The organism is Acinetobacter sp. AHP123 (assembly GCF_023757925.1).
GTDB classification, from domain to species: domain Bacteria; phylum Pseudomonadota; class Gammaproteobacteria; order Pseudomonadales; family Moraxellaceae; genus Acinetobacter; species Acinetobacter oleivorans.
In genome coordinates this window covers 2,017,196-2,132,538 of record NZ_CP092454.1, presented here as the reverse complement: position 1 = coordinate 2,132,538, position 115,343 = coordinate 2,017,196, and the positions used below count along the sequence as shown (strand labels likewise).

The following is a 115,343-nucleotide window of genomic DNA, read 5'->3' as shown; positions in this document are numbered from 1 at the left end:
TGACTACAGGCTTGAGTAAGTACAATACCCATACCAGCAATACAATACCTGCGAGTAAAAGAATACGGCGCAGTATACGATCTTGCATAAAATCTAGCCTTTTTTGATTTAATCGTTATAAATGAAAAAATATTTTTATTAAAGATAGCATTTTCGAGCATAAATAACATAAGAGTTTCGTATATTCAGGTTATAATCTGCCGCCAATGCGGAGACTTCATTTATGAGCAACTCAACTTCTACCCCAAATACCGGTTTAAGCTACAAAGATGCGGGTGTCGACATTGAAGCGGGCGACGCACTGGTCGATCGTATCAAGTCAGTCGCTAAACGTACAAGTCGTCCTGAAGTAATGGGCGGTCTTGGTGGCTTTGGTGCACTATGCAAAATTCCTAAAGGTTATGAAGAGCCTGTTTTAGTTTCTGGAACCGATGGTGTAGGAACTAAATTACGTTTGGCACTTAATCTTAATCGTCATGACACAATCGGCCAAGATCTTGTGGCTATGTGTGTAAATGACCTTTTAGTTTGTGGTGCAGAACCATTATTCTTCCTTGATTATTACGCGACTGGTCACTTAAATGTTGACGTTGCTGCAAATGTTGTTACTGGTATTGGTAAAGGTTGTGAGCTTGCAGGTTGCGCACTTGTAGGTGGTGAAACCGCAGAAATGCCAGGCATGTATGAAGGCGAAGATTACGATCTTGCTGGTTTTGCTGTTGGTGTTGTTGAGCAAAGCAAAATTATTGATGGCTCTAAAGTAAAGTCTGGTGACGTACTTATCGGTGTTGCATCAAGTGGTGCTCACTCGAATGGTTATTCATTACTACGTAAAATTTTAGACGTTAAAAACGTTGATTTAACTCAAGTGATTGATGGTCGTCCTCTTGCAGATGTTGCAATGGAACCAACACGTATCTATGTAAAACCAGTTCTTGAACTTTGCAAACAAGTTGATGTACATGCTATGGCACACATCACTGGCGGCGGTTTACCTGGTAACTTACCACGTGTATTACCAAATGGTGCTCAAGCGGTCATTGATGAAGCATCTTGGGAATGGTCTGAGTTATTCCAACTTCTACAACGCGAAGGCAATGTAGAGCGCTTTGAAATGTACCGTACGTTTAACTGTGGCGTAGGTATGGTCATTGCTGTTGATACTAATGATGCTGAAAAAGCAATTGAAGTGCTTAATACTCAAGGCGAAAAAGCTTGGAAAATTGGACACATCCAAGAAAATGCTGAATCAGTGGAAGGCGCAGACGAAAAAATTCGTGTGATCTTTGCATGATAAAAATTGCTGTTCTAGTCTCTGGGAACGGCAGTAATTTACAAGCCTTGATAGATGCAAATCTATCAGGGCAAATTGTAGGTGTACTGTCTAATAAAGCAGATGCTTATGCCCTAGAGCGTGCTCAAAAAGCCAATATTGCTACGGCCGTTATTTCTCATAAAGACTTTCCAACTCGTGAAGTGTTTGATGAAGCAATGCATCAACAGCTCTTAGCTTGGCAAGTAGATGTGGTTATTTTAGCCGGTTTCATGCGCATTTTAACTCCCACCTTTGTCAACAAATGGCAAGGGAAAATGCTGAACATACATCCCTCACTTCTTCCAGCTTATAAAGGTGTGAATACTCATCAACGTGTTTTAAACACAGGTGATCGTTTACATGGTTGTACCGTACACTTTGTAACGGCTGAACTGGATTCTGGTCAATCAATTGCCCAATCCGCTATTTCAGTTAAAGAACATGATACTGCCGCTTCATTAGCAAATCGAGTGCATGCACTTGAGCACTTTATCTACCCACAAGTAGCAGAGTGGTTATGTAACGGTCAACTTACATGGAAAAATGGCCAAGCTTATTTTCGTGATCAAGTTCTTGAACACCCTATTCGTTTTGCAAATTGGTAAAACTTTTTACTTAAAAGCAAAAATAAAAAAGGACATGCCAGCATGTCCTTTTTTATAAGTCTAAAAATTAATTTGGCTGATGATGAATCAATTTCTTTATAGAATTCACTGTATCAATTGGATGTTCTAGAGGAAACATATGCCCACCCTCAACTACAGTAAATGGGATTCCCATTTTTCGCTTTGCCATTTGAGGAAAGCCTCTTTTTAAGAAATCACTTCCTTTACCTACAACTAAATGCACAGGCATCTTAGGTTTTGGCATAGGCAGCCACCACCAAGAAGGATTCTTACGGAAAATTGCAACCTCATCCTCACGAGAAATCGTTAAAGTAACTCCGCCACGGACCGAGTCTTCTTTTAAAGCATAGTCGATGTAGGCTTGAAAACAATCTTCATCAAAATCTTTATAAAATCCTTTAGGACGTAGTAACTCAGCAGCCTGCTCTCTTGAGTCCCAATGTTCACGACGGCGTGCAGATAAACCTGCAGGAGTCATCGCATCAACCAATTTAGGACGAAATAGTTTTGCTATGTGAAATGCAAATGAATATCGTCCTAAAATAAGAGGCGGATCTAACATAATGACTTGAGAAAAGAGTTCAGGACGCTGAAAAGATGCCATCAACGTTAAAACCGAACCAAGAGAATGACCAAGTCCAATCACTTTACGTCCTTTCGCCTGTCGCACAATACTGTCAATTACCTGATCAACCAAAGCAGGCCAATGGTTAGTCACAGGATAACGTTTATCAGGACCAATCAGAGGAACATAAATAATGTCATATTCCCCTTTCAACTGGTCAAACAGTTTTTGATACACTTTTGATGGCACGCCATTCGCATGAGCAAAGTGTATAACTGGTTTCATTGACATACCGCTATCCTAAAACAGATTTTATTGTAATTTTGCGCTTTGACGAGTCTGCACTTCTTGAGCAATAGATTCACTTACCCCTTGCCCGATTTGTGCCCCCATACGACCTAAAATGGATTGTAATGGGTTGCGCTCAATTGTGTAGTCAACTTTATTATCAAGGTTTAGTTCACGCATCAAGCTCGTAATGTTACCTGAACGGTCAGCAACGCCCAACTGGATTGCTTGTTCGCCAGTCCAGAATAAACCAGAAAAAATAGCTGGATCGTTCGATTTCAAACGCTTTCCACGCCCTTCTTTAACTGCAGTGATAAAGTGAGTGTGAACATTATCAAGAACAGATTGAATATGTTGCTTTTGCACAGGATCAATCGGTTTTGTCATACTTAAAATGTCTTTATTCGTTCCTGCCGTTAAAGTCCGATCTTCAATGCCAAGTTTCTGAGCTAAACCAGTAATCCCATAGTTAGGCATGATCACACCAATTGAGCCGACCAGACTTGATGGATTGACAATAATCTCATCCGCAGCAGACGCAATATAATACGCACCTGATGCGCCCATATCACCAATCACAGCGTAAACCTTTTTATCTGGATGCTGTTTTTTCAAATAACGAATTTCCTGCCAGATTTCATCAGACTGAACTGGAGAACCGCCAGGTGAGTTAATATTAAGTGCAATAGCTTTACTATTTGAAGCTTCAAAAGCACGTTTAAGCGCTTTATTGGTATCTTCGCTATTTACTGATTGATTACTTGAAGCATCAATAGTTCCAATAATATCCACTACTGCCAAATGAGCACTACTGCTACTCACCGCAGAGCCTTCTTTGCTGGTTGAACAGCCTTTACCCATGAGTACAATAATGAATAATAAATAAATAAAAGTTAATGTTTTAAAGAAGATTCCCCAACGGCGACTACGGCGCTGTTCCTCTACTGAAGCAAGTACAGCCTTCTCAAGAATTTGCCATTCTGGTCCATTTTGTTTAGGGATTATAGGTTCATTTTGTGGTTTTGGTGGCCAATCGGACATAAAATTCCAATCCAAATTAATCTAAAATGATGTCATTATATACGTTGATTTGATAAAAACTGTCTAAATAATATGATTTCATTTATAATAATTTTATCTTTTTTTAATTATTGCTTCCTTTTTACCGCGATAGATGACCAAATTAGATACAAAAAGCATGAACTACTACCTACTCAAAACTTTTAGCCGCCAGCCAATTCAATTTGGACGTTTTCTTGCTCGTATGTTGGCAGGGTTAATTAATACTTTAAAAATTACTAAAACATCAAAAAGTATAGAACTAAACCTACAAATCGCCCTCCCACATTTAACGCCACAGCAGCGAATAGAAATTACTCAGCAAGCTATTCGCAATGAAGTCACCTCATACTTTGAATTTTTAAGTATTTGGGGCTCATCAAATAGTAAGAATATCGAAAGAATTCATCATATTGAAGGTGAACATTACTTTCACGAAGCACTTGCAGCAAAAAAAGGTGTGGTTTTGATTGTTCCACATTTTGGTACATGGGAAGTCCTGAATGCTTGGTGCTCACAATTCACTTCAATGACAATTTTATACAAGCCAGTAAAAAATGAAGATGCAGACCGTTTTGTTCGAGAAGCACGTAGTCGTGAACAAGCTCACTTGGTTCCTACTGACGAAACTGGTGTAAGACAAATTTTTAAAGCCTTAAAACAAGGTGAAACTACCGTAATTTTGCCTGACCATACACCTAACGTCGGCGGCAGTATGATCAATTATTTTGGTGTTCCCCTTGCCTCAAGTAATTTAAGTACCAAGCTTATTCAAAAAACTAAAGCAAAAGCTTTATTCCTTTACGCGATTCGTAACGAAAATGACGGTTTCACGATGCACGTTGAACCTATGGATGAGAAAATCTACGAAGGTAGTGCAGATGATGGAACTTATGTCATTCATCAGGCTATTGAACAACTCATCCATCGTTATCCAGAACATTACCACTGGAGCTATAAACGTTTTAAAGCAAACCCTGCTTTAGATAATATTTATAATATTGATCCAGCTGAAGCTCTTCAAATTGTGGATAAGCTTAAAGCAGAAGCTTCACAAGTTTCAGTGGAGCCAAGTACGCTCGAAACGTCGAGTGTATAAAATCATTTGATGATTCTCAGATACAAAACTTAATGTTCCTTGCTCAACTGTGCTTTTAAATGGAATATTAAGTTCTTGTATTCTCGCTAAAACCTCTTTGCTTGGATGACCATATCGGTTATTAAAGCCGGCAGAAGCAATAACAAGCTTGGGGTTTAACGTCGCTAAAAAGTCATAAGCCGAACTATGTTTACTTCCATGATGACCTAATACCAAAACATCTACCTTTAAATCAGGATATTCTTTTATCAATTGATATTCTGCTTCCCATCCCGCATCCCCCATAATTAAATAATTCTGATAATCCCTTACTTGTTTTAAATGAATATAAACAACACAAGAATATTCATTTTGGTTAGTAGGAACTAAATTTAAATCATTTTCTTTAGGCCAAAGTATCTCAATATCTAACTGTGGATATTGCCATTTTTGCCCTTGATGACAATAGGTAAATGGTTCTTTTACCTTCTCTGCCCATAGCTGATTTGATATGACTTGTTTGATAGGAAAAGCCTGAGCGATAAAAGGAAATGCCCCACTATGATCTTGGTCAAGATGAGATAACACCACATGATCTAGTTGCTTAATACCTTTCTGACGTAAATATGGAATTACTACATTTTGACCAATGCTGAAAGCCTTTTCATCATAAGAACCACCCGTATCAATTAACCATGTCTGCTCTGGATGTTGTAGAAAAATCGCTTGTCCTTGGCCTACGTCTATAATATTTAATTGAATTTGCTGTGAGGTTTTATTCGGAATGACTAAGGGTAAACAACATATAAGACTCCAAAATTTTGGTAAAACACCACGCGGTAAAAATAAAATAATAATGGCACAGCTTAAGCCTATCAAAGCCAGTGGTGTCAGACTAAAACCTTGCAACGGTAGAGATAATTTCTCTAAAAGACTAAAACATGTCAGCACCATACTGAGCAAAATATCATTAAGCTGAAAGAGCGCATTTCCAGGTGAATTAAAAATAAGCCACACACAAGCAGCGAAAATATTTAAAGGAACAATAACTCCTCCTAACAGAGGAACAGCAATAATATTTGTAAGAGGTGCTACCCATGAAATCTGTTGAAAGAAAATCAGCATTAGAGGACATAGAGCAATAAATATTTTGCTCTGAGATTCAATTAGGGTTTTAGCTAAAAGAATTATTCTAGATAGCAAACTCAATGAGGCAAGATTTGGTGCCTGTACTATGGTTTGATAAATGCGTAATAAAATAAAGCAAGAACCATAAGAGAGCCAAAAACCTGCTGATAAAACACTAAATGGATCAAAAAGTAAAAGTAGACTTGCGCTATAAACCAATAGCGAAAATGGCTTAACTGGCAGTTTGACTAACAATAAAAAGGCAAATAAAAATATTGAGAGTAAAGTTCTTAAGGCTGGAATTTCAAAGCCGACAAAAGCTGTATAAATCAAAACTCCAAAGCATAACGGAATCATTGCTAAAATTTGCTTGGGTTGCCACAAATAAAGCTGAGGATAATAACGTTGTACTAATTGATGTAATCCCCAAGATAACAAGATTGCAAAAATGAGGACATGAGGCCCTGAAATGGCCAACAAATGAGAGATTCCTAACTGCTTAAATTGATTTTTAATGTCTTCATTTAAAAGACTTTCATCCCCTGTTAAAAGCGCTAATAACAATCCTTTATTCTGAAAAGGAGATTTTTTTAGAATTAATCTAAATTTTAGACGGAGTTTTTCTATATTTAACTGTTGTCTAGTAAAAAATTTTTGTTGCTGTTTTAAGTGATTTTGATAACCCAACCGATAAATTTCATTCGAGTTTAAAGGCTCAATATGTTGAACACTGAAACCTGACATTATATTTCGTTGAATGAACCATTGTTCTTGATCAAAAGCACCTGATACTGCATAACTATGAGCTGGTCTGGTTTTACCCGAAATTCGATAGTAATGACCTAATTGTAATTTTGGCCCCTCTATTAATGCACTCTCATTTTCATTTTTTAAATATAACAACCAATTCACCACATCGGATGACCGCCCTAGAACCTGAGCGAGTTGCTGTGTCTTATTATCTTTTTCTTCACTTATTCGGTCTATATAAACAACAATCTCTAAAGACTCAGGTTGCATCTCCCGTAGTTGTAGTCTTTCATTTAAGGCATGTTGAGCATACTGATGGCCTATAACAAAAAGGCTTAGACCACAGATTAAATAATAAACTCCTTTTAATATAGGACGATTTACAACAAGATGGCGCTTAAATATATAAAACATTAAGCAGATAAAGAGCAAAACTTTACCAATCCAACCATATTGCGTTATGAGAGGAAGATCTATTCCCATAAATGCAATACCTACAATCCACCCCACTAAAATAAGCTTTAACATTTAAAATCATATCGTTATCTTTTTAGGGGCAAAATTAAAGCCCAACTGAGTGGGCTTTAACAATGTGATTTAATGACAATTTTTTAAGAACTGCTTACCCACAGACCATCTTCCATATGCAAGATTGAATCTGCTGCCTGAGCCAACTGCTCATCATGAGTCACAATAAGCATAGCCATATTGAGCTCTTTCTTAAGATCAGTCAGTAACTCGAAAATACCAACAGCTGTTTTACGGTCTAAATTACCCGTTGGCTCATCCGCTAAAACTACGGCAGGTTTAGTGACTAAAGCACGCGCCAAAGCAACACGTTGGCGCTCACCACCTGAAAGTTCACCAGGTTTATGATCCATACGGTGGGATAATCCCACTCGATCTAGTAAATATTCAGCTTGTGCCTTTACCGACTTATATTGACTGTCTGCTCGAAGCATTAAAGGCATTGCCACATTTTCAAGCGCAGAAAACTCAGGTAATAAGTGGTGGAATTGATAAACAAAGCCAAGGTATTTGTTACGTTGAAAACCACGTTCGGCTTCACCTAAATTATCAAAACGCTGACCATTTAAGAATACTTGTCCTTGAGTTGGTTGCTCTAGACCACCTAACGCATGAAGCAAAGTACTTTTACCTGAACCACTCGCACCCACAATTGAAACAAACTGCCCAGCTTCAACTTGTAAAGAAAGACCTTTAATGACTTCAACCTTAGATTTACCATCATCAAAATGTTTATATATTTCTTTTGCTTCTAAAACAATTTTACTCATAGCGCAGTGCCTCGGCAGGTTGAACTTTGGCAGCACGAAGCGCCGGATAGATAGTCGCCAAGAAGCTTAAAAGTAAAGAAACAATCACAATAATCGTCACATCTTGCCATCTTAAATAAGAAGGAAGGTAATGCACGAAATAAGCATCGAATAGATTTAAGCCCAACACATTGTTAAACCATGAAATGATATCGCTAATGGTTAAAGCTAAAATTACACCTAAAACTGTACCAGCAACTGTTCCAATCACACCAATCACGGTGCCTTGCACCATAAAGATTTTAGTAATCATTGATGGCGAAGCGCCTAATGTACGTAAAATGGCAATATCTGATTTTTTATCAGTCACAACCATGACTAACGACGAAACAATATTAAATGCTGCAACCACAATGATAAGTACAAGCAATAAACCAACTAGCGTTTTTTCCATTTGAATGGCATTAAACAGATTGCCATGCGTATAGGTCCAGTTCGTTGCATAGAAATTGCTTGGTAAACTTTTTACCAAGTCATCGGCAACTTGTGGCGCGGCAAAAATATCATCTAGTTTTAAACGAACACCTTGAGCACCATCAGGTAGGCGTAATAAGGTTGACGCATCATATAGGGCGATATAACCCACCATAGAATCGACTTCAGCGCCTACACTAAAAATACCCACCACTTTAAAACGCTTGAAACGAGGTACAACACCGGCTGGAGATGGCGTTGCTTCAGGTAAAACCAATGTCACACTGTCATTTAGACGTAAGCCCAATGAATCAGCCATATCTTTACCAAGTACAATACCAAACTCACCCTTTTTAAGTGAATCTAGACTCCCGGCAACAATATGATTTTGAATAATAGAAACATTCTTTTCATATTTTGGGTCAATACCCGTCACCATAATACCAGCGACTTGCCCTTGCGCGGTTAACATACCTTGCAATTGGGTAAAAGGTGCAACCCCAGTTACATGTGGATGATGTTCAACTCGTTTTACCAGTTCAGGCCAATCCGTGAGGATTTGTGTAGATGAAACTGTCGCTTGCGGCACCATTCCCAAAACACGGTTTTTCAATTCGCGATCGAAACCGTTCATTACAGAAAGTACCGTAATCAGCACTGCGACACCTAGTGTCAAACCGACCATCGAAACCAATGCAATAAAAGAAATAAAATGATTACTGCGTCTTGCGCGAGTATATCTCAACCCTATATACAGTGAGATTGGTTTAAACATACCTTCTAAATCCAAGGTGATTGATGGGAAATAGCAGATGCGAATGTCAAATTACATTCACATTTACTATTTGGCCATATCGTTAGATGCTGTATTAAGGTTTAAAAATCAGTAAGTTCTGATCTTCCCTTAACAATCCTAATATTATATTGCTGCGCTATTTTCTACTACTTAAGTTAGGAGATCAATTTGATCATGCATTTCGCTACGAATTAGAACAATTTAATGAATAAGCTCAACAAATTACCCAAATCTTCTCCTATTTAGACTTCATATGTTGAGCAAAGTTCCGGTTTGCCTGAATGTCTTTATAGAAATATAAAAAGAGTCCAGACAAGATAATTAAAGCCCCTACAAAAACCATAATCGAAAGTTGTTCATGATTTAAGGCAGCTCCAATCATCATCGCTAACATTGGTGTAATTACTGTCGTTAAAGATAAAGTTGTTGGCTGAATATTTTGTATAAGTTTGAAATAACAAAACATGGCGACTAATGAAGCCATCAGTACCGTATAAATTAGGGCAAATAAAGATTTAGCTTCTGGCAAATGTGTCGGCGCATATTGCCAAATAAATGGAATAAAACAACTAGCAAAAATAGAAGACACTAAAATAGAACCTGTTGCCTGAGCCATCGGCTGGATCTGAGCATTAACTTTCTTAACCCAGAAAATTGAAAAAGAATAAACAAACACACTAATCAGCATAAGGACAATACCAAACGGATGCACGTGCTGATTTGCACCGCTCAAACAAATAATCGCTAACCCACTGACCGCAATTGCCATGCCCAGCCATTGCAGCTTATAAAGTTGCTGGCCAAATGCAAACCGACCAATAAGCCCTGCCATAATAGGTGCTAAGCCAAACATAAGTGCAATCATGCCTGAACTTAAATATTGGGTTGCGGCATAAGTAAAAATTTGGGAGCCAATTAAGCTAAAAGATCCGGCAATGTAGCTGTGAACTGCTTGTCGATGAGTCGGAAAAGGTGTTCTTAAAATCAGTAATATGATTAATGCCAAAGGCAATGCAATAAAAAAGCGTAACAACAATGCCCACATCAGATGTAAATCAGACACACTCCAAACAATAGCCAATGGAGTGGTTGCCCAAATGAACACTAACAAGGCATAAGTTAAAGCCAAATTGGTTTGCGATGGCATGTGATGCTCACTTAGCTGTTTTACGTTTTTGCTTTAAAATTGTTTGATCTAATGAACTTGAAAATTCACGCTTATCTCGCTCAGAAATAGGCGGGGGCCCACCAGTTTGCACACCCGCACCACGAAGCGTATCCATGAAATCACGCAGATGTAAACGTGCTTTAACATTCGCGGTTGTATAGACTTCACCACGTGGATGAATAGCAACGCCCCCTTTCTCGATCACTTGAGCTGCCAGTGGAATATCTTGCGTAATGACAATGTCATTTTCAGTCATACGATCAACTATTTCTTTATCGGCCTGATCAGCGCCACTTAAAACCTGTATTGACTTAATACGAACAGAAGGTGTAATCCCAACATTTTGATTGGCAACAAAAATAACTTCTAATTGATAACGATCTGATGCACGCAGAATTACTTCACGTAAAATTTTTGGTAAGGCGTCTGCGTCTACCCATAGCTTAAATGGCAGCACGTTATTCTCTATTTCCACTAAAAATCTAAGTCTAACAGATGCTTTTCGAAGGTGAGTAGAAATAAACATTAAACTTATTTTTAATTTCAACATTAAAGTTTTTATAGATGAAGCTTACTTTTAATTTATAAATAGAAGCCACATTTCTCTTTAAATGACTAAATATGTGCTTTTACAAGAGAATTTACACATGATGACTTGAAAAATAGTAAACACCCTCGATTTAATATAACAAGTAATGTGAACCCAACAGCATCGTGCTTATGAAAAATCAAAACAGTCCAGAAGTAATTAAAGTAAATGACCAAAATTTTGGTAGTCATGGCGAACATTGGAATCTATTGACGTCCCATCCTGAAACAGATGTACCAAAATGGTTAGGACTAGCACTTGATGCACCTGTAATGCCGATGGGCTTATGCGAACATGAAGAAGATATGGATCAATCTTTTTGGTTGATCCAAGGCCCACAAAACCAAAAAGTTACAATCAACCAGATTATTGCTGTTGAAAACCAAAAGCCTCGAGCACTCAAAACAGCGTTTCCAAGTTTTGAAAGCCCATATCAATATAATGCAAAAATTGAACGTATCATTACTTGTGACTCTGCAACGCAAGCCGTGTTAAGTTTAAGACTAAATAAAAATACAACCGTTTATGCGTTTGATAATTTATTTAGCGTTAACGCTTGTCAATATGACAAAAACCAAAACTATCAAGTTCAATTTAATGCATGGGCTTATGAATTAGAACCTGTTCCAGCAGGCGAAAAAATTGTTGTTGATGACCCAGCTTCAATTAAACATCACCGTGCATTAAATGCAATTTTGACTGAACATAATGGTATTGCTCCTGAAAACTTACAGGAACTCATTAATGAATGGCAGCCAAAAACCCCAGAAGATCAAGAGCCTGTAACTGTTGATTTTTCTAAAATGGTCGCATATTTATATGGTGAAAATCTTGGTCAAGAAGATGAAGCATGGTTCCAAGGTAATATTGTTGGCAAAACTTCTATGACATTTATGGGGGCAGAATATACCCTTTATGATGTCACTTTGGTTTTAGAAGATGATCTTCCTGCCATATTAGTGCGCATTGCGACCAAAAACGATTTGTATAAAAACTTTAATATTGGCGAATATATTCGCGGTAATATCTGGATTCAGGCGACTATTTGTGCTAAAAAGGGTGAAACTAATTGAATTTCACTAATATTTTAATAATTAGGTTATTGAATGAAGATTATACCCGAACAAACTACCAGCCTCATTCAATCTAGTAGCCTGCGCGTAAAGGTCGATACTGGTGCGTTTTGCTTTTTTGTATTGGGTATGTTTTTAGCTGCCATATTCATGCACCAACTTGGTTTAGTACCTTTTTAGTTTATAAAATTTATTCAAAAATAAAGCCCTCATTTGAGGGCTTTATTTATTTGATTTGCTTAACCATTACGTTTTGCAAAATCATCCATAAAGCTAATTAAAGCCTGTACGCCTTCTAATGGTACAGCATTATAAATACTTGCACGCATACCACCCACAGAACGGTGTCCAGCTAAATTCAACAAATGGTTTGCTTCCGCCTCTTTTAAGAATTGCTTGTCTAAAGCTTCATCTGCCAAGGTAAACGGTACATTCATAATTGAACGGTTCGGAATTGCAATCGGGTTATTGTAGAAATCGCTTGAATCGATATAACCATATAACAACTGAGCTTTTTCAAGGTTAACTTTATGGATAGCATCTACCCCACCCTGCTCTAGTAACCATTCAAATACTAAACCAGACAAGTACCAAGCGTAAGTCGATGGAGTATTTACCATAGAACCATTTTTCGCTTGGTCACCATATTTTAAAATGCTTGGAATTTCTGGTTTAGCTTGATCAAGTAAGTCATCACGAATAATGACAATTGTTAAACCAGCAGGACCAATATTTTTCTGTGCGCCAGCATAGATTAAACCAAACTTGGTCACATCTAATGGAGCAGATAAAATACTTGATGAATAATCACAAACGAGTGGAGCTTTTACATCAGGAATTCCTGCGAACTGTAAGCCACCAATCGTTTCATTATCCGCATAATGTACATAGGCTGCATCATCAGATAAATTCCATTCGCTTTGCTCAGAAATTGCGAACTTGCCATCTACTTTAATACCAGCATTTACAACATTAATGTCGCCATAACGTTTTGCTTCTTTTAACGCTTTTTCAGACCAGATGCCTGTGTGGATATAATCAGCTTTACTGTTCTTACCTAAAAGGTTTAAAGGAATCGCAGAAAATTGTAATGACGCACCGCCTTGTAAAAACAGTACTTTATAGTTTTCTGGAATATTCATTAACTTGCGTAAATCTGCTTCAGCTTTTTCAGCCACAGCAACATAGTCAGCACTACGGTGACTCATTTCCATGATGGATAGACCTTTACCTTGCCAATCCAACAATTCTTGTTGAGCTTTTTCTAAAACGGCAGTAGGTAATGCAGCAGGACCAGCACAGAAATTGTACGCGCGCATGATTTTTCCCTTGTATAAAGTCAAACACAATAAAAATGGCATTTAACCACAGATTGCTTAAGCTTGCAGCAGCTTCTCAAGTAAATATTTCAATGCTGGACTGTATTTAAGTTTATTTTTTCAATTATTGTGGTCGTTATTTCTATACTTTTAATTACTGGCTTCCAAATTTAAAAAGATTTTAAGCAAAAAGATCAACTTGACTTGTGATTACAATTTCACATACCTTGATAGATATTAGAAAAAATATTGGCTTAGTAAATTCAATAATTAAAGGAGCTAAAATCAAAATGTTTTTATACAAATGTATAATAAACAATATGATAATTGAATTTAATAACAAGAAATTTAAACTATAAGGGAGCCAGAAATTGTTATTTAAAATGCCAGAACATCGATATAGACAGTCTATTTTTCCCTTTTCATTTAAACCTAAACATCTTGCTTTGGCTTTAGGCTTTTTTTTCACTAATCATTTATATGCCCAAAGCTTAAGTTATGCAGAAGCAGAACAACAAGCTTTGAAAAGTTCATATAGCACCCAAGCCAACCAAGCATTACAGCAAGCATCTCAATTAGAAGCCGAAGCAGTAAAGGGCCTCGGATTACCTCGAGTTGATTTAAATGTGAGAGCATATGCTTTTCACAGTGAAACAGATGTACCTCTTGGCTCTTTTAAACAAAAACTTGAGAATGATTTAAGCCAAGGGCTGAATGACAAACTTTCACAGTGGAACAATGTCATTCCATCGGATGTGCTGGGACAAGTTCAAGAAGGCGCCAATCAAACCATACATGACGGTATAAATCGATTTCCAGATTATGCGAATCTGACCATTGAAGATCAGGTTGTGCGCCCTTCTATTTCGGTCGTTATGCCACTCTATACAGGCGGCTTAACTAGCAGTGCAAAAAAACTAGCAAATATTCAAGCACAGCGTTCAGAGCTTTCAAGCCAGCAACAACAAGATATACAGCGGTTTGAAGTGGTACAAAGCTATTTTAATGTGCAATTACAGCAGCAACTGGTAGCGAGTAGCTTATTTAACTTTAATGCGATGCAGAAACATTACAGTAATGCTCTAAAGCTCGAGCAACAGGGATTTATTAGTAAAGGGCAACGCATGCAATTTGAAGTCGCCCGTAATAATGCGGAACGTACTTTACAAAATACTCAAGCCAACTTAAATGCCAGTCGCTTTAGTCTTAATAATCTTTTACATCAACAAAACAATATAGATTTAAGTACGCCACTATTTGTAAATAACACCCCAAGCCAGTCTCTAGAATCACTTTTGAGCAGTTATTCGCAAAAATCTAGCCTAGTACAAAAAATGCAGATGGATACTCAACTGGCTAATGTAAATATTCAAGCTCAGGAAGCTGCAAAAAAACCAAGTCTTTTTGCTTTTGGTGAATATGCTCTCGATAAAAATGAAAACTGGATTGTCGGTGTAATGGCAAAATACAACCTATTTTCAGGTGTAGATAAAAATAAGAATATTCATGCTGCCGAATTGAAGCGCTATGCCTCTGAACTCATGACTGAACGAACTAAACAAGAGATCGAAGCTCTTTTGAATAAGTCATATAACGAACTCAACTCTGCTCAACAAAGTCATCAGCTCTTACAAAGAAACGTAAATGCCGCTCAAGAAAACTTACGTATTCAAGAACTTTCTTTCCGTGAAGGAATGGGTACAGTAACCCAAGTAATTGATGCACAAAATGCATTAAGCGCGTTAAAAACTGAAATGGCTTTAAATGCTTATAAATATGTCATGTCACTCGCGACTTTACTTCAAAGTCACGGCTCAATTGACCAATTTAAAGCTTACGTTAATCAACCACATACCGACTATATTCGTTAAGGGGAGTATAAAATGAATCAAGACTCAGCTCATTCAGAACAAGATGCTCCTGTTGCGGATACAGCAGAAACCAACCAAGTTCAAAAAGATGATCAAGCGAGTGATCATCAAGAATCAAGCACAAATAAAAGTGACTCCCAACCACCTAAAAATTCAAAAATTAAACTGATTATTGGTGTAATCATTATTGCCCTATTGGGTTTAATTATTTTTGGTTTGTGGAAAAGTTATCAGCCAAAGCCTATTGAACTACAAGGCCGAGTTGAAGCCGAAACAATTCATGTAAGTACAAAAGTTCCGAGTCGTATTGAAGAAATTTATGTACAAGAAGGCCAGAAAATTTCCAAAGGCCAGCCACTTGTTCGTTTGGTTAGCCCGGAAATAGAAGCTAAAAAACAACAGGCTTTGGCTACCTTACAATCTGCTTTAGCATTTCAATCTACGGTAGATCGTGGTTCTCAACAAGAGAATATCGATACACTTTATGCAAACTGGCAAAGTACGAAAGCACAAGCAAACCTTGCAAAAACTACTTACCAACGTGGTGAAAATTTATATAGACAAGGCGTCATTTCGCGTCAAAGACGAGATGAAATGCTTGCAGCACAAACTTCTGCTCAAGAATTAAGTGAAGCCTCTTATCAACAATATGCTCGTGCAAAACGTGGTAGTACGAGCCAACAAAAATCTACAGCAGATGCACAGGTTGAAATTGCAAAAGCAGCTGTAGGTGAAGCAAAAGCACTAGAGGAAGAAACACGTTTACTCTCTCCTATTTCAGGTACGGTTTCAAAAACTTATGGTAAACCTTCTGAATTAGTCGCTATGGGTGTTCCTGTTGTCAGCATTTTAGAAGATGATGATTTATGGGTAAGTTTAAACGTGGGTGAAAATCAATATGCCTCTGTTTATAAAAATAAAACCCTTGAAGGATTCATTCCAGCACTTAATCAGAATGTGAATTTTAAAATTAAGAATATAGATGCTGAAGGTGAATTTGCCACCATAAAAACAACTCGCCAAACTGGAGGCTATGACATTCGCAGCTTTAAACTGCATCTTGTGCCTGAGCGTCCAGTGCAAGATTTAAAAGTTGGGATGAGTGTTCTATTTAAAATTAAAGAAGAAAAATAAAGCATGTTTGCCAGTATATTACGTGAACTAAACTATCTAAAAAGCAACAAATGGGATTTGTGTATGGTGACACTCATCCCCGCTTTTATCATTTTTATGTTTAGCAGCATGTTCTACGCAGGTAAAGCTGAACACTTACCGATTGCGATTATTGATCAGGACCAAAGTGAACTTAGCCGTAATATTGAAAAGTATCTTTCTTTAAATCATACGGTAGAGATTAAAACAGTTACGGCAAGCTCCACAGAAGCGGAACAACTACTCAATGAAACCCAAATATGGGGCTATGTTTTCATTCCAGACGGCGCTGAAAAACGCTTTGTGAAAGCGCAAGATGCTCAAATCAGCATTGCATTTAACCAGTCTTTTTTTAGTGTCGGGAATACGATTTCCTCCGCAATGTTGGTCAGTACCCTCAATGCTTTAGCAGACTACGCAGGCCAGAGTTATCTCGCAAATAATATCCCCTATTTAGATGTTCCTACGGCTCATGTCAAAATCTCAACGCTTTATAACCCAAGCATGAGCTATGAGTTTTATTTAGAACCCTTCATGGTTCCAGCGGTATTGCATTTGTTGCTGTGCTGCTGTGTTGCCTTTGCCATTGGACAAGAACTGAAACGTGGCACATTAACCGCTTGGGTAAACCGAGAAAGTTTTATTCAAGGTTTATTGGCTAAAAATTTGCTCTATAGCCTTATTTTTTGTTTCTGGACATGGTTATGGATGTTCTGGCTGGTTGAAATTCGTGGCTGGTTTGTAGCGGGTTCTCTTAGTTTATTGCTATACGCACAGTTCTTACTTTATTTTGCCTACGCTTTGATTAGCAGCACAGTTATTTTAGCAACCAAAAATTTAAGCAAAACTTTTGGCTTTATCGCTGTCTATGGTGGGTCATCTTTAAGTTTCGCAGGCGTTACCCTGCCCTTAAATAATGCACCGATTTTCACTAAGTTTTGGTCACTCATTATTCCCTATACCCCTTATGCAAAGCTCCAAACCGAACAATGGGTGATTGGAAGTCCAGTTTTCATTTCAATGATTCCTTTTTTAATACTCATTGGCTACTGCCTTCTTTACTTCTTTTTAAGTTCTCTACTGCTTAAAAAAATAGTTCGAGGGGCAACGCAATGAAAGAGTTTTTAAATGCATATTTGCAAACTTTTAAAGATATTGTAGGAAACAGTTCAGTTTTCACAACTCTGATTTTATCAGTCATTCTTTATAGTTTTTTTTACCCTACCGCCTATAAAGCTGAGCGGGCTGAATCAATTCCTATTGTTATTGTTGATGAAGAGCAAAGCCTCTTAACTTCTCAATTAATCGGTCAAAGTGCAAATAGTCCCCATGTTCATATTGTTACTGTTACAAGCAATTTCTTACAAGCAGAACAAATGGTTCGTGAACAAAAAGCAGATGGTATTTTGCTTTTACCGAGTAACCTAACGCAAAGCTTACGCCGTGGAGAAACAGGCGGAATTGGCTTATATTTAAGTACAACCAACTTTTTAAAAACTAAAGAAATTGGTTTAGGCTTAGCTACATCCATCGAAGCGACCTTAAAAGAATATGTCGAAAAATTTGGAGAGCGCACTCATTTCCAACCCGCACTTTCTATTCATCAGGTTCCTTTATTTAACCCCCTTTCAGGTTATGGAAGCTATATTTTTCCAGCAGTTGCAACACTCATTATTCATCAAACGATTGTTTTAGGCTTAGCCATGCTGATTGCAAGCTACCGCGAACAGCATGAAAAAATTACCTCCATTCGCTTTGCTGGAATTTTTGCCAGTCTGTTTACTATTGGTTGTTTAAGCAGTTTTTACCTTTTTGGTTTTACGCTTTGGTTCAATGACTATCCACACGGTGGAAACTTCACAGGTTTACTCGTTGCTGTTCCTATTTTTATTAGTTGTGTAATTGGATTAGGCATGTTGATTGGTTCACTTTTAGATATGCCAGAACGTGCTGGACATATTATTGTATTTAGCTCTGTACCCTTATTCTTATTAACAGGTGCTGCCTGGCCACATCAAGCAATGCCTGAATGGTTACAATGGTTTGCATGGTGTTTACCATCAACACATGGGGTACAAATGTTTGTGCAACTTAACCAGATGGGTGTTCCTTTAGCCACAGTTGTACCAAAACTGATATTTCTTGCGACAATCGGTCTTATTTTTTTAATTTTGGCCTATTCACGTTTAAAAGCATCCAAGTGAAGAGTTTTCTGAACTTGGAGCATAAATTATATTTTTATTTACTATAAAATCTGATAGTTAAAAGTCATTCCTTAAAAACTATTGACCATAAAAATATAAAAAAACCAATAAATTCAAATTATTAATTGGTAACAATTGTCATAAAACCTTAAAAAAACTTTAAGTTGAAATTAAGAAAATTTCTCCATAGTAAAACTGTTTAGTTTTTCAGCAGCCTAAAAGGGTAACTCTGCTACCCTGCTCTATGACGGAATTTGATATGGCAAAGGTATGTTATTGCGCAGATGACTTTGCAATGAATGCAGAGATATCTAATGCAATTATTCAGTTAATTGAAAGAGGAGCACTTCAAGCGACCTCATGTATGACCCAATCTGAACTCTGGGAAACAGCTGCTGCCAAACTCAAACCTTTCTCGAATCAAATTGATATTGGTTTACATTTAAATTTCACTCATGCGTTTACTTCAGGTAATACGGTTTTCTCATTACCTGCACTCATGTTTCGTGCATGGTCATCAAATCTTAACCGTGAATTAATTACCAAGTGTATTGAAGAGCAATGGGATGCATTTGTTTCAGTCATGGGAAAACAACCCGATTTTATTGATGGGCATCAACATATTCATCAATTTCCGTTTATACGGGATATTTTGCTACAGCTTTTAAAAGAGAAAAAATTCACTGGTTGGATACGTAATTTACAACATCCAATTTATCTACCCCATTATCGTTTTAAAACGCATATGCTTTCTGCACTTGGCTCAAATGCCTTAGCAAAGGCATGCCAAACCTACCAGTTTAGCCAAAATGAATATTTCGCTGGTATCTATGACTTTAAACAAACTGATTATGCCGAACTGAATCAATATTGGCTTGCTCAAGCAAAAGACCACTTACTGATTATGTGCCATCCCTCACTTTCTACACCAAGTGAGCAAGACCCAATCCAACATGCACGTATCCAAGAATACCAATATTTTTCGTCTGATCAATTCCCTCTTGATTGCCAGAAAAATGGCATCCAACTTACCAGACTAGGGGCAATGCAATGAGCACAAAACCTTTTTTATCCTGCGTTGTTCCCGCTTATAACGAAGCAGAGAATTTAAAGACATTTATTCCAGCTTTAGCAAACAGTTTAAAGCAACAAAATCTTAGCTATGAAATTATTGTAGTCGATGATGGCAGTAAGGACGATACTATTCCGATCTTACAAACGATGATCGAAGATTATCCTTTAGTTGTGCTGGAATTATCACGAAATTTTGGTAAGGAAGCTGCTTTAAGCGCAGGTTTAGACCATGTAAATGGTGAAGTTGCACTGCTCATTGATGCTGACTTTCAACATCCTTTTGAAGCAATTCCGACCATGATTAACCTTTGGAAAAATGGTTATGACATGGTTTATGGCATTCGTAATCGTACTACTGAATCATGGCTAAAACGGACCTTAACTCAAGGTTACTACCGTATTTTAAATTTAAGCTCACCTATTGATATTCCCGAAAATGCTGGTGATTTCAGACTTCTTGACGCAAAAGTTGTTGAAGCAATTAAACAATTACCAGAAAAAAATCGCTACATGAAAGGTCTTTATGCATGGGTCGGTTTTAAAAGTATCGGGATCAATTTCTCCGAGCAAGATCGTCAACATGGTCGTTCTAGTTTTAACGTAAAGTCATTATTCAATCTGGCAATGTCTGGTTTAACTGGTTTTTCAGATTTACCTTTACGAATTTGTATTTATCTAGGTGCCCTATTGGCTTTAGGCGCTATGAGTTACGGTGTTTGGATCATTATTAAAACCCTGATTGAAGGAATTTCTGTACCGGGTTGGGCAACTCTTGCGGCAGGCATGACGCTATTAGGTGGCATTCAATTGTTATTCATTGGAATTTTAGGTGAATACATTGGCCGTATTTATGCAGAAGTTAAAAATCGACCTAAATATATTGTTTCAACCGAACATTCTCGTATTAAGCAAGAACACCCAATCACTCACTCAGAAAATACGTTCTCTAGTTTCTAATGTTTGCACATATTTTTCAGCTCGCGCGGTTTACCACGACTGGGGCCGCAGCGGCACTGACGCACTACAGTATTGTCATGCTCTTGTTTAAACGAAACATTGCATTGCAGTATGCCAATTTAGTCGCCTTTCTACTTGCCTATTGGGTGAGCTATTTTGGGCATCGTATTTTTACTTTTAAAGCCCAGCATATTTCTCATCGACACACACTACCCAAATTTACGTTAGTCGCTGGATTAGGTTTTTTATTCAATGAGAGTTTTCTCTTACTTTCTAATCTGTATTTCAGCGCCCCTGTTTCAACATTGGTTTGTGTGGCTATTGTCCTGACTTCAATTGTGACTTTCTTGCTTAACCGTTTTTTTGCATTTCAACATTAAGGATTATGTATGCAGCAATGGCTTCGTAGTTCCAAATTCTTATTAATATTTTTACCGATTTGGTTGTTTGTTTTGTCTTGGATAAGACCTCTCTCTGTGCCAGATGAAGGACGCTATGGAGACATTAGTCGATCTATGTTTGAGTCGGGAGATTGGTTGATTCCCTGTATCAATAGCCTGCCATTTATGCATAAGCCTCCTCTATTACATTGGTTAAGTTCTATATTTATGGAACTGTTCGGTATGCATATTTGGGTATTGAGATTAGTTCCAGTGCTAGCAGCTACACTCATGCTCGTCAGCCTATTCTTATTCGTTAGAAAGCACATTTCAGAACGTATAGCACAACTTACTGCCATTATTTTAGGCACCAATTTACTGTTTTTTGGTAGTAGTGAATATATTAACCATGATCTACTGCTTGCTTCATGGATTACAGTCAGTGTTTTATGTTTTGTTGATTTCACAATTTCAGCGCGTAAATCTATTTTATTTTTAGGATATTTTGCAGGTGCGGCTGCGTTCTTAAGTAAAGGCCTGATTGGTGTATTAATTCCCGGCATGATTCTCTTACCATGGTTGCTTTACACCAAACAATGGAAAAAAATCCCTTCATTGCTTAACCCTTTGGGGATTCTGTTATTTATATTATTGGTTAGTCCATGGCTCTATGCAGTCCAACTTAAATATCCTCAATTTTTGCATTATTTCTTTATCGACCAACAATTTAGTCGATTTAGCTCAAAAGAGTTTAATAATAAGCAACCATGGTGTTTCTATCTGATTATTTTAATGTTCAGCTTTTTACCATGGATTCTGTCGAGTAGATTTGGATCTATTAAAGCCGTATTTCAAAATTACAAGAAGTCCGCTTTACTGGCCCTGTTTATATGGTGGTTTATTTCTGTTACGGTTTTCTTCTCTATTCCACCTTCTAAGCTAGCTGGCTATATTTTACCAGCTGTGCCCCCACTCGCTGTTTTCTTGGCTCTTGTTATCAACCAAGTACTTGAAAGTGACTATAAAACAAAATTACAGGTTTGGGGTTTACCTATATTTATTATGCTTGTCGGAATAGGTATTGCTGCTACACCGCATTTCATGCGTGCACATCAACCCTTTTTCCAAAACCAAGCGGTATTTATTTATATCATTGGCTTACTATTAGTTGTGCTTCCACTGGCTCTAGTCTGGTTATATAAAACGCAGAAATTAAACTATTTGAACTATATTTTTATCAGTTTAATTGTTCTATGTAGTTCAGTCCCCTTCGCCGTTCGTATTTTAGATACCAAAAATAATGTGGGACAAACGAGTTTTTCTGAATATATGACACCATCAACAAAAATAGTTTTCTACAATTACTATTTCTATGATGTGCCTTTCCTTTTACAGCTAAAACAGCCTGTATATATTGTGAATCAATGGGATACAGTGCATTCAGATAGTGCTTCTTTAGAAATTAAAGATGGGTTATTGTTTGAACCACAACGCAAAAAATACTTATGGAGTGAGCAACAGCTTCAAGATGCTTTAACACAAAAACAAGATTTGGTTGTCGTAAGTCAGCCTAATAATTTTGCAACTAAAGATCCATCTGTTAAAACACTACATTATCGAAATTATGATGTATTTATCTTCCACTCAAACAAATAAATAACCCAATAAAAAAGGAAGCTAATGCTTCCTTTTTTTATTTAATTAAGACTTACTCTTCTGACACATCGTCATTCGTAGAAACTGCATCTTCACCCTCTACTTCTGAAGTATCAACTTCTCCTTCGAGAAACTCTTCTTCATCTTCGACAGCTTCAATAGACACAACGCCCACTAAAGTTTCTTCTTCGCTTAAACGAATCAGACGAACACCTTGTGCATTACGACCAGTCATTGCAACTTCAGCAGCACGAGTACGAACTAATGTACCGCCATCAGAAATAAGCAACAGCTCTTTGCTTTCATCAATAGATACTGCACCTACAAGCTCACCATTACGTTCACTTGTCTTAATCGCAATAACGCCCTTACCACCACGTTTTTTGGTTGGGAAGTCATTTACAGGAGTACGTTTACCATAACCATTGGCACTCGCACACAACACTTCGCCCGTTTCAGGAACAACAACAAGCGATACGATGCGACTTACTACATTTAAATCTGCTGAATCTTCATTATCATCAGATTCATCATTTTCAACTTCTGCATCTTCTTCACTTAAAGTGCTGCTTGCAAAGCTAACACGCATACCACGGACGCCTTTAGCAGTACGACCCATTGAACGCACGTCAGTTTCTGCAAAACGAATTGCCTTACCTTCATTCGAGAACAACATGATTTGCTGATTACCATCAGTAATCGCAACACCAATCAAGGTATCTTCTTCATTCAATTCAATTGCGCGTAAACCATTTGAACGAATGTTAGCAAACTGCTCCAAATCAACACGTTTAACCGTACCTGAAGCTGTCGCCATAAATACATAATGGTTTTCTGGGAACTCAGTTAACGGCAAGATAGCTGTAACTGTTTCATTCGCATCTAAAGGTAACAAGTTTACAATCGGGCGGCCTTTAGCACCACGTGATGCTTGAGGTACTTCAAATACGCGAAGACGATACACTTTACCTACGTTAGTAAAGCAGAGTACAGTCGCATGGTTTGAAGCCACAATCAGATGTTGAATAAAGTCATCATCTTTCATTGAGGTTGCAGACTTACCACGTCCACCACGGCGCTGAGCCTGATAGTCTGAAAGTGGTTGAGTTTTTGCATAACCTGTTTGTGAAACCGTTAATACAACTTGTTCTTCAGGAATTAGATCTTCACGGCTAAAATCAATACGTGATTCAATAATTTCTGTACGACGACCATCACCATACTGTTGTAGTACTTGCGCTAATTCTTCACGAATTACAGCCATCAATAAATTGAAATCATTAAGAATTGCCGTAAGTTCAGCAATTTGACCTAAAATTTCAGTATATTCTGCATGTAATTTGTCTTGCTCAAGACCCGTTAAACGATGTAAACGCAATTCTAAAATTGCACCCACTTGCGTTGGTGATAAACGGTAAATTGATTCAGTTAGACCAAATGGACGATCTGGGTTTTCACCTTCGATTTCATCTGGGCGAACAGAAATAGCGCCAGCTTTTTCAAGTAAAGAAATAACGCCACCACCAGCCCACTCACCAGCGAGTAAACGCTCACGCGCTTCGGCTGGGTTAGCAGAAGTTTTGATGGTTTCAATAATTTCATCAATATTGGCTAAAGCAACAGTTAAGCCTTCTAAGATATGACCACGTTCACGTGCTTTACGTAATTCGAACATGGTACGGCGTGTCACTACTTCTTGGCGGTGACGAATAAATGCCGCAATAATATCTTTTAGATTCATCAATTTTGGTTGGCCGTTATCAAGACAAACCATGTTGATGCTGAATGAGTTTTCAAGCTGCGTATTTAAGAATAAGTTATTTACAACGACTTCTGCGTTTTCACCACGTTTCAAGTCAATCGCAATACGCATACCGTCTTTGTCAGACTCATCACGAAGCTCTGAAATACCTTCAAGTTTTTTCTCTTTAACTAACTCAGCAATACGTTCAATAACTCTTGCTTTGTTAACTTGATACGGAATTTCAGTAAAGACGATGGTTGTACGGCCTGTTTTTTCATCTTCTTCGAAATGGTATTTACCACGAATGTGCAGTCGGCCTTTACCTGTACGGTAAGCATCAACAATGCCTGATTTACCGTAAATAATACCGCCTGTAGGGAAATCAGGACCAGTAATGTATTCCATCAACCCTTCAATCGAGATATTCGGATTGTCAGCATAGGCTAAGCATGCATTCACAACTTCTGTCATGTTATGCGGTGCCATGTTGGTTGCCATACCTACGGCAATACCAGCAGCGCCATTAATTAACAAGTTAGGAACACGTGTTGGAAGCACCTGAGGAATACGCTCAGATCCGTCGTAGTTATCTTCCCAGTCAACTGTGTCTTTTTCTAGATCTGCAAGAAGCTCGTGCGCTAACTTAGTCATACGGACTTCGGTATAACGCATTGCAGCCGCGCTATCACCATCGATCGAACCGAAGTTACCCTGACCATCTACCAATAAATAACGTAAGCTAAAATCTTGAGCCATACGTACAATAGTTTCATAAACAGCTGAGTCACCATGAGGGTGATATTTACCGATTACGTCCCCAACAACACGTGCAGATTTCTTGTAGGCTTTGTTATAGTCATTGCCCAATTCGTGCATGGCAAATAGCACACGACGGTGAACAGGTTTCAGACCGTCTCTCACATCCGGCAATGCACGAGATACGATTACACTCATTGCGTAATCTAAATATGAATGCTTGAGTTCATCCTCAATGGCAATCGGTCGGATTTCCGATACGCTCATGCATACTCCTTCTTACAGATAGAAATTTCCATCTGCTAATATGTCTTGATCTTGCAAAAAATTTAGTTCTGAAAACTGAACTAAAATCGAAAAAAATATAGCTGTATAGTATAGCACAAACTGCTCGTTAACTGGGAGTTTAGCAATCTGAAAATAGCATTTTTTTACAATAAAAATTTCATTAGAATTAATAAGTTAAAATTAGAGAATTCTAGTTTTAAATGTATTTCTTAAAACTCAACAGTTCGACCAAAATATAGACAACACAAAAGTGCTCTCTTTAGAGCACTTTTCATCTAATCTTAAAAACAAAACTTAGTTTATTAGCCAAAATAAATAATATTTAGCTTAAATATACTTGCCTTGTTGTAAACCCATTATTCTTTTCATTTCTTTAAATAATGAGTTTGAAATGTCATTTTATAGGCCGATATTGAGCAGGAATCCACTGATATCCTTTTGAATCTTTACTAATATGCCCAATACCAGGAAAAGCAACATGCGCAGCTCCCACCCACCATTGGTTTTTATAGGCTTGTTCAAAAATACTTTTACGAACAGCTATAGCCTGATTCGAGTGAGTATCGGGTTTGTAGCTTGCTTCAGGATAAGGAAATTGGACTGCACCGTAATGCACAACATCACCAAGACCTAAAAACTTTTGACCGTTTTGTCCATCTATTAAATATGAAGAATGACCTTCAGTATGACCATGAGTAACGATGAGTTGAACATTCGGTACGTTAAAAGAAGTTTTGGTAAAAGCGACGAGTTGCCCTGCCTTCTGGTATGGCTGTAAGGCATCTCTCGTCATTTTAAATATTGGCTTAAAAAAATCGGTAGCTTTTGCTTCATTCGCTGGCGATGTCCAAAAATCTACATCTTCTTTAGCCAGATAAACTTTCGCATTCGGATAAGCCATTTTGCCATCAAGTGTAATACCGCATAAATGATCAGGATGGGCATGTGTAATCAAGATGGTATCTATTTGTTCAGGCTGTACGCCTGCGTTCTTTAAATTTTCACGTACATGGCCCAAGGTTGGACCAAAACATTTTGCAGTGCCAGCATCAATTAAAATATTTTGTGTGGGTGTTTGAACAAGATAGGCAGAGAAATCTGTGACAATCTGATTATGCTCATCTACAGGGACAAAGTTTTCTGCAAACAATCGATTGGCTTTTTCAGCAGAAATACCCAATAAATCACTACGAGGCAGTCCCAGTTCCCCATCAAACAATGCTGTTACCTTAAGGTTTCCTACTGGTTGTAAAAAGTAACCATCGACTTGATGTACTCTTGGCGTTTGTTCTGCATGTATAACTGTACTGGCACTCAGCAGTAATAATATCGTAAGTAATTTTAATGATTTCATCATAGAGCCCTTCGTATTTTCATACTTTAACTCTATTGGTTTTGATCTATTTAAATCGCTCAATAAGCGATAAGAAACGCTCAAATTGACTTATTCGGCAGCTAGCACAGCAGGATCTATACCATAACGCTCTACAAAGCGATCACGAAAAATAGTAACAGACTGGTATCCCGATTTTGCTGCAATAGTTTTCATAGGTAGTTTTTTCGAATACAACAGCTCAATTGCAAAAGTAAGCCGTGCATGCGTAATCGTTTCTCTTAAGGTTGTGTCTTCATGGCTAAGCTTGCGGCGAAGTGTGGCACTGCTCAAACCTAGTCTCATTTCAAACTCACTAGACTGCCAATGGTGCTGTGGATTCTCTATTACCCAATCATGAATGATTTTTGTCAATTTAGGTGGAGGTACAATTAACACATCTGAACAATGCTGTTGGCATAACTGTACAAGTATAGCGGTAATACATAAACGTGCTTTCACCACATCATGATTAAATAAAGCCGCTTGCCACTCAGCTAAAGATGTAGCGAAATCATCAATTGAAAACTTTAATATTGCTTCAGTTCTGTCTACAACTGGCTTAGCCCAAATCATTTGTGCAGCTTGAATGACTTCGTCACACATAGGCACAAGAATAGTGAGATATTCACCCGTTATAGGGTCAGGCAGATTAACTGCATCGATAACCGTATCGGGTTTTATAATATAGAGATCGCCGGCACTAAAATTGATTTGTTTTGTTTGAAGATTTAATTGTTGTTGCCCATATAGAATAAATCCCATGTGCAACTGACTAACTTTAATATTGGACAGTCCATGCTGACTTTTCGAACGAATACATAAATAATCTCGTGCCATATCTGCCCGTGCCAATCTCACAAGTGATTGATGCAATTGGTGGGCCTCTATGGAAGCGGAATAATTAATATTCATAATGATGATCTAAATAAAAAAACGCCCTTGGCTATTTATAGCACAAGGGCGTTTTTTGAATAAGTGACAAGCTGTAAATTACAACTTGCTTACTAACTCTGGTACTACAGTGTTCAAATCACCAACTAACCAGTAGTCAGCAACACTGTTGATTGGCGCTTCTTCGTCTTTGTTGATTGCAACAATAACTTTAGAATCTTTCATACCAGCTAAATGCTGGATCGCACCAGAAATACCTACAGCAACGTAAAGGTCAGGCGCAACGATTTTACCAGTTTGACCCACTTGGAAGTCGTTAGGTACGAAGCCCGCATCAACTGCCGCACGTGAAGCACCTTGTGCTGCACCAAGCTTGTCAGCTAATGGATCAAGTACTTTATGGTAGTTTTCACCAGAACCTACACCACGGCCACCAGAAACTACGATACGAGCAGCAGTTAATTCTGGACGGTCAAGCTTAACGATTTCTTCAGATACAAAATGAGAAATACCTGCATCTTTCGCTTCACTTACCGCTTCAACCGCAGCAGAACCACCTTCAGCAGCTACTGGATCAAATGCTGTACCACGAACTGTACCCACAATGATTGCTTCGTCAGATTGAACAGTCGCAATCGCGTTACCTGCATAAATCGGACGCTTGAATGTGTTCGCAGATTCAACAGAAATAATATCTGTGATCATGCTTACATCAAGAAGAGCAGCAACACGTGGAAGAATGTTCTTACCAGTCGTTGTAGAAGCAGCTAATACGTATTTGTAACCTTTAGCTAAATCGGCAACTAAGGCAGCTACATTTTCAGCTAACTGGTTTGCATAAGCAGCATTGTCAGCAAGTAAAACCTTGCTTACACCAGCAACTTTAGCAGCAGCATCAGCAACTGCCTGAGCACCAGAACCAGCAACTAATACAGTAATATCACCACCGATTTTTTGTGCTGCAGCAACAACGTTTAAAGTAGCACCGTTAAGTACTTGGTTGTTGTGGTCAGCGATAACTAAAATACTCATGATTTTATCCTTCCGTATTAGATCACTTTCGCTTCATTTTTCAATTTTTCAACAAGCTCATCTACAGATTTCACTTGTACGCCAGCTTTACGTTCTGCTGGAGCTTCAACTTTAACAGTTTTAAGCTTAGTACCAGCTGTAACGCCATAATCAGCAGGAGATTTAGTATCAAGTGGCTTCTTACGAGCTTTCATGATGTTAGGCAATGCTGCATAACGTGGCTCATTCAAACGCAAGTCAGTTGTAATGATTGCTGGAAGTGCCAGTTCAACAGTTTGTAAACCACCGTCAACTTCACGAGTTACTTGTACTTTGCCGCCATCAACTTTCACTTCAGAAGCGAATGTACCTTGGCCCGCACCTAATAATGCGCCAAGCATTTGACCTACTTGGTTAGAGTCATCATCAATTGCTTGTTTACCAAGAAGGATAAGTTCTGGTTTTTCAGCATCAACAACACCTTTTAAAATTTTAGCAACTTCTAAAGCGCCAATTTCATCAGTAGTTTCAACTAAAATACCGCGGTCTGCACCCAAAGCCATTGCAGAACGGATTTGTTCTTGAGCTTCTTTAGGACCCACAGAAACAACAACGATTTCTGTTACTGTTCCTTTTTCTTTTAAGCGAACCGCTTCTTCCACTGCGATTTCACAAAATGGGTTAATTGACATTTTAACGTTAGTTAGGTCAACCCCACTATTGTCCGGCTTAACACGAACTTTGACGTTGGCATCAACCACGCGTTTTACAGCAACAAGAGCCTTCATGTAATCCTCGGCTGTTCTAGCAAAAGTAAATGTTGAGAAAAGTATATTAACTCTTCAATTAAAATTTTTTAGGTACCCTATCTTGCAATGTGTTTGGCATTTCGGTCAAGTCACAATTTTCGCTACTGCTATAAAAAAGATGAAATGCCCAGTTCACTAATTCAAATTGCTTATTCGCTCAATGAATTTAGCAAATAAGCCAAACAAATTTTAAACCTTGAATTTCTTAATATTTTAAAAAATATGGTAGCTTAAAATCCTTTAATTTTAGAGAGGAAAAAAACAACAAAAACATCATTTTCTCCCCGCATGAGAGCACTCAAGGTACTCTGAAAAATTGGCAATTAGGTAAGAACATCCATAAATAAATGTTGGACAAAATAAAAAGCCACTTACTGCTAATTACTTAATTTCTCAGCATATATTTCCATTAAAAACAAAATATTAAGTTACCTTTTAAACATAGGCAAAGGACTCCAAGGCTTTTGTAAAAAACGTTTTAATCCTAAATAAACCAGCGTTTTATGGAATCCAGCGTTTGGATATTGACGCGTTAACTTTTTGAACTCAATTTTTGGAATATTTGAACGTAATAAGCCTAAAGAGAAATCCGCATAGTCAGCTTGTCTAAAATATTCAACCAATGGGTATTCTGAACACTTTGTCATTGTTAATTTATGGTGTTCTGTAATCATCAATGTTATTTCTATTTGCCAATCTAATAACCGATGCGCAGTCAAATAACTTAACATCACTTTGACGGATGGCTCTAAATAATCAATTGTTTTACTTGTCCATATCCCAATATCATGAAAAGCAACTGCAATAGCTACTTTATGTATAGTCTCTTCATTACAATCTTGGCTTAATATTAAACAGCATGCTGCCACACGTTTACAGTGATTTAAGTATCCTTGATAATCAACCTCAATCGTAGTTTGATATTCCTGTAAAATTGTCTCAATCAAGATACTACATTGTCTAAATGCATCTTGATCAAGTGATAAAATCAAACCTTCTTTAGTGTTCATTCTTTTGTGCTCTCGGATGAGCTCGATCATAGACTTGTGCCAAATGATCAAAATCAATATGTGTATAAATTTGTGTAGTAGACAAATTACTGTGGCCTAACATTTCTTGTACTGATCGCAAATCACCACTACTTGATAACATATGGCTAGCAAAACAATGCCGTAATAAATGAGGATGCAAATCTACATTCACACCTGCTCTTTGCGCTTGAAGCTTTACACGCTTTTCGATTTGCCGTGGGGTTAACACACCGCCTCTTTGAGAAATAAAAACGAAAGCATTTTGATCAAAATGGCCTTTCCAGATTTTATAAATTTTCAGCCAATTCAATAAGCTTTCTTTCGCCTTTTTCCCAAATGGTACAATTCGGGTTTTATTTCCTTTACCCGTAATACGTACGAGTTGACGGTTAAAATCTATATCTTTAATTGTTAAGCCTTGCAGTTCAGCCAGACGCAAACCGCTTGAGTAAAGTAACTCGAGCATGGCTTTATCTCTTAACCATAATTGCTGATCAACTGGTTTTTCAGGCATTGGCTGATCTAAAATTTGATTAACCGTTTCTATGTCGATCATACCCGGCAAGGGTCTAGCCTGACGTTTGAGCTTAAAATCATCAGTAGGGTTAATTTCTAAATATTTCCCTTGCTCAGCCCATTTCATAAACTGGCGAATTGACGTGAGATGACGCTGCATACTGCTTGAACTTAACTGGTCTTGCTCAACACGCTGGGCCAAATATTCACGTAAATCTGAAGCTTCAATATTTCTTAAATCAATTTGTTTGAGCTCGCAGAACTCAAGAAAGCTTTTAACATCTCTTTCATAAGCTGTAATCGTGTGCTCAGACTGGTTCTGAATTTTTCTTTCTTTTAACCACATTGAGAGCAGCTGTAATGCAAAATCCAAATTGCTCTCCATTTATTTGCTCATTTTATTTTTTCAGTGTATCAAAAAGTAGTTGTTCAGGAAATTTAAGATCGTACAGCATAACAACTCACTACCTTATATATTACACTTCATTTTAAGTATTCGTCGGAACCCTGCTGTCATGACTACCATACTCATTCCCTACTTAATTGCCATTACTTTACTTACGCTTACACCTGGTCTGGATACGACTTTAATTATTCGTACCGCTACTCTTGAAGGCAAGTCGAAAGCATTTCAAGCAGCAGTAGGTATTAGCCTTGGCTGTATTGCATGGGGAATAGTGGTTGCTTGTGGTCTAGGGGCTTTACTCATGGCTTCTGATCTAGCCTTTAATATTCTGAAATGGATGGGGGCTGCTTATTTAGCTTGGCTGGGTTTGAATATGATTTTAAAACCGCGTAGCCAACTTGCAGACATGCAAGAAACCAACTCCAATGTCCCTGCTTCACAGAATTGGTTTATTAAAGGTTTTTTGGGTAACTTACTTAATCCCAAAGTTGGTATTTTTTATATTTCATTTCTGCCACAATTTATTCCACCACAAGCATCGGCTGTTACTTGGATTATGGGGCTTGTGATGATTCATGTGGTGATTGGAACCTTATGGTCAATTTTATTAATTTTGGCTATGCAACCACTATCACGTTATCTGAAGCAACCCAAATTTGTGAAATATATGGACCGAATTACGGGCAGTATTTTTGTGTTGTTTGCTTTGAAATTGGCTTTGAGCAAAAAATAAATTTTAAAAAGCGTGCTGATAGATAGCACGCTAAATAAGACTTAAAAACTTACTTTAGTTTTTCTAAGTAGGTTTTTATTTGAACTGAAACTTCATCGGCATGTTTTTCTGCTAATTGATGGTCCCCACCTTTCACAACATATAACGTCGAATTCTCAAATTTTTGATTTAAATATTGACCCACCTGAACGGGGCTCACTGGATCGTTATCGCCCCAGATCAATAAAGTTTCAACATTTATATCTGATAAAAACTTTTCATAGTTAGCATTGGTTGTAATAAACCAATCTGGATATTTTAAAAATGCTTGGCGGTATGCTTCACGCCAGTCTTGCACATTAAATCTTTCAAGGTTAATTCCACCAGAAGTTGCAATCAAAACCAGCCCTTTCACCAGTTGAGTTTTTTGCAACGCTGCCGCAACAGCAAAAATGCCACCCATAGATTGCGCAATAATTACAGATTCTTCATTAATTTGATCGACCACATGATTTGTTAGGTCTTCAAAACTTTTGACCTCGAAGGATTTAGCTGTATCGCCGAAACCGGGGTAACCAATAATTTTTGTCTGGTAATGCGGAGGTAATTTTTCAATTAAGGGATGCCAAAATGCTGTACTGCCTGATGCACCAGGTAAGAAAATTAGATTATTCATATTTTTATAAAGTAATAAAATTAAAAAAATTATTGTATATAAAAGAAAGCCTCTTTTATTATTTTAGTTAATAAAAGAGGCCTCTATTTAGGTAATGCTATTAGCCTTGGAAATAACGTAAATCCAAACGCCCATCATAAACATGAGTTGTTGGACCCGTCATCCAGACCACATCACCTTCTTGCCATTCGATTTGTAGCTTACCGCCAGCCAATTCAACTTCTACAGAATTAGCAAGTAAGCCTCGGCGCATACCACTTACCGCAGCAGCACAAGCCCCTGTGCCACATGCAAGGGTTTCACCTACACCACGTTCAAATACACGAAGGCGCACATGCTTTTCATCAATGATTTGCATAAAGCCAGCATTCACACGTTCAGGGAAACGTTTATGTGATTCAACTTGTGGACCAATGCCAGCAACATCTGCAGTTAATACATCTGGAACAATAGTGACAGCATGAGGATTGCCCATATTGACCACATCAATACTAATGCTTTGGTCATTGGCTAACTCAAGTGTATATAAAGCTTCTGGTTGTTCAGCAATGAATGGAATTTCATTCGGCAAAAATTTCGGGTAGCCCATATTCACGCGAACCCAACCATTTTGCCCCAGTTCAGGTTTGACAATCCCAGCTTTGGTTTGAACAGTAATACTAGTTTTCGTTGTTAAATGACGCTCATGTACAAAGCGAGCAAAACAGCGCACACCATTACCACATTGTTCAACTTCAGAACCATCTGCATTAAAAATACGATATTTAAAATCTGCTTCCGGTAAATCAGGTGGTTCAACAATTAAAAGTTGATCAAAACCAATACCGAAATGGCGATCGGCTAAGCGTTGAATTGTTTCTGTATCCAAATAGGCGCGTTGGCTGATCAGATCAACCACCATAAAGTCATTGCCTAGGCCATGCATTTTAGTAAATTCTAACAACATTTCATTTACTCCTCAGGCAATAAACTTTCTTTTTCCCAAAGGGATTCAACTGTTTCACGTTCACGAATCAAATGGGCTTTATCACCAGACACCATTACTTCTGCGGCACGTCCACGTGTATTGTAATTTGAACTCATTACAAAACCATAAGCGCCAGCGCCAAGAACAGCTAACAAGTCATGTTCTTTTAGCGCTAATGAGCGATCTTTACCAATAAAATCACCTGTCTCACAGATTGCACCAACAAGATCCCAAGTTTTTTCTTCAGTATCAGAACTTGGTACCACAGGTTGGATATCCATCCAAGCCTCATATAATGCAGGACGAATTAAATCATTCATTGCTGCATCAATAATGGCGAAGTTACGGTGGCTCGTTGGCTTGAGCAAATCCACTTTGGTTAAAAGCACACCTGCATTTGCACTAATGCTACGACCCGGTTCCATATAAACCTTGAGACCCAGCTTTTCTAAAGCCGGTTTCATTGAGTTAGCATATTCTTCAACACTTGGCGGTGTTTCATCTTTATAACAAACACCTAAACCACCACCGATATCAATGTGTTTAAGATTGATACCAAGTTTTTTTAGTTCCTCAATCATTACCATGACACGATCTAAAGCATCAACGAATGGTTTAGTCTCGGTTAATTGCGAACCAATGTGGCAGTCAATTCCAATAATTTCAAGGTTTGGTAAAGATGCAGCATATTGATAAGTTTCATAAACGGTATCACTAGGAATACCAAATTTATTTTCTTTAAGGCCTGTTGAAATATAAGGATGTGTTTTTGCATCTACGTCTGGATTTACACGTAAGGAAATCGGCGCTTTTTTGCCTAGACGAGCTGCAACTTTTTGAAGACGATCTAGTTCGGCATAAGACTCTACATTAAAGCAAGCAATGCCTACATTTAACGATGTTTCAATATCAGCTTCAGTTTTACCTAAGCCAGAAAAAACAACTTTAGATGCATCTCCACCCGCTTTTAAAACACGTGCAAGCTCACCACCTGATACGATATCAAAACCAGCACCAAGTTTTGCCAATACATTAAGAACAGCTAAATTTGAGTTAGATTTCACCGCAAAACAGATTTGATGATCAATAAAATCAAAAGCACGATCCATATCTAAGTAATGTTTTTCAAAAGCTGCTTTTGAATAAACATACAAAGGTGTGCCAAATTGCTGCGCAAGCTGCTCCATAGAACATTGCTCTGCGTGCAATACTCCATTAATGCGAGTGAAACTCATGAATGTGTCCTTATTTCAAAGCTTAAGGTGAAGTTGTTTGGGTTGGGGCTGATGATTCAACTGGCTGATCAGCTTGTTCATCCTGTTGCACAACTTGTTTCTGTTCTTTATTACGATAGAGCAAGTATTTCGCGCGTTTGTCATAATTCGGATCAGAAGGTAGCTGTAATGCTCCTGACTGACCGCAAGCGCTTAGCAAAATACTGCTGCTCAATAAACTGATGAGGCAAATGACACGACGCATCTGAGCACCTGATTTAAACAATTCGATGCAGTATACCGTGATCATGCAGGCGGCTAAAGAGTAAACTTAAAGAGAAAAACAATATGCATAAAAAACGCCAGCTTTTCAGCTGGCGTTTGATCATAACTAAATAAATTTAATTACTTTTTATGACGCGGTTTATAGAAGAAGAAATAACCAATGATCAAGATAATAAACCAAATTGGGCTGACTTTAAGCGCTTTAAACGTATCTGGCTCTAAAGACAACACGTAAATCATACCAATAAAGAAAATAATCGTGATCCAACATGTAAATAGACCGCCCGGCAATTTAAATGTTGATTTTGCATGCAGCTCAGGACGTGTAGTGTAGTAACGGATATAACTCCAGATAATCAGTAACCACACGCAAATGAACAGAATCGTTGAAAGTGTTGTTGCAAGTGTAAATGCTTCAACGGTATTTGGTACAAAATACTGTAATGCTGCACCTAACAATAAACATGCAGCAGAGAAATACAATGCATTTGCAGGTACCGCACGTCTGTTCAATTTACCAAAAGCTTTTGGTCCTTGATCTTCACGAGATAGACCAAACAACATACGGCTTGTTGAAAACACGCCACTGTTCATTGATGACATCACTGATGACAACACAACCAAGTTCATTAAGATTGCTGCTGCCGCAACGCCTGCTTGACTAAACAAGTTTACAAACGGGCTGATCGCCGGATCAATTTTATTCCATGGTGTTACTGACATGACAATAATTAATGCGAACACATAGAAAATAATGATACGAATTGGAATTGAGTTAATTGCTTTAGGCAAATTACGTTCAGGATCTTTAGTTTCAGCAGCTGTTGTTCCGACAAGCTCTACACCAACGAAAGCAAAAATCGCAATCTGGAATCCTGCCAAGAAGCCATGCACACCCGTCGGGAAGAAACCACCATTTGCCCACAAATGAGTAAAGGATGCCACTTCACCAGTAGTCGAGGTAAAGCCTGTAAAGATCATCCATAAACCCACTACAATTAGAATAATAATTGCTAGGATTTTAATCAGCGCAAACCAAAACTCCAACTCACCAAACAGGCGAACTGTTAACAAGTTCAAGCCCATAATGAATACGATGGCTGCAACACTGATCATGGCACCTTCGACTGGCGAGAAAGGTAGACCATTATTGAAGAATTGTAAGTAATAGATAATTGCAGAAAGATCAGCAATACCAATGGTGATCCAACACAGCCAATAGGTCCAACCTACAAAATAACCTGCCCATGGGCCAATTAAATCTGTTGTGAAATCAATAAATGATTTATAGGCAAGATTTGAAAGAAGTAATTCGCCAAGCGCACGCATGACAAAAAATACCATCACACCAATAATCAGGTAAATAAATAAGATTGAAGGGCCAGCAAGACTAATCGTTTTGCCTGATCCCATAAACAATCCCGTACCAATTGCACCGCCAATCGCGATCAGCTGTAAATGCCGATTTGAGAGGCTACGATGGAGCTCACCTTGTTCATGAGGCTCATTCAGATTTTGATTCGACATCTTATCAATACACTCCAGTAATTTTTTTTAGTCCGTTAGCTAAAATCAAAAAGACGATATCGCACCATTTGCAGGTATCTTTTAAATGTATATTTTTTGATAATTTTTCAGCTAACCGATTTTTATCTGTATTGCTGATGATTTCAAGCTACATACAATTAAATCTGATAATACGCACAAGCCCATAGCAATACAACGCACTTTACGGTCTAAAAACATGACTTGAACTTGTCTGATTTTTAAATTAAAAAGACGACTCAATTGACCATTTTGTAATCTTTAATTTCATTTCAGTCCTTCATCTGTTTATTAAAAACACCCCTGCTCGACCTTAATCTTTTAAATTAACTAACACATGACAATGACCTAATATTTTCGTTGTTTTAAATTAAGCAAAATGTATTCCACTTCAAAACTGATTCTCTATTTTGGTTTTGTTATACTCCTTTTCTACTATTAATTAAGAAGTTTTTAACTGAAGTCGAATATGAGCAAAGTCAAAACTGTTTACCGTTGCGAACAATGTGGTGCCGATCATCTTAAATGGGCAGGTCAATGTTCAGAGTGTGGTGAATGGAATTCTTTGACTGAAGTCAAACTTGAGCCAACCACCGCTCACCGCGCACGTCCAAAAGTTGGGGGCTATGCTGGTCAAGCTGCCAATATTACAACTCTAAATAAAGTCACTTTTTCCCATGAAACACGCTTACCCACAGGCATCAGCGAATTTGATCGCGTACTTGGCGGAGGCTTAGTTACGGGTTCAGTCGTATTGATTGGTGGTGACCCCGGTATTGGTAAATCGACTATTCTTTTGCAAACTGCAACCTATATGGCAAGTGCAAAAAGCTCTGCACTTTATATTACCGGTGAAGAATCGTTATCTCAGGTTGCACTTCGCGCTCAACGTCTTGACTTACCTACTGACCAGTTAAAAGTCATGGCAGAAACCTGTGTTGAACGTATTTGCGAAGTCTTAGAACAAGAAAAACCTGTCGTGGCGATCTTAGATTCGATCCAAACGCTTTATACAGAAACACTTCAATCGGCACCGGGTGGTGTTTCACAAATTCGTGAATCTGCTGCTTTATTAACTCGTTATGCAAAAAATAGTGGCACTGCACTCTTCATTGTTGGTCACGTGACCAAAGAAGGTGCACTGGCAGGTCCACGTGTTTTAGAACACATGGTGGATTGTGTACTTTACTTTGAAGGCCAATCAGACTCACGTTATCGAATGATTCGCGCTGTTAAAAACCGTTTTGGTGCGGTGAATGAGCTTGGCGTATTTGGCATGACAGATAAAGGCTTACGTGAAGTTGCTAACCCTTCTGCTATTTTCTTAAGCCGTTATGATGAAGCGATTCCGGGTTCAATTGTCATGATTAGCCGTGAAGGAACTCGTCCTCTTTTGGTGGAAGTCCAAGCTTTAGTTGATGATGCTCAAGGACAACCTCGTCGCGTAGCATTGGGTCTGGAACAAAACCGTTTGAACATGCTGCTTGCTGTAATGCATCGCCATGGCGGTGTTCAAACCACCGGACAAGACGTCTATGTCAACATTGTCGGTGGTTTAAAGATTACCGAAACAGGTTCAGACTTAGCAGTTTTATTAGCATGTGCTTCAAGTTTACGAACCAAAGCATTGCCTCAGCAACTTGCCGTTTTTGGAGAAGTTGGCCTTTCTGGTGAAATTCGTCCTGTACCAAATGGCCAAGAGCGTTTAAAAGAAGCTGCAAAACATGGCTTTAAGTATGTCATTTTGCCTAGAGGTAATGCGCCGCAAAAAGCTATTCCAGGCGTACAAGTCATTGCGGTTGCCCGTCTGCATGAAGCATTGACTGAGGCAATGCAACTCAGTGATGAATTGACATAAAAAAACATACTTTTATGGTTGAAATTTAGCGTAAATACCTTCATAAATACTATTACAATTTAATTTTAGACAGGAATTTCCTATGGAAGTACACCAGCGTGGCTTGATTACCGGTATTTTAATGGCTGCTTTAGCAATTTCGCCTCTTGCTGAAGCTAAACGTGCAGGTGGTGGTAAAAGCCACGGTATGGCACGCTCTACTACTTCAAGCCAGTCTTATCAACAACCTCGTCAAGTGACTCCTGCTCAACAACCTGCTACTGCACCTCAACGATCAGGTCCGGGTGTTGGTTCAATGGTTGCAGCTGGTGTGGCTGGTGCTGCCGTAGGTGCTGTTGCAGCAAATGCTTTAGCTGATGACAAACCAACATCAACTGAACATCAAGCAACTCAAGCTGGAACAGAACAAGCTGCTCAAGCGCAACAAGAAGAGAAAAAAGGTGGAATTCCTAGCTGGCTTTGGGTATTACTTGCAGCAGCTTTAGCCTTCTTTGTTTTCCGCAAATTGGGCGCAAAAAAAAAATTAGCAGCTAATAATCCTTACGCGCCAAATAACGACGGTCAAAACCCATTTGGTCGTTCTGCTGCACCACAAGCGACACCACGTAATGCTGGAGATAATACAAATATCTTTGGTCAGTCTGTTGGTGGCGGTGCAGCAACCCAAGCTCCTTTTGGCGGTGCAACAACGAGCAATGGCAATCAACTTCCAGATGGTAGTGAACCTGCTGCTTTCTTACGTATTGCACGTCAACGTTTTAATCACATCCAGTCGATGAATACTGCAAGTAACATTGAAGAAATTCGCCGTTACTTAACACCAGAACTTTATAGTTCTATGTATAACGACATCATGGAAAACCAAGATCAAGACGTTGCTGAATTTAGCAATCTGAATGCGATGGTTGTAGACAGTGCGACTGAAAATGGTCAATACGTTGTAAGCGTACGCTTCACTGGTACTGTGAGTGAAGATTTAAACAGCTTGCCACAACCATTTACTGAAATCTGGCACTTTGTTAAACCTGCTGGTTCTCAGCAAGATTGGGTTGTTGCAGGTATTCAACAAGCTTAAGCTAAATAAACCCTCAATAAAAAAGCCACAATATTGTGGCTTTTTTATTTGTCAGTTTTTAAGCAATTTCAGCTGGGAATGTAATGACTTTTTCAATTTTGACCTGATCCATTGCCACCATGAGTAAGCGGTCTATACCTAAAGCAATTCCTGAACATTCTGGCATATAAGGCAACGCTGCTAACAAGTGTTCATCTAAGGGCATAACATGAAGGCCTTGCTTAGCACGCTCTGCATTATCTGCTTCAAAACGTGAACGTAACACCTCTGCATCGAGCAATTCATCATAAGCATTGGCAAGCTCTAAACCTTCAATATAAACCTCAAAACGTGCTGCGACCTCTTCCCCATCTTCATCCACTTTCACTTTCGCCAAAGACGCCATTTCTGGTGGAAAGTCAGTTAAAAAGACAGGTGCATCAAAACCTAAACTTGGCTCAACAAAATGAGAAAATAATAAATCCATGTAAGCTAGGCGGTCATCGCCCAAATCAAGATTTAATCCGACACGATTTGCCGTATCTTTGAGTTGTTTCAACGTTGCTTGTAAAGGGTTGATATCGAGGCGATCTTGAAAGGCATGTTTATAACTTAAAATAAACGGACGAACTTCACCAAAACGATGCTGCAAACAAGTCTGCAATAAATCGGCAGTTTCATGCATTAAAGCTTTTAAGTCTAGACCCGGACGGTACCATTCGAGCATGGTAAATTCACTATTGTGTTTACGTCCGTGTTCATCGTCTCGAAAAACCTTACAGATTTGGTAAATCGGCCCGCTACCACTCGCTAGTAAACGCTTCATGGCAAACTCTGGAGAAGTCTGTAAATATTGAGTCTGCAATTTGCCATTAATATGACGTAAAGTCTGAACAGAAGCTAAATGCACATCGGTGACACCTGCTTGTGAAACAATCGGTGTTTCGACTTCCATGACATCACGTTCAGCAAAAAACTGACGAATCTGGTTATAGAGCTTAGCACGTGCTTTTAAGGCATCAATTGAACAAGTTGGTTGATAACTTAAGCTCATGCCTGCGGCCCTCCATGTGCTGCCCATTCACGGCGCAGCGGATAATTCTTACGTAATAAATCAAATGCTTTTTGCTCTACTTTGCCCTCTTTAATGCAGGCACGGATGTTGGCATCATCTTGAGCAATATCATAAATCTGAGCTAATTTTTGCTTTAACACCGCTTTTAAATCATTTCCTGAAAAATAGTCGTCACATGCAGGCAATTGGGTCTCGAAACGTTTATTTATATCAAATCCAAACTTTTGGCAGAACGCTTCATAAATCATTTGTGTACCACGTGCCTTCCCTTCAAGGCTATAACCTGCAATATGCGGTGTTGCCAACGCTAACAGGTCTATAAGTTCCTCAGATATGACTGGTTCATGCTCAAATACATCGAGCACAACTTTACGCTGGGTACGCTGAATATCTTCGATTAAAGCAGCTTCTTTCACGACCGGACCACGCGCACTATTAATTAAAATCGTGTTCGGTTGAAGTGCAGAAAACGCTTGCTCATCAAAAAGATGATACGTCGCATGTTCACCATTTTTGGTAAGTGGCACATGAATTGAAATAGCATTGGCTTGTTGCAAAAGAGTTTCTAAACTCACATTTTTAATTGAATCTAACTGCACAAATGGGTCAAAACCAATCACATTCCAGCCAAGCAACTGGCCCATATATGCCAAACGCTTACCGACATTTCCAAGCCCCACAATGCCTAGGGTAAATTTTTCTTGTTGTTCTAAAAGGTTGGCATCTAAATGAAGTAAAGCAGTAATGACATATTCAGCAACTGCCTGCGCATTACAACCTGCAGCATTGGCCCATGTAATTCCTTGTTTTTCTAAAGCAGGAATATCTAAATGATCAGTGCCGATTGTGGCACTACCCACATATTTTAATGCTGTATTTTCGATTAAGCTTGCATTCACCACAGTGACTGAACGAACCAATAAAGCTTCAGCATCTTTTACATCTGCATGCGTTAAGGTGCGTCCTGCATGGTGTTGAATATCGCCAAATTCTGAAAAAAAGTAATCGGTAAATGCCAAGTTTTCATCTGCGACGATTTTCATTATCTGCAACTCAAAGCTTATAAAAACGTTATTATCCTTTGAGTTGTAGCAAAGCACAATGTTCAGGGCGTTAAATTACGAGAAGGTTTCTAAGCGTATTTCACCTACAAACCACCGCCGAAATAAAAATAAGCCATCACCGCAAGAGTAAGCCACATTAAAATAATAAGTACAGCAACCAAATAATTTCGTGGCCCTTTTTCATGTTCTTCTAGCCATTGGTTAGCTTGCTGTTCTGCATCGAAAATAACTTGTTGAGGCGTAAATCGAAGCGCTAACCAAATGAGTATCGGCAAAATGATGGCCTCATCTAAAAGGCCTAAAATAGGAATAAAATCTGGAATTAAATCGATTGGACTAAAGGCATAAGCCACAGCCACCACAGCAATAACTTTTGGGAACCATGGCATTTGAGGATGCTTTGATGCAAACCAAAGCATAATAATTTGTTTTTTTAGACGTTTTGCCCATTCTTTTAGTGATTGTAACCAAGACATTTGGACAGACTCTGAACTACATAAGCCTGATCATAAAGTATAAAGTTCGTGCTTAACTTAAAATTAGGCAAAATAGAAATGTATATTTCCATTGTGTTTGATCATTCTTAGCATTTGAGCTGCTCTGATCAATATTTCAATGCATGATCTTTATGTATATAAAACAAAATCATCTCCACGACAAAAGCTTGCTAAAGTTAGGCCAGAAGTTTTTGCGAGCCGAATGGCCATACTGGTTGGAGCAGAAATTGAAGCCAATAAACCAATATTAAGCTGAGCGCATTTACGGATTAATTCGTAGCTTGCACGACTAGTCATAACAACAAAACCCAAACTGGTGTCGTAGTTTTCTTGAGCTAAATAACCTAACAATTTATCTAAGGCATTGTGACGGCCAACATCTTCAAACAAAGCTATGATTTTGCCTTGAACCACCCAAGCTGCGGCATGAGCGCCACCCGTTAAGGCAGTAATTTTTTGTTGATCTTTTAATTGAGAAATCGCGACTGGAATTTGTTCAAGCCATTCTTTGGAAGGTTCGATGGTAATTTTAGAAATATCGAGCTGAAGCTGCTCCAAACTTTCAATGCCACATAAACCACATCCTGTACGCCCCACTAACATCCGTCGCCTTTCTTTTAACGCAGCAAATGCTCTAGATGAAATGGTCATATTCACTTCAATTCCCAGTTCACTTTCATGAACCTCAATGGCGTACAACTCTTTTAAGCTCGTTAAAATTCCTTCGGACAGACTAAAACCTTTAGCGAACACACTCACATCGGTAGGTGTAGCCATCATTACTGCATGAGAAATGCCGTTATATACCAAAGCAATCGGATGCTCTTGAACAATATTATCTAAAACACTTTCAGATTCGGTTTTCTTAAACCGTTTTACTTGTAATGTTTCAACCCCATAAGAATGTGGTGTCAAAATAATTTCCTTTATCTTGAAATGGCGCTTGATTAGAGCGCCATTTGTTTGAATTACATTTTTAATATCGCTGTTAATTTAAAGGTTACTTACTTTCTTATCTGCATCTTCAGGGTCAACTGCCGTTGCCAAATTAAAGTGTGCAGGTGCATCACCAGCATGCAATATCACAGGAACACTTTTTGAAGCTGGAATTTTGGCGTATTTATCATGACTGCTTAACGCCACCAAAGGATTGGTCTCTGGATAATACGCAGCTAAACTGCCACGTGGAATGTTGTACGGCACAATACGGAAACTATGCACAATCCGCTTAACCCCATCTGAGAAAACACTTTCAATATCAACCCACTGATTTGCTTCAAAGCCAGCTTCATCAATGTCTGCTTGGTTCATAAACAAAACACGGCGTTGCCCAAAAACTCCGCGGTAACGGTCGTCGAGACCATATAGCGTCGTGTTGTATTGATCGTGAGAGCGAGTGGTCATTAAGGTATAAACTTTGCTGTCAGTATAAGCAGCAGCATATTGATTTTCTTTATCGCCATAGACTTCACTCAGAGGTGTAATCATAAACTGCGCCTTACCACTTTTTGTGTTCCAAATGTGCTGATTGGCTGGATGCTCTAGATGGAAACCACCCGGGTTATAGACACGTAAATTAAAATCATGGAACTCATCAAAGACCTCAGCAATTGAGTCACGAATACGATCATAGCTTTCAATGTACCATTTCCATTTGATCTTACTATCTGGTAGCACGGCTTCAGCCATTCTTGCCACGATGTCGGGTTCAGATAAAATATTTTCAGAAATTGGGGTATTACGCCCAGCCGACAAATGAATATTACTCATCGAATCTTCGACTGAAATGGCCTGCGGACCATGAAGCTGCTCATCAATTTCGGTACGGCCTAAACATGGCAAAATCAGAGCCTCTTTACCACAAACCAAATGGCTACGGTTTAACTTGGTTGCAACATGAACGGTTAAATTACACTTTCTAAGCGCTTCTTGGGTATACGGTGTATCTGGCGTCGCAACTGCAAAGTTACCACCTAAACCAATAAAGACTTTGACCTCACCTTCAGCCATAGCTTTAATCGTTTCAACGACACCATGCCCATTTTTTCTAGGGGATTTAATCCCAAACACGCGGTCAATGTTGTCGAGTAATTTAGGACTAGGTAACTCATTAATGCCCATAGTTCGGTCGCCTTGCACATTACTGTGCCCACGAACTGGACAAAGCCCTGCACCCGGACGACCAATTTGCCCACGAGCCAATAATAAATTCGCCAACATATGCACATTAGCTGTTCCATGGCGATGTTGAGTAATACCCATCCCCCAACAGAAAATTGAGCGCTCAGACTCTAAAAAGAGCTTAGCGAGTTTTTCTAAATGCTCTGGTGATAGACCCGAGTGTTTATAAATATCTTCCCACTCAGTTTTTTCAACCTCGGCAATCATCTCGTCGAAACCGATTGTATTCACCGCAATAAAGTTTCGGTCAAAAACGCTTGGTTTACCTGAAGCGAGCGCCTTTTTATCCCACTCATTTAGGTGCTTTAAAATCCCTAACATCAGTGCATAGTCACCACCAATTTTAGGTTGGAAATAATAACGACTAATTGGGGTACTGCCGTTAGTCATCATTTCAAGTGGTGCTTGTGGGTCTTGGAAACGTTCAAGTCCTCGTTCTTTAATTGGGTTAATCGCAACAATGTTACCGCCACGTTTAGACACTTCACGCAAAGTACCTAACATACGTGGGTGATTAGTTCCGGGATTGTGCCCAAAACTAAAAATTGCATCAGCTAAATCAAAGTCTTCTAGGGTGACTGTGCCCTTTCCTAAACCAATCGAATCAAGTAATCCAACGCTTGTGGTTTCATGGCACATGTTCGAACAGTCTGGGAAGTTATTTGTTCCAAAGCTTCGCACAAACAATTGATATAAAAATGCTGCTTCATTACTTGCACGGCCAGAGGTATAAAACGCAGCTTGATCTGGGTTATCTAAGGCATGAAGGTGTTTAGCAATAATCTGGAATGCTTCATCCCATGAAATTGCGACATATTTATCTGTTGCAGCATCGTAGCGAACTGGATCTGTTAAGCGACCTAAATCTTCAAGAAAGAAATCACTTTGTTCTGATAACCAACTGACCGTGTGACCTGCAAAATATTCGGGAGTCACTGTTTTACTGGTTGCTTCAAATGCAACTGCTTTTGCGCCGTTTTCACAGAAATTAAAGGCATGAGCATTTTTCTTTTCTGGCCATGCACAACCGGGACAGTCGAACCCGGTAGGCTGGTTAATATTGAGTAAGGTAATCGAACCTTTTTTTAAAATATCTTGCCGCTTTAAGTTTCGAGCGACACTGAGTAATGCTCCCCATCCGCCCGCAGGATGAGTATAGGGTTCAATTCGTGCAAAGCCGTTATTTTCCTGAATATGCTTTTGTTCTTCTGAATTATCCACTTTGTCATCCTCTTATTACTTTTTACACATTCTATAGGTGCAATAAATCACAACTTAATTATGGTTATATCTACGCTATTTGCTGTTTATCTTAATAAGTAAAAATCCACTTTTATCTTACTCATGATATTTAGAGGCAGCCTCAACGCTAGTTATAATATGTGCCATATTTTTTATAATTACAATCATTCAGCCAAAACCAAAAAATTATTTAAATTAAATAATAACAATATCTTAAAAACACAACGACCTGTTTTTTACAGATAAAAACATAATTCACTTTATATTTTTAAAAAATAGAAATGATGTAATGAGCTGAAATTTACGTCATTTTAAGTAGGCTTTTATGGGTTTAAGCAGTATAAATTAATTGAAAAAAACAGATTCAGAGAACTTATGAAGGTTGTGATCGCCCCTGATTCATTTAAAGACAGCTTATCGGCTTTGGGCGTCGCTCAAGCCATTGCCAAAGGATGGCACGAGGTTTTTCCAAATGCTGAAACGCTGATATGTCCAATGGCAGACGGCGGTGAAGGAACCATAGAAGCTGTGTTAGAGGTCTGTGAAGGTGAATGGCGTGAAAAAACCGTAATGGGCCCATTAGGTCAATCTGTTGAAGCAAAATGGGGATGGTTAGAAAATCAGAAAATCGCCATCATTGAAATGGCTCAAGCGAGCGGTATACAGTTAGTCCCACCGTCAGAGCGTGATGCTTGCCACAGCACAACATTTGGCACAGGCCAGCTCATTTTGGATGCTTTAGACGCAGGTGCAAAAGACATTATTTTAACCGTGGGTGGTAGTGCAACCAATGATGGAGGTACAGGATTACTCAGTGCTTTGGGCGCAATTTTGCTCGATGCTAACCACAACGTTTTACCCGCAGGTGGACTCGCGCTCAAAAACCTATCAAAAATTGATTTAACACATTTCGACCCACGTATTCAGCACACACGGTTTTTATTGGCTGCCGATGTGACTAATCCACTTTGTGGTCCAAACGGCGCATCTCATATTTTTGGTCCACAAAAAGGTGCTTCACCTGCTCAAGTAGAGTTACTCGATGGAGCTCTTGCCCATTTTGCCGATGTCTCGCTTAAGCTTTTAGGTTTCGATAAACGAAATGAAGCGGGTTCTGGTGCTGCGGGTGGTTTGGGTTTTGCAGCCAAAAGTTATTTAAATGCGGAATTTAAGGCTGGAGTTAAGGTTGTGGCCGAACTCAATCAGCTTACCCATAAGGTATCTAACGCGGATTGGGTCATTACAGGCGAAGGTAAATTTGACCAACAGACCTTAAATGGCAAAACAGTTTTTGGGGTGAGTCAAATTGCCAAAACACACAATGTTCCTGTCATTGTGATTGCAGGAACATTAGGCGAAGGCTACCAAGCGCTTTATGAGCACGGCGTTACGGCTGCTTTTTCGCTAACTAATGGTCCCATCACATTAGAGCAAGCCTGCGAACATGCGGCAAAACTTATTTATGAAAGAACTGTCGATATTGCGAGGCTAATTCAATTTAGCCAAACCAGTTTGAGAGATAAAAAAGTTTAATCGGCTAACTTTAAAAGGCTTTCTTTACAACTTTCCAATATTTCATCGCTAAGGTTTGATTGGTCTGGGCATGCGCGAGACAATGCAATTGCCCCCACAGATTGAGCAAGAATATTAATAGCTTGCTTTCTCAACTCTGGCGCTTCCAAAGAAACTTGTTTTGCACGTTCATTCATAATGAACTGAATAAGTTGCTCAATACCCTCTTCAAATTCGACTTTTACTTCGTCTGGCTGTCTTGCAGCATCACAAGATAACGCTGTTAAGGTACATCCCAAATCTCGGTTATCGCGATGAGTGTGGGACACATAAAGCTGAATAAATTGAGTTAAGTTTAAACCTTCTATTCTTTTTAAAACCTGCTCAAGCCCATGTTTAACGGTAATTGATACAAGGTCAGTCTTCGAAGAGAAATGTTTATAAAAGCCGCCGTGAGTAAAGCCTGCGCTAGACATTAACTCGGCAATGCCAACTCCGTCATAGCCTTTGTTACGAAAGAGTTGAGTCGCCTTTTCAACAATTTTTTCTCGGTTTTCTTTTACCTGAGTTTTACTGACTTTCATGTTGGCCTACTCACTTTTTATTCACCCTACTGGTCATAATTATACATTGATTATGGTTGACATCAAAACTTGCATATTTTAGATTATAGTCATCATCTAAAAATTAAAGCGTGGAGACATCACATGTCAGCTCAATCAAAAGTACTTATTACAGGAGCTTCGTCAGGAATTGGTTCTGTCTATGCAGACCGATTTGCTCAACGTGGCCATAACTTATTCTTGGTTGCACGAGACACCAACCGCTTAGATAAAATCTCAAAAGACCTTCAAGAAAAATACGGTGTACAGGTCGAGTTCATTCAAGCCGATCTATCAAAAGATCAAGACATCACTAAAATTGAAGATGTACTCAAAAACGATGCTGATATTGAAATCTTGGTCAATAACGCTGGGATTGCACTGAATGGAAACTTTTTGACTCAAGATATTAAAGACATTGAAAAACTTATAACTTTAAATATGACCGCAGTTGTTCGGTTGTCTCATGCAATTTCGCAACCTCTTCTACGCAAAGGTAAAGGCGCGATTATTAATTTAGGTTCAGTGCTTGGATTAGCTCCTGAACTTGGTTCGACCATTTATGGCGCAAGTAAATCTTTCATCCAATTTTTTAGCCAAGGTTTATATTTAGAGTTAAAAGATCATGGCGTGCATGTTCAAGCCGTATTGCCATCTGCAACTAAAACCGAAATTTGGGAACGTTCTGGCATCGACTTAAGCCAAGTCCCACCATTAATGGATGTCAATGATTTGGTCGATGCGGCTCTGATTGGTTTTGATCGTAAAGAAACGATTACAATTCCTGTGCTGAAAGACGAAAATCAATGGAATAATTTTGAAAAATCACGTATCACATTACTACCAAACTTTTCTTCGGCTGATGTAGCCCAACGTTATAAAACTAACTAATACTGCTATCCAATTCTCAAGTAGGAAAATCTTATGAATGTTATTGATGCCATCCGTAACCGCCGTGCAGTTAAACGCTTTGACCCTGCATTTCAACTTTCTGACGATAACAAAAAGCAGTTATTACAAGAGGTTTTAGCAAATGCTCCAAGTGCGTTTAACTTGCAACATTGGCGCCCTGTTGTGATTGAAGATGCTGAGTTAAGACAAAAGATTCGTACGATTGCATGGGATCAACCACAAGTTACCGAGGCTTCTTTACTGATTGTGTTATGCGCAAAAGTAAGCTCATGGGAAGCCGATGCGAAACGCGTGTGGGATGGCGCGACTCCAGAAGTGCAAAATATTATGGTAGGTGCAATTGACCAATATTACCGTGACCGTCCACAAACCCAACGTGACGAAGTTATGCGTAGTGCTGGTATTTTTGCTCAAACTTTGATGCTTCTTGCGCAAGAGCATGGTTTAGACAGTTGCCCAATGGATGGTTTTGACTTTGACGCAATGGCAAAGCTGATTAACTTACCTGAAGATCATGTGGTGTGTTTAATGATTGCAGTTGGTAAGTCAGCCTCTCAGCCTTACCCACGTGTGGGCAAACTTCCTTACGATGATGTCATTATTCAAAATACATTCTAAGTTTTTAGTCGGAGTTAGGCCCTCATGCTTCTTATAGCATGAGGGCCTAATTGTTAAAGACATTCTGTTTTGTAAAATCATTTTGCCTTTTGGGCATTTAACTTATTGGTTAAAAGACGAACTAAAAGAAAAAATAAAGGCACAAAGAAAATAGAAAGTAGAGTTCCCGAAATCATTCCACCAGTGACGGCGATACCAATTTCTTTTCGGCTTACAGCCCCTGCTCCTGTAGATACAGCCAATGGAAGAACGCCCGCGACAAAGGCAAGAGAGGTCATAATAATTGGCCTTAATCGCTGACCCGCACCTTCAATAATGGCGTCCATTAATGCCTGACCAGCCTCCAATTTGGCTGCTGCAAATTCAACAATCAAAATAGCATTTTTGGCAGAAAGTCCAATGGTGGTAAGCATAGCGACCTGAAAGTAAATATCGTTAACAAAACCTGCCAGACTTGCAGCAACTACAGCGCCAATAAGACCTAAAGGAATAACCAACATGACAGAAACAGGAATAGACCAGCTTTCATAAAGTGCTGCCAAACATAAAAAGATAAAGATGATTGAAGCCAAATATAACCAGATCGTTTGGCCACCCGCTAACTTCTCTTGATAAGACAATCCACTCCACTGAAGATTAAAGCCTTGTTGCTGGTCAACTAACTGCTGCATTTTATCCATAGCCCCGCCAGAACTCTCACCTGTTGCAGCAGAGCCTTGAAGTTGGACGGCTGAAAGACCATTAAAGCGTTGCAGCATTTGAGGCCCCATTTGCCATTTCACAGAAGAGAAACTAGAAAATGGTGTCATTTGACCAGTAGCGCCACGAACATACCACTGCCCAATATCTTGAGGTAAAGAACGATAGTTCGCTTCGCCTTGTAAATAAACTCGCTTAACACGTCCCCTATCAATAAAGTCATTAATATAAGATCCGCCCCAAGCAGAAGATAAGGTATTACTGATATCAGCTTGGGCTAAACCAAGAGCGCTGGCTTTTCTTTGATCGATATCGACTTGTAACTGGGCTTTATCTTCTAAGCTATTCAAACGTACTGCTGCTAGGCCAGAATCAGCATTTGCTGCTTTTAACACATTATTTTGTGCAGTAATTAAAGCATCTCGTCCTTTATTTTCCGCATCTTGCAACCAAAGTTCAAAACCACTTGATTGACCAAGGCCTCTTACAGCAGCGGGTGAAAGTACCTGAACACGTGCGTTACGCAGTGACTTAAAATGTGCATTTGCGCGAGCAATCACAGCTTCGGCTGTATTTTCACTACCTTCTCGGTCATCCCAATGTTTGAGTCCAGCAAATGCCATTCCCACATTTTGCCCACTGCCTGCGTTATTTCTACCCATCACCATGAAAATCACATTGAGATTATTCTTTTCTTTCGTCAAGAAATAATCTGCGATCTGATTACCAACCCTTTCTGTTTCAGCTAATGTCGTGCCTACAGGCGTACTAAATTGAACCATAACCGAGCCTTGGTCTTCTTGGGGTAAAAACCCCGTATTCATACGCGTATATTGCCAACCTAACAAAGCTGTAATACCCACGAATATAATCATAAATATTTTGGGTTTACCTAAAACAGCAACTAGCTTTGTGCGGTAGCCTGATTGACCTTGCTCTACTTTACGGTTGAACCAAGTAAAAAATTTTCTCTGTTTATGCTTTTCATTTGCAGGTTTGAGTAACGTTGCACATAGCGCAGGTGAAAGTGTTAAAGCAACAATTGCAGAAAGTACCATAGCCGATACGAGCGTTACCGAGAACTGGCGATAAATAATCCCGACTGAGCCACCAAAAAATGCCATAGGTAAAAATACCGCCGCAAGTACCATTGCAATACCCACGAGCGCACCAGATATTTCTTGCATTGAAATTAAGGTGGCTTGCCGAGCATCAAGATTTTGCTCATGCATAACCCGCTCAACATTTTCCACGACCACAATTGCATCATCTACAAGCAAACCAATTGCCAAAACCATCGCAAACAAAGTCAGTGTATTAATGCTATAGCCCAATATGCTTAACACCCCAAATGTACCTAACAATACAACTGGGACTGCAATTGCCGGAATTAAAGTCGCACGCCAGCTCTGCAAAAATAAGAACATGACAATAATGACGAGAACAATCGCTTCAGCTAAAGTTTTAATCACTCCATTTACAGAAGCTTCTACAAATGGAGTACTGTCGCGTGGGTATGCAACTTTTAAACCCGCTGGCATAGAGGCAGTTAATCGTGTGACCTCAGCTTTAACTCGTTCAGCGGTTTCTAATGCATTGGCACCAGATGCAAGTTGAATAGACATACCCGAAGCTGGCTTTCCATTCAGACGTGTAGACGTCTGATAACTCTCTGCACCCCGCTCGACTCGGGCAACATCTTTAAGTAATACAACCGCACCATTGGTTTCTGTCCGCAAAATAATATTTTCAAATTGGCTCACGGTTTGTAGCCGAGATAATGCTGTTACTGTTGCATTTAGAGCCTGCCCATCACGCGTGGGTAATGCGCCCAATTCTCCTGCTGTAATTTGAGTGTTTTGTGCTTCAATTGCGGTTCTAACATCTGATGGCATTAATCCATAACTGTTTAATTTATGAGGATCAAGCCAGATACGCATTGCATATTGAGCACCAAATACAGTGATTTCACCTACTCCATCGACCCGACTTAATGGGTCTTGAAGTGTGCTCACCATATAGTCAGATATGTCGACAGAAGATCTAGTCCCACTTTCATCGTAAAGCGCAAAGACCAGTAAACTATCGCCTTGTGACTTTGTCACAGTGATCCCTTGCTGCTGAACCTCTTGAGGCAATCGACTCAGTGCCTGATTCACAGCATTTTGCACCTGTACCTGCGCGGTATCGGGGTTGGTATTTTGATCGAAACTAAGACTTATGCGTGCTTGTCCTGCCGAACTACTACTCGATGAAAAATAAAGTAGACCATCAATACCCTTAATTTGTTGCTCCAAAATCTGGGTGACACTGTCTTCAACAGTTTTGGCCGATGCGCCCGGATAATTTGCAGTGACATTTACACCCGGTGGTGCAATGTCAGGATATTGTTCAATGGGTAACGTTAAAATCGAAATCGTCCCCAATGCCATAATACAAATAGAGAGGACCCAAGCAAAAATAGGTCGTGCAATAAAAAAACTCGACAACATAGGGAATCCTCAGCTCATTGGGGTAGGTTCAATCGTCATGCCGGTACTTAAACCTTGCAGACCATCGACAATGACTTGATCTCCCGCTTTCAAGCCAGAGGTCACTAACCAACGATTATCAATCGCACTCCCTAAAGTAATTTTCCGTTGTTCGGCTTTATTATCTTTTCCAACAACCCAAACAAGAGGATTTCCCTCGGTATCTCGGAACAGCGCACCTTGAGGAATTAAGATACTGTTAGGACGTGTGCCAGTTCCAAGTTCCGCCCGTACATATATTCCCGGTAATAAAGCATTATTTGGATTGGAAAATGCAGCACGTAATGTGACACTTCCAGTAGCTTCATCTACTGCAATATCACTAAACTTAAACGTTCCTTGTTCCGCATAGTTCGTGCCATTTTCAAGCTGTAAACGTACTGAAAGTTCATTCGGTTTTATTCCATTTTCAGTAAGCTGTTTGCGCAGCGCCATGTATTCATCACTCGACTGGGTCAAATCGACATACATAGGATCTAGTTTTTGAATCGTTGCTAAAGGATCTGTTTGGGCCGAGGTGACTAAAGCTCCACGTGTAATCGAAGAGCGCCCTATCCGTCCTGAAATAGGCGCAGTAACTTGTGTATAACGTAAATTAGTTCGTGCCGTTTTCAGTAGAGCTTCATTTACTGTCACGGTGGCTTTTGCTTGTTCATATGCACTTTGAGCATTATCAAGCTCTTGCTGACTCACGCCATTTACCTTAATTAATTCTTTATAGCGCTCGGCTTGCAGACGAGTCGAATTGACTGTTGCTTTAGCGAGTGCAAGATTACCCGCGGCCTCATCAACGCTATCCCGATAAAGTGAAGAATCAATTTTATACAGGGGTTGTCCTTTATTCACCTGAGAGCCTTCTTTAAACAATTGCTCGACAACCACGCCATTTACTTGTGGCCGCACTTGAGAAATCTCAGAGGCAACTGTTCTTCCAGCCAATTGATAAGTAGATTCAATCGTCTCTGGTTTTATAGTGATCGTGCCCACCTGTTGAATATTTTTGGTCGCAGGCTGATCAGCATCACAGCCATTCAAGAAAAGTAACAAAGGCAATAAACACAAAGTATTACGATGAAAAAAATTAAAAACAAGCATATCTGGGACCCCAGACTTATAGACAATTTATTTACTTTACTGTAAAGTAAATAAATAAGATGTGCAAGAAATCCTCATATGTTAAAAAAATCTCCAGGTCGTCCTTCTCGAATTCGCCCTACTATCCTTGCAGCAGCACGTGCACTATTTCTTGAGCATGGATTAGAAGTTCGTTTAGAAGCTATCGCAGCTAAAGCCGGAACAAATCGACAAACTTTATATAACCATTTCCCAACTAAGACGGCTCTACTTATTGAAGTTTTTGATCATTTAAAAACAGAAATGGAAGTGCCTTTTGTTGAACAACATGAATTAAAAAATAAGCGCCTAGATCAATTACTCTTAGAAATTGGGCAGGCTGTACAAAATCATTTTTATAATATTGACGTCATTCGTCTGCAAAGATTGCTGATTATTGCATTAGTTGAAATGAAGGAAATTCTTCCAAAAATTCAACAGCGTACTCAAGGAAATATTAAAAGATCGTTAACCGATATTCTTGCAACAGCACACAATGCAGGCATTGTTAAAATTGATCAGCCAGAGGAAGCAACAAAAGCATTCCTCGGAGCTGTAATGGGATATGCTTATCCCGCTACGCTGATTAGCGGAAACATTCCGACTCCTCAAGAGCTACAACAGTTAAATGAAGAGGTTTGCCGAACCTTTTTAAAAGCATGGCAATATAAAGAATAGATTTTATAAAAAGTCCTTTGATAAGAAGGGCTTTTTTTATGAAATAGCTAAACTTGAAAACGATGAATGATACATATTACGCCGCTTTAAACTGCTTCAAAAAACATTCTAATATCATCTCTCGCTCCCCTGTTTTATCTGAGCTTAAAAGCTGAATAATCACACCTTCAATCATATATAAAAATAGTTTGGCATCCTGAAAGGAAACATCGGTTTTTAGTTTTATAAATTGGCTATAGATTTCATTCATTAGCCACGTTCTATACCTCACTGCGATTTGATAGGCTTTGGGATAGGTCAGTTTCGTTTCAAAAATGGCTTTAAATAATAAGTAGTACAGCCCTTCTAAATCGGTATGTAAAAGATAAAGAGTTTTAAGTTTATCCATCACATCTGCACCTTGGTCGTAGTCAGCAATTGATACTACTTTTTCTTTTAAGCGCTCTTTTTGAACGTTCAAACAGATTTCGATAAACCGCTCTTTAGAGTGAAAATAATGATAAAAAGTTGCTTTGGGAATTTGAGATTCTTTCACGATTCTGTCTATTCCCACAGTGTGAAATCCGTGATTGTGAAACAGATTAATCGATTTATTTACGACTTGTATGGCACGTGGTGAGATCACTAAATGTCGCATAGTTTTACCGTTATAAAATTATTGTTGTAGATAAGCGAGATACTTTTTTGGGAGAAAAAAAGGCATAGCAAAGCCGTAAAGACTGTGCGTGGCACATCTCAAGTTTTATTGTTGATTAAGTTTTGGTCGCGACGAATTAAAGCCTAAAAGTGCTAATCGCTATCAAGCTGCTTATAGATTTAAGTGGTGTCGATATAGACTTTGGCAAAGGCTGCCAAGAAATTAAGAATGTGCAAAGCCAACTCCTTTTTATTGGGAGTTCCGCCAGACATTTATAGAATTATGGTGGCAGAACGAGAAAGGGTTCGCAGACTAGTAATAACTCAAACTAGCACACCCGAAGGTGTCCCTCTCCCGTCCTACCGCTACGGGAAAGGGACGAGTAGCTACCACACAAGACTATTCCTCAGAAGGAATGACTCTGATGCGGGAGTTATTATGCGGTCTGCGACGACCGACTGGCAATGTAGGCCAGCAGGCAAAGGATAGTGCTCCGCCCTATTGCAGTCAAGCACACAAAATGACATTTGTTTTAAATTAGATCATTAAAAAGTAAGGATAAATAATGAGTGAGTTATTGTTAAATTAGGGTTTATAAAGGGGAAATGAATGTCTCATATATTTTTTATGAAAAATAGAAATTAACTATATAATTCCTCCTGCATCACTAAATTATTAGTTAAAAATCAATTTAAAATATATTCTTCCGAATAGCCCACACAACCAAAATCAAAATTGAAGTAACTAGCAAACTTAAAAAAAATGATATTAATAAAGTATCAATTGCCAATTGATTAGGTCCATTTATTGAAAAAAATTTAACATTATACCAATCATTAGGAAATAATATAGAAAGAACAAATAGAACTAGAGAAAAAACTATTAAAAAACTCAATGGAGCCAAGTACCTAAGCTTAAAACCCGCCTTAACTATGAGATATCCAATTGCAAAGTATACTATAAAAAAAATAATAAGATAGAATATAGACATAACATCCTCATTTTAAAATAAGGATATACTTTCGCATATCCTTATTTCCAACAATTTATAATGGTAATGCACACTTAAGATAACAACCATATTGAACAGTATCACCTGAATCAAAGTAAATAGTCCATAACCTACCATTATATACACCGTTAATATACATCTCTGAATATCCTGCTACATAACCATTAGGTTGATAACTTTTAAAACCTAAATAATCAGAGCCTTGATTAATACCACTATTACCAACTCCACTACCCCCTTGTCTACGAGCAGAACTCTGCTCATTAATATCATTTAATATCAAATTTGTTGTTGTTTTTCCTGCAAATATATTCCCAGTGAGAACTAACCCTGCAGGAGTCGTTACCTCTCTTATCTTATTAACTTTGTTAGTTTTAGCCATATGACTAATTGTATTTAAACCTTTTAAACCCCACTTTTTTACAGTCGATGTTCCTGGTTCAATAACAGTAGGAGCAGCTTTACTAATTATATGTACATCAGCGGCTAGAAAAGCAGCCTTACCAATCCCACCAAACATTGCACCAACAACCATTTGTTGCCCTAACTCCTTAGCAGAAAATGAATTAGTAAAATTACTAGATATACTACCTATTCCAGTATTATCAACATATGACTTATAAATAGCTCCTATAGCAGTCTCTAAGACATAAGATCCTCCTCCCATTGCTGCACCTATACCCATTGCAAATAATATTGGGTTCTCGCCAGTTTTATCTACATACATGACAGGATTATTTAGTGCGTATGCGTATGGATTTAATCCGCCTGAAAGACCAATCGGATCAGGTTCCATATATCGACCAAGTTCAGGGTTATAAAAACGATTATGGTTATAAAACTGCCCTGTAGCAGCATCATAGTACTGTCCAGGAAAACGTAAATTAAATGTTATCGTACCTACAGGGCTACCAAGACCAAAAGCTGTACTATCCCAGCTCCATACAACATTACCATTGCTATCAATTAGTCGACGTGGAGTGTTTTGTACATCCGTTACAATATAATAAATCTTAGCGGTTGCCCCACTCCCATAAACAGCTGCAACTGGTTTATCTCCTAACCAAATATATTCTACAAGTGGAACTCCAGTAGCTGTATATTCGCCAATCAAATGACTTTTTTCATCGTAGATGAATTGAACTGCCGTATTACTCCATGCACTTGTACTCCCACTTAGTGTTCGTTCATTACTAGCGTTATAACTCATATAACGATTAATAGTTGTTGATGTCCCTTCACCTCGACGTCGCCCTGCATAATCGTAACTCGGCAAGATCCCACCCATATATAATTCTGCATTTGCAGTATAATTGAGCGGCTGAGCTGTTCCATTTTTTGTTAATGTTGTGAGTTTATTCCCTGTATAAACATAATCCACAGTTGCAGCAGGCTGTAAGTGAGTGCCAGAAGCTCGTAAACTTAAACGATTGCCATTCTTATCATAAGTATAGGTAATAGCGTAGATGGAGCTTGCACCATTACTTCGACTTTCTGTCAATAAACGTCCTTCCTGATCATAAGTAAAATTATCAGTTAAGTTATTGTTCCGCTTAATACTTAAAATACGGTTATCACGATCAAAACTATAATTAAGGCTATAAGTAACAGCCCCTCCACTGTTTTTATTACTAATTTGATTAATGACACCATCTTTTGCTGAACTATAAGTCCATGTGTAACTTCCAGCATTACTTCCCCATGTCCATCCTGTCATTTGTCCACTTGCGTCATAACCAATATTACTCAGCAAAGCAGTGCCATCTAAAGTTAAACCTGTAATCTGGCCTTTTGATGTGTTGTCATAATTATAAGTAAGCTTACGAGCAGAAGGCAAAGTTATACCTGTGATCTTATTACCAATACTCCATGTATAAGTGTTCGATAAAGTATTTGCACTAGATCCTAATGCAGTTAGAGCTTTATTAGATTGACTCTTCCCAATAATGCGATCATATAAATCGTAAACATAACTGATATCAACTCCATAAGGCTTATTAGAGGCTATTTTATCTAATCGACTATAACGACTTGCATCAAATGTATAAGTATCATCATAAGTAAGCATATCAGGTGTACTAGCACTATTATTTTGACACTGAATAGTTTTATTACGCCCAATTTCATCTATATTCGAAAAACTACATTTCCGATTACCATATATACTCTGAATTAATTGATCAGCCTCGTTATAACTATAACTTTTGATGCCAAAATCTTTATTAGTTTCTTGAGCCAAGACATTACCATTCCGATAGAGGTAAGGATTAGTCCCAGAGGATAATGCATCAAGTACAGTAATTGGATTATCTAAAGCATCATAAGTTTTAGTATCGGTATTACCTACCCCATCAATATGACTAATAGGCCTATTTAATGCATCATAAGTCCAGCTTTCAATGATTCCTTGCGCTGTTTTAGTTTGAATAACATTACCATTTCCGTCATAACCTAATGTTTTCCAATTTGATGTAGAATCAGTCCCGATTTGAATTTTATTTATCCGTCCACTTAAATCTAAAGTCCGATACAAACCTTTAAAAACTGTAACAGCTGAACTATCTTTTACCTCATCGCTACTGATGATATTGTTATTAAAATAATTTTTTGTACTAACACTTCCATCAGAATAAATTGTTTTAATAATGCGGCCTAAATTATCATAGTAGTAGCTTGTCTTTTCTCCATCTTCATTCACGTTACCTATAAGCTGACCAAGCAAATCATAACTAAAAGTAACTGTTTTTCCCGTAATAGTCCCTGTAGTTGAGCCACTTCCTGTTACAACACTACTTATAGTACTATCGTCATTATAAGTATATTTCTCAACCATCCCATTTGGATAAACAATACGTTCGGGATCCCCAAATGAATTATATCCTACATATTGTTCAGTCCTTTCAGTGCCATTAATAGTCGTAGAAACAGATGCTAAATTTCCATAATTGTCATATGTATAATTTATTTTATCTAAAGTACCCGAACGTGGACCATCTTTACTACTTAAAAGGCCATTATTTGGTTTAGCAATATCCGTAAAATAACTATATGTTGTCACCTTAGATGTACTTTGGACTTGAGTAGAAGATTCAGTTTGTTTGATTATCTGCCCTTTTTCATTGATTTCATTTGTTACTGTGAAATTTGAGGTTTTAACTGTTGTAGGGATATTAAATAAGTTTTCAAGTCCATTAGATAATACTCCATAGACATAATTTGTCGTTCTACTTATATTTGTGCCTGATGCTTCAACCACTTGTAGAACGCGATTTAATGTATCAAAAGCATAGGCAGTAATATTACCATTTTGGTCAGTAATTTGTGTTGGATGGATTTCGCTTGGTGCGTAAACAATAGACTTAATTGGTCGGTTCTCTCCTGTTGTTAGACATGGAAAACCTGATACATCAATAATTGTCTTTTTATAATCAGGATGTGTTGTATTAATTACTGTACTTGCAGTTTGACTTCCATCTGGAGAAAAAAGCATAGAAATTTTACTAGAATTTTGAATATCATCATAAGTTGTTGTCGTATCGAGTGCCTTATTTCCTGTGCTCCCCCCGAGATATGATTGTAAAATAACTTTTACGGCAGTGATCGTTTTATAGATTCCACTTGTTGTTACGACCACACTCGGATAATCAACTTTCCACGTCTGTCTAACTTGATTAGAGTTATCTGAAACTGATTTTAATATTGGTCGCTGGGATACGGTTTCTGGATTACTAACATTATTATCTAATGCCACCTCATAATGAGATAATGATAAGGCAGCATCATAGCTATAATCTTCTTTCCTACCATTTTTAGCATTCTTAACTTGAGTTAACTGAGGATAACTTATTCCTCCTGCTTGTATAGATGAATAAGTTAAATCATATTTTTGACTATCCGCTTGTGTTCCCCCCGTAAAACTCACTGAGCTAACTTGTGAGCCATTTCGAACTAGAGAAAGCTTATTATTTTTATTATCAGTTACCTGTACTAAATTAAGTTGATTATCGTAACTTAAATTAATAGTATTTCCATTTGGATAGGTAATTTTATTGAACCTAAATAAAATTTCGTTATTGATAGACTTAGAAACAGTTGCACTATAAACCACACCAGCACGAGTAACAGTCATTGAGTTAGATGCAATTGAGAATTTAATTTCACCAAAATCTGTAGAAGCATTTCCGCTAACATATCCACCACCAGGCAAACTAGAGGCTTCAGGTTCTGAAGAAGTATATAGTCTATATAAAGCACGATTATTTTCTTGAAGAAATGGTTCAGGATAACCAGTTTCTTTAAAACTCGTAGGACCATCTTTAAAATAATAACGGTGGTTATCATTCGGTAATTTGATCACATAATTTTTAATCGTAATATAACCATATTTAGCACGATAAGTACCATAAAAAACATTCACAAAACCATCATAATTATCTGACCATGAATCTACTCCTATAGAGTTTTCTTGATCTATTGTTTGCAAACGTGTCGCTTTTCGGTAATGAAGATTGTAAGGAAGTGCTCCGGAAATCAAACTTTTACTATAATTTATTTGCCCTGAAAGTAGATTATAACCTGCTGTACATGATTTTATATTTGGATCAAATGAAACAATAGATTCTTTATCTACTGTATACATATCAGCATAGCTATACTGATATGAAAAAGTTAAAACACTAAAAAAAATATATATTAAGTTTAATATTTTTGATTTAATTAAATTCATCATAATACTATCACTTTATGTTATTTATTTGATATTTGATTAAAATACTCGCGATCACGACTAAGCCTTATGTTATTACTTAAATCAGTGTTAGACTCAAGTAACAATAAATTCAGAGAAGCTTTCGCATTTATACAATCTTCTCTCTGAAAATATTTACTAGTATTTTGATCACAAGCATTTCTTACTTCCTCACTCAACTGGGGATTCTTTTTATACCAGTTAATTGATCGGTCTTTCTCCTTACGAGGTACACCTTCAGCGTTCTTTAAAACCTCTCTAATTGGGTCACGACTACAGCCAGTAAATAAAAACATTACTCCTATCAAAAGTAATGTTCTTTTATATAGTTTATTCACCTCTTACACCCTATTTTTTCTAATTTTCAATAATCAATGCATTAAATATGCCAAACAAAAAAAACATATTTTAAAGATATTCAATTTTAAAATGCACAAAAATATACTAATAGTGCACTGTAATGATCCTTTCTAGCTTCTTTTTTTAGCAATTATTTTAAAATATAGGAAAAATTCAACCTTATAATTAATTATTTTTTATATACATATACACTAAGTATTTAAAAAGAATATTATCATTGAAAAATTTAATAGAAATAAAGTCTCAATATTTTTAGTGATATAAAATTTTCCATGTAGAAACTAGAATTTTCCTTACTAATTGTATTTTCTATTTTAAAATCCGATTTCTCAGCTACGGCGAATAGAACATTAAAAATCCCTTATGCTAAATTTATTGATAACACTAACTTACTATCAATAAATCACTTGTATTTGAGAAGGTTTCTATCTTACTCTTACTTTAATTACGAAATGAAAAATTTAACTAATTTAAATAATAGGAAAATATAGATAAAAAAGCTCTGCTTAATAAGGACTATTAGAATTTTCAAAAGCTCTAAATAAACAAAAGCTAAGCCCCGATTACCGAAACTTAGCTTTGAAAAATAATTTTAATTAAAAAATTACTTATTTGATGTCAGTAAACTCAGAAACAGGTTTGTTAACTTCAACTTTTGTACCCGCAAATTTTTCGCTCACAAACTTTTGTACTTTAGGTAAGTGGTAAAGTTCACCCAATTTCGTATAGATCGGGTCATTTTTATTCGCTTCAGCCACACCTAATAAGTTCACATAAAGCTTTGTAGACTGGTCAATAGGTTCACGGAAGATAGAATCTTTCAGTACGTTTAAACCGCCTTCAAGTGCTAATGTATTACCCAATACAATTGCATCTACGTCGTTTTTAACACGAACTGCTGTAGTCATTTGAATTGGTTTTAATTTTAAACCTTTAGGGTTTTCAGCGATGTCATTCGTTGTCCCTTTTACAGGGTCAAAGTCTGGTTTAAGTTTAATAAGTTTAGCAGACTGTAATAATGTTAATGCACGCGCTTCGTTAGCAGTATCGTTTGGAATCGCGATTGTAGCGCCTTGTGGGAACTCATCAACAGTTTTAACTTTATTTGCATAAAGACCCATTGGTTCCAAGTAAGTCGTCGCAACAGCCGCAACTTTAGCTGTATTTGAAGCATTGTAAGCTGCTAAATAGTTAAATGACTGGAACGCGTTTACATCTTGTTCGCCACTTGCTACAGATGTGTTCAACACAACGTAGTCAGTCAAGTTAGTCACTTCGAGTTTAATGCCCGCTTCTTTAGTTTCAGGAAGCGTTGCAACATATTTCCATACGTCAGTGTCTGAACCTGTTGAAACAAGTTTAATTGTGCGTACTGACTCAGTTTTGTCTTTAGCTGGTGCTGAATTTTCAGTTTGTGCAGGTTGTTTATTACATGCAGTCAGTGTGAGTACAGATGCACTGAACAGGACACTAAATAATTTTTTCATAGATACATCCTAAAATAGGAAATGCCTACTCTACAAAAGAGCGAGGCATTCCTAACCATTGGGTCGAAATGCAATATTTGGCTGGAAGTAATTCCAGATATATAAGGGTTTAGAAGCCTGAATTCAGCCTTATTTCTTCCTTGATCTTGCTCGCTGAACAACAGAATTATGTTTTGAATCAGTTTCTAAATATTGGATCATCATATATCAATAAGTGAATATTCTACAAATAACTTGTTCGATTTTGATATATAGACGTGCTCTTGGTAAAGTACTGATAATAAAAAACATATTATATAAATAAAACAGTTTTGATTAAAATACGTACTTATTTGATTTATATGAAATTTTCAGGATTTGTTAGCAATATTTAAGCTAACTATGACTGTAATTTATGCCGTATGCATAAAAAAAAGCCCCTGTTTTCACAAAGGCTTTTTAAATTAGTGAGTTAAGCTCAGTTTCAATTATTTATGAACCCAAGGCACTGCTGGTGAACCAATCCACGCAGATTTGGCAGGAATATTTTCACCTTTCATAACCAACGTTAATGGCCCTAACACTGCATGATGGCTAACATTGGCGTTATATAAAATAATACTACGTGAATTTACGACTACATCATTTCCAATATTCACTTGTCCAATTTTCATAATACGATCTTCAAACAAGTGGGTTTGTGGGCCTGAGAAGCTATTAAACTCAGCACGGTCACCAATGCTTACACAGTCAAACTCAGTGATATCAGCCGTATCCATGTAAACATCTTTACCAATTTGAACACCCAAAATACGCAAGAAGAATGGCAGCATTGGCGTTCCTCTTAAGTAGTTTAAGAAGTTAGGAATCGCAACTGATTCATATAAGCTGGTAATCCCTTCACTTAACCACACAAACATGGTCCACATTGGCGCTGAACGCGGTTGATAACGTCCAATTAAAGTCCACTTCATCAATGCAACAATAATGAAACAGCCGACACCATAGAGCAAACCAGCAAGCGTTAAAGCCAATAAACCAGTTGGGATGTTGTATTTATTAATAACATCAATTACTTCAAGCACAATCATATAACCCACGCCAATTGCGAGTGCGGCTGGTAATACAACACGAAGGCCTTCAATAAAACCACGCATGAAACGGCGCTTGAAGCTTGGTTTAAACGTTAAGTGGTCAGGATATTTTTCGGCAGCTTCACGTGCAGGTAATAATAATGGTGGAGAACCAAACCAAGTTTGACCATCATACATTTCAAGGTTATCTGGTGTTTTTGACTGTACGCCAATTAAAACGTTATCTGGTAAAACAGTACCATCAGCAATATAAGCACTGTTTCCGACAAAGCTACGGTTACCGATTTTGGTCGATTTTAATGTCATCCAACCGCCTTTGATCTCTTCATCACCCAACATTACCGCATCGGCAATAAAGCTTTCTTCACCCAAAGTCAGCATTTCAGGAATAACACCATTTGCGGTAGAAATTTCGGTATTTTTACCTACTTTCGCCCCTAACATACGGAACCATGTAGGCGCATAAATCGTAGCAAACAGGCCGTGCAATGTTTGTAAACTTGTTTCTAAAATTTGAGATGCAAACCATTTACGATAATAGGTGCTGCCATGAACAGCGTACGTTCCAGTCTCAAGACGAGGCAATGCAATTTTGCGTATTGCTGATGAAATGACAGCAGTAATCATCATCATCATTGCACTCGCTGGAATCGCTAAAGCAAAATAATAGAGTGCGATTTGCAGGTGGTTATTCGGATTGATATTAAATACGTTTACATCTAACCAATCGACCAAAAGGAAACTTGGGAAAATTGGAATAAAGAACAGACAAGCAATGATTAACGCACTAACACCATAATATCCATATTCAGCAATCTTACGAATAAACGATAATTTAGGACGTTCTGGCATTTTAGCGTGTTCATCTACATGCCCTATTTTTTTAGCTGGCGTACCATCCCAAATTTCTCCAGCCGGTACAACCGCGTCATATTCAATTGAAGTTAAGGCATTTACATGAGCTTGTTTTTCTAACACTGTATTTTCTTCTAATACAGCATATGAACCCACATAACTATCTTCTTTAAGATGAATTGAACCCAACACCAAATGACCATGTTCGACTTTGGCATTTTCTAAATTCACTTGAGAGCCAATACTCACGCCATCTTCAACAGTTAATAAAGATGGCATGCGAATATGAACTGAACTAATGGTGACATCATGTCCAATTTTTGCGCCGAGTGCTTTTAAATAAAGGTTAAGTAAAGTTGAACCTGACAATAAATAAACTGGTGAAATATTGCTAATACGGTCTGCTAACCACCAACGGAAATACGTCATTCCCCAAAGTGGATAACGTCCTGCACCAATGCCCAACATTAATAATCGTTTCACCGTAATTGAAAGGACGAAACTACTAATAATAACGCTGATATAAACCAACAGAGACAATGCGATTGCATATGGAATGCTGTCTCGGGTTCCACCTGTAAAATAGTGATAGGTAAAGAATGGCGCTAACCACTGCAAAATATTAATCGAAATTAAAACTGGAATAGTCGCAAGCTGTGCAACACCACATAACCATTTATAAGTTTGATTACGCGGGTTGTCTTGTCCAATCTGGCTATCAAATAATGTAGGTTCTGGCTGTTCCAACATTAAAGCAGCAATTGCCCCCACTCTTCTCGCTTGATATAAGCTTTGAATTGTAAGATGGCTATATTCTTGATGTTCACGCAGGTTTGAAATTAAAACGGCTGCTAATAGCGAATGACCACCTAAATCATCAAAGAAATCCGAATCTAGTTTAATCGGCATGTTCGGAAACAGGCGGTTTAAAATTTCAAATAAAATTTCTTCGGCTGGATTTTGCGGCTGATCAGATTCACTGCGATCAATCACACTCGTAAGCGGTCTTACTTTTAACGCTTTACGGTCAATTTTTCCAGATAATAAACGCGGTACTTCTTCAATAATCTCAAAACGATTCGGCACCATATAAGGTGGTAAACGTTGAGCTAGAGTATGACGAAGTTGCTTAATTTCTATCCGCTGTTTGGCATCAAGCTCAGCTGCAATAAAAGCAATAAGCTGATCAATTCCGTCTTCTTGACGTAAAATTACTGCTGCGGTACCAATGCCGTCAATGTCACAAAGTGCCGCTTCAATTTCACCGAGTTCAACACGGAAACCTCGGATTTTCACCTGATCATCGGCACGGCCTAAGCAGTGAACTTGACCAAATTCATCAATTTTTGCCAAATCACCAGTACGGTAAAGTAACTCTTCATCCGCACTCATTGCCCAAGGATTTTCAATAAACTTATCAGCTGTTAAGTCAGGTCTGCCTAAATAGCCTGGTGCTACACTCGGACCGAAAATACACAGCTCACCTGTTTCACCTTGAGGCAGTAATTCTCTTTCAGCGTTAATCACCAACATGCCATAGTTTGGTAATGGTTTCCCAATCGTGACGGGTTTACCACGTTCTAACGACTCAAGGCTTGCTGTAACCGTAGTCTCCGTTGGACCATAAGTGTTAAACATTTGATGGTGAGGTAATGCCCAACGGTCCACGAGTGAGTCTGGACACATCTCCCCACCTAAGTTAATAATTCTTAAGTTAGGTACATCTTCAGGGAACAAAGCCAGTAAAGTTGGAACAGCATGTAATACAGTAATTTGTTCCTGCTTTAATGTTTGGCATAAACGTTCAGGGTCACTGACAAGCGACTTAGGTGCAATCCACAAGGTTGCCCCAACTAAGTAAGAAAGCCAAATCTCTTCAAATGACATATCAAAAGCGACAGAAAAGCCTTGATAGACTTTATCTTGCTCTTGAATATCTAAAATATTATTTTCACTACGTAGAAAGTGACAAATATTTTTTTGAGTAATTACAATACCCTTCGGCTTTCCCGTTGAGCCTGAAGTATAAATAATATACGCAGGTTGATCCGAGGTCGTTCTAGCTAAAGGAATATTTTCACTGAGTGGTTTTTGAAGTTCAGTATTTGTCCATTTTGTTTGTGGCACTTCAGCTAAGTGTTCATACCACTCATCGGTAGTAATCATCCCGACAGCTTCGGCATCTTCAAGACAAACCGCAATACGGTCGGCTGGCGTATCCATATCAAAAGGAAGCCAAGCTGCACCACTCAAACAAATCGCCAATTGGGCTTTTAAAAGCTCAATACCACGAGGTACCCATAACCCAACAATATGACCTGGTTTTACCCCTCTTATCGTCAAATGTTGAGCCATAATTAAGGCTTGCTGATATAACTCCCCATACGTCAACGTTTTATTTGCTTCAATTAAAGCTGTTTTATCTGAGAGATTTTGAGCAGTTTGAATAAAAATATCGGCGAGTACTTCATCTTGCAAAAATTCGGGGTGAAATTTACCACGAATAATATTCTTCGAACTTGTTACGAATTGGTTCATTTTTTATAACTCACTTTAATTTTTTGATTTAGCTAAAATAAAGTCACGTTTGAGTTTTTCTGACCTATTAAAGAAATCAATTGCTATGTAATAAATTAAAGAGTTGAACTTAAATGAAGATTAAAGATTTTATTTTAAGAATGGAGAGTGAGTTATTAAATGAGAAGAACAATCGATTTTTATTACTTATAAATCAAACTAAGATCACAATAAGGAAAAATATAGGCACATATTTTTATAAAAATTAAATAGCGTTATTCAAAATTGATATAAACAGAGCAAGAAAATAACAGGCATAAAAAAAAGCCCTCGTCATTAACAAGGGCTTTTTAAGAATTTGGCGGAAGCGGTGAGATTCGAACTCACGGAGGACTCACACCCTCGTCGGTTTTCAAGACCGGTGCATTAAACCGCTCTGCCACGCTTCCAACGAGCGCTATAATATAAATAAAAACTCAAGTTGGCAAACCTTTTATTTAACTTTTAATTCAAACGCTCAAAATAAATACAAATTAATTTAGTTTTCTGGATTTTCGTTCTTTTCATAGCGAATTGTATTGATATACCAAAGCTTTTTTCCAGATGGCGTGTGTACTTCAATCTCATCATCGACTTCTTTGCCGAGCAGTGCACGAGCCATCGGCGATTCAATTGAGATATGCTGTGGGTGATGATCATAAATTTCATCGATCCCTACAATACGTAAAGTTTTTTGCTCGCCTTCTTCGTTTTCAATTTCTACCCAAGCGCCGAAGTAAACCTTACCATCTTGCTCAGGTGCGTAATCAATGATTTTTAATTCTTCTAAACGCTTTCCTAAATAGCGCACTCGTCGATCAATTTTTCTAAGTAGCTGCTTATTGTATTGATAATCGGCATTTTCACTGCGGTCACCTAAGCTTGCAGCCCAATTCACTTTCTTTGTGATTTCTGGTCGTTCTTCATGCCAAAGTTGTTTTAATTCAGCAACTAATTTGTCATGCCCAGATCGAGTGATTAAGTTAGATTTCATGATTAAAAACCACTGTTCAACAACATATCGCTTACAAGATGTAGCATTTTATACCCTATTTTCTCATATCAGAAGTGTATAAATTTTCTTCCTTAAGAAATTCATGTGTTTATGATGATATATCGAATATTTAATTGTACGAAATTTGACAATACTTTTTTTCAATACTATGATGCGCGCAGATTAAATGTTGAGCAATTTTTAACCTTCTAGAAAACTATGTAGATTTTCTACACAGTTTGTTTTTTCATTTCATGTCATTTTGAATGACGTCATGACTGCCCACCCCTTATTGAATTTATCAACTTTTAGAAGTTATGGCAGCTTTTTGTCTGACTTTTGGGGCATAAATTACCTGTAGCGGAGACAACATGCACAGTAATTCAAGTTCAGGGTCGAGGCTTTGCCTTAACTCTTTATTTTCTTCTCTCCCGTTAAAAGCACTTGCACTTAGTACTATGCTTTTTCCATTTCATAGTATTAATGCAGGAAAAACCCTACAGTACAATACTGTAGTAAATACAAACACTTTAACTGTTGTTGCGGTAGAAAGCCCGACAACCGTTTTCAAAGAAGATCAGTTTTTACATGGTTTTGGTTACGACTTAGCCCGTAACTATGCACAAAGCCTTAATGTAAAGCTGGACTTTAAAATCGTGGCAGACAATGCCACTGCACTTAGATGGGTTCAGCAAGGTAAAGCAAACTTTGCGATGACGACCGCTGGTTTAAGTACCATCGAGAACAAAGGTTTGATGTCTTTTTCTGCAAGCTGTGGTGACACAGTCGATTTGCAAAAAAATGGTTTAAATCCTGAGTTAAGCTGGGTGTTTAAACAAGCTGATGACCCCCTCACCCAGACCGCTAGTGGCTTTGTATGCCAAAGTAAGCAAAATGGTGTGACTCAGCAACTCGCTTCTTTCTATAATCGTAATGTGGTGAAACCAGAAGCTTGGTCAACCATTCAACGTGACTTAACGACGCGTTTACCGATTTATAAAGCGAGCTTTAAACAAAGTGCAGCTAAATACGATCTCGACTGGCATTTACTTGCCGCAATTGGTTATCAAGAATCATATTTAAAGCCAGAATCTGTTTCTCCCACAGGTGTTCGTGGCTTAATGATGCTGACCAATAGCACTGCTCGAGCAATGGGTGTGAGCAATCGTAGTGATCCAGCTCAAAGCATTCAAGGTGGCGCGAAGTATTACGACCAGATGTTAAGTGAATATGATGATATTCCTTTCCCTGATCGGAACTGGTATGCGCTGGTGGCCTATAATATGGGACCAGGTGCGGTAAACCAGATTCAGAAGCGCTTGCAAGCACAAGGGAAAGATCCAAACCAATGGGTTAATCTCTACAATTATTTGCAAAGTAACAAAGCGCGTAATGGTCGATATAAGCAAGCGGTTCAATATGTCACTCGTATTCGTGCTTATCTTGAACATATCAAAACAGCGCAAACACGAATCAATATCTAATTTTATTATTTAAAAGTTGATAAATTCTTTGTTTGTGTGAATAAAAAGCTTACCTCTTGGGGTAAGCTTTTTATATGAATTCTTTTAGATTTAAGCTGTATGCTCTAATACTTTCTTAAACAAATCTTTTTGTTCTTGGCTTGGCTTAGCTGTTTGTAAAGCCATTAATTGAGACATATCGCCTTGAACTTTAATTTTACCAGTCATGAATGCCTGCATAGCAGCAGCCATATCAAACTCTAAGAATACTTTACGTAAAGTTTCAGCATCCATATTTAAAGTTGTTTTGGCATTTGAAGACAAACCTTTTTGGATTTTACCCCCATCTAAAGCTAATTCGGTATTTCCAGAAGCATCTGTAACTACTAAATTAATTGCCAAATTCGCAAGAGCAGGTGGCAAATTAAGATCCCCTGCTTCAGCAGTTAATTTTTCGACAGTAGCAAACCAATCTTCAGTTAAAAATGCAGGCATGATTCTTCCTCAAATTTATTTGTTCAATTTCTCTAGTTGTCTATCCAGACAACATCATGTGAAGCAATTCTGCTTGAGCGTTGTTATAGCATGTAATTTAAATTTAGGGCTATGACTTTTTGTACGGAACATTCATTTTTTAGTATTTTGATACATTAAAGGCACTTGTTTATAAAGTGCCTTTAACGTTGTCTATGTCTAGCATTTATTCAGCAGCAAAGCTTAAGTTCACGACATCTAAACGGTTTTTAAGCTCTTCCGGATCTTTAAAATCTAACTCGCGCTGAGAATCTAAAGCTTCAAAATCGAACAATTCACGGTCCGCTAACTGAGACGGTGATACGTTTTGTAACGCACCGAAAATACTGTGTAAGCGTTTCGGATATTGTTTATCCCAGTCACGTAGCATTTCATTAAGCATGGCACGCTGCAAATTTTCCTGCGAACCACAAAGGTTACATGGAATGATTGGGAACTGACGTAACTCTGCATATTTGATGATGTCTTTTTCTTCAACATATGCCAATGGACGAATCAGAATATTTTTCTTGTCCGATGATAAAAGCTTTGGAGGCATCGCCTTTAAACTTCCGCCATGAAACAGGTTTAAGAAAAACGTTGCAAGAATATCATCGCGGTGATGTCCTAAAGCAACTTTAGTCGCACCAATTTCTTGTGCAAAGCCATATAAAGAACCACGGCGTAAACGTGAACATACTGCACAGTAGGTTTTACCTTCCGGTGTTAAACGTTTAGTAATGGTATAGGTGTCTTTTTCTAAAATGTAATATGGAATGTTATTTTCTTCCATATAACGAGGTAAGACATCTTCAGGAAAGCCCGGTTGCTTTTGGTCAAGGTTAACCGCAACAACATCAAAATTGATTGGTGCAATACGTTTAAACTGCAACATGATATCGAGCAAGGTATAACTGTCTTTACCACCAGACACACACACCATGACCTTATCGCCCTCTTCAATCATATTGAAGTCACGAATAGCATGCCCAACTTGACGGCGAAGCTTCTTGAGCAAACGGTAATAGGCCGAGCTTGTTGGAAGTTCAGGCTTAAAATTAAATCCCTGATTGGACTCAACTGGCGCGTACATAGACGAGATATACCCATAAATAAAAATACCGCGCAATTTTATATGATTCAGAAGAGAATCGCATCAAAAGAATAGTTTCAATTCTTGAAGTCGTCACATTGCTCATGCATGATGCAAAAGTGATGCTCTATTTTTGACTGAAGCGTTCAAAAAATGTGCAAAATGCTTACTTTTTGGACTTTTCCACAGTTTTCCACAAAACCTGTGGATAAAATTGTGGATTTCTTCGTACTTGACAAACTGTTTTGACCTTCTGTTAAGGGTTTTATTTAAATTGATCATTTTTTAACCAATGTTTTTTACCCTTTAATATCAACATGTTATTCAAGTCAATAGAATCATTTTAAAAATAATTTTTAATTTTTTTTGATGAGCATTCGAACAAAACAGCTTGATTTTTTGAAAGAGTCGAAATAAAAAAAATTACACAAAACTTCTTTAAGTAATATTTTTTGATAAACTCTTTGGCAAGTTTTAAATACCTTAAAATTGTGAATAACATAAAATGAAAAATTCGGTTCAATTTCTTATTTCTTGTTTGCTGGGGATGACCACTTTTACGGTCGGCATAACTTCGAGTTCAGCAGGCCAAATGTATATTTACCAAGATAAAAATGGTAGTACATTGCTGACTAACCGAAAAAGTTATGATCAATCACTTAAAAAAGTAAAAGTGACTTACTACCCTGATAGTAATATTCATAGTTATACGAACTGGGGAGCATCAGAAGCTTCTGTTCTGCCAAGCTACAATAAAAATAAAAATGCTTTTGATCATATTATTAAACAAGCTGCTCTACAGCATGGTGTATCTGAAGGCTTAATTAAGGCTGTCATGCATACCGAGTCAGGATTTAACGTCAATGCCCGCTCTCCAGTAGGCGCGCAAGGTCTTATGCAACTCATGCCTGCGACTGCACGTCGATTTAACGTGACCAATGCCTTTGATGCTCAGCAAAATATTTTTGCAGGTGCAAAATATTTGAGCTGGTTACTCAAGCGTTTTGGAGGCAATACTCAGATGGCGCTTGCTGCTTATAATGCTGGTGAAGGAAACGTTGATAAATACGGCGGTATTCCCCCTTTTCGCGAAACACAAGACTACGTGCGCCGTGTAACGAGCCGATATCAAAACTTATATTCATCTGGTTCTGGTTTTTCATCTTTTTCTAATACTTCAGCACAAGTCACTTCTCAATCTTCTAATTTAGTGGAAAACACAACAGCTCAAATAGCAGCACCAGCTCCTAAATATTCCAATTCTCGTCAAATTGTGACTTTATCTAATGGAACATTTACTGATGCGCCTACAGGTACTTATGTCACAAACAATGCCACAGCAATTGCACATATTCGAATAGAGTAAGAACGTTTACTGACAGTTTATTTCGTCAAGTTTATGTGCCTTAAATTGTAATGATCTATTACCTGATCCTTACCATTTAGGCGAATTTAGCCAATTATTCTTTAAATTTAGGTACATTCTACTTCGTGAAAGAATGTATCAATTCCTTATTTTTTTCTTGAATTTTTCCCCTAAGCCCCGCATATTAGCTGCATGATTTAGAATTTGTAAATCAGATAACATTTTATTTATAAGAGGATTTTCTCAATGATGCGGATTGGTTTGTTTTTGCTTACCAACCTCGCGGTACTGGTTGTAGCTGGCATTATTTTGTCACTCTTCGGTGTCGGTAGTTACCATGGCGCGGGTGGCTTGAATCTAGGCAACCTTTTAGTGATCTGTTTTGTGTTTGGTATGGTGGGATCTTTAATCTCGTTATTCATGTCAAAATGGATGGCTAAGAAAACGACCGGTACAGAACTGATCGACCCGAATGCTCCTCGTAACCAAGCTGAAAGCTGGTTATTGCAAACAGTCGCTGAACTTTCTCAACGTGCTGGTATTAATATGCCAGAGGTTGGTATTTTTCCATCATATCAATCCAATGCCTTTGCAACAGGCTGGAATAAGAATGATGCCTTAGTTGCCGTTTCATCTGGTCTACTTGAACGTATGAACAAAGATGAGCTACGTGCTGTGCTTGCGCACGAGATTGGTCACGTTGCGAATGGTGACATGGTTACCCTAGCACTCATCCAAGGTGTCGTGAACGCCTTTGTTATGTTCTTTGCTCGCGTAGTCGGTGATTTTATCGACCGTAATGTTTTTGGTCGTCAAGATGATCAAGCCCCAGGTATGGGTTATTTCCTTATTACCATGGTATTAGATATCGTCTTTGGTATTCTCGCTTCTGCGATTGTGATGTGGTTCTCTCGTTATCGTGAATACCGTGCTGATGAAGCAGGTGCACGTTTAGCAGGTAAACAAGCAATGATTTCTGCATTATTACGTCTACAAGCTGAGACAGAATTGCCAGATCAAATGCCAAAAGAAATGAAAGCTTTCGCGATTGCGGAAGGTAAAGAACAAGGCTTTAGCTTAGCTGCTTTGTTCCAAACCCACCCAACAATTGAACAACGTGTGGCAGCTTTACATCAATTAGATTGCCCATAAAACGTTTAACGTGAAGAAATAAAGCCTCCAACTGGAGGCTTTATTTTTATTACATGGTTTGATAGAGACCCCAAAGATAACTTGCACCCCACCACACAGCGAAACCAATTAAAAGCAGTACAAACGCGCCTAATAAATCAGGTATATGCAACCATAACCAACTCACCACAGGATTACGCCAAAAAGCTGAATGCTGCTGCTTCTTTTCGAGTTTTTCATGCAAATATGGATGAACAACATGAATATCACTTTGAATCGCATATTCTTCGCGTATGTGCGTATGAACCACATCTAAGGCTTTTCTACTAGGGCGTATAAAAATATCAAAAATAGTTCCAGCAACTGGAACAAAACCTACTACAGCATCTACAACAGCGAGTTTGATAACTGGGGTTAACTTGTGTTGTGGTACACCAATCTGTTTAGCTTTATAAATCGCATAACACGTCAGCACAAAACCTGCGACATCGCCAGCAATCGGAATCGTGCTCAGTGCAGCATCGGCACCAATGCCCTGCTTTGTAAAAGGAATACGCACCGCGCTGTCCATCATGGTGGCAAACTTGGCAAGGTCTCGTTCTAATGCGATGACCTGTTGCTCTGTTAATTTTTTTTCTTGAGGCATCTAAATCAAATATATGAAGAGAAGTTAAACTTAATATACTTGATTTAATGCCTCTTTTTAAATTGTTTACTTTTAACTAGATGCTTTCGATCTAAATAGTGAACGCAATAACACATACATAACTGGAATAAAGAATAAAACCAGCACCGTACCAAACATCACACCACCTAAAATACTAATACCGATTTCTTGACGGCTCACAGCCCCAGCACCTTGAGCAAACACGAGAGGAATCACACCTGCACCAAAAGCTAAAGATGTCATTAAAATCGGTCTTAGACGCAAGCTAGCGCCCTCTAAAGCCGCCTGAATGGCATTCTTACCCTTTTCTTGAGCCAAGGCTGCAAACTCAACAATTAAAATTGCGTTTTTACATGACAGGCCAATTGTGGTTAACAGTGCAATCTGGAAATACACATCATTGGGTAGTCCGAAAATATAAGAGAAAATGACACTTCCTCCGACACCTAGCGGAATAGAGGTCATCACAGCGGCTGGAATACTTAAGCTTTCATATAAAGCGGCTAAACATAAGAAAATAAAGCCTGCTGAAATTAAATATAACCAGACAGCCTGATTTGTCGACTTCTGTTCTTCAAAAGATAAACCTGTCCAAGCTAAACCGACATCTTTTTGCTGATTTACAAGTTGTTCAACATCTTTCATTGCCTGACCTGAACTGCTACCACTCGCAACATCTGCCTGTAACTGCAAGGCACTATAACCCATATAGCGTTTTACGATTTCAGGAGCACCGCCCCAGCTAAAGTTAGCAAATGAACTAAAAGGCACCATTTCATTTTGGTTGTTACGCACAGACCAGTTATATAAATCTTCAGGTTTCGATCTGAACTCGGCATCACCTTGAATCATGACACGCTTAATACGACCACGGTCAATAAAGTCATTTACATATGTTCCGCCCCACGCACTCGACAAAGTGTTGTTAATCGCGGGTAGTTCTAAACCATTTGCTAAGGCTTGTTTCTGATCAATTTTGATATTGAGATTTGCTTTACTATTGGTTGATTGCTTATCAAAGTTTTCAAAACTTGAGTAGTTTTTACTTTGAGTTTGCAATTGACGGAAGGTGCTATCTAGAAAATCTTGTCCCTGTCCATTTAAATCTTGAATCCATAAATCCATACCATCTGTTTGACCTAAACCATTTACCGAAGGTGGCAAAGTCACATTAATTTGAGCATTATTTAATTGGCTAAAATATTTCATTGCCCGCTTTTGTATAGCATCCGCTGAGTTTTCTTTTCCGGTACGCACATCCCACGGTTTTAAAGCAATAAATCCTTGTGCTAAATTTTGCCCTGTACCCGAATTGTTTCGACCATAGCGGATTAAGACTAAATCGACATTTTTATCTTCTTGAGTTAAGAAATATTGACGAACTTGTTCACCAATTTTCTGACTTTGAGAAATCGGGGCGCTATCAACAAGTTTAATTTGAACACTTAAAATCCCTTGATCTTCTTTAGGAATAAATCCACTTTTTAAACCGCTATAGAACAGCATAAAGACAGCAATCAAAGCCACAAAAATCACAACAACCGACTTACTGTAATGAATGCTTGTTTGAACGATCTTGATATATTGATTTTTAAGTTGATCAATCTTTTGGTTAAACCAAACTGCCCAGCGCATAGGCTGAGGATTAGGCTTTAAAATTAAGGCACACAATGCTGGTGTTAGGACTAATGCAACAACAAGCGATAACGCCATAGCGGCAACTAAGGTAATTGAAAACTGGCGGTAAATCACCCCAATTGAGCCACCTAAAAAAGACATTGGAATAAAAACAGCAGTTAATACCAATGTAATCCCAATTAAAGCACCACTAATTTCGCCCATTGACTCAATAGCTGCTTCTTTGGGTGTTAAGTGCTGTTCGTGCATGAGCCGTTCAACGTTTTCTACGACTACAATTGCATCATCCACTAACAAGCCAATAGCGAGTACCAGTGCAAATAAGGTTAAGGTGTTAATGCTAAAACCGAGCACATATAAAACAGCAAAAGTTCCTAAAATAACAACTGGAACGGTAATACTCGGAATGAGTGTCGCACGCCAGCTTTGCAAAAATAGGAACATTACCAAAATAACTAAAATAATCGCTTCAATAAGGGTCTTTACAACTTCCTTAATCGACTCTTGAACAAACGGCGTGTTATCACGTGGATAAACAATTTTATAACCCGCAGGTAATTTAGTTGTAAGTTGATCTAGAGTTTGATGGATGAGTTTAGAGGTCTGAATGGCATTTGCCCCCGAAGACAATGAAATACCTAAACCTGCGGCAGGATAACCATTAATGGTGTTAAAAGACTGATAGTTTTCTGCACCCAACTCAACTCTAGCAATATCTTTTAAATAGACATAGCTCGCTGTTTGATTTGATTTGACTACAATATTTTTAAAATCTTCGACTGTTTTTAGTCGAGAACCAGCTGTAACTTTAGTATTTAAATATTGTCCATCAATAACAGGTAAATCACCAATTGCACCCGCAGCCACTTGGGTATTTTGAGCGGTAATTGCACTGGCAACATCACTTGGCATTAAATTATATTGTTTTAATTTATCAGGGTTTAACCAGATTCGCATTGCATATTGCGAACCGAAAACATCAGACTCACCCACCCCTTCAATACGGTTCAGGTTATCGACCACATGCGTCGTTAAATAGTCTGATAGCTCAATATTCCCCGCTTTACCAGTCGAGTCATATAAACCTACCACCATAAAAGTATCACCCAGAGACTTACTTACCGTCACCCCTTGGCGTTGTACTTCATCTGGTAAACGTCTTATTACGCCACTAATACTATTTTGTACTTGTACCTGTGCCGTATCTGGATTTGTTCCATTATCAAAACTAATGGTAATTCGGCTACGCCCCGACGAGTCACTGGTAGAACTGAAATAAAGTAAGTGATCAATACCTTGTATTTGCTGTTCTAAAATCTGAGTAACACTTTGCTCAACCGTTTGTGCATCTGCCCCACTATAACTTGCCGATACTGTAATTTTTGGAGGTGCAATATCGGGGTAGCGTTCTACTGGCAAATTCAGAACCGAGAAAATACCAAATGCCATAACAATAATTGCAAGTACACTGGCAAAAATAGGGCGCTGAATAAAAAATTTAGATAGCATGGCTGCTCAGAATTAAGTCGTCAATTAACGGGTGGCAATACCGAATTCGGCATCTTGATCATCAACGAGCGATATATAAAAGACAAGTAGAATTAACACAATAAATGCAATTAGGACAAAAACAAAGCAGGAATGGCTATTTCCTACAAACCCATAAAGAAGGTTTTAACAAGTGTCACTGAAAGTTCATGAATTCTTCATGATCACGTCAAACTCAATAAGCAGACTAGAGCCGTTTCAACTAAAACAATATGAGTAGAATTATGTTTAAAAGAGCAATTTTATGCTTAAGTTTAATTAGCTTGGTTGGTTGTAATGACGATGATAAAACCGAAAACACGCCTACTACACCAGAATACCAACTTCCTAAGATTTTAGTGATTGGGCACCGTGGCGCTAGCGCTTTACGCCCTGAACACACTCTAGCTTCATATCAAAAAGCCATTGATGATGGTGCAGATTTTATTGAACCAGATTTAGTATCTACAAAAGACGGCGTGTTAGTTACTCGCCATGAAAATGAGATTGGTGGAACAACCAATGTAAGCACTTTAACTCAGTTTGCAGACCGTAAAACAACAAAAAATATTGATGGTAAAGACTTAACAGGTTGGTTTACAGAAGACTTCACTTTAAATGAATTACAGCAGCTTAAAGCTCGTGAACGTATTCCAGAGTTCCGACCTGCAAACACAGCTTATAATGATCTCTACCCTGTCCCGACTCTAGAACAAGTGATTGAGCTGGCAGAAGCAAATTATAAAAAAACAGGAAAAATTATTGGTTTATATATTGAAACCAAACATCCGACTTACTTTAAAAATCATAATCTGGCAATGGAAGATACTCTTCTTAAAACATTAGCCAAATATGAATATACACGTGATATTGCACCTGTGTATTTACAGTCTTTTGAAGTGAGTAATTTAAAATATTTAAAAGATCAGCTGGACCTTCATAAAAGTATTAAACACGCACAAATCATTCAATTATATGATGCTAAAACCTCTCAACCAGCCGACTTCGTTGAATCTGGTGAAACTAAAACTTATGCAGATTTAGCCACAGCACAAAGCTTAAAAGACGTAGCTAAATATGCAAATGGTGTAGGACCAAGTAAAGGTTATATTCTAAACTTTAATGACAATGGCTCAGTTCAAACGACTTCGTTTATTTCTGATGCGCATAAAGCTGGCTTAAAAGTACATCCTTATACTTTCCGTCCAGAAAATAATTTCTTACCAAAGCCTTTAAAATGCAGTCAAGATAAACCAGCTGAGCGCTGCCCAACTGGTGCTTTAAAAGAATTTGAAGCCTATTTCAAAGCGGGTGTTGATGGAATCTTTACAGATGACCCAGCCCTTGGCCGTGAAGCTGTTATTAATTATGAAAAAGCCGCAAAATAATTAAAGTTTTTAATAAAAAACAGGGCAATAAATGCCCTGTTTTTTATTTCTCTACAACATTATCAAAATAAAGTGGGATCCACTGATATTGCTCAGCATTTACTTTATAAACATGTCCAATGCCTGGGAATGGTAAATGTGGTGCTGCGACCCATTGCTGTTTATTTGAAATTTCAGCGAACATTTTTAAACGGGTATTAATCGCCTGCTCAGAATTCACATCAAAATCCACACCAGTTTTTGGAGCATCAAACTGCAAAGAATGCGAATGAACAATGTCTCCAACAAAAATTATTTGCTGATCATTACTCTTTAAGCGAAAGCTATGATGCCCAGGTGTATGACCGCGCGTATCGATCACTTCAAAACCTTGAATAACATCACCATCTTTAAATGTCTTAAATGCTTTTTTTGCTTGATATGGAGCAAGAGCAGTTTTTATGTTTTTCACAGTACCTAAATAGTTTTGCTTTTTATCTGCTGGTACTGTTTTTTCAGAAGCTGGATTTAACCAATAATCAGCCTCGCGTTCATGTGCATATACGGTTGCATTTGGAAATACAGCTTTCCCATTTTGAGCAATACCACACACATGGTCAGGGTGTAGATGAGTAAGTAAAACAGTTTTTACATCAGCAAGTTGATAACCTGCCAATTCAATATTTTTTGCAATTGAACCAAGTTGTGGGCCAAAACAACTTGCTGCACCACTATCAACAAGCGTTAAACTCTTACCATCATCTACTAAAAATGCATTGACCGAAGTTTGAATACCCTTCTCATTCACAGCAGCATATTTCGTTAATATTTTAGTTTTCTGAGTCTGATTTAAATTTTTAAACAAGTTAGGATTTAGATAAATCGTGCCATCAAGTAAAGACGTTACACGGTATTTTCCGAATTGATGCTTATAATATCCAGGTACTTGTTGAGTAGGAGTTTGTTCGGCATACGCAGCATGCATGCTACAAAATGCAAGACCCAAAGCTACACATAATTTTTTCATCTCTTCTTCTCTATTCAGTTATAAAGTCAAAATCTTTAAAAAAGATTTAATAATTTTTTAAGACCCAAATTATATAATGCATGAAATGTGTCAGAAATATAAGTAAATGAATAGCTATTCTCCTTATAAAGGTAAAACAGGCCTTAAGCGTATATTAAATGCAACCGGCTACTCGATTTCCGGATTTAAAGCAGCATATAAAAATGAAGCAGCTTTCCGTCAAATCGTTTTGATTAATCTTATTTTAATTCCAGTCAGTTTTTTTCTTGACGTAACCCGCAGTGAACACGTCTTACTCATTATTGTATGTCTATTTGCAATGATCGTTGAATTGTTCAATTCGGCTATTGAAGCAGTCGTTGACCGAGTTTCTCTTGAAAAACATCAGCTTTCTAAAAATGCAAAAGATATGGGAAGTGCGGCTCAATTTGTTGCGCTTTCTATTATTGCTATTACATGGTTGTTCATTTTATTAGGATAAAAAAAACCATGCTTATAAGTAAATAAGCATGGCTGTAACAAAGAGGAACTTCTAGCTGCTGTTCCTGTTTTTTAATATAAGTTATTGAACTTAACTATTTCTTAAAATCACGTAAAATAAAAAATCCCTGTATAAACAGGGATTTTTTTAGTTCAAGCGTTGATGCGTTATTACATCATACCGCCCATACCACCCATACCGCCCATATCTGGAACAGCTGGTTTATCTTCTGGAATGTCAGTAATCATACATTCTGTAGTTAACATTAAACCAGCTACAGAAGCAGCGTGTTCAAGTGCAGAACGAGTTACTTTAGCAGGGTCAAGAATACCCATTTCTAACATATCGCCATATTCGCCAGTTGCAGCGTTATAACCAAAGTTACCTTCACCGCCTTTAACTGCATTGATAACTACAGATGGCTCATCACCAGCGTTCGCAACGATTTGACGAAGTGGAGCTTCGATCGCACGGCGTAAAATATTGATACCCGCTGTTTGATCTTCGTTAGCACCTTTTAGGTTGTCTAATACATTTACAGCACGTACTAGCGCAACACCACCACCAGCAACTACACCTTCTTCAACTGCTGCACGAGTTGCATGAAGTGCGTCGTCTACGCGGTCTTTCTTCTCTTTCATTTCAACTTCAGTTGCCGCACCGATTTTAATTACAGCAACACCGCCTGCTAATTTAGCAACACGTTCTTGTAATTTTTCACGGTCGTATTCTGAAGAAGATTCTTCAATTTGAGCACGGATTTGCTGAACACGCTCAGCAATAGCAGCTGCATCACCAGCACCATCAACAATTACAGTGTTTTCTTTAGAAACAGTGATCTTGTGTGCAGTACCTAAATCTTGAAGAGTTGCTTGTTCTAAAGACATACCAACTTCTTCAGAAATAACAGTTGCGCCAGTCAAGATTGCGATGTCTTGAAGCATTGCTTTACGGCGGTCACCGAAACCAGGAGCTTTAACAGCACATACTTTGATAATACCGCGCATGTTGTTTACAACAAGTGTAGCAAGCGCTTCGCCTTCAACATCTTCAGCGATGATAAGAAGTGGTTTACCAGTTTTCGCAACTGCTTCTAAAACAGAAATCAATTCACGAATATTACCGATTTTTTTGTCAACAAGAAGAATGAATGGGTTTTCAAGCTCTGCTGTTAAAGTATCTTGCTTGTTTGCAAAGTACGGAGAGATATAACCACGGTCAAACTGCATACCTTCTACAACGTCTAAAGCGTCTTCGAAGCCAGAACCTTCTTCTACAGTGATTACGCCTTCTTTACCTACTTTTTCCATCGCTTGAGCGATAAGTTTACCAACAGTAGTATCAGAGTTAGCAGAGATAGAACCAACTTGTTCGATCGCTTTAAAATCATCAGCAGGTTTTGCATTTGAACGGATATTTTCAACTACAGTTTTTACTGCGATATCGATACCACGTTTTAAATCCATTGGGTTCATACCTGCAGTTACAGATTTGATCCCTTCATTTAAAATTGCTTGAGCAAGTACAGTTGCAGTTGTAGTACCGTCACCAGCGATGTCGTTAGTTTTGCTAGAAACTTCACGAACAAGTTGAGCACCCATGTTTTCAAACTTGTCTTTTAATGAAATTTCTTTAGCAACAGTTACGCCGTCTTTAGTGATGTGTGGAGCACCGAAAGAACGGTCAATCACTACGTTACGACCTTTAGGGCCTAAAGTCACTTTAACAGCATCTGCAAGTACGTTTACGCCTGCAATCATTTTTGAGCGAGCTGAATCACCAAATTTTACGTCTTTAGCTGACATATTAAACTCCAAATCTTTTTAAATACTGAATCTGATAATGAATTGAGTTATGGATTGATTAGCCTTCCAACACAGCTAAAATGTCTGACTCTTTCATGATTAAGAGTTCTTCACCACTTACTTTCACTGTTGTACCTGCATAAGTACCAAACAATACTTTGTCACCAACTTTAACATCCAAAGCACGTACGCCATTCTCAGTGATTTGACCATTACCTACTGCAATTACTTCACCTTGAGATGGTTTTTCAGCAGCAGAACCTGGAAGTAAAATACCACCAGCAGTTTTGGTTTCTTCTTCTACGCGACGAATTACAACGCGATCATGTAATGGACGAATGTTGCTCATAATTAACTCCATCAGACTAAGTCTTTTTGATTAATCGTTATTGCTTTAATCCAGAGCAATAACAAAATATTTAGATGTCACTTTTGTGGGGATGAAAAAAAAGGCTTCAAGGGGAAAATGAAAAAAAACTTATCTTTTTCGAATATTTTTTAAACAATCAAATAATTAAACTCATCTAAACCAAATCAATCAGAAGTGAATTCAGCCAGCTGTGCATTAAACCAATAATGATTAATTCTTCCTTCATTTGAAATGACATTAAAACTATTTGGAACATGATAATGCAAACGGCTAGATGTCGCTGTTCCTGCATGAATATCATAAATAGGATGATCTATTTCTAATTGATAAATTTGCGTTAAATCATATACAGCTGTTTTATGCAGATGCCCATGTAACATACCAAACAGTCCTGTCTTACTCCATTTTTCGAGAGCCATTTTTCCTAATACGGGACAATCTTTAATACCATGCTCATCATCAGGCGGGGTATAAAAAGGCTGATGAAAAACAACTAATTTGATTTTATTCTCTGGTCCTTGCTGTAATCGCTCATATGTAGTTTGAATTTGCTCAATCGAAATATGTCCACGCGTATGATAACGGCGACGTATACTGTTTACGCCAACAATATAGAAATGTTCAGTTTCTAAAGTTGGTTCAAGCTGGCCAAAAAAATATTGATAGCGAGTAAATGGTGAGAAAAAACGGTTCCAGACATGGTACAACGGAATATCATGATTACCAGGCACAACAAGATAAGGAATATTAAGACTATCTAAAAACTGACGACAATTATAAAACTGTTCATATCTGGCTCGCTGAGTAATATCTCCACTCACAACAATAACTTCAGGTCTATGTTCGGTACAAAAAAGCCGAATTGCATCTAAACAGGCCTCAATTTCTGTTCCAAAATGCAAATCAGACAGATGTAATAACATTGGGCACCATAATATTTAAAGCATTCTTTTCTACAGTGAAATTTAATGGTGTTTTCATCTCTAAAATTTCACCATCTAAAGCTACAGTAAGTTTTGATTTTTTTGCACATTCAACAATGACATGATCAGCACAAAAACTATAAACATCTTTTGTCTCTTCAACCTTTCCCTGAATCCATTGCCAAAGCATATGTAATAAACTAAGCCTATCACTTTTTGTAATGACTACTCCAGCGACTCTCCCCTGTGCAGCACAATCAGCAATTCTTAATTTCATATCACATAGTTGAAGTTGATTATTACCAAAGAAAATTAGAGGGGTTTTGACTGGATACTTTTTTCCATCAACCGTGACGGAGAGCTTCATAGATTTATTTTCTCTTAATAAAACATCCAAAGCTGAGGTATACGCATGTAAAGGTAAACGTCCTAAGTATTTATTGTAGAGCTCACGTTTTTTTATAAACAATGGATAAAGACCTAGGCTCGCATTATTCAAATAAACGTGGTCATTAATAGTCGCAATATGTACAGAACGGGGTGTTCCTGTAGCAATGACTTCAGCCGCCTCTAACAAATCTAAAGGAATATCTAAAACTTTAGCGACGTAGTTAAAAGTCCCCAAAGGTAAAATTCCCATAGGAATATTGGTATGACGAAGTTTTGATGCTACTGCATTTAACGTCCCGTCTCCACCCGCTGCCACAACAACGCCTAAATTTGCGTTTTGACTATGCCGATGAATTACTTGATTCATTAAATCATCAAATAAAACATCTTCCGATAATTCAAAAACTTGTATTTCAAAACCAAATTCGGTGAGTACAGTCATTAATTGTTCATACATATCTTCATGTTTTGAAGCATGAAAACCCGACTTCTGGTTATAGATGATAGAGAGAGGTTTTAAAGTCCGCATTTTTATTATCTTAAAGAGGATTTACCTTGTATTTTGTATATAAAATCACCTAATAAAAGTCTCTTTATGTAAATTTCGAATGATGATCATTTGTTTAATCAATAATAATTCTCAAGAAAAATTTAAACACCAAGTTATTGATTTTAAAAAAAATAAATAATATAAATAACACACATACAACATAAAAATGTAAAGAATAAAATACACCAAAAAACAATAAATATATGATTTAAATTAAAAAAAACAAAAAATCAAAATATCTATTTCTTATTCTTTAGTCTTATTTTTTTTATGATTTTGTGCTTTAATACAGCCACTTTTTTATTTGATCTTTCATTGTACCTCAATGAATGACTTGTACGTTGTACATATTTTGAATAGGCCTCACCATGACCACAGTGAACGCACCAGAATTCGTTCGTCATCCTAAGCTTATCGCATGGGTTGAAGAAATTGCAAACTTAACCAAACCAGCAAAAATCGAATGGTGTGACGGAAGCGAAGAAGAGTATCAACGTCTAATCGACTTGATGATCGCTAACGGCACCATGCAGAAATTAAACCAAGAAAAACATCCTGGTTCTTATCTTGCAAATTCTGACCCATCTGATGTTGCGCGTGTTGAAGATCGTACTTACATTTGCTCTCAAAAGAAAGAAGATGCTGGTGCGACAAACAACTGGGAAGAACCAGCTGTTATGCGTGAAAAGTTAAATGGTTTGTTCGAAGGATCAATGGAAGGTCGTACAATGTATGTTGTACCTTTCTCTATGGGTCCACTTGGAAGCCATATTGCTCATATCGGTATCGAGTTAACCGACTCTCCTTACGTTGCTGTTAGCATGCGCAAAATGGCACGTATGGGTAAAGCAGTTTATGACGTACTAGGTACAGACGGCGAATTTATTCCTTGTATTCATACCGTAGGTGCTCCACTTGCTGAAGGGCAAAAAGACGTTGCATGGCCTTGTAACCCTGAAAAATACATCGTTCACTACCCAGAAACTCGTGAAATCTGGTCTTACGGTTCTGGTTATGGCGGTAACGCATTACTTGGTAAAAAATGTTTAGCACTTCGTATCGCTTCTGTTATGGGTCGCGAACAAGGTTGGTTAGCTGAACATATGCTTATTCTTGGTGTGACTAACCCACAAGGTGAAAAGCACTATATCGCTGCAGCATTCCCATCTGCATGTGGTAAAACAAACTTCGCAATGTTAATTCCACCAGCAGGCTATGAAGGCTGGAAAATTGAGACTGTAGGTGACGATATTGCTTGGATCAAACCAGGTGAAGACGGTCGTCTATACGCAATCAATCCAGAAGCTGGTTTCTTTGGTGTTGCTCCTGGTACAAATACCAAGACTAACCCTAACTGTATGGCAACTCTTCATAAAGATGTTATCTATACAAACGTTGCGGTAACTAACGACGGTCAAGTATGGTGGGAAGGTCTTTCTAAAGAAATTCCAACTAACTTAACTAACTGGAAAGGTCAACCTCACGTAAATGGTGAAAAAGCTGCTCATCCAAATGCGCGCTTCACTGTTGCTGCTGGTCAATGCCCTTCTATCGATGCTGACTGGGAAAATCCAGCAGGTGTTCCGATTTCTGCATTTATCTTCGGTGGTCGCCGTGCAGATACGGTTCCTTTAGTTTCTGAAGCTTTTGATTGGGTTGATGGCGTTTATAAAGCTGCAACTATGGGTTCTGAAACTACTGCTGCTGCTGTTGGTCAACAAGGTATCGTTCGTCGTGACCCATTCGCGATGCTTCCATTTGCTGGCTACAACATGGCTGACTACTTCGATCACTGGTTAAGCCTTGGTCAAGAAGTAAGTACAAAAGCTGAAGCTGCTGGTAATAAATTACCAAAAATCTTCAATGTAAACTGGTTCCGTCGTGATGCTGAAGGCAACTTCGTATGGCCTGGTTTCGGTCAAAACATGCGTGTTCTTGAGTGGATCATTGACCGTTGTGAAGGTCGTGCAAACGCTGTTGAAACACCAATTGGCCTTGTTCCAACTTACGATGACTTGAACTGGGAAGGTACTGAATTCTCTAAAGAAGAATTTGACCTTATCACAGCTCAAGATAAAGATCAGTGGGTTACTGAAATTGAAAGCCACACTGAGTTATTCAATAAACTTGGTGAGCGCTTACCAAAAGCATTAAAAGAACGTCAAGCAGCTTTACTTGAAGCTGTAAAAACTGGCTTCTAATTGCTAAATATAAAAAAGGTCGCCTTGTGCGACCTTTTTTATTATGCGGCATCATCTTTTTGTCGACGTCCAGCCAAATAACTTTCCAAATTTTTTACTTGTTTTTCATCAAATACCAAACCTAGCTTAGTTCTACGCCACAATATATCTTCTGCCGTATTTGCCCATTCATTTTCACATAAATACTGAACTTCAGATTCAAATAAACCGTGACCAAAATCTTGCCCTAATTGCTCAAGAGCTTTTCGCTCATGCAAAATACCCAAAACCCTAGAGCCATAGGCATTTGCCCAACGAGTAGCAAGCTGCTCTGTTACCCCTTCAACTTGGTTTTGAATCTTTATAACTAAATCTTCAAGTGTGGTCCAATTCTCCGCTCCAGGTAATACTTCATTTGCAGTCCACTCCTCTCCCATATCTGTAAAAAATGGGCCAAGTTGCTCCAGAGCCGATTCAGCTAATTTCCGATAAGTTGTAATCTTTCCACCAAATACGGAAAGTAAGGGAGTTGTTTTATCTTCAACTTGCAGTGCCACAGTATAGTCACGTGTAACTGCAGATGGATTATCCGACTCATCATCACATAAAGCTCGAACTCCAGAAAACTGACTGACGATATCTGTACGGGTGAGCTGCTTTTTAAAATGTGAATTTGTGACTGTCAAAAGGTAATCAATTTCTACATCGGTAATCTCTACCTTTTGTGGATCATCCAAATATTCCTGATCGGTCGTACCTATTAATGTGTATTTTTCTAAATAAGGAATGGCAAACACGATGCGTCTGTCTTCATTTTGCATGATAAAAGCTTTATGACAATCATAGAGTTTAGGCACAACAATATGACTTCCTTGTATAAGCCGAATTTGATATGGCGATTTTAATTGTAGGTTTTCACTAATAATTTCTTCGACCCAAGGACCTGCTGCATTCACTAAGGCTTTTGCTCGTATTTGATAAGACTCAGCCCCGCTTTGTAGCTCCAAATGCCACAGTTCTTGTTGTCTATAAGCCTTAACACATCTTGTCCGTGTTACAACTTTAGCACCCTTCTCTTTAGCTTGTAGTGCATTCAACAGAACAAGACGTGCATCATCTACAGTACAGTCCGAATATTCAAAGCCACGCGTTATAGCTGGTTTTAGGGGACTATCTTCTTTGAAATAAATAAGATTTGATCCTAATAATTTTTCTCGTTTTCCTAAATGATCATAAAAAAACAAACCAGCACGAATTAACCACGCAGGACGCAAATGTGGTCGATGAGGCATGATAAAACGCATTGGTTTAATAATATGGGGGGCTTTAGCCAACAAGACTTCACGCTCTGCTAAAGCTTCTCTAACCAACCGAAATTCTTTATGTTCTAAATAGCGTAAACCGCCATGAATTAATTTACTGCTTGCAGATGAGGTATGACTAGCCAAATCGTCTTTTTCACATAAAAACACCGATAATCCGCGGCCTGTTGCGTCGTTAGCAATACCAACGCCATTAATACCGCCACCAATCACAGCAATGTCATATATTTTTGAATAATCATTAGTTTGTACTGTCATTTCTCATTTTCTTTTTATTGTTGATCTTATAAAAATTAAAACATCAAATTGATGAAACAACAATCAAAAAAGTAGAATAATCAATTTTAAATACCTACTAGGTAAGCTCATCATTGATTACTCTACAATTTAATTAATTTAAGAAAAAATCAATCCTCTGCCCAATTTTGACTACGCTGAACTGCCTTCAACCAGCCTTTATACATAACTTCAGTTTCTTCAAGGCTGGTACGTGGTTCAAAAACTTTCTCTATAGCAGATTTATTCCGTAATTCATTCAAATCTTGCCAGAAACCTGTTGCCAATCCAGCAAGAAAAGCAGCACCTAGAGCTGTTGTTTCTTTCATAGTTGGTCTTTCAACTGGAGTGGCTAAAATATCAGCCTGAAATTGCATCAAGAAATTATTTTCTGTTACTCCACCATCAACTCGAAGGGTGCGAAGCTTTTCCTCTGCGTCTTGCTGCATTGCATCAAGCACGTCTCTTGTCTGGTAAGCAATTGACTCTAAAGTTGCACGAATAATATGTTCTATACTCGCTCCACGAGTAAGTCCAAAAATCGCCCCACGCGCTGCCGGATCCCAATAGGGAGCACCTAAACCTGTAAAAGCAGGTACAACATATACACCATTGCTGTCTTTTACACGTGTTGCATAAAGCTCAGAGTCTTTAGCATTCTTAATTACCTTTAACTCATCACGAAGCCACTGTACACAAGAGCCACCATTAAATACGGCGCCCTCTAAGGCATAGTTCACTTCACCATTTGCACCACATGCAATCGTCGTCAGTAAACCATGCTCTGAACGGACAATCTTTTTACCAGTGTTCATGAGTAGAAAGCAGCCTGTGCCATAGGTATTTTTTGCTTGTCCGGGTTCTACACACATTTGTCCGAAAAGTGCAGCTTGTTGATCCCCTGCTATACCGGCAATCGGAATCCCCACTTCTTGCCCGCTAATGGTATGTGTGTATCCATAAACCTCAGATGAACTACGCACCTCTGGTAGCATTGCTCTAGGAATATCTAAAGCTTGTAAAAGTTTTTCATCCCATTCGAGCTTTTCAATATCAAAAAGCATGGTTCGCGAAGCATTGGTAAAATCAGTGACATGGGCTGCGCCATTGGTTAATTTCCAGATTAACCATGTGTCCACCGTACCAAACAATAACTCTCCTCGCTCAGCGCGCTCACGACTTCCTTTTACATGGTCCAAAATCCATTTAATTTTTGTAGCAGAAAAATAAGGATCAATAACTAAGCCAGTTGTTTTACGAATATATTCTTGCCAACCCGCTTTATGCAATTGATTACATATTTCAGTTGTCTGTCGGCTTTGCCAAACAATCGCGTTGTAAATCGGCTTGCCTGTTTTCTTATCCCATACAATTGTGGTTTCCCGTTGGTTTGTAATCCCAATTGCCGCAACTTGTTCACTCTTGATGCCAGCTTGAGCTAGAGCTTCTACCCAAACAGCACTTTGTGTGGCCCAAATTTCCATAGGATCATGCTCAACCCAACCTGGCTGCGGATAAATCTGAGTAAATTCTTTTTGAGCAATACTTACAACGTTAGCATCATGATCTAAAACAATTGCTCTTGAGCTTGTTGTTCCCTGATCAAAAGCAACAATATATTTTTTCGGGCAATTTGACATCTGAATGTCCCTTTCATTATCCACACACATCTAGTCCACAATGCCAAGACATCATGCCTAACAGTATTTATTTAAAATTTTCTTTGGAATATATCATTATTTTTAAGAGATATAGGTTTTCTTGGCTTAAACATTACGCATTCTTTATCAATTTTTACTACTTAGAAAAAAAACAGTATGTCAAAGATTGGAGTAAGGCTATAAAAATGACCTGATCGGCTAATTTAAAATCACATGAATATTCAACTTATCCCCTTGCTTAAATAATAAACATTGTTTTACAGACATAAAAAAAATAAAGTGAAATACTCCTCTGGATAATATGTAAAAACGGAATAAAACTTCTCTTTTTTAGCATTCAACCCAAGCGAAACATGGAGCGACTCATGGTTGATCAACCTTCTACCGCAACAACTCCGCATTCTAATTTAGATACAAAAACCCGGCTAAAATCAATTTTGGGCGGTTCCGCGGGTAACCTTGTCGAATGGTACGACTGGTACGTATATGCCGCATTTACGCTCTATTTTGCTCATGCATTTTTCCCAAAAGGAAGTCAAACAGCTCAACTTCTTCAAGCGGCTGCAATTTTTGCTGTAGGTTTTTTAATGCGACCAATCGGTGCATGGATTATGGGAATCTATTCAGACCGCAAAGGACGTAAAGCAGGTCTCACACTTTCCGTTACTTTGATGTGCGTAGGCTCACTTCTTATTGCTGTGACGCCAAGTTACGAAAGTATTGGTGTATTTGCACCTCTTTTATTAGTTGTCGCTCGTTTAATTCAAGGCTTAAGCGTAGGCGGTGAATATGGTGCTAGTGCCACTTACTTAAGTGAAATGGCCGAAAAAAATCGACGTGGTTTTTTCTCGAGCTTTCAATATGTCACCTTAATTGCAGGACAACTGACAGCTCTATGTGTTCTTTTAATATTACAAATGGTATTAACCGAACAACAGTTACATGATTGGGGATGGCGTATTCCATTCTTTATTGGTGCTTTACTTGCCATTGTTGTGTTCCGTATTCGTCGTGGCTTATTAGAAACACAATCTTTTAAAAATGCCCAAGCTGAAAAAGACCAACCACAATCGGGCATGTTTGCTTTATTCAAACACTACCCTAAAGAAGCTTTTACAGTATTATTTTTAACAGCTGGCGGAACTTTAGCTTTTTATACCTATACCACTTACCTACAAAAATATTTAGTAAATACGTCCGGATTTACAAAACCCGAAGCCACTCAAATTACCACGTTAGCGCTATTTATTTTCATGTGCTTACAACCTGTAGCGGGTGCTTTGTCAGACCGAATCGGTCGAAAACCTCTTATGATTTTCTTCGGAATAACGGGTGTATTATTCACATATATTTTATTTGATGCACTCGCAAACACGCATAACTACTGGACAGCTTTCTGGTTATGTTTTGGAGGTCTAGTGATGGTAACGGGTTATACTTCAATTAATGCTGTGGTTAAAGCAGAGCTCTTTCCTGCGCATATTCGCGCTTTAGGAGTAGCTTTACCCTACGCGATTGCCAATACATTATTTGGCGGTACAGCAGAGTTCTTTGCTTTAAGTTTTAAAGAAGCTGGACATGAATCTTGGTACTTTATTTATGTGAGTATTATGATCTTCATTTCACTTATTATTTATATTTTTATGAAAGATACTAAGCATCATTCAAAAATTAAAGAACATTAATATTTTAACAAAAGAGCTAATATCGCCAGCCGATGTTAGCTTAAATCGTGCGATTAAGCCCCAACAATCGCTGTGTTTTATGAGATACTAGAGATAAGAATATAAGGATGATACTGATGAATAGAAGTATTTTATGTTTGGCATTAAGCAGTATGTTTGTTTTAACCGCTTGTCAGACCACCCCTCGACAATACAATGGTTCAACTGGCTATCAGATTGAAAACCAAACAAAAAATTCGGCAACTTTAGCTTACACATTGGCTAGCCGCACTAATCAGCAGTTAGATGAACGTAAATTGCAACGTGCTTGTCAAAATGTATTAGGCGCTCAAAAAGTTTATAAATTATCAGTTCTAAGCATTAATGAGATTTCAAACCCAGCTCAACAAGAACATTATGGTGTTCAATTGGGTGAAACTCGTGCCTCATTTGGTTTATCGAATACGCCAAGCTTAAACAATGGTGAAGATTATGCGACTCGCCAAGCACTTGAAGCACGTCCAAGTACATTAAAAGTAGTTCGTTATACTTGCTCATAATATAAATAAGACGCTGTTCTTTTACAGCGTCTTATAAAAACTTACATTTCTAAATTCTTTAGCTTCATCAAGATCTGGCCATGTCGATGCACTTCTTTCATCAATTTTTTGATATTTTGGATGACTAAAGTTTTTAACACGGCTATCTGCGACCCAAACCTCTGGCGCAAATTTCAAGAATTCATCTAAAAAGAAACGGTTGCACTGGTCATACAACACATCAGCAGCCAATAAAACATCAACTTGCTCTGCTTTATACAAATCGTCCAGATATTCCAGCTCAACATCATTCAACAAAGCATTTTCACGGCAGGCAGCAAGACCAACTTGATCAATATCACAACAAATTACTCTTTTAGCACCAGCCATTTTAGCTGCAATTGCGACTACGCCCGAACCTGCACCAAAATCGAGAACAACTTTATCTTTAACATGATGTGGCTCTGCAAGTAACCACTGCGCCATTGCTAAACCAGATGCCCAGCAAAAAATCCAATACGGCGTGTCATTCCAAATACGGCGAATGACTTCATCATCTAAGCGATCAGTTGGGAAAACGGGTGGAATCAACCACAAGGAAATAGGTGTTTCTGGTAACTGTTGTACCATCAACTCACAATGAGGAATCACTTCATGCAAGGCTTGAAGTAAATGTTCAGGGGCTTTGGCAAATTGAAAGGTGCAGCTCATAAATTTATAATTACTATTTGATCATCTACATCGCGAGCAAGACTAAAACAGTAGCTTAAAGCATGATAGTGGCTAGTTACTAAAAATACGTTAGTTCAATTCCACTGCTTTAATTAGTGCAACCGTTTTGGTCTTGCGTAGCATTCGCTACTCATCCCGAAAGAAAAGTAACATACGAGCTCCTAACATTTGCGTTAAACGGTAGGACCGTCGTGAATAAATTAAATTAACCTAAAGCTTTTTCAGCAGCTTCTACAGTTTGACGAATCAAAGTTGTGATTGTCATTGGACCAACACCACCTGGTACAGGCGTGTAAGCAGAAGCAATTTCTTCAATACCTTGTAGCTGAATGTCGCCTACACCACCGCCATCACGTGGATGGAAACCAGCATCAACAACCACTGCACCTTGTTTAATCCAGTCTTTTTGGATGAGTTCAGCTTTACCTACAGCACCAACAATAATATCGGCTTGTTTCACGAGTTCAGCTAAGTTTTGAGTACGTGAATGACAAATCGTTACTGTTGCATTTGCTTGCAATAGCATCATTGCCATTGGTTTACCTAAAATTGCTGAACGACCAACCACAACAGCATGCTTGCCAGCAATTTCAATGTTGTTTTCTTTTAAAATGGTCATAATGCCGGCAGGAGTTGCTGAACCATATGCAGCTTCACCCATTGCCATACGACCAAAACCAAGACAAGTTACACCATCAACATCTTTAGCTAAAGAGATTGCATCGAAACATGCGCGCTCATCAATTTGTGCGGGAACTGGATGTTGTAGAAGAATACCGTGAACATCTGGATTAGCATTTAGCTTTTCGATTTCAGCTAATAATTGTTCTGTTGTAGTTTCTTGTGATAACTCAATTTTTAAAGAATCCATGCCTACTCGACGGCAAGCATTTCCTTTCATGCGTACATAAGTTGCAGATGCGCCATCATCCCCAACCAAAATAGTCGCTAAAATTGGGGTACGACCTGTTTTAGCTTTTAAAGCTTCAACACGTACTGACAAATTTTCTTCAATTTGCTTTGCTAATGCACGACCGTCTAAAACCAATGCCACAGCACATCTCCAAGGTAGACATGAATTTAATGTGCCAATAATACATGATTATTTGGACAAATTTATTCTAGATGTTGCTTTTATGTTCATCTTATCTCAAAACAGTATTGTTTTTTTTCTAAAGGTTGCTAATATGTGCATCACCAAATGTAGGCGGGGTGGCAGAGTGGTCATGCAGCGGACTGCAACTCCGTGGACGCCGGTTCGATTCCGACCTCCGCCTCCAAATTTGGTAAAGCCCGGGTGGTGAAATAGGTAGACACAGGGGATTTAAAATCCCCCGCCCACAAAGCGTGCCGGTTCGAGTCCGGCCCCGGGCACCACTTTCTAGTATAGAAATTGGTGCAATAAAAAATCCAGCGTAAGCTGGTTTTTTTATGTCTAAAAAAAGGATACTTATTAGTACCCCTTTCCACTCGATCTATTTAAGCAGTTTTTTGCTTATCTTGTTCAGGCGTTAAATTCGCATCTAACACTAATTGATAGTGTCGACTTGAATCTACTTTATATTCTGCATTTTTAATTGAATCTACAAAAATCCAATCCGATTGTACTTGCGTATCATCGAGTGTAACCACCAGATAACCCCGCTGATTTAAATTGCAATACGTCAATTCATCGATAAGTGTAGTAAAGGCAAATTCAAACTTTTGCAACTGAGCCAAAGGAATACTTAAATATTTTTCAAGACCCGGTGAAGAAACTGAACTTGTCGCCAGTTCAACACCGACATACTTCCCTTTTTGGCTATACAAGTAAGATGTCCATGCATTATGGGTATCGCCAGCCAAAACAATAATTTTCTTATTAAACTCTGCCAATTTATCATACACAAACTCTCGCTCAGCATAGTACCCATCCCAAGCATCGAGATTATATGGAACTAAAGTTGTGACTCGCGCTTTTTCTTGAATAGTTAAAGTTGGATCACCCTGCTCTAATCGTAATTTCAATGTGACTAATTCTGTAATTTGCACATTCATTTTAGCTAACGGATCTGGCGAAGTTCCACCTGAAGTAATTTGTCCCAGAGAAACCAATAATTCAGCAGGAATCCACATTTTACTCATTAAGACTTGCTGACCAATCACATTCCATGTTGCCGTCGATTGCTTTAATTTATCAACCAACCAATCTCTTTGCATATACCCCATTAAAGTACGCTTTGAATCTGTTAAATCAGCCTGAAATTTTTGAGCGTCTAAACCAGAAGCTGTCATATAGTCCTTATATTCTAGCTGTTTATCTCGCGCAATAATGCGTGTATCCAACATCGTCAGCTCAACCAATGAGCCAAAATTAAACTGACGATAAATGTTTAAATGATCTGTGTTAGAAACAGGGCGAATTGGCATCCATTCAAAATAAGCCTGTAGAGCAGCTAACTTACGATCAGAAAAAGATCCTTCATTATCTTGATGGTTTTCCGCACCATCACGCCAAGTATCATTTGCTAACTCATGGTCATCCCAAATTACAATGAAAGAATGACGCTGGTGAGCTGCCTGCAAGTCTTTATCCTGACGATATAGCGCATAACGTTTGCGATAATCATCTAATTTAATAATTTCTTTATTATTATCAGATGGCAAAGTACGGCCTAATTTTTCGGCATCTTCTGTCGCATATCCATCAGCGCCATATTCATAAATGTAATCTCCCAAATGAATGACTACATCCACATTCTGTTTTGCTATTTCACGATAAACGTAGAAGTAACCCGCAGGATAGTTAGAACAAGAACATACTGCAAAGCTGACCTTATTAGTACTTACAGGCAAAGTTTTAGTTTGACCAACAGGTGAAGTTTTATTACCAAAATGGAAACGGTAATAATAAATGGTATCCGCCTGTAGACCTGTTGCATCTACTTTCACGGTGAAATCATCCGTTTTAGTCGTTTGAACCACACCAGTCTTTAAATTCAGCTTAAACTGGTCATCGGTAGCAATTTCCCAAGTGACCTTAAGGCGCGCACTAATATCTACCGGTGTTAAACGCGTCCATAAAATTACTTTATCCTGCAAAGGGTCGCCGCTCGCAACTCCATGTAAAAAATCTGCTTGTGCCTCCAAACTTTCTTCATCGGAACCATCATTACAACCCGAAAAAGCTACCGGCAAAGATAGCGCCCCAAAACCGAACAGACTTTTTTGAATTAATTCTCGGCGTGAAATTTTCTCTGACATAAAATTACCTAAGTTTTAAGCAATGAGTGTCTTAAAGTTAAGTAGATAAGATGAACAACTGATCTCAGTTTAATGAACAAATCATGACATAAATTGGTTAATTTATATAAATACTAACAAGAACTGATTGAAAATAAAGCAAACTATCTGATTTTCTCTTGCCAATCGCGCACTTGTCCTCTATTATTGCGCACATGCCCGGGTGGTGAAATAGGTAGACACAGGGGATTTAAAATCCCCCGCCCACAAAGCGTGCCGGTTCGAGTCCGGCCCCGGGCACCATTTTCAAATATTGAATTTGGTGCTACAAAGAATCCAGCGTAAGCTGGTTTTTTTATGCCTAATTAAAATGAATTGTATGATAAGAATATTATTACTTCCTATTTAGCATCCTTCTCTTAACAAAGGTTCATGCTACAGATCTTTTTTCTAGCACTGTTTATTTCAGAGATAACCATTAGTATTTTTCAGGTTACTCTATCACTAAACATGACTATTTAATTAACGCACCTAAACAGACAATAAATAAATCCAAGGCATTAAAACAAAAAAAGAAATTTATTGGCTCACTTTATTAGCAGATGCCGACTCTCAAAAGAATAGTGTTTTAGTTTTAAAAACTAAAGAACTAGATGAAATTCATTTAAAAGCATCTTGTCATTTATTAGATGCATTTGAAGGTATTGTGAATCGAGAGTAATCACCACTCTCGATTCATCACCAACTCTTCCATTTCAAGGTCTAAATATCCTGCATCCTGTGCCACCATCATCATTGCTTCAGCAATATAGTCAGCAGCACTATCATCTAAGGAAGAATCTAGATCTTCGAACTGAGGTTTCATTTCATTAATTTCAATTACAGTTTGATGAGCATATCGATAAATATCCTGATCAGCTAAAGCAGGCTTCTGAACTTTTTTGGCAAATTGTTCAATTAACTGCTTGAGTTCAGCGACTAAAATATCTGGATAATACTCATCATCAAACATTGGGAGAAGTAAGTCTTCAAACATACAAAAGTTTACACAGCAGCAGAAACCTGCCGCTTATAACATATTTTCAAAACAATAACGACAATTTTCCATGACTCAATCATCTAACCCATGAAATTAATCAATCATAGCCTGATTATAAAAGCCTATTTTTTAAGCTTGTTTCATCGCTTTCCAAACAAGAATTGCCTCATGCATAGCTTTTACATCATGTGCACGAACAATTGATGCTCCTTGCTGAATACTAAGCAAATGCCCCGTAACGCTTCCTACCGCACGCTGATCTGCAGCTACGCCATGTAAAGCTTCACCAATAAAACGTTTACGAGAAAGGCCAGATAAAATTGGATAACCCATTTCACTAAGCTTCCAAAATTCATTTAACAGTCTTAAATTTTGCTGCGCATTTTTTGCAAAACCAAACCCAGGATCAATAATAATATTCTGTTTTTTTACACCCGCAGTTAAAGCCTCTTCCACACGCTGCTGAAGCTCTTGCATCACATCCAATGTCACATTCGTATATTGATCTAGCTGATTCATTGTGGTTGGCTCACCACGCATATGCATGATCACCACAGGGATATCCAACTCTACTGCAGTTTTTAAAGCATTTGGTCGAGTAAGCGCACGTACATCATTCCAAATATGAGCACCCGCTTCTTTTGCTGCACGGATAACATCTGGCTGACTCGTATCAATTGATAGAATCACATCATGTTTAGCTAAAGCTTCAACTACAGGCACAACTCTTCTAATTTCTTCTACTACACTTACCTCAGATGCCCCTGGACGGGTAGATTCCCCACCAATATCAATAATGGTAGCACCCTGCTCTATCATGACTAGCGCATGTGCAATAGCTTGATCCACTTGATTATGTTTTCCGCCATCACTAAAAGAATCTGGGGTGACATTTAAAATACCCATAACATGAGGCTGTGATAAATCCAACTGAAGCTGCCCACATTGTAGAATTTGCTGAGGTAAAGGCATTAACTGCATGACAAGCTCCAATTTAATATTCGGCAACATTTTAACAAGACTCTGATCAATATACTGCTGATTTCTTTTTGGCTTTGTCTGAAATACATGCATAAAAAAAGAGCCACATGACTGTGGCTCTTTTACTTAACTCATTTAGTTCATTGCTGGTAATGGTGGTGGTGTAGATGGACCATCTTTTGGTGGTTCAAATGCAGCCACTGGATTTTCAGCAACATAGACTTTAGGTGGTTGTGGCTCACGACCTTCCATAATGTCACGAATTTGATCACGATCAATGGTTTCCCATTCCATCAAAGCTTTTACCATTGCATGGGCAATATCTTTATTACCTTCTAAGATATTACGTGCAACTTTATATTGCTCATCAAGAATACGGCGTACTTCTTCATCAACTAACTGTTGAGTTGCTTCAGAAATCGTACGGCTTCCTACATTTCCAAAGAAACCATTCTGGTTTTCATCTTCGTAAACCATTACGCCCATTTTGTCAGACATACCGTACTTAGTAACCATTGCACGCGCCATTTTAGTAGCTCGCTCAAAGTCATTTGAAGCACCAGTAGATTGCTGTTGGATAAACACTTCCTCAGCAATACGACCACCAAACAAAATCGCAATTTCATTTAGCATTTTGTCTTTATAATGGCTAATCTGGTCTTGTTCAGGTAACTGCCAAGTTACACCCAAAGCCCAACCACGTGGCATGATCGTTACTTTATGAACAGGATCTGTACCAGGCAAAATCTCTGCAACAATTGCATGTCCAGCTTCATGATAAGCAGTTGCACGACGCTCTTCTTCACGTAGAACCATCGACTTACGCTCTGGACCCATGTAGATTTTGTCTTTTGCATCTTCAAAGTCATGCATGTCGACCGTATTCTTATTACGGCGTGCAGCAAATAATGCAGCTTCGTTAACAAGGTTAGCCAACTGTGCACCAGAGAAACCTGGCGTACCACGTGCTAACACTTTCATGTCCACACCTGTAACTGAAGGTAATTTTTTCAAATGTACATTCAGAATTTGCTCACGACCACGAATATCCGGTAAACCAACCATTACTTGACGGTCAAAACGACCTGGACGTAATAATGCTTTATCAAGCACATCAACACGGTTAGTTGCAGCAATAACGATTACGCCTTCATTACCTTCAAAACCATCCATTTCCACAAGCATCTGGTTTAAGGTTTGTTCACGCTCATCATGACCACCACCCGTACCCGAACCACGGTGACGACCAACAGCATCAATCTCATCGATAAAGATGATACATGGCGCGTGACGTTTCGCTTGCTCAAACATATCACGGACACGGGACGCACCCACACCCACGAACATTTCTACAAAGTCAGAACCTGAAATGCTGAAGAAAGGAACTTTCGCTTCACCAGCAATTGCTTTAGCTAATAATGTTTTACCAGTACCCGGAGGACCAACCATAAGTACGCCACGAGGAATAGTCGCGCCCAAACGTTTGAATTTTGCAGGGTCTTTTAAGAAATCAACAATTTCAACAACTTCTTGTTTTGCTTCATCACAGCCGGCGACGTCAGAAAAATTGACTTTGATCTGGTCTTCAGAAAGCATTTTTGCCTTCGACTTACCAAAACTCATCGGTCCATTCTTTCCGCCTGCACCACCACCCATGTTACGCATAAAGAACATGAATAACAAAATGATTAACAGTACAGGGAAACTAGCAATGAGAAGTTGCATCAAAATGCCTTGACGTTGTGGAGCTGTTCCCTCAACAACAACATTTTGTTTATTTAAGCTTGGCATAAGCTCAGTGTCTTCAACTTGCGGACGAACAGTTTCAAACTGTGATCCGTTAGTTTTTTCACCATTAATATTTAAACCGTCAATTGTGACTTGCTTAATTTGGCCACTATTCACCGCTGCAACGAAATCTGAATATTTCATCGCAGTAGGCTTGTTGCGGTCACTGATATTACTGAAAATTAAAATCAGAACACCAAGTATTATTAGCCACAATACGGCATTCTTGAAGTAATCGCTCAAAGCTTTATTCCCATATCGATCTAATTTGATCATGCCCAATCTTGGCCGATCGTCATAAAAGCAGCAACTGTATTGCTTGCGGATAACCTAAAAGTACAAAATGCACAATTTTTAGGAGCTTGGCAAGTAAACTTTATTGCAATGCTTTCTTACGCCCTTGTCCAACCAAAAAAACTTCTTTAGATCGTGCACGAGAAGCTGCTGGTTTTACTGTTTTTAACACATCAAAACTATCAACTACTTGTTTACGAAACTCATCAAATCCTTCGCCTTGGAACACCTTAACTACAAGTTGTCCATTAGGACCAAGAACCTTTTGAGCAAAATCTAAAGCCAGTTCACATAAGTAAATCTGTCTAGGTTGATCAACAGCCCTATTACCTGATGTATTGGGGGCCATATCAGAAATTACAATGTCTACTTGTCGCCCATTTAAAATATTTAACAATTTTTCAAATACATCTTCTTCTCTAAAGTCGCCTTGTAAGAAAGTGACATCAGGCAAAGCATCCATAGGTAAAATATCGGAAGCAACGACTAAACCTTTGCTACCAACAAGTTTCCCAGCGATTTGAGACCAACTACCAGGAGCCGCGCCTAAATCTACTACCGTCATGCCTGGCTTGATCAACTTATATTTTTCTTGGATTTCAAGAAGTTTATAGGCTGCTCGAGCACGATACCCTTCCTTTTGAGCTTTTTTAACAAAAGGGTCGTCCAGATGTTCTCTCATCCACGCACGACTACTTTTCGACAATTTCTGGTTTGTAATGCGTGTTGCCATAACTCACTAAATATCAAAAAAACTTCTGATCGTTCATTGTACGTGAAAATTACTCTCATTACAGTACGGATGTAGCGTAATCTCACTAAGTTTTACAGTTTTTTTCCAATAATATTGATCGATTATTTATACAGTTTTTCGTACATCTGGATTTAAGTTTTTTGCTATACTAAGCCGTTTTTAAAATCAGGTATTTTTAATGGCCGCTTTATCTATCCATGAACGTAAACGTTTACGTCAAATTGGTCATGTGCTTAATCCGGTTGTCATGATTGGTGGACAAGGCTTAACAGACGCGGTAATCGAAGAAACGCTTCGTGCTTTAAACGACCATGAGCTTATTAAAGTTAAGATTGCTGGTGAAGACCGTGAAGCGCGTACTGCAACAATTGAAGCAATTGTAGAAGCAACTGGTGCAGAAGCTGTGCAAAAAATTGGTAAAATTGTTTTGCTTTACAAAAAAGCAGCTAAACAAAACCAGCACTTGTCTAATCTTGTTCGTCACGCTCACTTAGCAAACTAATTTAATTTGACAAACTATGGCAAGTTACGAACTTTCAGCTTTTGATCGTTTTCATGCTGTTTCCGTTGTTGGCGCAATTGAACAGCAAGCACCCTATACTTTAAATATCGGTTTTTGGATTCGTGATCCAAATCAACTTATTATCTGGCCTCAAGAAGTCGCGGCTCATCCTCGTCAAGATTTTTTGTGGGAAGAAACTTGTTTCGAAATTTTTGTTGGCGTGCATGATGAAGATTATTATCGGGAGATTAATCTTTCCCCTTCTCAAGCATGGCAGTCATATCAGTTTGAAGAATATCGCTATCCAGAGAGTATACCTCCCCTTGCTGCTTACGATATTGAACTGAATCATCTCAAGCGTACTCACTATGGCTTAAATGTTAGTCTCGATTTAGGGCAATTTATGCAACAGCATCGCTTGAAATGGGCAAACCTTTATTTAGGTTTAACTACAGTTTTAAAAACCAAAGAAGGTATGCAGTACTATGCGATGCAGCATAGTGGAAAAAGTGCAGATTTCCATAATAAACGTGACTGGTTACATCAGTTCTAAAAATAAAAAAGCGAGAAATTAATTCTCGCTTTTTTATAGCTGGACCAAAGCAGAGATCCTTAATTGTCTCGTGCTTTATTCCAAGCTTCGACTGCATTATTTTTAGTACGTTTAATACTTTCACTTAGAGAATCTTTGTGTTTTAAAGAAATCTGGCTAATATCACCTTTAAGCTCTTTGCTCACTTTTGTTAAATCTTCAATAAGCGCATTAATTTCTGCTTTCAAAGCATTTTTAAGATCAGATAAGCCTTCTTGCGAAGTACTAAACTGAGCCTTAATCACATCAAGACGTTGTAAAATATCTTGTTTAATTTGGACAAATTGATTTTGTATATTTTTATTTAACTCATGAGTTTCAGCTTCAATTTTCTCTTGAGCCTCGCTTAAAACTTCTTGGACTTGTTCTTGAGTTTCAGCAATCGCCTCTTTTACCTGAGCTTTAGCTTCAGTAGCAACTTCTTTAACTTGCTCAGTTTTTTCAGCAACAGTTTCTTTTACCTGTGCTGTTTTAGCGGTTACTGTTTTTTTAGCCTTAGTTGTAGTTGCAGCTATCGTTTCTTTCACTTCATTGACCTCAGCTTTGACTGATTCAACTACTGCTTGAGTTTTTTCACTCACTTCTTTTGAAACTTCATTATTGCTCATACTATTTCCTCATATTGTTTATTTTTTAACTAGCAATACAATAAATCCAGTTCAAAGAATTCTCCTTGCAAATTGTTAGACAATTTATCAAAAGTATCTGATTCAGATGAGTGGATAATTTTTTTATAAAAAGCAAGCAATGAATTATATTTTTTAGCAGAAAAGAAATAGACTTTTAGGGGTTCCATGCGTATAATGCGCTGTTAAGTTACAAGCGGGCAGACCGATAGGGAGGGCATGTTTTATCCAAACATTGCCGATCTTTTTTGGGTCTACTCGCTTTTTTACAGCCGAAATTCAGGAGCTTTGGTTTGAGCATCCCCGCCATTTTAGCCCTCGCAGATGGAACGATCTTTAAAGGAACGTCAATCGGCGCAACGGGAAGTACGACTGGAGAAGTCGTTTTTAACACAGCCATGACTGGCTATCAAGAAATTTTGACTGACCCAAGTTATGCACAACAAATTGTGACATTAACTTACCCTCATATTGGTAACACTGGTTGTAACGCGGAAGACGTTGAATCTGGTCGTATCCATAAAGTATGGGCGAATGGTTTAATTATTCGTGACCTTCCTCTACTACACAGTAACTTCCGTGCTGAGCAGTCGCTGAGCGAATATCTGCAAGAACACAATGTTGTTGCAATCGCAGATATTGATACGCGTAAATTAACACGTATTTTACGTCAGACTGGTGCACAAAACGGATGCATCCTTGCTGGTGAAAATATTACTGAAGAAGAAGCAATTGCAAAAGCTCGTGCTTTTGGTGGCTTAAATGGCTTAGACCTTGCAAAAGAATGTTGTGATCCAACTGGTTTTGAATGGTCTGAAGGTTCATGGACTCTGGGTCAGGGCTTCTCTCAACCTGAATTAAAATATCATGTAGTTGCATACGATTACGGTGTCAAAACCAACATCTTACGTATGCTTGCAGACCGCGGTTGCAAACTAACCGTTGTTCCTGCAGAAACTCCGGCTGAAAAAGTATTGGCACTTAATCCGGATGGCGTATTCCTTTCAAATGGTCCTGGCGATCCAGCTGCTTGTGATTACGCAATCGAAGCTGTAAAAACTATTGTTGAAACCACAACATTACCTGTATTTGGTATTTGCTTAGGCCACCAAATCTTGGCACTCGCTTCTGGTGCAAAAACTGTAAAAATGAACCATGGTCACCACGGTGCTAACCACCCTGTACAAAATCTTGAAGATGGTACAGTGATGATTACTTCACAGAACCATGGTTTCGCTGTAGATGCAGAAACTTTACCGGCTAACTTAAAAGCAACGCATAAATCATTGTTCGATGGCACCTTACAAGGTATCCACCGCACAGACAAACCAGCTTTCAGCTTCCAAGGTCACCCTGAAGCGAGCCCTGGTCCACATGATTGTGCACCTTTGTTCGATCATTTCATCGAACTTATCGAAGCATCTAAACAGTAATTACGGAGCGAATAATGCCTAAACGTACGGATATTAAAAGCATCTTAATTATTGGTGCTGGCCCGATTGTGATTGGACAGGCATGTGAGTTTGACTACTCAGGTGCTCAAGCATGTAAAGCTCTTCGTGAAGAAGGCTACCGTGTTATTTTGGTTAACTCTAACCCAGCTACCATCATGACAGATCCTTCAATGGCTGATGCAACTTATATTGAGCCGATTACTTGGCAAACAGTTGCACAGATTATTGAAAAAGAACGTCCAGATGCAGTATTACCAACGATGGGTGGTCAAACTGCATTGAACTGTGCTCTTGCGCTTGATGAGCATGGTGTTCTTGAAAAATATAATGTTGAATTAATTGGTGCAAGCAAAGAAGCGATTGAGAAAGCCGAAGATCGTAAACTCTTCGATATCGCTATGCGTAAAATTGGATTGGAATGTCCAAAAGCTGCCATTGCTGAAACAATGGAAGAAGCTTTAGCAATCCAGTCACGCTTTGGCTTCCCAGTAATTATCCGTCCGTCATTTACAATGGGTGGTTCGGGCGGTGGTATTGCATATAACCGCGAAGAATTCCTTGAAATTTGTGAACGTGGTTTTGACCTCTCTCCTACTCACCAGTTATTGATTGATGAATCGTTAATTGGCTGGAAAGAATACGAAATGGAAGTTGTTCGTGACAAAAACGACAACTGTATTATCGTATGTGCGATCGAAAACTTTGACCCAATGGGCGTTCACACTGGCGACTCAATTACCGTTGCTCCTGCTCAGACATTAACAGACAAAGAATATCAATTGATGCGTAATGCTTCAGTTGCAGTTCTTCGTGAAATTGGTGTTGAAACAGGTGGTTCTAACGTTCAGTTTGGTATTAACCCGAAAGATGGACGTATGGTTGTCATTGAGATGAACCCACGTGTATCTCGTTCATCTGCTCTTGCTTCTAAAGCAACAGGTTTCCCAATCGCAAAAATCGCAGCAAAACTTGCTGTTGGTTATACCCTTGATGAATTGAAAAATGACATCACTGGTGGCGTGACTCCTGCAAGCTTCGAACCATCGATTGACTATGTTGTAACGAAGATTCCTCGTTTTAACTTCGAGAAATTCCCGCAAGCAGAACCAGTTCTTACCACTCAGATGAAATCTGTTGGTGAAGTCATGGCAATTGGCCGTAACTTCCAAGAATCTGTACAAAAAGCATTACGTGGTCTTGAAGTTGGCGTAAGCGGTTTCGATGAAAAAATCGAAGCTGGCGCAACAAATGCAAAAGAAACCATTTTAAAAGAGCTTAAAGTTCCAGGCCCTGAGCGTATCTGGTATGTAGCAGATGCTTTCCGTCATGGTTTCTCTTTAGATGAAGTGTTTGAAGCAACCAAAATTGATCGTTGGTTCCTCATTCAAATTCAAGACATCGTTAAAACTGAAGCTGAAGTAAAAGCTTTAGGTTTTGGTGACTTAAACGCTAACAATATCCGTGCATTCAAACGCAAAGGTTTATCTGACCTTCGTATTGCACACCTCATGGGTATTTCGCAAAAGCAATTCCGTAAACAACGTTGGAACTTGGGTGTTTATCCAGTTTATAAACGTGTTGATACATGTGCTGCCGAGTTTGAATCAGGTACTGCATACATGTATTCAACTTACGATGAAGAATGTGAAGCAAATCCATCAAATCGTGACAAGATCATGGTTATTGGTGGCGGTCCAAACCGTATTGGTCAAGGTATCGAATTTGACTACTGCTGTGTACACGCTGCGTTAGCGATGCGTGAAGATGGTTATGAAACAATCATGGTTAACTGTAACCCTGAAACTGTTTCTACTGACTACGACACATCAGATCGTTTGTACTTCGAACCTGTAACACTTGAGGATGTACTTGAAATTGTACGTACTGAGAAGCCAAAAGGCGTGATCGTACAGTACGGTGGTCAAACGCCTCTTAAATTGGCACGTGCTTTAGAAGAAGCTGGTACACCAATTATTGGTACATCACCAGATGCAATTGACCGTGCAGAAGACCGTGAACGTTTCCAACAAATGATCCAACGTTTACAGCTTCGTCAACCAAACAACAGCATTGTAAAATCTGCTGAAGAAGGTATCTCTGAAGCTGCGAAAGTAGGTTATCCGTTAGTTGTTCGTCCATCTTATGTATTAGGTGGTCGTGCAATGGAAATCGTATACAACGAAGAAGAACTTAAACGTTACCTTCGTGAAGCAGTTCAGGCATCTAACGAAGCTCCTGTTCTTCTTGACCGTTTCCTAGATGATGCAACTGAAGTTGATGTTGACTGTGTATCTGACGGTAAAGATGTTGTTATCGGCGGCATTATGCAGCACATCGAACAAGCAGGTATTCACTCAGGTGACTCTGCATGTTCAATTCCTCCTTATTCTTTATCTAAAGAAATTCAGGATGAAATGCGTCGTCAAACTGTTGCGATGGCAAAAGAACTTGGTGTGGTTGGTTTGATGAACGTTCAGTTCGCAGTTAAAGGCGATGATGTTTACGTTCTTGAAGTTAACCCACGTGCTTCACGTACAGTTCCATTCGTATCGAAATGTATTGGTGATTCTTTAGCAAAAGTAGCTGCACGTTGTATGGCTGGTCAATCACTTGAATCTCAAGGGTTTACTAAAGAAATCATTCCAACACACTTTGCTGTGAAAGAAGCTGTATTCCCATTCGCTAAATTCCAAGGCGTAGACCCTATGCTTGGACCTGAGATGAAATCTACAGGTGAAGTAATGGGCGTTGGTAAAACATTTGGTGAAGCATTCTATAAAGCTGTTTTAGGCTCAAATGATCGCTTACCAGGTCTACCAACTGAAGGCGAAGTAAAACATGCTTTCTTATCTGTACGTGAATCTGACAAGAAATATATTGCAGATATCGCTAAGAAATTAGCTGCATATGGCTTCAAGCTTATTGCAACAGGTGGTACATACCAAGTGCTTAAAGAAGCAGGTTTAGAATGCGAATCTGTGAATAAAGTAACCGAAGGTCGTCCACATATTGTTGACCGCTTGAAAAATGGTGAAATACACCTTATTGTCAATACCACTGAAGGTAAACAAGCTCAATATGACTCTGCAATGATTCGTCGTGCTGCCCTACAAGGCAAAGTGTATTACACAACGACTATCAATGGTGCAGAAGCTGTTTGCCAAGCTTTTGATGTGAAATTGCCAATGGATGTATACCGCTTGCAAGATTTAACTGTAGGTTAATTTGTTACCGATAAGTCCCGTCACCTTATCGGTGGCGGGATTTTTTCATTTTTTTTTAACTGTGTTTTCTCAAATTAAGAGGGACCAAAATGCAACGCTATCCAATGACCCCTGAAGGTAAAATTGCCTTAGAGAAAGAATTACAACATTTAAAATCTGTTGAACGTCCACGTATTATTCAAGCTATTGCAGAAGCACGTGAACATGGCGACTTAAAGGAAAATGCTGAATATCATGCTGCACGTGAACAGCAAGGTTTCTGTGAAGGCCGTATTCAGGATATCGAAGGTAAATTAGGCGCTGCTCAAGAAATTGATGTTAAAACACTTGAGCAAAATGGCCGTGTTGTTTTTGGTGTAACAGTAACAATTGAAAATCTTGATACTGAAGAACGTAAAACTTATAAAATTGTTGGCGATGACGAAGCAGATTTTAAAATTAATAAAATCTCGGTGAACTCACCAATCGCACGTGGTCTTTTGAGTAAGAGTGAAGGCGATGAAGTAAAAATCGTGACTCCTCAAGGCGAAGTCGAATATGAAATCGTAAGTGTAGAATATCTCTAAGATAATGCACAACTAGCCCCTCTTTATGAGGGGTTTTTATTAAATATCATTGATATATTTTTGGGAAATCACACATGGATAACTCTTTAATTAACACTCCAGTTCGTCATTGGTGTGAGTTTGAATTTATCCATAAAACTGTTAAAAACCCGAATATCCATATCAGTGGTAATTACTCATATTATTCAGCCTATTGGGATCAAGGTTTTGAACGTTGTGTCGTGCGTTACTTACATGATAAAGCCTCGACACCAGACAAACCTATTGACCAACTTTATATTGGTAATTTTGTTTGCTTTGGTGCTGAATGCGTCATTATGATGGGCGGCAACCAACTTCATAGACCAGACTGGATTTCAACTTTCCCTTTTGATACCCGTAGTTTTTTAGCAGCTGGTGATACTGTAATTGCAGATGGATGCTGGATTGGTAGTCGTGCAATGATTATGCAAGGGGTCAAACTTGGTGAAGGTGCAGTGGTTGCAACCGGAGCTGTGGTCACTAAAGATGTTCCCCCCTATGCAATTGTAGGGGGTGTACCTGCGAAAATTATTAAATATCGTTTTCCTCAAGAACAAATAGATAAACTGCTTGCTTTAAAACTTTATGATTTGGATGAGAAGCAAATTTTAAAAATACGCGAATATTTACAAACTGAAAATATAGATGCTTTATCTACACATATGGAAAATTTGCGGAATCTATAAAAATATATCTACAAAAATTTGTTGTTATAAACTCACAAATGATTACGTGCTTGAATTTAAATCGTCAAAAAATAAGTATAAAGTATTGAATAAATAAGCATCATTACAATAAGGAAAACACTCATGTTATATCAACATATTCTTGTACCAATTGACGGTTCTGAAACTTCTTTAATTGCCATGAAAGAGGCAATCAAACTGGGAAAAGCGTTAAATAGTAAAATTACGGTTGTGCAAGTGATGGCTCTTGATCCGTTTATTGCTGACGCCTATGTAAAAACTGGTCAAACGAATGATTTGATTGAACGGACAAGAACCTATTTACTCGATATTTTAGAACACGCAAAACAAGAATTTGCCAATGAAGGCATTACTGTCGAAACCAAACTACTTGAAGGTTTTGTTGTACATGAAGAGATTATTCAGGCTGCTCAAGACCTAAATGCAGATCTGATTGTCATGGGTTCTCATGGCCGTACAGGGGTCCGAAAACTTGTACTTGGTAGTGTTGCACAAAAAGTCTTAGGCGAAAGTCATATTCCTGTTTTAATTGTTCGATAATTTCAATATTGCCTATTTTGTTAATTCTAATAATTTAGGCAATGATTTAAAAAAAGCCTTTTCAGGATCTTTAAGGCTGCCAAGCAAATTGCTTTAAGTTTACTTTACCGTTTAACAAATAGACTCCTTCAGCTTCTAGCTTTAACTGCTGAACATTTTCACCTTTGTCATTAAATTTGCTTAGGCTAATTTTGCCTTGAGAATTAATAACCCGATACCAAGGGACTTGATGATCTGCTTCAAGATGTTTCAAAACATAGCCCACTAATCTCGCATGTTTAGGTAACCCTGCCATACGAGCCACTTGCCCATAAGTTGCGACTTTTCCGTAAGGAATCAAAGCAATGACTTCTAAAATCTGCCGATGTAGTTCATACTGAGTTGTCAAAATGGACTCCATAAAAATTGACATAATTCATATCATATAAAAATTTTTGACTAAAACTAAATGCAATCCAAGGTGGGCTTGAGGGAAATCTGCATGAAAAAAATATTATTGGTGGTTACTGGGACTTTACTGTGCGCTTCTTGTACTACTCGCCCTCCTATTCCTTCAGGAGAAATACCAAAAATATCTACAGATGGCCGCCCTATCGTTCCTGTCACTTTCGTTTTTACCACTAACTCTCCAGAAGCTACAAAGTTTGATAATTACCAGCAGATGCGCAAAGAAATCAAAATATTAAATAAATATTATGTAGATGATAAAAATAATAAGATTTTTAAATTCAAATTACACCGTTATATCCCTTACGAAGAGTTTTCAAAATTACATTGCGATTTAAAACAGCAAATCAATCAACCCTACCCGATTTCTACTGAAACTATTCCTGCCAGTGTAAACACCTGTTTTCCTAAAAGAACTGCCAGCAAGGAAGTCATCGTTTTTATTTATGATGCCTATTCGACTAAATGGAAATTTGAAGATGTAACAAGTAGAGCATTTCGTAATAATGGTAAACCTTTTGTTTTATTAGATTGGAACCGACTCAATTATAATATTCAGGCTGGTAGCGTCCATGAAATGGGACATGTTTTTGGACTAAAACATGTCTGTGCACCGAATGCTACAAAACGTACACCAACCAACATCATGGCGAGTGCCGAATGTAAACGTGGCAGCGGTGGACTTAGAAATTTAGGTTTTACACCGGTCCAACTTCAAACAATTTTAGAAAATTACCAACGTTATCCATAAAGATTTTAAAAACTCATTTCGACGTAAAAACCTAAATCATCTTGTGTTGCATAATAATTTTCAGGGGTCAGTAATGAAGTCATATAATTGCTGGCCTCTGAAAAATCGTCTTCATTGACTGGATGCGGTTGCCAAAATGTTTTCAAATTATTGGTATAGATTGGATATAAACGCAGTCGATCTTTTGACAAATCTAGCCGTGCTATACATCCATACGGCAAAGTGTTTTGCTCTGTATATTCACCATTGCTATTAAAAACCGCATTGCCCATACCAAATACCACAGGCTTCTGATTAATCACTTTAATCGGTTGAATGGTATGAGCTCCATGACCGATAACGAGGTCCGCACCAGCTTGAGTCAAAATATCAGCAAGCTTGCTCTGTTCCTTGGTAATCGGCTTAAAGTCGATGCCCCAATGACAAATAACAATAACTTTATGCTCAGGGTTAGTCTGCTTATAACGACCTATTTGTTCAAGCAAAACCCCATTTAGACATGCAACTCCACTCTTAGGACCTAAGGCATAAAAATCATAATCTAGATAGGCAGTGTCTCTGTGCCAATAGCCGTTAAAAATAGTGTAATGCTTGTTATTAAAAGTGATTTCAAAGTAGCTATGGGCTTCTTTTTGATTTGTGCCTGCACCAATATAAGAAATATTGGCCTGATCAAATTGTTGTAATGTATAAGCTAATCCACGATCACCATAGTCTTTTAAATGGTTATTTGCCAATACCACATGGTTAAGGTGAATATTTTTGAACTCTGCTAATGTTTGTTCGGCATCAGCTTTAAGAATAAATGGCTTTTTATGTACTAAAGGAGATTGTTTCTCTAAAGAGAAAACCGCTTCAAAGTTAGCAATATTTAGGTCATGTTCCCCTAAAAAGGCTTTTATTTTTTTAAATGAATATTCATATCCATACTGTTGCAGAGCATCTATTTGCCCTTTAGCCTTACGTTTTTCGGTGTAGATTTCCCCAAAGTAGGTATCACCTAAAATATTAATAATGCCGCTTGGGGTGGAGCAAACTTTAGGTCTTACAGTCTGTGTTTGAAAACAGTGATAATAAGGAATTAAGTGCTCAGCACGATGAATATCATCTAAGAAAGAAAAGAAACCGATAGTCTGATTTTCCTCAAAGAATGTAAGATAAATTTTTCTAAATGAATTTGTAAGATATAAAACCTCTACTAAATTCTGTGCCATTAAGAGAGTCTGTGGTAGATAAGACTTTCCTTTAAAATTCAGCTCCTTTATAAAGAAAAGTTTTCTGATTTCAGCTGGATGGCTATAAATATTTTTAACTAATAAAAACAAATATTTTAACTGGTTTTGTGTACTTCCTTTTTTCAAATTTAAATTATAGGTAACAGCTCTTTTTGACAAAATTAAATAGGCTTGCTCATCTGTACCGCAGAGCATATTGCTTAAAGCATCCTTCACATCTACTGCTTGGGTGAAAATTAGCAACTGCAATAGATCAGTAAAAGTGTAATGTTCCGAAGGTTTTAAGCCTAGATTTTGCTGACCTAATTGCTCAGATAGGTGTCCAGGGACAACATAGTCATCTTGAGCTTGTACATTTTTTTGCTGAAATTGCTCTAATGCATAGTCGATTAGCAGTAGTGTTGAAATATCATCGTCAAATTCGAATTGCCATAAATCTTCATCGAAACTTGTCGTATCGATATGTGCTAATAACTTGATTTCAACAGGCTGATATTTCATGGCTCATCACCTTTGTAATCTTTAACGTAAGCGATGTAACCCGATAAGTTGTGTTCTTGGTCATCAATCCGTACTCGAAAACGATCATGGCGAATATAAAACGCATGTAAAATTTTATCTGGCCGAGCCATATACATCGCCATTTCCGGATAAAAAAATCCTGTAGTTTGAAAATCAGCTCTAAACTCAATTAGCTTTTGAAGCTCAGGCATATACGCCTGCTCAAAAAGTGCTGTCCGCCCCTGCTCTTTTAAACGGTTCACCATTTTATAAGCAGCCATTAGCATTTCTAATAAAGTTGCATATGTTGTTTTTCGATTTTTAATAAAAATAAAATGTTTTAAATAATTATTTAAACCAAAAATAAAATATTTATCTTCGGGGCATATCTTAGTGAGTTCATTTGTACAATAACTTAACCAGTGGTCATGATATTTTTCATATCTATTTTTAATAAAATATTCAAACATTAATTTAACAGTTTCTAATAAAATAGAATTTTGATTAATTTGATATAACCTTAATAAAGCTAAAGCAGCTTCACCATCATAATAAATAATTCTGAATTTTTCTTTTAAATCATAATCTGGATAATTTAATACATGAGTTGTTGAGCCATTTGAATCGACTAATTTTAAAATACCATTTGCTAGTTTTTCTGCATATTTTTGATAATCATTTTTTTGAGTAATTTCTTGATATTTAGTTAACATTAAAATGGCGGCCGCATTGGCACCTAATTTGATTTCGAATTCCCCTTCTTTACCATCAATCATAAAAGCAGTTTCTAAGTCTTTTTCTTTATAAAAGTTGGCCAGTGCATAGTGAATGGCAGCATGTATTTTGGGCCAATATTCTGGCTTGCTCTGCACCTCAAAAGTTTCTAGTAAGGCATATACTGAGGTACAGTGGCGCACTGTATTGTAGTTACGAATGTCCCGATCATAGGCAGAGAAATAGCCATAAATAAATTTGCCATTTTCTTGAATCTGGTCATGCAGAAATGCCGAATTTTGCTCAATTAGATGCTGAAAATGCTGTTTTTTATTGCTTGAAATTCCTCTAATTCCATTTACATCATAACCACTCGCTAAGTTAATAAATTCCTCATTTTCATAAAATGCTGCGTAGGTATCAAAAGTCCAAATGTCTTGCAGCTCTTGTAATTTAATCTGTGGTTTTGGAGCGTTATATTTTTGCTTAACTGCATAATTCAGATTTGTTTCATCAAAAAAGTTCGGTTTGTCGTAGCTCAGGCCTCGAATGATTGCTTTTCCATAAATCTCTTGTTCGAGAAAAGCTACTGAACAGTGTTCATCAAATCCAATCCCTTTACGGTAGTGATTGTTGTGAAATTGATGGTGAACCTGCTGCTCTACTTCCTTCCAAGCTTGTTTCGTTAAGTTGTATGCCACATCAATTTTTATATAATCATCCAGCGGTGACTGTGCAAACTGTTCATTAATAAAATCTAATAATTGTTTTTTGGCCTGCTCTAAATTTGTTTTCTCACTGTGCCAAACGCTACATCTCTGGTCTTTAGGACCATAAGATAAAAATAAAATAATATCCTGTTTAAGACTCGGAATGTGCTGAACAACGTGTTCTAACCAAAGGCTCATTTTTCTTTGGAATTTTAAAAATGCCGTCACTCGAATTTAGTCCCTATTCGTTAATTGTTGTTCTATAAAATTTTCAATACATCATAGCACGGACAAGCTAAAAGCTAGATTAACGTATTGTTTAAACATAAAAAAAGAGCCCGAAGGCTCTTTTTTTTATTTGGTTAATTATCTATTAATAGATAATTTGACCATTAGCAAGTAACTCTGCCTCACTAGTCGTAACACCTTGTAAAACCAACAGATTCGTAAAGTTATTTGTAGGTAAAATCACCCCAGTTAACCCATCACGGTCAATTTGAATTGTTGTATTACCACCACTTACAACGACATTGATATATTGTCCAATAGTAAGGTCTGTTTGAGCTCCATCGAGTAATCCTCTGATATCAATCAGATCGGCTTGCTGGTCTGTAGCGACATTACCCACATGGAAGTTAGTCCACGTATCTACGCCATTACCACCTGTATTACCACCATTACCTATAGCAACGTTATTTAATACATGATAAATGAGAGTATCTGAACCAGCCCCAATCGTGCCAGTATCCGTATTGAACGTGTCATTTCCTGATGTACTAATTACATGAGTATTGTAATCAGAAGTAGTCAGATTAACCGTCAATGATGATAAAGACTCGGCGCCATTCGCTGCCACTAACTTATAGTTAATGGTATCGGTTGGATTCGCTAATGTTAACGATGAAGTATTGGCACGGTAATCATAGTCACCATTTGAATTGATCACAAATGTACCATTCGCAGTAGTGATAGATTGTCCAGTAGCCTCAACATATACACCAGGACTTGTTTCAACATAGAGTTTGACACCATCAGCAGTAAAGATACCACTGTCTGCGACTCCACCTATTGTGTCACCATGGACAATGTTTCCATGAATCCAGTCAGATGAATAATTGTTCAAGTGCGTTGTAGTGGTCGTTACTTGGGTATCCAAGGTGGTTACACCAAGTGTAATCGCTGTCAACGTATATTGAACACGGTATGTACCTGCTTCCAAGTGTAGAACGGAATCTTGGAAAGCTACAGTCCCGAGACTAATACCACCCACGCTCGCAAGTGCTGTAGCCGAACCAGTATAAGTAGTATCAACCCATACTCCACCAACAAATTGCTGGACAACATAGCTCACTGTTGGTAATGCACTTAACAAAGGTTGGTTAGCATAAGTTGCTGCTACCTGTACATCTACTAATTCTCCAGCCCCAACGGTGAAAGCATTAGAAAGTACAGAAGTCGAACCAATCAAGTTGATTGTTATGTTCGGACTTGGAACATCTACAGGTGTATCAGTTGAGTTACTAAAATCAACCGTTGCAACAGCTTGGTCTGCATTGGCAACGATTTGAGTCGTACCATCCGTTCCAGGACTAGCAGTATTCCAAGTAA

At 38.2% G+C, this 115,343-nt stretch carries 95 protein-coding genes, 4 tRNA genes and 1 pseudogene (2 of these 100 running past the window's edge); 40 read left to right on the top strand and 60 right to left on the bottom strand.

Annotated features, from left to right (window positions below; genetic code table 11):
• Positions 1–88, bottom strand: partial view of a chloramphenicol efflux transporter CxpE gene (cxpE, locus tag MJX77_RS10135; RefSeq protein ID WP_004790632.1) — the start only. 1,106 nt of this gene lie to the left of the window's left edge; the window shows 88 of its 1,194 coding nt (coding positions 1–88); its start codon is at positions 86–88; the stop codon falls past the left edge of the window.
• 135 nt (positions 89–223) lie between these two features.
• Between cxpE and purM the strand changes: the two genes are divergently transcribed.
• On the top strand, positions 224–1,294 hold the full coding sequence (gene purM, locus MJX77_RS10130; protein ID WP_252058932.1) for a phosphoribosylformylglycinamidine cyclo-ligase: 1,071 nt from the start codon (positions 224–226) through the stop codon (positions 1,292–1,294).
• Positions 1,291–1,920, top strand: coding sequence for a phosphoribosylglycinamide formyltransferase (gene purN, locus MJX77_RS10125; RefSeq protein WP_004790628.1), 630 nt, complete (start codon positions 1,291–1,293; stop codon positions 1,918–1,920). Before purM ends, purN begins: the two co-directional genes overlap by 4 nt.
• Before the next feature lie 67 nt (positions 1,921–1,987).
• Here the strand turns inward: purN and MJX77_RS10120 are convergent, their stop codons facing one another.
• Positions 1,988–2,797: an alpha/beta fold hydrolase gene (locus tag MJX77_RS10120; protein WP_252058930.1), complete on the bottom strand. Its 810-nt coding sequence runs from the start codon at positions 2,795–2,797 to the stop codon at positions 1,988–1,990.
• A gap of 21 nt (positions 2,798–2,818) precedes the next feature.
• On the bottom strand, positions 2,819–3,835 hold the full coding sequence (sppA, locus tag MJX77_RS10115; RefSeq protein ID WP_004790623.1) for a signal peptide peptidase SppA: 1,017 nt from the start codon (positions 3,833–3,835) through the stop codon (positions 2,819–2,821).
• A 133-nt stretch (positions 3,836–3,968) separates the two neighbouring features.
• Between sppA and MJX77_RS10110 the strand changes: the two genes are divergently transcribed.
• The gene (locus MJX77_RS10110) at positions 3,969–4,952 is read left to right on the top strand and encodes a lysophospholipid acyltransferase family protein (protein WP_252058928.1); all 984 of its coding nucleotides are present in this window, start codon (positions 3,969–3,971) and stop codon (positions 4,950–4,952) included.
• On the opposite strand, the gene MJX77_RS10105 is transcribed toward MJX77_RS10110, so the two are convergent.
• From MJX77_RS10105 to MJX77_RS10095, 3 genes are all read right to left on the bottom strand, one after another.
• Positions 4,914–7,337 (bottom strand): DNA internalization-related competence protein ComEC/Rec2, encoded by a 2,424-nt coding sequence (locus MJX77_RS10105; protein WP_252058926.1) that lies wholly within the window; start codon positions 7,335–7,337, stop codon positions 4,914–4,916. The genes MJX77_RS10110 and MJX77_RS10105 overlap by 39 nt on opposite strands.
• Before the next feature lie 83 nt (positions 7,338–7,420).
• Positions 7,421–8,107, bottom strand: coding sequence for a lipoprotein-releasing ABC transporter ATP-binding protein LolD (gene lolD, locus MJX77_RS10100; RefSeq protein ID WP_151767132.1), 687 nt, complete (start codon positions 8,105–8,107; stop codon positions 7,421–7,423).
• Positions 8,100–9,335, bottom strand: coding sequence for a lipoprotein-releasing ABC transporter permease subunit (locus tag MJX77_RS10095; RefSeq protein WP_004790618.1), 1,236 nt, complete (start codon positions 9,333–9,335; stop codon positions 8,100–8,102). The genes lolD and MJX77_RS10095 overlap by 8 nt, the downstream gene beginning before the upstream one ends.
• Positions 9,336–9,484: 149 nt before the next feature.
• On the opposite strand from MJX77_RS10095, the pseudogene MJX77_RS10090 reads away from it, so the two are divergent.
• Positions 9,485–9,565, top strand: a pseudogene (locus MJX77_RS10090) (PilZ domain-containing protein); the annotation flags it as partial.
• Between the two features lie 29 nt (positions 9,566–9,594).
• Here the strand turns inward: MJX77_RS10090 and MJX77_RS10085 are convergent.
• Both MJX77_RS10085 and MJX77_RS10080 read right to left on the bottom strand, forming a co-directional pair.
• On the bottom strand, positions 9,595–10,503 hold the full coding sequence (locus MJX77_RS10085; protein WP_252058925.1) for a DMT family transporter: 909 nt from the start codon (positions 10,501–10,503) through the stop codon (positions 9,595–9,597).
• 7 nt (positions 10,504–10,510) lie between these two features.
• The gene (locus MJX77_RS10080) at positions 10,511–10,999 is read right to left on the bottom strand and encodes a YaiI/YqxD family protein (RefSeq protein WP_014207405.1); all 489 of its coding nucleotides are present in this window, start codon (positions 10,997–10,999) and stop codon (positions 10,511–10,513) included.
• 245 nt (positions 11,000–11,244) lie between these two features.
• Between MJX77_RS10080 and MJX77_RS10075 the strand changes: the two genes are divergently transcribed.
• Both MJX77_RS10075 and MJX77_RS10070 read left to right on the top strand, forming a co-directional pair.
• Positions 11,245–12,186, top strand: a complete 942-nt coding sequence (locus tag MJX77_RS10075; protein WP_004790613.1) for a hypothetical protein — start codon at positions 11,245–11,247, stop codon at positions 12,184–12,186.
• A gap of 33 nt (positions 12,187–12,219) precedes the next feature.
• Positions 12,220–12,366 carry a hypothetical protein gene (locus tag MJX77_RS10070; protein ID WP_004790612.1) on the top strand — a complete coding sequence of 49 codons (147 nt, stop codon included), beginning with the start codon at positions 12,220–12,222 and terminating at the stop codon, positions 12,364–12,366.
• A 59-nt stretch (positions 12,367–12,425) separates the two neighbouring features.
• Here the strand turns inward: MJX77_RS10070 and serC are convergent, their stop codons facing one another.
• The gene (serC, locus tag MJX77_RS10065) at positions 12,426–13,505 is read right to left on the bottom strand and encodes a 3-phosphoserine/phosphohydroxythreonine transaminase (protein WP_174742140.1); all 1,080 of its coding nucleotides are present in this window, start codon (positions 13,503–13,505) and stop codon (positions 12,426–12,428) included.
• Positions 13,506–13,888: 383 nt separating this feature from the next.
• On the opposite strand from serC, the gene MJX77_RS10060 reads away from it, so the two are divergent.
• The 8 genes from MJX77_RS10060 (at position 13,889) to MJX77_RS10025 (ending at position 22,799) form a co-directional block, all read left to right on the top strand.
• Complete coding sequence (locus tag MJX77_RS10060; protein WP_252061326.1) at positions 13,889–15,376, top strand: TolC family protein; 1,488 nt, start codon at positions 13,889–13,891, stop codon at positions 15,374–15,376.
• A 12-nt stretch (positions 15,377–15,388) separates the two neighbouring features.
• A complete protein-coding gene (locus tag MJX77_RS10055; RefSeq protein ID WP_252058923.1) occupies positions 15,389–16,510 on the top strand; it encodes an HlyD family secretion protein in 1,122 nt (373 codons plus the stop codon).
• Positions 16,511–16,513: 3 nt separating this feature from the next.
• Positions 16,514–17,644: an ABC transporter permease gene (locus MJX77_RS10050; protein ID WP_252058921.1), complete on the top strand. Its 1,131-nt coding sequence runs from the start codon at positions 16,514–16,516 to the stop codon at positions 17,642–17,644.
• Entirely contained in the window at positions 17,641–18,732 is a 1,092-nt protein-coding gene (locus MJX77_RS10045) for an A1S_2622 family ABC transporter permease subunit (RefSeq protein WP_252058919.1), read from the top strand. The genes MJX77_RS10050 and MJX77_RS10045 overlap by 4 nt, the downstream gene beginning before the upstream one ends.
• Positions 18,733–18,991: 259 nt before the next feature.
• Positions 18,992–19,786, top strand: a complete 795-nt coding sequence (locus tag MJX77_RS10040) for a ChbG/HpnK family deacetylase (RefSeq protein WP_252058917.1) — start codon at positions 18,992–18,994, stop codon at positions 19,784–19,786.
• Positions 19,783–20,763 (top strand): glycosyltransferase family 2 protein, encoded by a 981-nt coding sequence (locus MJX77_RS10035; RefSeq protein ID WP_005307620.1) that lies wholly within the window; start codon positions 19,783–19,785, stop codon positions 20,761–20,763. The genes MJX77_RS10040 and MJX77_RS10035 overlap by 4 nt, the downstream gene beginning before the upstream one ends.
• Entirely contained in the window at positions 20,763–21,143 is a 381-nt protein-coding gene (locus MJX77_RS10030; protein ID WP_005307623.1) for a GtrA family protein, read from the top strand. Before MJX77_RS10035 ends, MJX77_RS10030 begins: the two co-directional genes overlap by 1 nt.
• A gap of 9 nt (positions 21,144–21,152) precedes the next feature.
• On the top strand, positions 21,153–22,799 hold the full coding sequence (locus MJX77_RS10025; protein ID WP_252058915.1) for an ArnT family glycosyltransferase: 1,647 nt from the start codon (positions 21,153–21,155) through the stop codon (positions 22,797–22,799).
• Between the two features lie 52 nt (positions 22,800–22,851).
• Here MJX77_RS10025 and gyrA read toward each other — a convergent pair whose 3' ends face one another.
• The 7 genes from gyrA to xerA all read right to left on the bottom strand — a co-directional run bounded on the left by gyrA (position 22,852) and on the right by xerA (position 31,566).
• Positions 22,852–25,566, bottom strand: coding sequence for a DNA gyrase subunit A (gene gyrA, locus MJX77_RS10020; protein WP_252058914.1), 2,715 nt, complete (start codon positions 25,564–25,566; stop codon positions 22,852–22,854).
• A gap of 415 nt (positions 25,567–25,981) precedes the next feature.
• Positions 25,982–26,941 (bottom strand): MBL fold metallo-hydrolase, encoded by a 960-nt coding sequence (locus MJX77_RS10015; RefSeq protein WP_252061325.1) that lies wholly within the window; start codon positions 26,939–26,941, stop codon positions 25,982–25,984.
• A 90-nt stretch (positions 26,942–27,031) separates the two neighbouring features.
• Complete coding sequence (locus tag MJX77_RS10010) at positions 27,032–27,874, bottom strand: helix-turn-helix domain-containing protein (RefSeq protein ID WP_252058912.1); 843 nt, start codon at positions 27,872–27,874, stop codon at positions 27,032–27,034.
• Positions 27,875–27,952: 78 nt separating this feature from the next.
• On the bottom strand, positions 27,953–28,885 hold the full coding sequence (locus MJX77_RS10005) for an electron transfer flavoprotein subunit alpha/FixB family protein (protein WP_004790587.1): 933 nt from the start codon (positions 28,883–28,885) through the stop codon (positions 27,953–27,955).
• 17 nt (positions 28,886–28,902) lie between these two features.
• Positions 28,903–29,652, bottom strand: coding sequence for an electron transfer flavoprotein subunit beta/FixA family protein (locus tag MJX77_RS10000; protein WP_133747167.1), 750 nt, complete (start codon positions 29,650–29,652; stop codon positions 28,903–28,905).
• 449 nt (positions 29,653–30,101) lie between these two features.
• A complete protein-coding gene (locus MJX77_RS09995; RefSeq protein ID WP_252058910.1) occupies positions 30,102–30,683 on the bottom strand; it encodes an HD domain-containing protein in 582 nt (193 codons plus the stop codon).
• Positions 30,673–31,566, bottom strand: coding sequence for a site-specific tyrosine recombinase/integron integrase (gene xerA / locus MJX77_RS09990; protein ID WP_252061324.1), 894 nt, complete (start codon positions 31,564–31,566; stop codon positions 30,673–30,675). The genes MJX77_RS09995 and xerA overlap by 11 nt, the downstream gene beginning before the upstream one ends.
• A 169-nt stretch (positions 31,567–31,735) precedes the next feature.
• On the opposite strand from xerA, the gene MJX77_RS09985 reads away from it, so the two are divergent.
• Positions 31,736–32,359: a LysE family translocator gene (locus tag MJX77_RS09985; RefSeq protein ID WP_252058909.1), complete on the top strand. Its 624-nt coding sequence runs from the start codon at positions 31,736–31,738 to the stop codon at positions 32,357–32,359.
• A 49-nt stretch (positions 32,360–32,408) separates the two neighbouring features.
• On the opposite strand, the gene MJX77_RS09980 is transcribed toward MJX77_RS09985, so the two are convergent.
• The 5 genes from MJX77_RS09980 to MJX77_RS09960 all read right to left on the bottom strand — a co-directional run bounded on the left by MJX77_RS09980 (position 32,409) and on the right by MJX77_RS09960 (position 37,007).
• Entirely contained in the window at positions 32,409–33,014 is a 606-nt protein-coding gene (locus MJX77_RS09980; protein WP_252058908.1) for an alpha/beta fold hydrolase, read from the bottom strand.
• A gap of 100 nt (positions 33,015–33,114) precedes the next feature.
• Positions 33,115–33,960 carry a diaminopimelate epimerase gene (gene dapF / locus MJX77_RS09975; RefSeq protein WP_151828423.1) on the bottom strand — a complete coding sequence of 282 codons (846 nt, stop codon included), beginning with the start codon at positions 33,958–33,960 and terminating at the stop codon, positions 33,115–33,117.
• Between the two features lie 5 nt (positions 33,961–33,965).
• On the bottom strand, positions 33,966–35,216 hold the full coding sequence (gene lysA, locus MJX77_RS09970; RefSeq protein WP_252058907.1) for a diaminopimelate decarboxylase: 1,251 nt from the start codon (positions 35,214–35,216) through the stop codon (positions 33,966–33,968).
• Positions 35,217–35,238: 22 nt separating this feature from the next.
• Positions 35,239–35,460 (bottom strand): LPS translocon maturation chaperone LptM, encoded by a 222-nt coding sequence (gene lptM / locus MJX77_RS09965; RefSeq protein WP_004790575.1) that lies wholly within the window; start codon positions 35,458–35,460, stop codon positions 35,239–35,241.
• A 140-nt stretch (positions 35,461–35,600) separates the two neighbouring features.
• On the bottom strand, positions 35,601–37,007 hold the full coding sequence (locus MJX77_RS09960) for an amino acid permease (protein ID WP_252058906.1): 1,407 nt from the start codon (positions 37,005–37,007) through the stop codon (positions 35,601–35,603).
• A gap of 487 nt (positions 37,008–37,494) precedes the next feature.
• Between MJX77_RS09960 and radA the strand changes: the two genes are divergently transcribed.
• The gene (radA, locus tag MJX77_RS09955; RefSeq protein ID WP_013197043.1) at positions 37,495–38,883 is read left to right on the top strand and encodes a DNA repair protein RadA; all 1,389 of its coding nucleotides are present in this window, start codon (positions 37,495–37,497) and stop codon (positions 38,881–38,883) included.
• A gap of 82 nt (positions 38,884–38,965) precedes the next feature.
• Entirely contained in the window at positions 38,966–39,958 is a 993-nt protein-coding gene (locus MJX77_RS09950; protein WP_013197042.1) for a Tim44 domain-containing protein, read from the top strand.
• A 58-nt stretch (positions 39,959–40,016) separates the two neighbouring features.
• Here the strand turns inward: MJX77_RS09950 and epmA are convergent, their stop codons facing one another.
• The 5 genes from epmA to MJX77_RS09925 all read right to left on the bottom strand — a co-directional run bounded on the left by epmA (position 40,017) and on the right by MJX77_RS09925 (position 45,975).
• Complete coding sequence (gene epmA, locus MJX77_RS09945; protein WP_252058905.1) at positions 40,017–40,991, bottom strand: EF-P lysine aminoacylase EpmA; 975 nt, start codon at positions 40,989–40,991, stop codon at positions 40,017–40,019.
• Positions 40,988–42,055, bottom strand: a complete 1,068-nt coding sequence (locus tag MJX77_RS09940; RefSeq protein ID WP_192455055.1) for a 4-phosphoerythronate dehydrogenase — start codon at positions 42,053–42,055, stop codon at positions 40,988–40,990. Before MJX77_RS09940 ends, epmA begins: the two co-directional genes overlap by 4 nt.
• Before the next feature lie 104 nt (positions 42,056–42,159).
• The gene (locus MJX77_RS09935) at positions 42,160–42,552 is read right to left on the bottom strand and encodes a YkvA family protein (RefSeq protein ID WP_013197039.1); all 393 of its coding nucleotides are present in this window, start codon (positions 42,550–42,552) and stop codon (positions 42,160–42,162) included.
• Positions 42,553–42,702: 150 nt separating this feature from the next.
• Entirely contained in the window at positions 42,703–43,488 is a 786-nt protein-coding gene (gene fdhD / locus MJX77_RS09930) for a formate dehydrogenase accessory sulfurtransferase FdhD (protein WP_252058904.1), read from the bottom strand.
• A 78-nt stretch (positions 43,489–43,566) separates the two neighbouring features.
• Complete coding sequence (locus MJX77_RS09925; protein WP_013197037.1) at positions 43,567–45,975, bottom strand: FdhF/YdeP family oxidoreductase; 2,409 nt, start codon at positions 45,973–45,975, stop codon at positions 43,567–43,569.
• Between the two features lie 396 nt (positions 45,976–46,371).
• Between MJX77_RS09925 and MJX77_RS09920 the strand changes: the two genes are divergently transcribed.
• Positions 46,372–47,529: a glycerate kinase gene (locus MJX77_RS09920; RefSeq protein WP_252058903.1), complete on the top strand. Its 1,158-nt coding sequence runs from the start codon at positions 46,372–46,374 to the stop codon at positions 47,527–47,529.
• On the opposite strand, the gene MJX77_RS09915 is transcribed toward MJX77_RS09920, so the two are convergent.
• On the bottom strand, positions 47,526–48,092 hold the full coding sequence (locus MJX77_RS09915) for a TetR/AcrR family transcriptional regulator (RefSeq protein WP_252058902.1): 567 nt from the start codon (positions 48,090–48,092) through the stop codon (positions 47,526–47,528). The genes MJX77_RS09920 and MJX77_RS09915 overlap by 4 nt on opposite strands.
• A 123-nt stretch (positions 48,093–48,215) precedes the next feature.
• Between MJX77_RS09915 and MJX77_RS09910 the strand changes: the two genes are divergently transcribed.
• Positions 48,216–49,001 (top strand): SDR family NAD(P)-dependent oxidoreductase, encoded by a 786-nt coding sequence (locus MJX77_RS09910; RefSeq protein WP_252058901.1) that lies wholly within the window; start codon positions 48,216–48,218, stop codon positions 48,999–49,001.
• 33 nt (positions 49,002–49,034) lie between these two features.
• Entirely contained in the window at positions 49,035–49,640 is a 606-nt protein-coding gene (locus tag MJX77_RS09905; RefSeq protein ID WP_107883001.1) for a nitroreductase family protein, read from the top strand.
• Positions 49,641–49,717: 77 nt separating this feature from the next.
• Here MJX77_RS09905 and adeE read toward each other — a convergent pair whose 3' ends face one another.
• Both adeE and adeD read right to left on the bottom strand, forming a co-directional pair.
• On the bottom strand, positions 49,718–52,831 hold the full coding sequence (adeE, locus tag MJX77_RS09900) for a multidrug efflux RND transporter permease subunit AdeE (RefSeq protein WP_252058900.1): 3,114 nt from the start codon (positions 52,829–52,831) through the stop codon (positions 49,718–49,720).
• Positions 52,832–52,840: 9 nt separating this feature from the next.
• Positions 52,841–53,965 carry a multidrug efflux RND transporter periplasmic adaptor subunit AdeD gene (gene adeD / locus MJX77_RS09895; protein ID WP_252058899.1) on the bottom strand — a complete coding sequence of 375 codons (1,125 nt, stop codon included), beginning with the start codon at positions 53,963–53,965 and terminating at the stop codon, positions 52,841–52,843.
• Positions 53,966–54,043: 78 nt separating this feature from the next.
• Between adeD and MJX77_RS09890 the strand changes: the two genes are divergently transcribed.
• Complete coding sequence (locus MJX77_RS09890) at positions 54,044–54,661, top strand: TetR/AcrR family transcriptional regulator (RefSeq protein WP_005307701.1); 618 nt, start codon at positions 54,044–54,046, stop codon at positions 54,659–54,661.
• Positions 54,662–54,737: 76 nt separating this feature from the next.
• Here MJX77_RS09890 and MJX77_RS09885 read toward each other — a convergent pair whose 3' ends face one another.
• The 7 genes from MJX77_RS09885 to greB form a co-directional block, all read right to left on the bottom strand.
• The gene (locus tag MJX77_RS09885) at positions 54,738–55,298 is read right to left on the bottom strand and encodes a TetR/AcrR family transcriptional regulator (protein ID WP_252058898.1); all 561 of its coding nucleotides are present in this window, start codon (positions 55,296–55,298) and stop codon (positions 54,738–54,740) included.
• A gap of 1,046 nt (positions 55,299–56,344) precedes the next feature.
• Entirely contained in the window at positions 56,345–61,039 is a 4,695-nt protein-coding gene (locus tag MJX77_RS09870; protein WP_252058896.1) for an RHS repeat domain-containing protein, read from the bottom strand.
• A 17-nt stretch (positions 61,040–61,056) separates the two neighbouring features.
• Positions 61,057–61,395 (bottom strand): EexN family lipoprotein, encoded by a 339-nt coding sequence (locus MJX77_RS09865; protein WP_252058894.1) that lies wholly within the window; start codon positions 61,393–61,395, stop codon positions 61,057–61,059.
• Between the two features lie 630 nt (positions 61,396–62,025).
• Complete coding sequence (locus tag MJX77_RS09860; RefSeq protein WP_005307722.1) at positions 62,026–62,904, bottom strand: MetQ/NlpA family ABC transporter substrate-binding protein; 879 nt, start codon at positions 62,902–62,904, stop codon at positions 62,026–62,028.
• 467 nt (positions 62,905–63,371) lie between these two features.
• On the bottom strand, positions 63,372–67,370 hold the full coding sequence (gene posA, locus MJX77_RS09855) for a delta-poly-L-ornithine synthetase PosA (RefSeq protein ID WP_252058892.1): 3,999 nt from the start codon (positions 67,368–67,370) through the stop codon (positions 63,372–63,374).
• A 338-nt stretch (positions 67,371–67,708) separates the two neighbouring features.
• A tRNA-Ser gene (locus tag MJX77_RS09850) sits at positions 67,709–67,798 on the bottom strand.
• Between the two features lie 89 nt (positions 67,799–67,887).
• On the bottom strand, positions 67,888–68,382 hold the full coding sequence (gene greB, locus MJX77_RS09845) for a transcription elongation factor GreB (protein ID WP_004790517.1): 495 nt from the start codon (positions 68,380–68,382) through the stop codon (positions 67,888–67,890).
• Positions 68,383–68,753: 371 nt separating this feature from the next.
• On the opposite strand from greB, the gene MJX77_RS09840 reads away from it, so the two are divergent.
• Positions 68,754–69,866 carry an MltF family protein gene (locus MJX77_RS09840; RefSeq protein ID WP_023274147.1) on the top strand — a complete coding sequence of 371 codons (1,113 nt, stop codon included), beginning with the start codon at positions 68,754–68,756 and terminating at the stop codon, positions 69,864–69,866.
• A gap of 90 nt (positions 69,867–69,956) precedes the next feature.
• On the opposite strand, the gene MJX77_RS09835 is transcribed toward MJX77_RS09840, so the two are convergent.
• Both MJX77_RS09835 and ttcA read right to left on the bottom strand, forming a co-directional pair.
• The gene (locus MJX77_RS09835) at positions 69,957–70,340 is read right to left on the bottom strand and encodes an SCP2 sterol-binding domain-containing protein (protein ID WP_002118641.1); all 384 of its coding nucleotides are present in this window, start codon (positions 70,338–70,340) and stop codon (positions 69,957–69,959) included.
• A gap of 205 nt (positions 70,341–70,545) precedes the next feature.
• On the bottom strand, positions 70,546–71,451 hold the full coding sequence (gene ttcA, locus MJX77_RS09830; RefSeq protein ID WP_005307874.1) for a tRNA 2-thiocytidine(32) synthetase TtcA: 906 nt from the start codon (positions 71,449–71,451) through the stop codon (positions 70,546–70,548).
• A gap of 505 nt (positions 71,452–71,956) precedes the next feature.
• Between ttcA and MJX77_RS09825 the strand changes: the two genes are divergently transcribed.
• Together MJX77_RS09825 and htpX are read left to right on the top strand one after the other, a co-directional pair.
• Positions 71,957–72,817, top strand: a complete 861-nt coding sequence (locus MJX77_RS09825; protein ID WP_252058890.1) for a lytic transglycosylase domain-containing protein — start codon at positions 71,957–71,959, stop codon at positions 72,815–72,817.
• Positions 72,818–73,063: 246 nt separating this feature from the next.
• Positions 73,064–73,969, top strand: coding sequence for a protease HtpX (gene htpX / locus MJX77_RS09820; RefSeq protein WP_144732251.1), 906 nt, complete (start codon positions 73,064–73,066; stop codon positions 73,967–73,969).
• A gap of 49 nt (positions 73,970–74,018) precedes the next feature.
• On the opposite strand, the gene MJX77_RS09815 is transcribed toward htpX, so the two are convergent.
• Positions 74,019–74,594 (bottom strand): DUF4112 domain-containing protein, encoded by a 576-nt coding sequence (locus tag MJX77_RS09815; RefSeq protein ID WP_013197011.1) that lies wholly within the window; start codon positions 74,592–74,594, stop codon positions 74,019–74,021.
• 72 nt (positions 74,595–74,666) lie between these two features.
• The gene (locus MJX77_RS09810) at positions 74,667–77,762 is read right to left on the bottom strand and encodes a multidrug efflux RND transporter permease subunit (RefSeq protein WP_252058888.1); all 3,096 of its coding nucleotides are present in this window, start codon (positions 77,760–77,762) and stop codon (positions 74,667–74,669) included.
• A 263-nt stretch (positions 77,763–78,025) separates the two neighbouring features.
• On the opposite strand from MJX77_RS09810, the gene MJX77_RS09805 reads away from it, so the two are divergent.
• Complete coding sequence (locus tag MJX77_RS09805) at positions 78,026–79,168, top strand: glycerophosphodiester phosphodiesterase (protein WP_252058886.1); 1,143 nt, start codon at positions 78,026–78,028, stop codon at positions 79,166–79,168.
• 43 nt (positions 79,169–79,211) lie between these two features.
• Here the strand turns inward: MJX77_RS09805 and MJX77_RS09800 are convergent, their stop codons facing one another.
• Complete coding sequence (locus tag MJX77_RS09800; RefSeq protein WP_192455076.1) at positions 79,212–80,174, bottom strand: MBL fold metallo-hydrolase; 963 nt, start codon at positions 80,172–80,174, stop codon at positions 79,212–79,214.
• Between the two features lie 106 nt (positions 80,175–80,280).
• Here MJX77_RS09800 and MJX77_RS09795 point away from each other — a divergent pair, with 106 nt between their 5' ends.
• Positions 80,281–80,655, top strand: a complete 375-nt coding sequence (locus MJX77_RS09795) for a diacylglycerol kinase (protein ID WP_016137277.1) — start codon at positions 80,281–80,283, stop codon at positions 80,653–80,655.
• A 170-nt stretch (positions 80,656–80,825) separates the two neighbouring features.
• On the opposite strand, the gene groL is transcribed toward MJX77_RS09795, so the two are convergent.
• The 4 genes from groL to MJX77_RS09775 form a co-directional block, all read right to left on the bottom strand.
• Positions 80,826–82,460 carry a chaperonin GroEL gene (gene groL / locus MJX77_RS09790; RefSeq protein WP_049837303.1) on the bottom strand — a complete coding sequence of 545 codons (1,635 nt, stop codon included), beginning with the start codon at positions 82,458–82,460 and terminating at the stop codon, positions 80,826–80,828.
• A gap of 58 nt (positions 82,461–82,518) precedes the next feature.
• A complete protein-coding gene (locus tag MJX77_RS09785; protein WP_002120604.1) occupies positions 82,519–82,809 on the bottom strand; it encodes a co-chaperone GroES in 291 nt (96 codons plus the stop codon).
• A gap of 185 nt (positions 82,810–82,994) precedes the next feature.
• Positions 82,995–83,753 (bottom strand): metallophosphoesterase family protein, encoded by a 759-nt coding sequence (locus MJX77_RS09780; protein WP_252058884.1) that lies wholly within the window; start codon positions 83,751–83,753, stop codon positions 82,995–82,997.
• Positions 83,734–84,672, bottom strand: coding sequence for a diacylglycerol/lipid kinase family protein (locus MJX77_RS09775; protein WP_252058883.1), 939 nt, complete (start codon positions 84,670–84,672; stop codon positions 83,734–83,736). Before MJX77_RS09775 ends, MJX77_RS09780 begins: the two co-directional genes overlap by 20 nt.
• A gap of 389 nt (positions 84,673–85,061) precedes the next feature.
• Here MJX77_RS09775 and MJX77_RS09770 point away from each other — a divergent pair, with 389 nt between their 5' ends.
• A complete protein-coding gene (locus tag MJX77_RS09770) occupies positions 85,062–86,894 on the top strand; it encodes a phosphoenolpyruvate carboxykinase (GTP) (RefSeq protein ID WP_005307903.1) in 1,833 nt (610 codons plus the stop codon).
• A 41-nt stretch (positions 86,895–86,935) separates the two neighbouring features.
• Here the strand turns inward: MJX77_RS09770 and glpD are convergent, their stop codons facing one another.
• Positions 86,936–88,453 carry a glycerol-3-phosphate dehydrogenase gene (gene glpD, locus MJX77_RS09765; RefSeq protein ID WP_252058881.1) on the bottom strand — a complete coding sequence of 506 codons (1,518 nt, stop codon included), beginning with the start codon at positions 88,451–88,453 and terminating at the stop codon, positions 86,936–86,938.
• 149 nt (positions 88,454–88,602) lie between these two features.
• Positions 88,603–90,111, bottom strand: coding sequence for a glycerol kinase GlpK (gene glpK / locus MJX77_RS09760; protein ID WP_252058879.1), 1,509 nt, complete (start codon positions 90,109–90,111; stop codon positions 88,603–88,605).
• Between the two features lie 374 nt (positions 90,112–90,485).
• Between glpK and MJX77_RS09755 the strand changes: the two genes are divergently transcribed.
• Both MJX77_RS09755 and MJX77_RS09750 read left to right on the top strand, forming a co-directional pair.
• On the top strand, positions 90,486–91,817 hold the full coding sequence (locus MJX77_RS09755; protein WP_081399115.1) for an MFS transporter: 1,332 nt from the start codon (positions 90,486–90,488) through the stop codon (positions 91,815–91,817).
• Between the two features lie 116 nt (positions 91,818–91,933).
• Positions 91,934–92,356 (top strand): hypothetical protein, encoded by a 423-nt coding sequence (locus tag MJX77_RS09750; RefSeq protein WP_252058877.1) that lies wholly within the window; start codon positions 91,934–91,936, stop codon positions 92,354–92,356.
• 21 nt (positions 92,357–92,377) lie between these two features.
• On the opposite strand, the gene MJX77_RS09745 is transcribed toward MJX77_RS09750, so the two are convergent.
• Entirely contained in the window at positions 92,378–93,046 is a 669-nt protein-coding gene (locus MJX77_RS09745) for a class I SAM-dependent methyltransferase (RefSeq protein WP_252058875.1), read from the bottom strand.
• A gap of 226 nt (positions 93,047–93,272) precedes the next feature.
• Positions 93,273–94,121 (bottom strand): bifunctional methylenetetrahydrofolate dehydrogenase/methenyltetrahydrofolate cyclohydrolase FolD, encoded by an 849-nt coding sequence (gene folD / locus MJX77_RS09740; RefSeq protein ID WP_005307926.1) that lies wholly within the window; start codon positions 94,119–94,121, stop codon positions 93,273–93,275.
• 152 nt (positions 94,122–94,273) lie between these two features.
• Here folD and MJX77_RS09735 point away from each other — a divergent pair.
• Both MJX77_RS09735 and MJX77_RS09730 read left to right on the top strand, forming a co-directional pair.
• Positions 94,274–94,347 (top strand) — tRNA-Cys (locus MJX77_RS09735).
• Between the two features lie 11 nt (positions 94,348–94,358).
• Positions 94,359–94,444: transfer RNA gene (locus MJX77_RS09730), tRNA-Leu, on the top strand.
• 102 nt (positions 94,445–94,546) lie between these two features.
• Here MJX77_RS09730 and MJX77_RS09725 read toward each other — a convergent pair.
• Positions 94,547–96,310, bottom strand: a complete 1,764-nt coding sequence (locus MJX77_RS09725) for an alkaline phosphatase D family protein (RefSeq protein ID WP_252058874.1) — start codon at positions 96,308–96,310, stop codon at positions 94,547–94,549.
• Between the two features lie 196 nt (positions 96,311–96,506).
• Here MJX77_RS09725 and MJX77_RS09720 point away from each other — a divergent pair.
• A tRNA-Leu gene (locus tag MJX77_RS09720) sits at positions 96,507–96,592 on the top strand.
• Between the two features lie 418 nt (positions 96,593–97,010).
• Here the strand turns inward: MJX77_RS09720 and MJX77_RS09715 are convergent.
• From MJX77_RS09715 to rlmE, 4 genes are all read right to left on the bottom strand, one after another.
• Positions 97,011–97,325, bottom strand: a complete 315-nt coding sequence (locus tag MJX77_RS09715) for a DUF5713 family protein (protein WP_005307931.1) — start codon at positions 97,323–97,325, stop codon at positions 97,011–97,013.
• 132 nt (positions 97,326–97,457) lie between these two features.
• Positions 97,458–98,309, bottom strand: a complete 852-nt coding sequence (gene folP, locus MJX77_RS09710) for a dihydropteroate synthase (protein WP_252058873.1) — start codon at positions 98,307–98,309, stop codon at positions 97,458–97,460.
• 135 nt (positions 98,310–98,444) lie between these two features.
• On the bottom strand, positions 98,445–100,340 hold the full coding sequence (gene ftsH / locus MJX77_RS09705; protein ID WP_034591375.1) for an ATP-dependent zinc metalloprotease FtsH: 1,896 nt from the start codon (positions 100,338–100,340) through the stop codon (positions 98,445–98,447).
• Positions 100,341–100,473: 133 nt separating this feature from the next.
• Entirely contained in the window at positions 100,474–101,124 is a 651-nt protein-coding gene (gene rlmE, locus MJX77_RS09700) for a 23S rRNA (uridine(2552)-2'-O)-methyltransferase RlmE (protein WP_252058871.1), read from the bottom strand.
• A gap of 199 nt (positions 101,125–101,323) precedes the next feature.
• Between rlmE and yhbY the strand changes: the two genes are divergently transcribed.
• Entirely contained in the window at positions 101,324–101,647 is a 324-nt protein-coding gene (yhbY, locus tag MJX77_RS09695; protein ID WP_004790462.1) for a ribosome assembly RNA-binding protein YhbY, read from the top strand.
• 16 nt (positions 101,648–101,663) lie between these two features.
• Positions 101,664–102,200: a DOMON-like domain-containing protein gene (locus tag MJX77_RS09690; RefSeq protein WP_004790459.1), complete on the top strand. Its 537-nt coding sequence runs from the start codon at positions 101,664–101,666 to the stop codon at positions 102,198–102,200.
• A 59-nt stretch (positions 102,201–102,259) separates the two neighbouring features.
• Here the strand turns inward: MJX77_RS09690 and MJX77_RS09685 are convergent, their stop codons facing one another.
• Both MJX77_RS09685 and MJX77_RS09680 read right to left on the bottom strand, forming a co-directional pair.
• The gene (locus tag MJX77_RS09685; RefSeq protein WP_049837312.1) at positions 102,260–102,847 is read right to left on the bottom strand and encodes a hypothetical protein; all 588 of its coding nucleotides are present in this window, start codon (positions 102,845–102,847) and stop codon (positions 102,260–102,262) included.
• Positions 102,848–102,876: 29 nt separating this feature from the next.
• Complete coding sequence (locus MJX77_RS09680) at positions 102,877–103,035, bottom strand: hypothetical protein (protein ID WP_081399114.1); 159 nt, start codon at positions 103,033–103,035, stop codon at positions 102,877–102,879.
• 123 nt (positions 103,036–103,158) lie between these two features.
• Between MJX77_RS09680 and carA the strand changes: the two genes are divergently transcribed.
• The 5 genes from carA (at position 103,159) to MJX77_RS09655 (ending at position 109,377) form a co-directional block, all read left to right on the top strand.
• Positions 103,159–104,298, top strand: coding sequence for a glutamine-hydrolyzing carbamoyl-phosphate synthase small subunit (gene carA, locus MJX77_RS09675; RefSeq protein ID WP_005307938.1), 1,140 nt, complete (start codon positions 103,159–103,161; stop codon positions 104,296–104,298).
• Between the two features lie 14 nt (positions 104,299–104,312).
• Positions 104,313–107,543: a carbamoyl-phosphate synthase large subunit gene (gene carB / locus MJX77_RS09670; RefSeq protein ID WP_252058868.1), complete on the top strand. Its 3,231-nt coding sequence runs from the start codon at positions 104,313–104,315 to the stop codon at positions 107,541–107,543.
• Between the two features lie 89 nt (positions 107,544–107,632).
• A complete protein-coding gene (greA, locus tag MJX77_RS09665; RefSeq protein ID WP_005307940.1) occupies positions 107,633–108,109 on the top strand; it encodes a transcription elongation factor GreA in 477 nt (158 codons plus the stop codon).
• Positions 108,110–108,183: 74 nt separating this feature from the next.
• The gene (locus MJX77_RS09660; protein ID WP_252058867.1) at positions 108,184–108,816 is read left to right on the top strand and encodes a CatB-related O-acetyltransferase; all 633 of its coding nucleotides are present in this window, start codon (positions 108,184–108,186) and stop codon (positions 108,814–108,816) included.
• Between the two features lie 123 nt (positions 108,817–108,939).
• Positions 108,940–109,377 carry a universal stress protein gene (locus MJX77_RS09655; protein ID WP_005307948.1) on the top strand — a complete coding sequence of 146 codons (438 nt, stop codon included), beginning with the start codon at positions 108,940–108,942 and terminating at the stop codon, positions 109,375–109,377.
• Positions 109,378–109,447: 70 nt separating this feature from the next.
• Here MJX77_RS09655 and MJX77_RS09650 read toward each other — a convergent pair whose 3' ends face one another.
• Entirely contained in the window at positions 109,448–109,777 is a 330-nt protein-coding gene (locus MJX77_RS09650) for an MGMT family protein (protein ID WP_081309557.1), read from the bottom strand.
• A gap of 81 nt (positions 109,778–109,858) precedes the next feature.
• Between MJX77_RS09650 and MJX77_RS09645 the strand changes: the two genes are divergently transcribed.
• Positions 109,859–110,575, top strand: a complete 717-nt coding sequence (locus MJX77_RS09645) for a zinc metalloprotease (RefSeq protein ID WP_252058865.1) — start codon at positions 109,859–109,861, stop codon at positions 110,573–110,575.
• Positions 110,576–110,580: 5 nt separating this feature from the next.
• Here the strand turns inward: MJX77_RS09645 and MJX77_RS09640 are convergent, their stop codons facing one another.
• The 3 genes from MJX77_RS09640 to MJX77_RS09630 all read right to left on the bottom strand — a co-directional run.
• On the bottom strand, positions 110,581–112,311 hold the full coding sequence (locus MJX77_RS09640) for a CapA family protein (RefSeq protein WP_252058863.1): 1,731 nt from the start codon (positions 112,309–112,311) through the stop codon (positions 110,581–110,583).
• Positions 112,308–113,963, bottom strand: a complete 1,656-nt coding sequence (locus MJX77_RS09635; RefSeq protein ID WP_252058862.1) for a poly alpha-glucosyltransferase — start codon at positions 113,961–113,963, stop codon at positions 112,308–112,310. Before MJX77_RS09635 ends, MJX77_RS09640 begins: the two co-directional genes overlap by 4 nt.
• Positions 113,964–114,108: 145 nt before the next feature.
• Positions 114,109–115,343 carry the end of an Ig-like domain-containing protein gene (locus tag MJX77_RS09630; RefSeq protein WP_252061290.1) on the bottom strand. 24,190 nt of this gene lie beyond the right edge of the window, so 1,235 of the gene's 25,425 nt are visible here — the last part of the coding sequence; its start codon lies off the right edge, out of view; the stop codon is at positions 114,109–114,111.

Excerpts from the sequence above, each read along its gene's own strand:
- radA (WP_013197043.1), top strand. The coding sequence starts at position 37,495 with ATGAGCAAAGTCAAAACTGTTTACCGTTGCGAACAATGTGGTGCCGAT.
- MJX77_RS09725 (WP_252058874.1), bottom strand. The coding sequence starts at position 96,310 with ATGTCAGAGAAAATTTCACGCCGAGAATTAATTCAAAAAAGTCTGTTC.
- MJX77_RS09980 (WP_252058908.1), bottom strand. The coding sequence starts at position 33,014 with ATGAATAATCTAATTTTCTTACCTGGTGCATCAGGCAGTACAGCATTT.
- MJX77_RS09750 (WP_252058877.1), top strand. The coding sequence starts at position 91,934 with ATGAATAGAAGTATTTTATGTTTGGCATTAAGCAGTATGTTTGTTTTA.
- MJX77_RS09655 (WP_005307948.1), top strand. The coding sequence starts at position 108,940 with ATGTTATATCAACATATTCTTGTACCAATTGACGGTTCTGAAACTTCT.
- sppA (WP_004790623.1), bottom strand. The coding sequence starts at position 3,835 with ATGTCCGATTGGCCACCAAAACCACAAAATGAACCTATAATCCCTAAA.
- MJX77_RS09745 (WP_252058875.1), bottom strand. The coding sequence starts at position 93,046 with ATGAGCTGCACCTTTCAATTTGCCAAAGCCCCTGAACATTTACTTCAA.
- ttcA (WP_005307874.1), bottom strand. The coding sequence starts at position 71,451 with ATGTACGCGCCAGTTGAGTCCAATCAGGGATTTAATTTTAAGCCTGAA.
- purN (WP_004790628.1), top strand. The coding sequence starts at position 1,291 with ATGATAAAAATTGCTGTTCTAGTCTCTGGGAACGGCAGTAATTTACAA.
- epmA (WP_252058905.1), bottom strand. The coding sequence starts at position 40,991 with ATGAGCTTAAGTTATCAACCAACTTGTTCAATTGATGCCTTAAAAGCA.
- MJX77_RS09660 (WP_252058867.1), top strand. The coding sequence starts at position 108,184 with ATGGATAACTCTTTAATTAACACTCCAGTTCGTCATTGGTGTGAGTTT.
- groL (WP_049837303.1), bottom strand. The coding sequence starts at position 82,460 with ATGTCAGCTAAAGACGTAAAATTTGGTGATTCAGCTCGCTCAAAAATG.
- MJX77_RS10000 (WP_133747167.1), bottom strand. The coding sequence starts at position 29,652 with ATGAAGGCTCTTGTTGCTGTAAAACGCGTGGTTGATGCCAACGTCAAA.
- MJX77_RS09690 (WP_004790459.1), top strand. The coding sequence starts at position 101,664 with ATGGCAAGTTACGAACTTTCAGCTTTTGATCGTTTTCATGCTGTTTCC.
- MJX77_RS09795 (WP_016137277.1), top strand. The coding sequence starts at position 80,281 with ATGAATAGCTATTCTCCTTATAAAGGTAAAACAGGCCTTAAGCGTATA.
- MJX77_RS10010 (WP_252058912.1), bottom strand. The coding sequence starts at position 27,874 with ATGAATATTAATTATTCCGCTTCCATAGAGGCCCACCAATTGCATCAA.
- MJX77_RS10005 (WP_004790587.1), bottom strand. The coding sequence starts at position 28,885 with ATGAGTATTTTAGTTATCGCTGACCACAACAACCAAGTACTTAACGGT.
- rlmE (WP_252058871.1), bottom strand. The coding sequence starts at position 101,124 with ATGGCAACACGCATTACAAACCAGAAATTGTCGAAAAGTAGTCGTGCG.
- xerA (WP_252061324.1), bottom strand. The coding sequence starts at position 31,566 with ATGTGGTTAAAAGAAAGAAAAATTCAGAACCAGTCTGAGCACACGATT.
- glpK (WP_252058879.1), bottom strand. The coding sequence starts at position 90,111 with ATGTCAAATTGCCCGAAAAAATATATTGTTGCTTTTGATCAGGGAACA.
- MJX77_RS09950 (WP_013197042.1), top strand. The coding sequence starts at position 38,966 with ATGGAAGTACACCAGCGTGGCTTGATTACCGGTATTTTAATGGCTGCT.
- serC (WP_174742140.1), bottom strand. The coding sequence starts at position 13,505 with ATGCGCGCGTACAATTTCTGTGCTGGTCCTGCTGCATTACCTACTGCC.
- MJX77_RS09920 (WP_252058903.1), top strand. The coding sequence starts at position 46,372 with ATGAAGGTTGTGATCGCCCCTGATTCATTTAAAGACAGCTTATCGGCT.
- dapF (WP_151828423.1), bottom strand. The coding sequence starts at position 33,960 with ATGTTGTTAGAATTTACTAAAATGCATGGCCTAGGCAATGACTTTATG.
- MJX77_RS09860 (WP_005307722.1), bottom strand. The coding sequence starts at position 62,904 with ATGAAAAAATTATTTAGTGTCCTGTTCAGTGCATCTGTACTCACACTG.
- yhbY (WP_004790462.1), top strand. The coding sequence starts at position 101,324 with ATGGCCGCTTTATCTATCCATGAACGTAAACGTTTACGTCAAATTGGT.
- MJX77_RS10015 (WP_252061325.1), bottom strand. The coding sequence starts at position 26,941 with ATGAAATCATTAAAATTACTTACGATATTATTACTGCTGAGTGCCAGT.
- MJX77_RS09995 (WP_252058910.1), bottom strand. The coding sequence starts at position 30,683 with ATGAACACTAAAGAAGGTTTGATTTTATCACTTGATCAAGATGCATTT.
- MJX77_RS10050 (WP_252058921.1), top strand. The coding sequence starts at position 16,514 with ATGTTTGCCAGTATATTACGTGAACTAAACTATCTAAAAAGCAACAAA.
- lptM (WP_004790575.1), bottom strand. The coding sequence starts at position 35,460 with ATGCGTCGTGTCATTTGCCTCATCAGTTTATTGAGCAGCAGTATTTTG.
- MJX77_RS09780 (WP_252058884.1), bottom strand. The coding sequence starts at position 83,753 with ATGTTATTACATCTGTCTGATTTGCATTTTGGAACAGAAATTGAGGCC.
- glpD (WP_252058881.1), bottom strand. The coding sequence starts at position 88,453 with ATGACAGTACAAACTAATGATTATTCAAAAATATATGACATTGCTGTG.
- MJX77_RS09810 (WP_252058888.1), bottom strand. The coding sequence starts at position 77,762 with ATGCTATCTAAATTTTTTATTCAGCGCCCTATTTTTGCCAGTGTACTT.
- MJX77_RS10075 (WP_004790613.1), top strand. The coding sequence starts at position 11,245 with ATGAAAAATCAAAACAGTCCAGAAGTAATTAAAGTAAATGACCAAAAT.
- MJX77_RS10110 (WP_252058928.1), top strand. The coding sequence starts at position 3,969 with ATGACCAAATTAGATACAAAAAGCATGAACTACTACCTACTCAAAACT.
- purM (WP_252058932.1), top strand. The coding sequence starts at position 224 with ATGAGCAACTCAACTTCTACCCCAAATACCGGTTTAAGCTACAAAGAT.
- MJX77_RS09680 (WP_081399114.1), bottom strand. The coding sequence starts at position 103,035 with ATGGAACCCCTAAAAGTCTATTTCTTTTCTGCTAAAAAATATAATTCA.
- MJX77_RS10055 (WP_252058923.1), top strand. The coding sequence starts at position 15,389 with ATGAATCAAGACTCAGCTCATTCAGAACAAGATGCTCCTGTTGCGGAT.
- htpX (WP_144732251.1), top strand. The coding sequence starts at position 73,064 with ATGATGCGGATTGGTTTGTTTTTGCTTACCAACCTCGCGGTACTGGTT.
- MJX77_RS09870 (WP_252058896.1), bottom strand. The coding sequence starts at position 61,039 with ATGATGAATTTAATTAAATCAAAAATATTAAACTTAATATATATTTTT.
- MJX77_RS10035 (WP_005307620.1), top strand. The coding sequence starts at position 19,783 with ATGAGCACAAAACCTTTTTTATCCTGCGTTGTTCCCGCTTATAACGAA.
- MJX77_RS09890 (WP_005307701.1), top strand. The coding sequence starts at position 54,044 with ATGTTAAAAAAATCTCCAGGTCGTCCTTCTCGAATTCGCCCTACTATC.
- MJX77_RS09645 (WP_252058865.1), top strand. The coding sequence starts at position 109,859 with ATGAAAAAAATATTATTGGTGGTTACTGGGACTTTACTGTGCGCTTCT.
- carB (WP_252058868.1), top strand. The coding sequence starts at position 104,313 with ATGCCTAAACGTACGGATATTAAAAGCATCTTAATTATTGGTGCTGGC.
- MJX77_RS09935 (WP_013197039.1), bottom strand. The coding sequence starts at position 42,552 with ATGTCTTGGTTACAATCACTAAAAGAATGGGCAAAACGTCTAAAAAAA.
- MJX77_RS09640 (WP_252058863.1), bottom strand. The coding sequence starts at position 112,311 with ATGAAATATCAGCCTGTTGAAATCAAGTTATTAGCACATATCGATACG.
- greA (WP_005307940.1), top strand. The coding sequence starts at position 107,633 with ATGCAACGCTATCCAATGACCCCTGAAGGTAAAATTGCCTTAGAGAAA.
- MJX77_RS10060 (WP_252061326.1), top strand. The coding sequence starts at position 13,889 with ATGCCAGAACATCGATATAGACAGTCTATTTTTCCCTTTTCATTTAAA.
- adeD (WP_252058899.1), bottom strand. The coding sequence starts at position 53,965 with ATGCTTGTTTTTAATTTTTTTCATCGTAATACTTTGTGTTTATTGCCT.
- lysA (WP_252058907.1), bottom strand. The coding sequence starts at position 35,216 with ATGAGTTTCACTCGCATTAATGGAGTATTGCACGCAGAGCAATGTTCT.
- MJX77_RS09940 (WP_192455055.1), bottom strand. The coding sequence starts at position 42,055 with ATGAAAATCGTCGCAGATGAAAACTTGGCATTTACCGATTACTTTTTT.
- MJX77_RS09785 (WP_002120604.1), bottom strand. The coding sequence starts at position 82,809 with ATGAGCAACATTCGTCCATTACATGATCGCGTTGTAATTCGTCGCGTA.
- MJX77_RS09825 (WP_252058890.1), top strand. The coding sequence starts at position 71,957 with ATGAAAAATTCGGTTCAATTTCTTATTTCTTGTTTGCTGGGGATGACC.
- MJX77_RS09800 (WP_192455076.1), bottom strand. The coding sequence starts at position 80,174 with ATGAAAAAATTATGTGTAGCTTTGGGTCTTGCATTTTGTAGCATGCAT.
- MJX77_RS10120 (WP_252058930.1), bottom strand. The coding sequence starts at position 2,797 with ATGTCAATGAAACCAGTTATACACTTTGCTCATGCGAATGGCGTGCCA.
- MJX77_RS10025 (WP_252058915.1), top strand. The coding sequence starts at position 21,153 with ATGCAGCAATGGCTTCGTAGTTCCAAATTCTTATTAATATTTTTACCG.
- MJX77_RS09755 (WP_081399115.1), top strand. The coding sequence starts at position 90,486 with ATGGAGCGACTCATGGTTGATCAACCTTCTACCGCAACAACTCCGCAT.
- gyrA (WP_252058914.1), bottom strand. The coding sequence starts at position 25,566 with ATGAGCGTATCGGAAATCCGACCGATTGCCATTGAGGATGAACTCAAG.
- adeE (WP_252058900.1), bottom strand. The coding sequence starts at position 52,831 with ATGTTGTCGAGTTTTTTTATTGCACGACCTATTTTTGCTTGGGTCCTC.
- MJX77_RS09885 (WP_252058898.1), bottom strand. The coding sequence starts at position 55,298 with ATGCGACATTTAGTGATCTCACCACGTGCCATACAAGTCGTAAATAAA.
- MJX77_RS10070 (WP_004790612.1), top strand. The coding sequence starts at position 12,220 with ATGAAGATTATACCCGAACAAACTACCAGCCTCATTCAATCTAGTAGC.
- MJX77_RS09775 (WP_252058883.1), bottom strand. The coding sequence starts at position 84,672 with ATGCGGACTTTAAAACCTCTCTCTATCATCTATAACCAGAAGTCGGGT.
- MJX77_RS09835 (WP_002118641.1), bottom strand. The coding sequence starts at position 70,340 with ATGCCTGCATTTTTAACTGAAGATTGGTTTGCTACTGTCGAAAAATTA.
- MJX77_RS09715 (WP_005307931.1), bottom strand. The coding sequence starts at position 97,325 with ATGTTTGAAGACTTACTTCTCCCAATGTTTGATGATGAGTATTATCCA.
- MJX77_RS09805 (WP_252058886.1), top strand. The coding sequence starts at position 78,026 with ATGTTTAAAAGAGCAATTTTATGCTTAAGTTTAATTAGCTTGGTTGGT.
- MJX77_RS09815 (WP_013197011.1), bottom strand. The coding sequence starts at position 74,594 with ATGCCTCAAGAAAAAAAATTAACAGAGCAACAGGTCATCGCATTAGAA.
- MJX77_RS10030 (WP_005307623.1), top strand. The coding sequence starts at position 20,763 with ATGTTTGCACATATTTTTCAGCTCGCGCGGTTTACCACGACTGGGGCC.
- MJX77_RS09985 (WP_252058909.1), top strand. The coding sequence starts at position 31,736 with ATGACTACCATACTCATTCCCTACTTAATTGCCATTACTTTACTTACG.
- lolD (WP_151767132.1), bottom strand. The coding sequence starts at position 8,107 with ATGAGTAAAATTGTTTTAGAAGCAAAAGAAATATATAAACATTTTGAT.
- MJX77_RS10045 (WP_252058919.1), top strand. The coding sequence starts at position 17,641 with ATGAAAGAGTTTTTAAATGCATATTTGCAAACTTTTAAAGATATTGTA.
- greB (WP_004790517.1), bottom strand. The coding sequence starts at position 68,382 with ATGAAATCTAACTTAATCACTCGATCTGGGCATGACAAATTAGTTGCT.
- MJX77_RS10040 (WP_252058917.1), top strand. The coding sequence starts at position 18,992 with ATGGCAAAGGTATGTTATTGCGCAGATGACTTTGCAATGAATGCAGAG.
- MJX77_RS10085 (WP_252058925.1), bottom strand. The coding sequence starts at position 10,503 with ATGCCATCGCAAACCAATTTGGCTTTAACTTATGCCTTGTTAGTGTTC.
- MJX77_RS10095 (WP_004790618.1), bottom strand. The coding sequence starts at position 9,335 with ATGTTTAAACCAATCTCACTGTATATAGGGTTGAGATATACTCGCGCA.
- MJX77_RS10105 (WP_252058926.1), bottom strand. The coding sequence starts at position 7,337 with ATGTTAAAGCTTATTTTAGTGGGGTGGATTGTAGGTATTGCATTTATG.
- MJX77_RS09915 (WP_252058902.1), bottom strand. The coding sequence starts at position 48,092 with ATGAAAGTCAGTAAAACTCAGGTAAAAGAAAACCGAGAAAAAATTGTT.
- MJX77_RS09650 (WP_081309557.1), bottom strand. The coding sequence starts at position 109,777 with ATGGAGTCCATTTTGACAACTCAGTATGAACTACATCGGCAGATTTTA.
- MJX77_RS09905 (WP_107883001.1), top strand. The coding sequence starts at position 49,035 with ATGAATGTTATTGATGCCATCCGTAACCGCCGTGCAGTTAAACGCTTT.
- MJX77_RS09840 (WP_023274147.1), top strand. The coding sequence starts at position 68,754 with ATGCACAGTAATTCAAGTTCAGGGTCGAGGCTTTGCCTTAACTCTTTA.
- MJX77_RS09685 (WP_049837312.1), bottom strand. The coding sequence starts at position 102,847 with ATGAGCAATAATGAAGTTTCAAAAGAAGTGAGTGAAAAAACTCAAGCA.
- MJX77_RS09960 (WP_252058906.1), bottom strand. The coding sequence starts at position 37,007 with ATGTCGAATCAAAATCTGAATGAGCCTCATGAACAAGGTGAGCTCCAT.
- folP (WP_252058873.1), bottom strand. The coding sequence starts at position 98,309 with ATGCAGTTAATGCCTTTACCTCAGCAAATTCTACAATGTGGGCAGCTT.
- MJX77_RS09910 (WP_252058901.1), top strand. The coding sequence starts at position 48,216 with ATGTCAGCTCAATCAAAAGTACTTATTACAGGAGCTTCGTCAGGAATT.
- MJX77_RS09770 (WP_005307903.1), top strand. The coding sequence starts at position 85,062 with ATGACCACAGTGAACGCACCAGAATTCGTTCGTCATCCTAAGCTTATC.
- posA (WP_252058892.1), bottom strand. The coding sequence starts at position 67,370 with ATGAACCAATTCGTAACAAGTTCGAAGAATATTATTCGTGGTAAATTT.